This is a genomic window from Bradyrhizobium sp. AUGA SZCCT0182, from assembly GCF_018130185.1.
GTDB lineage: Bacteria > Pseudomonadota > Alphaproteobacteria > Rhizobiales > Xanthobacteraceae > Bradyrhizobium.
Genome location: NZ_JAFCLY010000008.1, coordinates 1 through 113,977 on the forward strand (window position 1 = coordinate 1; position 113,977 = coordinate 113,977).

The 113,977-nt window shown below is 62.2% G+C and carries 101 protein-coding genes and 1 tRNA gene (1 of these 102 cut by a window edge); 40 read left to right on the plus strand and 62 right to left on the minus strand.

The genetic code is table 11. The features are described from left to right. Positions 1-173 precede the first annotated feature (173 nt). The gene (locus tag JQ611_RS11070; protein WP_212465451.1) at positions 174-371 is read left to right on the plus strand and encodes a hypothetical protein; all 198 of its coding nucleotides are present in this window, start codon (positions 174-176) and stop codon (positions 369-371) included. A gap of 1,210 nt (positions 372-1,581) precedes the next feature. After that, on the plus strand, positions 1,582-2,160 hold the full coding sequence (locus JQ611_RS11075) for a hypothetical protein (RefSeq protein ID WP_212465452.1): 579 nt from the start codon (positions 1,582-1,584) through the stop codon (positions 2,158-2,160). Positions 2,161-3,354: 1,194 nt separating this feature from the next. On the opposite strand, the gene JQ611_RS11080 is transcribed toward JQ611_RS11075, so the two are convergent. The 4 genes from JQ611_RS11080 to JQ611_RS11095 form a co-directional block, all read right to left on the minus strand. Next, the gene (locus tag JQ611_RS11080) at positions 3,355-3,816 is read right to left on the minus strand and encodes a hypothetical protein (RefSeq protein WP_212465453.1); all 462 of its coding nucleotides are present in this window, start codon (positions 3,814-3,816) and stop codon (positions 3,355-3,357) included. A gap of 220 nt (positions 3,817-4,036) precedes the next feature. Next, positions 4,037-4,762 carry an HK97 family phage prohead protease gene (locus JQ611_RS11085; protein WP_212465454.1) on the minus strand — a complete coding sequence of 242 codons (726 nt, stop codon included), beginning with the start codon at positions 4,760-4,762 and terminating at the stop codon, positions 4,037-4,039. After that, a complete protein-coding gene (locus JQ611_RS11090) occupies positions 4,755-5,375 on the minus strand; it encodes a hypothetical protein (protein WP_212465455.1) in 621 nt (206 codons plus the stop codon). The genes JQ611_RS11085 and JQ611_RS11090 overlap by 8 nt, the downstream gene beginning before the upstream one ends. A 4-nt stretch (positions 5,376-5,379) precedes the next feature. Next, on the minus strand, positions 5,380-5,853 hold the full coding sequence (locus JQ611_RS11095) for a hypothetical protein (RefSeq protein WP_212465456.1): 474 nt from the start codon (positions 5,851-5,853) through the stop codon (positions 5,380-5,382). An 84-nt stretch (positions 5,854-5,937) separates the two neighbouring features. Here JQ611_RS11095 and JQ611_RS11100 point away from each other — a divergent pair, with 84 nt between their 5' ends. Next, positions 5,938-6,138 (plus strand): hypothetical protein, encoded by a 201-nt coding sequence (locus tag JQ611_RS11100; protein ID WP_212465457.1) that lies wholly within the window; start codon positions 5,938-5,940, stop codon positions 6,136-6,138. A gap of 462 nt (positions 6,139-6,600) precedes the next feature. On the opposite strand, the gene JQ611_RS11105 is transcribed toward JQ611_RS11100, so the two are convergent. The 5 genes from JQ611_RS11105 to JQ611_RS11125 all read right to left on the minus strand — a co-directional run bounded on the left by JQ611_RS11105 (position 6,601) and on the right by JQ611_RS11125 (position 10,632). Further along, on the minus strand, positions 6,601-7,785 hold the full coding sequence (locus tag JQ611_RS11105; protein WP_249133091.1) for an AAA family ATPase: 1,185 nt from the start codon (positions 7,783-7,785) through the stop codon (positions 6,601-6,603). Next, positions 7,782-8,237, minus strand: a complete 456-nt coding sequence (locus JQ611_RS11110; protein ID WP_212465458.1) for a hypothetical protein — start codon at positions 8,235-8,237, stop codon at positions 7,782-7,784. Before JQ611_RS11110 ends, JQ611_RS11105 begins: the two co-directional genes overlap by 4 nt. A 189-nt stretch (positions 8,238-8,426) precedes the next feature. After that, positions 8,427-8,633 carry an AlpA family transcriptional regulator gene (locus tag JQ611_RS11115; protein ID WP_212465459.1) on the minus strand — a complete coding sequence of 69 codons (207 nt, stop codon included), beginning with the start codon at positions 8,631-8,633 and terminating at the stop codon, positions 8,427-8,429. A gap of 116 nt (positions 8,634-8,749) precedes the next feature. Further along, positions 8,750-9,418 (minus strand): hypothetical protein, encoded by a 669-nt coding sequence (locus JQ611_RS11120; protein ID WP_212465460.1) that lies wholly within the window; start codon positions 9,416-9,418, stop codon positions 8,750-8,752. Continuing rightward, entirely contained in the window at positions 9,415-10,632 is a 1,218-nt protein-coding gene (locus JQ611_RS11125) for a site-specific integrase (protein ID WP_212465545.1), read from the minus strand. Before JQ611_RS11125 ends, JQ611_RS11120 begins: the two co-directional genes overlap by 4 nt. Before the next feature lie 196 nt (positions 10,633-10,828). Between JQ611_RS11125 and JQ611_RS11130 the strand changes: the two genes are divergently transcribed. Beyond that, on the plus strand, positions 10,829-11,356 hold the full coding sequence (locus JQ611_RS11130) for a hypothetical protein (protein WP_212465461.1): 528 nt from the start codon (positions 10,829-10,831) through the stop codon (positions 11,354-11,356). 9 nt (positions 11,357-11,365) lie between these two features. Here the strand turns inward: JQ611_RS11130 and JQ611_RS11135 are convergent, their stop codons facing one another. Beyond that, complete coding sequence (locus JQ611_RS11135; RefSeq protein WP_212465462.1) at positions 11,366-11,878, minus strand: DUF1993 family protein; 513 nt, start codon at positions 11,876-11,878, stop codon at positions 11,366-11,368. A 97-nt stretch (positions 11,879-11,975) separates the two neighbouring features. Here JQ611_RS11135 and JQ611_RS11140 point away from each other — a divergent pair, with 97 nt between their 5' ends. Next, a complete protein-coding gene (locus JQ611_RS11140) occupies positions 11,976-12,755 on the plus strand; it encodes a transporter substrate-binding domain-containing protein (RefSeq protein WP_212465463.1) in 780 nt (259 codons plus the stop codon). A gap of 187 nt (positions 12,756-12,942) precedes the next feature. Next, complete coding sequence (locus JQ611_RS11145) at positions 12,943-13,791, plus strand: DUF2147 domain-containing protein (protein ID WP_212465464.1); 849 nt, start codon at positions 12,943-12,945, stop codon at positions 13,789-13,791. Between the two features lie 214 nt (positions 13,792-14,005). Here JQ611_RS11145 and JQ611_RS11150 read toward each other — a convergent pair whose 3' ends face one another. Both JQ611_RS11150 and JQ611_RS11155 read right to left on the minus strand, forming a co-directional pair. Continuing rightward, a complete protein-coding gene (locus JQ611_RS11150; RefSeq protein ID WP_212390778.1) occupies positions 14,006-14,410 on the minus strand; it encodes a cupin domain-containing protein in 405 nt (134 codons plus the stop codon). A gap of 23 nt (positions 14,411-14,433) precedes the next feature. Beyond that, complete coding sequence (locus JQ611_RS11155; protein ID WP_212465465.1) at positions 14,434-15,132, minus strand: ribonuclease activity regulator RraA; 699 nt, start codon at positions 15,130-15,132, stop codon at positions 14,434-14,436. Between the two features lie 263 nt (positions 15,133-15,395). On the opposite strand from JQ611_RS11155, the gene pxpB reads away from it, so the two are divergent. The 3 genes from pxpB to JQ611_RS11170 are packed head-to-tail and all read left to right on the plus strand — an operon-like array spanning position 15,396 to position 17,985. After that, entirely contained in the window at positions 15,396-16,127 is a 732-nt protein-coding gene (gene pxpB, locus JQ611_RS11160) for a 5-oxoprolinase subunit PxpB (RefSeq protein WP_212390776.1), read from the plus strand. Then, positions 16,124-17,179 (plus strand): biotin-dependent carboxyltransferase family protein, encoded by a 1,056-nt coding sequence (locus tag JQ611_RS11165; protein ID WP_212390775.1) that lies wholly within the window; start codon positions 16,124-16,126, stop codon positions 17,177-17,179. Before pxpB ends, JQ611_RS11165 begins: the two co-directional genes overlap by 4 nt. Before the next feature lie 35 nt (positions 17,180-17,214). Further along, positions 17,215-17,985 carry a LamB/YcsF family protein gene (locus JQ611_RS11170; RefSeq protein WP_212465466.1) on the plus strand — a complete coding sequence of 257 codons (771 nt, stop codon included), beginning with the start codon at positions 17,215-17,217 and terminating at the stop codon, positions 17,983-17,985. A gap of 5 nt (positions 17,986-17,990) precedes the next feature. On the opposite strand, the gene ggt is transcribed toward JQ611_RS11170, so the two are convergent. The 3 genes from ggt to JQ611_RS11185 are packed head-to-tail and all read right to left on the minus strand — an operon-like array spanning position 17,991 to position 22,757. Further along, entirely contained in the window at positions 17,991-19,613 is a 1,623-nt protein-coding gene (ggt, locus tag JQ611_RS11175) for a gamma-glutamyltransferase (RefSeq protein WP_212465467.1), read from the minus strand. A 39-nt stretch (positions 19,614-19,652) separates the two neighbouring features. After that, positions 19,653-20,738: a TRAP transporter substrate-binding protein gene (locus JQ611_RS11180; RefSeq protein ID WP_212390772.1), complete on the minus strand. Its 1,086-nt coding sequence runs from the start codon at positions 20,736-20,738 to the stop codon at positions 19,653-19,655. Positions 20,739-20,780: 42 nt separating this feature from the next. Then, complete coding sequence (locus JQ611_RS11185; RefSeq protein ID WP_212465468.1) at positions 20,781-22,757, minus strand: primary-amine oxidase; 1,977 nt, start codon at positions 22,755-22,757, stop codon at positions 20,781-20,783. Positions 22,758-22,897: 140 nt separating this feature from the next. Here JQ611_RS11185 and JQ611_RS11190 point away from each other — a divergent pair, with 140 nt between their 5' ends. Further along, entirely contained in the window at positions 22,898-23,851 is a 954-nt protein-coding gene (locus tag JQ611_RS11190; protein WP_212390770.1) for a helix-turn-helix domain-containing protein, read from the plus strand. Here JQ611_RS11190 and JQ611_RS11195 read toward each other — a convergent pair. Genes JQ611_RS11195 through JQ611_RS11220 form a run of 6 tightly spaced genes read right to left on the minus strand, consistent with a single transcriptional unit; the run spans position 23,839 to position 29,858 of the window. Then, a complete protein-coding gene (locus JQ611_RS11195) occupies positions 23,839-25,290 on the minus strand; it encodes an aldehyde dehydrogenase (RefSeq protein WP_212390769.1) in 1,452 nt (483 codons plus the stop codon). The two genes, JQ611_RS11190 and JQ611_RS11195, sit on opposite strands and share 13 nt — an antisense overlap. A 39-nt stretch (positions 25,291-25,329) precedes the next feature. Continuing rightward, positions 25,330-26,055: an ABC transporter ATP-binding protein gene (locus tag JQ611_RS11200; protein WP_212264467.1), complete on the minus strand. Its 726-nt coding sequence runs from the start codon at positions 26,053-26,055 to the stop codon at positions 25,330-25,332. Next, positions 26,048-26,791: an ABC transporter ATP-binding protein gene (locus JQ611_RS11205; protein WP_249133092.1), complete on the minus strand. Its 744-nt coding sequence runs from the start codon at positions 26,789-26,791 to the stop codon at positions 26,048-26,050. The genes JQ611_RS11200 and JQ611_RS11205 overlap by 8 nt, the downstream gene beginning before the upstream one ends. Next, the gene (locus JQ611_RS11210) at positions 26,788-27,735 is read right to left on the minus strand and encodes a branched-chain amino acid ABC transporter permease (RefSeq protein ID WP_249133093.1); all 948 of its coding nucleotides are present in this window, start codon (positions 27,733-27,735) and stop codon (positions 26,788-26,790) included. Before JQ611_RS11210 ends, JQ611_RS11205 begins: the two co-directional genes overlap by 4 nt. Next, complete coding sequence (locus JQ611_RS11215) at positions 27,732-28,601, minus strand: branched-chain amino acid ABC transporter permease (RefSeq protein ID WP_249133094.1); 870 nt, start codon at positions 28,599-28,601, stop codon at positions 27,732-27,734. The genes JQ611_RS11210 and JQ611_RS11215 overlap by 4 nt, the downstream gene beginning before the upstream one ends. 30 nt (positions 28,602-28,631) lie before the next feature. After that, positions 28,632-29,858: an amino acid ABC transporter substrate-binding protein gene (locus JQ611_RS11220; RefSeq protein WP_212264465.1), complete on the minus strand. Its 1,227-nt coding sequence runs from the start codon at positions 29,856-29,858 to the stop codon at positions 28,632-28,634. A 168-nt stretch (positions 29,859-30,026) separates the two neighbouring features. Here JQ611_RS11220 and JQ611_RS11225 point away from each other — a divergent pair, with 168 nt between their 5' ends. Continuing rightward, the gene (locus JQ611_RS11225; RefSeq protein WP_212264464.1) at positions 30,027-30,938 is read left to right on the plus strand and encodes a helix-turn-helix domain-containing protein; all 912 of its coding nucleotides are present in this window, start codon (positions 30,027-30,029) and stop codon (positions 30,936-30,938) included. 70 nt (positions 30,939-31,008) lie between these two features. Here JQ611_RS11225 and JQ611_RS11230 read toward each other — a convergent pair whose 3' ends face one another. The 5 genes from JQ611_RS11230 to JQ611_RS11250 all read right to left on the minus strand — a co-directional run bounded on the left by JQ611_RS11230 (position 31,009) and on the right by JQ611_RS11250 (position 36,865). Next, a complete protein-coding gene (locus JQ611_RS11230) occupies positions 31,009-31,161 on the minus strand; it encodes a hypothetical protein (protein ID WP_192736006.1) in 153 nt (50 codons plus the stop codon). A gap of 198 nt (positions 31,162-31,359) precedes the next feature. After that, complete coding sequence (locus JQ611_RS11235) at positions 31,360-32,958, minus strand: sulfite reductase subunit alpha (RefSeq protein ID WP_212465469.1); 1,599 nt, start codon at positions 32,956-32,958, stop codon at positions 31,360-31,362. 10 nt (positions 32,959-32,968) lie between these two features. Continuing rightward, positions 32,969-34,756 (minus strand): NirA family protein, encoded by a 1,788-nt coding sequence (locus tag JQ611_RS11240; protein ID WP_212465470.1) that lies wholly within the window; start codon positions 34,754-34,756, stop codon positions 32,969-32,971. Positions 34,757-35,111: 355 nt separating this feature from the next. Then, complete coding sequence (locus JQ611_RS11245) at positions 35,112-36,278, minus strand: CmpA/NrtA family ABC transporter substrate-binding protein (RefSeq protein WP_212465471.1); 1,167 nt, start codon at positions 36,276-36,278, stop codon at positions 35,112-35,114. Then, positions 36,275-36,865, minus strand: coding sequence for an ANTAR domain-containing response regulator (locus tag JQ611_RS11250; RefSeq protein WP_212031559.1), 591 nt, complete (start codon positions 36,863-36,865; stop codon positions 36,275-36,277). Before JQ611_RS11250 ends, JQ611_RS11245 begins: the two co-directional genes overlap by 4 nt. A 113-nt stretch (positions 36,866-36,978) precedes the next feature. On the opposite strand from JQ611_RS11250, the gene rimO reads away from it, so the two are divergent. Then, positions 36,979-38,304 carry a 30S ribosomal protein S12 methylthiotransferase RimO gene (gene rimO / locus JQ611_RS11255; RefSeq protein WP_212465472.1) on the plus strand — a complete coding sequence of 442 codons (1,326 nt, stop codon included), beginning with the start codon at positions 36,979-36,981 and terminating at the stop codon, positions 38,302-38,304. Positions 38,305-38,492: 188 nt separating this feature from the next. On the opposite strand, the gene JQ611_RS41680 is transcribed toward rimO, so the two are convergent. Together JQ611_RS41680 and JQ611_RS11265 are read right to left on the minus strand one after the other, a co-directional pair. Beyond that, complete coding sequence (locus tag JQ611_RS41680) at positions 38,493-38,843, minus strand: hypothetical protein (protein WP_249133095.1); 351 nt, start codon at positions 38,841-38,843, stop codon at positions 38,493-38,495. Between the two features lie 577 nt (positions 38,844-39,420). Further along, the gene (locus JQ611_RS11265) at positions 39,421-40,377 is read right to left on the minus strand and encodes a hypothetical protein (RefSeq protein ID WP_212465473.1); all 957 of its coding nucleotides are present in this window, start codon (positions 40,375-40,377) and stop codon (positions 39,421-39,423) included. A 393-nt stretch (positions 40,378-40,770) separates the two neighbouring features. Between JQ611_RS11265 and JQ611_RS42700 the strand changes: the two genes are divergently transcribed. Together JQ611_RS42700 and JQ611_RS11275 are read left to right on the plus strand one after the other, a co-directional pair. Next, positions 40,771-41,802, plus strand: a complete 1,032-nt coding sequence (locus tag JQ611_RS42700) for a tetratricopeptide repeat protein (RefSeq protein WP_312011937.1) — start codon at positions 40,771-40,773, stop codon at positions 41,800-41,802. A gap of 244 nt (positions 41,803-42,046) precedes the next feature. Further along, entirely contained in the window at positions 42,047-43,243 is a 1,197-nt protein-coding gene (locus JQ611_RS11275; protein WP_212465474.1) for an acetylornithine transaminase, read from the plus strand. Between the two features lie 174 nt (positions 43,244-43,417). On the opposite strand, the gene JQ611_RS11280 is transcribed toward JQ611_RS11275, so the two are convergent. The 3 genes from JQ611_RS11280 to pcsA all read right to left on the minus strand — a co-directional run bounded on the left by JQ611_RS11280 (position 43,418) and on the right by pcsA (position 45,946). After that, positions 43,418-44,392: a quinone oxidoreductase gene (locus JQ611_RS11280; RefSeq protein WP_212270269.1), complete on the minus strand. Its 975-nt coding sequence runs from the start codon at positions 44,390-44,392 to the stop codon at positions 43,418-43,420. Positions 44,393-44,480: 88 nt separating this feature from the next. After that, positions 44,481-45,215: a TerC family protein gene (locus JQ611_RS11285; RefSeq protein WP_192736016.1), complete on the minus strand. Its 735-nt coding sequence runs from the start codon at positions 45,213-45,215 to the stop codon at positions 44,481-44,483. Further along, entirely contained in the window at positions 45,212-45,946 is a 735-nt protein-coding gene (pcsA, locus tag JQ611_RS11290; protein WP_212270268.1) for a phosphatidylcholine synthase, read from the minus strand. Before pcsA ends, JQ611_RS11285 begins: the two co-directional genes overlap by 4 nt. 134 nt (positions 45,947-46,080) lie before the next feature. On the opposite strand from pcsA, the gene JQ611_RS11295 reads away from it, so the two are divergent. Further along, entirely contained in the window at positions 46,081-47,271 is a 1,191-nt protein-coding gene (locus JQ611_RS11295; RefSeq protein ID WP_212465475.1) for a UbiH/UbiF family hydroxylase, read from the plus strand. Between the two features lie 49 nt (positions 47,272-47,320). On the opposite strand, the gene JQ611_RS11300 is transcribed toward JQ611_RS11295, so the two are convergent. From JQ611_RS11300 to JQ611_RS11310, 3 genes are all read right to left on the minus strand, one after another. Then, positions 47,321-47,980: a hypothetical protein gene (locus tag JQ611_RS11300; protein WP_212390757.1), complete on the minus strand. Its 660-nt coding sequence runs from the start codon at positions 47,978-47,980 to the stop codon at positions 47,321-47,323. A 565-nt stretch (positions 47,981-48,545) separates the two neighbouring features. Continuing rightward, a complete protein-coding gene (locus JQ611_RS11305) occupies positions 48,546-48,743 on the minus strand; it encodes a hypothetical protein (protein WP_212465476.1) in 198 nt (65 codons plus the stop codon). Positions 48,744-48,886: 143 nt separating this feature from the next. Next, on the minus strand, positions 48,887-49,840 hold the full coding sequence (locus JQ611_RS11310; RefSeq protein ID WP_212465477.1) for an AEC family transporter: 954 nt from the start codon (positions 49,838-49,840) through the stop codon (positions 48,887-48,889). 134 nt (positions 49,841-49,974) lie between these two features. Between JQ611_RS11310 and hspQ the strand changes: the two genes are divergently transcribed. After that, positions 49,975-50,307: a heat shock protein HspQ gene (gene hspQ, locus JQ611_RS11315; RefSeq protein WP_212031571.1), complete on the plus strand. Its 333-nt coding sequence runs from the start codon at positions 49,975-49,977 to the stop codon at positions 50,305-50,307. 157 nt (positions 50,308-50,464) lie between these two features. Here hspQ and JQ611_RS11320 read toward each other — a convergent pair whose 3' ends face one another. Further along, positions 50,465-51,310 (minus strand): invasion associated locus B family protein, encoded by an 846-nt coding sequence (locus JQ611_RS11320; protein WP_212270264.1) that lies wholly within the window; start codon positions 51,308-51,310, stop codon positions 50,465-50,467. A 270-nt stretch (positions 51,311-51,580) separates the two neighbouring features. Here JQ611_RS11320 and JQ611_RS11325 point away from each other — a divergent pair, with 270 nt between their 5' ends. From JQ611_RS11325 to JQ611_RS11340, 4 genes are all read left to right on the plus strand, one after another. Beyond that, complete coding sequence (locus JQ611_RS11325) at positions 51,581-53,413, plus strand: extracellular solute-binding protein (protein WP_212465547.1); 1,833 nt, start codon at positions 51,581-51,583, stop codon at positions 53,411-53,413. A 22-nt stretch (positions 53,414-53,435) separates the two neighbouring features. Further along, the gene (locus JQ611_RS11330) at positions 53,436-54,941 is read left to right on the plus strand and encodes a class I adenylate-forming enzyme family protein (protein ID WP_212465478.1); all 1,506 of its coding nucleotides are present in this window, start codon (positions 53,436-53,438) and stop codon (positions 54,939-54,941) included. A gap of 91 nt (positions 54,942-55,032) precedes the next feature. Next, positions 55,033-56,259 carry a GGDEF domain-containing protein gene (locus JQ611_RS11335; protein WP_212390754.1) on the plus strand — a complete coding sequence of 409 codons (1,227 nt, stop codon included), beginning with the start codon at positions 55,033-55,035 and terminating at the stop codon, positions 56,257-56,259. After that, positions 56,256-57,026 carry a hypothetical protein gene (locus tag JQ611_RS11340; protein WP_212390753.1) on the plus strand — a complete coding sequence of 257 codons (771 nt, stop codon included), beginning with the start codon at positions 56,256-56,258 and terminating at the stop codon, positions 57,024-57,026. The genes JQ611_RS11335 and JQ611_RS11340 overlap by 4 nt, the downstream gene beginning before the upstream one ends. Positions 57,027-57,230: 204 nt before the next feature. On the opposite strand, the gene mfd is transcribed toward JQ611_RS11340, so the two are convergent. Both mfd and JQ611_RS11350 read right to left on the minus strand, forming a co-directional pair. Then, positions 57,231-60,749, minus strand: a complete 3,519-nt coding sequence (mfd, locus tag JQ611_RS11345) for a transcription-repair coupling factor (RefSeq protein ID WP_212465479.1) — start codon at positions 60,747-60,749, stop codon at positions 57,231-57,233. Then, a complete protein-coding gene (locus tag JQ611_RS11350) occupies positions 60,746-61,036 on the minus strand; it encodes a succinate dehydrogenase assembly factor 2 (protein WP_212465480.1) in 291 nt (96 codons plus the stop codon). The genes mfd and JQ611_RS11350 overlap by 4 nt, the downstream gene beginning before the upstream one ends. Positions 61,037-61,433: 397 nt before the next feature. Here JQ611_RS11350 and JQ611_RS11355 point away from each other — a divergent pair, with 397 nt between their 5' ends. From JQ611_RS11355 to recG, 3 genes are all read left to right on the plus strand, one after another. Continuing rightward, entirely contained in the window at positions 61,434-62,624 is a 1,191-nt protein-coding gene (locus tag JQ611_RS11355; protein WP_212465481.1) for an RNA ligase RtcB family protein, read from the plus strand. After that, a complete protein-coding gene (gene prfH, locus JQ611_RS11360) occupies positions 62,621-63,244 on the plus strand; it encodes a peptide chain release factor H (protein WP_212390749.1) in 624 nt (207 codons plus the stop codon). The genes JQ611_RS11355 and prfH overlap by 4 nt, the downstream gene beginning before the upstream one ends. A gap of 168 nt (positions 63,245-63,412) precedes the next feature. Further along, on the plus strand, positions 63,413-65,521 hold the full coding sequence (gene recG / locus JQ611_RS11365) for an ATP-dependent DNA helicase RecG (protein WP_212465482.1): 2,109 nt from the start codon (positions 63,413-63,415) through the stop codon (positions 65,519-65,521). Between the two features lie 115 nt (positions 65,522-65,636). Here the strand turns inward: recG and JQ611_RS11370 are convergent, their stop codons facing one another. The 4 genes from JQ611_RS11370 to glmU all read right to left on the minus strand — a co-directional run bounded on the left by JQ611_RS11370 (position 65,637) and on the right by glmU (position 74,330). Continuing rightward, positions 65,637-66,410 carry a DUF502 domain-containing protein gene (locus JQ611_RS11370; RefSeq protein WP_212390747.1) on the minus strand — a complete coding sequence of 258 codons (774 nt, stop codon included), beginning with the start codon at positions 66,408-66,410 and terminating at the stop codon, positions 65,637-65,639. A 97-nt stretch (positions 66,411-66,507) separates the two neighbouring features. Then, positions 66,508-68,334 (minus strand): glutamine--fructose-6-phosphate transaminase (isomerizing), encoded by a 1,827-nt coding sequence (gene glmS / locus JQ611_RS11375; RefSeq protein WP_212270255.1) that lies wholly within the window; start codon positions 68,332-68,334, stop codon positions 66,508-66,510. 204 nt (positions 68,335-68,538) lie between these two features. Next, positions 68,539-71,982, minus strand: coding sequence for an autotransporter domain-containing protein (locus JQ611_RS11380; RefSeq protein ID WP_212465483.1), 3,444 nt, complete (start codon positions 71,980-71,982; stop codon positions 68,539-68,541). A 989-nt stretch (positions 71,983-72,971) separates the two neighbouring features. Further along, positions 72,972-74,330 carry a bifunctional UDP-N-acetylglucosamine diphosphorylase/glucosamine-1-phosphate N-acetyltransferase GlmU gene (gene glmU, locus JQ611_RS11385; RefSeq protein ID WP_212390617.1) on the minus strand — a complete coding sequence of 453 codons (1,359 nt, stop codon included), beginning with the start codon at positions 74,328-74,330 and terminating at the stop codon, positions 72,972-72,974. Positions 74,331-74,497: 167 nt separating this feature from the next. Here glmU and JQ611_RS11390 point away from each other — a divergent pair, with 167 nt between their 5' ends. Both JQ611_RS11390 and JQ611_RS11395 read left to right on the plus strand, forming a co-directional pair. After that, positions 74,498-75,922, plus strand: a complete 1,425-nt coding sequence (locus JQ611_RS11390; protein WP_212465484.1) for a hypothetical protein — start codon at positions 74,498-74,500, stop codon at positions 75,920-75,922. A 141-nt stretch (positions 75,923-76,063) separates the two neighbouring features. Then, positions 76,064-76,444: a hypothetical protein gene (locus tag JQ611_RS11395; RefSeq protein ID WP_212262875.1), complete on the plus strand. Its 381-nt coding sequence runs from the start codon at positions 76,064-76,066 to the stop codon at positions 76,442-76,444. On the opposite strand, the gene JQ611_RS11400 is transcribed toward JQ611_RS11395, so the two are convergent. Next, positions 76,404-78,029, minus strand: a complete 1,626-nt coding sequence (locus tag JQ611_RS11400; protein WP_212465485.1) for a beta-(1-6) glucans synthase — start codon at positions 78,027-78,029, stop codon at positions 76,404-76,406. The genes JQ611_RS11395 and JQ611_RS11400 overlap by 41 nt on opposite strands. A 343-nt stretch (positions 78,030-78,372) precedes the next feature. On the opposite strand from JQ611_RS11400, the gene JQ611_RS11405 reads away from it, so the two are divergent. The 3 genes from JQ611_RS11405 to JQ611_RS11415 all read left to right on the plus strand — a co-directional run bounded on the left by JQ611_RS11405 (position 78,373) and on the right by JQ611_RS11415 (position 82,175). Beyond that, positions 78,373-78,945 (plus strand): beta-1-3, beta-1-6-glucan biosynthesis protein, encoded by a 573-nt coding sequence (locus JQ611_RS11405; protein WP_212262873.1) that lies wholly within the window; start codon positions 78,373-78,375, stop codon positions 78,943-78,945. A 189-nt stretch (positions 78,946-79,134) separates the two neighbouring features. Continuing rightward, positions 79,135-81,951: a glycosyltransferase gene (locus tag JQ611_RS11410; RefSeq protein ID WP_212465486.1), complete on the plus strand. Its 2,817-nt coding sequence runs from the start codon at positions 79,135-79,137 to the stop codon at positions 81,949-81,951. Positions 81,952-82,099: 148 nt separating this feature from the next. After that, a tRNA-Lys gene (locus JQ611_RS11415) sits at positions 82,100-82,175 on the plus strand. A gap of 213 nt (positions 82,176-82,388) precedes the next feature. Here JQ611_RS11415 and JQ611_RS11420 read toward each other — a convergent pair. From JQ611_RS11420 to JQ611_RS11460, 9 genes are all read right to left on the minus strand, one after another. Continuing rightward, positions 82,389-83,348 carry a formate/nitrite transporter family protein gene (locus tag JQ611_RS11420; protein WP_249133096.1) on the minus strand — a complete coding sequence of 320 codons (960 nt, stop codon included), beginning with the start codon at positions 83,346-83,348 and terminating at the stop codon, positions 82,389-82,391. A gap of 38 nt (positions 83,349-83,386) precedes the next feature. Next, on the minus strand, positions 83,387-84,985 hold the full coding sequence (locus JQ611_RS11425; RefSeq protein WP_212262870.1) for an aspartate:alanine exchanger family transporter: 1,599 nt from the start codon (positions 84,983-84,985) through the stop codon (positions 83,387-83,389). Between the two features lie 25 nt (positions 84,986-85,010). Further along, complete coding sequence (gene pflA, locus JQ611_RS11430; RefSeq protein ID WP_212262869.1) at positions 85,011-85,838, minus strand: pyruvate formate-lyase-activating protein; 828 nt, start codon at positions 85,836-85,838, stop codon at positions 85,011-85,013. 13 nt (positions 85,839-85,851) lie between these two features. Next, positions 85,852-88,122, minus strand: coding sequence for a formate C-acetyltransferase (pflB, locus tag JQ611_RS11435; protein ID WP_212262868.1), 2,271 nt, complete (start codon positions 88,120-88,122; stop codon positions 85,852-85,854). A gap of 169 nt (positions 88,123-88,291) precedes the next feature. Beyond that, positions 88,292-88,756, minus strand: a complete 465-nt coding sequence (locus tag JQ611_RS11440; protein ID WP_249133097.1) for a hypothetical protein — start codon at positions 88,754-88,756, stop codon at positions 88,292-88,294. Then, positions 88,740-89,672: a DUF2950 domain-containing protein gene (locus tag JQ611_RS11445; protein ID WP_212262867.1), complete on the minus strand. Its 933-nt coding sequence runs from the start codon at positions 89,670-89,672 to the stop codon at positions 88,740-88,742. The genes JQ611_RS11440 and JQ611_RS11445 overlap by 17 nt, the downstream gene beginning before the upstream one ends. Continuing rightward, positions 89,669-91,330 carry a DUF3300 domain-containing protein gene (locus tag JQ611_RS11450; RefSeq protein WP_212465487.1) on the minus strand — a complete coding sequence of 554 codons (1,662 nt, stop codon included), beginning with the start codon at positions 91,328-91,330 and terminating at the stop codon, positions 89,669-89,671. Before JQ611_RS11450 ends, JQ611_RS11445 begins: the two co-directional genes overlap by 4 nt. Positions 91,331-91,452: 122 nt before the next feature. Next, positions 91,453-93,360 (minus strand): HAMP domain-containing sensor histidine kinase, encoded by a 1,908-nt coding sequence (locus JQ611_RS11455; RefSeq protein ID WP_212465488.1) that lies wholly within the window; start codon positions 93,358-93,360, stop codon positions 91,453-91,455. 167 nt (positions 93,361-93,527) lie between these two features. Beyond that, a complete protein-coding gene (locus tag JQ611_RS11460; RefSeq protein ID WP_212262864.1) occupies positions 93,528-93,947 on the minus strand; it encodes a hypothetical protein in 420 nt (139 codons plus the stop codon). 194 nt (positions 93,948-94,141) lie between these two features. Between JQ611_RS11460 and JQ611_RS11465 the strand changes: the two genes are divergently transcribed. Together JQ611_RS11465 and JQ611_RS11470 are read left to right on the plus strand one after the other, a co-directional pair. Beyond that, positions 94,142-94,597 carry a hypothetical protein gene (locus tag JQ611_RS11465; protein ID WP_212262863.1) on the plus strand — a complete coding sequence of 152 codons (456 nt, stop codon included), beginning with the start codon at positions 94,142-94,144 and terminating at the stop codon, positions 94,595-94,597. A 71-nt stretch (positions 94,598-94,668) separates the two neighbouring features. Then, complete coding sequence (locus JQ611_RS11470; protein ID WP_249133098.1) at positions 94,669-95,256, plus strand: polyphosphate kinase 2 family protein; 588 nt, start codon at positions 94,669-94,671, stop codon at positions 95,254-95,256. A gap of 42 nt (positions 95,257-95,298) precedes the next feature. On the opposite strand, the gene JQ611_RS11475 is transcribed toward JQ611_RS11470, so the two are convergent. The 3 genes from JQ611_RS11475 to JQ611_RS11485 form a co-directional block, all read right to left on the minus strand. Continuing rightward, positions 95,299-95,733: a hypothetical protein gene (locus JQ611_RS11475; RefSeq protein ID WP_212262862.1), complete on the minus strand. Its 435-nt coding sequence runs from the start codon at positions 95,731-95,733 to the stop codon at positions 95,299-95,301. Positions 95,734-95,929: 196 nt separating this feature from the next. After that, on the minus strand, positions 95,930-97,660 hold the full coding sequence (locus JQ611_RS11480; RefSeq protein ID WP_212262861.1) for a SulP family inorganic anion transporter: 1,731 nt from the start codon (positions 97,658-97,660) through the stop codon (positions 95,930-95,932). Further along, entirely contained in the window at positions 97,657-97,893 is a 237-nt protein-coding gene (locus JQ611_RS11485; RefSeq protein WP_212390608.1) for a DUF1275 family protein, read from the minus strand. Before JQ611_RS11485 ends, JQ611_RS11480 begins: the two co-directional genes overlap by 4 nt. 187 nt (positions 97,894-98,080) lie before the next feature. On the opposite strand from JQ611_RS11485, the gene JQ611_RS11490 reads away from it, so the two are divergent. Together JQ611_RS11490 and JQ611_RS11495 are read left to right on the plus strand one after the other, a co-directional pair. Continuing rightward, positions 98,081-98,968, plus strand: coding sequence for a S9 family peptidase (locus JQ611_RS11490; protein WP_212465489.1), 888 nt, complete (start codon positions 98,081-98,083; stop codon positions 98,966-98,968). Positions 98,969-98,993: 25 nt separating this feature from the next. Continuing rightward, positions 98,994-99,623, plus strand: coding sequence for an invasion associated locus B family protein (locus JQ611_RS11495; protein ID WP_212465490.1), 630 nt, complete (start codon positions 98,994-98,996; stop codon positions 99,621-99,623). 35 nt (positions 99,624-99,658) lie between these two features. Here JQ611_RS11495 and JQ611_RS11500 read toward each other — a convergent pair whose 3' ends face one another. Further along, positions 99,659-100,291 (minus strand): response regulator transcription factor, encoded by a 633-nt coding sequence (locus JQ611_RS11500; protein ID WP_212465491.1) that lies wholly within the window; start codon positions 100,289-100,291, stop codon positions 99,659-99,661. A 377-nt stretch (positions 100,292-100,668) separates the two neighbouring features. On the opposite strand from JQ611_RS11500, the gene JQ611_RS11505 reads away from it, so the two are divergent. Beyond that, a complete protein-coding gene (locus tag JQ611_RS11505; RefSeq protein WP_212262856.1) occupies positions 100,669-101,352 on the plus strand; it encodes a helix-turn-helix domain-containing protein in 684 nt (227 codons plus the stop codon). On the opposite strand, the gene JQ611_RS11510 is transcribed toward JQ611_RS11505, so the two are convergent. Next, positions 101,330-101,788 carry a potassium channel family protein gene (locus JQ611_RS11510; protein WP_212390606.1) on the minus strand — a complete coding sequence of 153 codons (459 nt, stop codon included), beginning with the start codon at positions 101,786-101,788 and terminating at the stop codon, positions 101,330-101,332. The two genes, JQ611_RS11505 and JQ611_RS11510, sit on opposite strands and share 23 nt — an antisense overlap. Before the next feature lie 263 nt (positions 101,789-102,051). Between JQ611_RS11510 and JQ611_RS11515 the strand changes: the two genes are divergently transcribed. Genes JQ611_RS11515 through JQ611_RS11525 form a run of 3 tightly spaced genes read left to right on the plus strand, consistent with a single transcriptional unit; the run spans position 102,052 to position 103,825 of the window. Then, a complete protein-coding gene (locus tag JQ611_RS11515) occupies positions 102,052-102,699 on the plus strand; it encodes a CoA transferase subunit A (protein ID WP_212465492.1) in 648 nt (215 codons plus the stop codon). Between the two features lie 3 nt (positions 102,700-102,702). Then, positions 102,703-103,353 (plus strand): 3-oxoacid CoA-transferase subunit B, encoded by a 651-nt coding sequence (locus JQ611_RS11520; RefSeq protein ID WP_212262853.1) that lies wholly within the window; start codon positions 102,703-102,705, stop codon positions 103,351-103,353. Positions 103,354-103,366: 13 nt separating this feature from the next. Beyond that, positions 103,367-103,825 (plus strand): MaoC family dehydratase, encoded by a 459-nt coding sequence (locus JQ611_RS11525; RefSeq protein WP_212465493.1) that lies wholly within the window; start codon positions 103,367-103,369, stop codon positions 103,823-103,825. A gap of 28 nt (positions 103,826-103,853) precedes the next feature. Here JQ611_RS11525 and fabI read toward each other — a convergent pair whose 3' ends face one another. From fabI to JQ611_RS11550, 5 genes are read right to left on the minus strand one after another with little or no spacing between them, the layout of a single operon-like run. Beyond that, on the minus strand, positions 103,854-104,642 hold the full coding sequence (gene fabI, locus JQ611_RS11530; RefSeq protein WP_212465494.1) for an enoyl-ACP reductase FabI: 789 nt from the start codon (positions 104,640-104,642) through the stop codon (positions 103,854-103,856). Then, the gene (locus tag JQ611_RS11535) at positions 104,639-105,853 is read right to left on the minus strand and encodes an acetate/propionate family kinase (protein ID WP_212465495.1); all 1,215 of its coding nucleotides are present in this window, start codon (positions 105,851-105,853) and stop codon (positions 104,639-104,641) included. The genes fabI and JQ611_RS11535 overlap by 4 nt, the downstream gene beginning before the upstream one ends. 5 nt (positions 105,854-105,858) lie before the next feature. Further along, a complete protein-coding gene (locus tag JQ611_RS11540; protein WP_212262976.1) occupies positions 105,859-106,821 on the minus strand; it encodes a phosphate acetyltransferase in 963 nt (320 codons plus the stop codon). Positions 106,822-106,859: 38 nt separating this feature from the next. Further along, the gene (locus JQ611_RS11545) at positions 106,860-109,088 is read right to left on the minus strand and encodes a DUF3141 domain-containing protein (protein ID WP_212262849.1); all 2,229 of its coding nucleotides are present in this window, start codon (positions 109,086-109,088) and stop codon (positions 106,860-106,862) included. A 9-nt stretch (positions 109,089-109,097) separates the two neighbouring features. Further along, entirely contained in the window at positions 109,098-110,246 is a 1,149-nt protein-coding gene (locus JQ611_RS11550; RefSeq protein WP_212262848.1) for an AI-2E family transporter, read from the minus strand. 160 nt (positions 110,247-110,406) lie between these two features. Here JQ611_RS11550 and JQ611_RS11555 point away from each other — a divergent pair, with 160 nt between their 5' ends. Further along, the gene (locus tag JQ611_RS11555) at positions 110,407-110,928 is read left to right on the plus strand and encodes a GNAT family N-acetyltransferase (protein ID WP_212262847.1); all 522 of its coding nucleotides are present in this window, start codon (positions 110,407-110,409) and stop codon (positions 110,926-110,928) included. A 472-nt stretch (positions 110,929-111,400) separates the two neighbouring features. Here the strand turns inward: JQ611_RS11555 and cax are convergent, their stop codons facing one another. Beyond that, a complete protein-coding gene (cax, locus tag JQ611_RS11560; RefSeq protein WP_212262846.1) occupies positions 111,401-112,504 on the minus strand; it encodes a calcium/proton exchanger in 1,104 nt (367 codons plus the stop codon). 274 nt (positions 112,505-112,778) lie between these two features. Between cax and JQ611_RS11565 the strand changes: the two genes are divergently transcribed. The 3 genes from JQ611_RS11565 to JQ611_RS11575 form a co-directional block, all read left to right on the plus strand. Beyond that, positions 112,779-112,964 (plus strand): hypothetical protein, encoded by a 186-nt coding sequence (locus tag JQ611_RS11565; protein ID WP_212262845.1) that lies wholly within the window; start codon positions 112,779-112,781, stop codon positions 112,962-112,964. Between the two features lie 449 nt (positions 112,965-113,413). Next, positions 113,414-113,581, plus strand: coding sequence for a hypothetical protein (locus tag JQ611_RS11570; protein ID WP_212465496.1), 168 nt, complete (start codon positions 113,414-113,416; stop codon positions 113,579-113,581). Between the two features lie 144 nt (positions 113,582-113,725). Further along, positions 113,726-113,977, plus strand: the 5' portion of a protein-coding gene (locus tag JQ611_RS11575; protein ID WP_212465497.1) for a hypothetical protein. It continues 93 nt past the right edge of the window; only the first 252 of its 345 coding nucleotides appear in the window; it begins with the start codon at positions 113,726-113,728; its stop codon lies off the right edge, out of view.

A 113,977-nucleotide genomic window follows, 5' to 3' on the forward strand; every position in this document is an offset into this window, starting at 1 on the left:
ATACCAAGTTTTCCCGAATCTCCTTTCCGGCAATGAACTCCGCTGTTAGGTTTTCGGTTGGCGCTCACCAAACCGCCACCGGGAGCGCTTTGGAATGCCCCCGTCCGCGCTAGCCCCCCGGACGGGGTTTTCGCATCATCTGAAGGCGCTTTGGCACTTCGGAATCAATGCTCATGCCATTTTCAGTCTCTGCCTACGTTGACGATCATCTCGTTTCCGTGACTACCGAAACCGCGAGAGAAGCATTTGCGAAAGCGGTCGAATGGCAGGTCGTGAGCAAGCTCGCCGACGTTTCTATTAGTGACGGCATCGAGAGCTATTCGATTGCCGAGTTTTCATCAATTCTCGCGAACGATAGCGGCGGCCTATAGTGCTGGCCATGCTACTCCCGGACTGGCTCTGCCGATCCATGGCCGGCTCAGTTGTCGGCCATTTCATTTCGGGACCCGCAGAAGAGCGGCCCGAGCAGCGGCGGGAAGCTGCGCTGGGGCCGCTCATTCCGACCGCAACGCCGAAAAAAGCGCCAGCGGCGACCAAAGTTAACGCAACTTGGTTGAATCGTTCCTAGCTACTTTGGAGTACCTCCGCAGCCGTTTCGGAAACCAGCCGACCGTTTGGAACGCTGGGCCGGGAGAGGAGTTTCTACGCGGTTGTTTTATCGGGGAGTAAAATTGTGAGTGACGTGCAAGAATTTAATAGGTTGGCCGTCGGCGTTCGCTTCAAGATCAGTGAACTCGGAGCCACTCGATTGCGATCGCTGGCCGGCAAGACGGGGATCGTGGTCGAGGTTTTTCGAAGCAATACAGGCGTCACCGTGCTGTTCGATGGTGCCAAAAGACCAACCTGCCTGCACAGGAATTTTATCACCCCAATTTCGCGTAATGCATCGGCAGCGGCGCCGGGCCGAACAACTCGACGACATAGCTCCGCCGGCCCTACCTCAGAGTCACCACCCCCATTGTAATCAAAGCGTCACAGACGTACGGCAGGCTTAGCCCGCCGGGATTTAAAGACCCGGCCGGGGAAATGCCGATGCCGCCAGAGCGAATATACTCCGCTCTGGCCGGCGTTGTTGCGGTGAGACGGAATTGGACCCCTCGTCAAGGGACGACAAATGATTGATCAACAGTTGGCTCGCTTGCATACGCATCGCAGCAATATTCAACGCTATCGCAACCTATTGCAGACCAGTCTGACAGACCTTGAGCGCCAGTTTGTCCAAAGGCGCCTGAGCGAAGAGCAATCCAATCTGGAGAGGGTGGTCACTGCCCTTCCCAGCGGGGTAAGGGGCGCCCCGCATCCTCTGGCTTAGCAAAGCGCCTTCACGTATCCAACTTGGCACCCGGGCGAGCCCGGCGACACCTGGTTGCCACCTGTAAACTCGGCCTATTGCACATCGTTCGCTCCGCTAGAAGATCGTCGGTGAAAAGCTCGGGCTACCACCGGACGGAGCGCTAATCACAAAGCCCAACCCGCTTAAATTCCCCCTCTTTTGCAAATAAAATAATTCCTATTAAGGGGCCTTCCCCTTGCGCACTCGCAACGGTTGCGAGATGGTCGTGGCCAATGTGGGCGGTGGTGATGGCGTCTGAGCCGAAGACGATCAGAGAAACAAATCTTGCTCTATTAGGCCTCGAAGGAAAACTCGGGCTCCTCCAATCTATGGTTTGGGCCGTTATTGGTCTACTGGGCACCCTTATCGCCGGTGCTTTTGCGCTTTATTCGCAGATCGGCGAAATCAAAACGGATGTTGCTGTCGTAAAATCAAGTTTTTCTGCATTGAAAGAACAGCAAACTGCGATCCAGGAATCGATCCGCTCCATTGACGCGAAAAGTCAGGCCTCATTTTCTCGGATCGAGAATAGACTGGGCGGCAATCAGCTTTTGCCCGCCCCTCAAGAGAGCGCACCGCTAAACTTGGCGCAGGCGGAGGTGGACCTCATTAAAGCATTCCTGAAAGTATCCCGGACCACCAGTCCTCTCGCGACCAGCCTTGGCATGAACATCGAGGATGATACTTCTTTACGGCCCTTGCCGCAGTTGGTGGTTGCTAAAATTCCGCGGCTCGCCGCTTACAGCTACATGTATGACCCGAGCGGCGCGCTTGTGCTGGTATCCAATCGCAACAGGAAAGTCGAAGCTATCATACAGCCTGCCTAGCCATGTGGCTTGATGTGAGTGTCACCCAGTAGGAAATAACCTACGATTCCAACAAAGGAAATGGCCGCCCCCGATAGCGTGAAGAGCGCTACCCGCGAGCTGGACAGCAGACCCAGCATGCCAGCGCCAGCAGCGCCGTAGGCAAAAACGAACCCCGCGAAAAGCAGTAATGCTAGAACAAGTGACGCGGTGGCGTGGAGCCGTTTTTGGGTATGAGGTTGCATAAAAACCATCTCGGTTTTGCTGGCCCGCGCAATCCTACAACGATTCAGAGGAAAAGTCGTTTCCTGACTGCGCAATTTGTATGCTTCACCGCGTCATTATCTAGGCATCCCGGTTCCGCCCACCTACGATCCGATAACGTAGCCGCCGCCGCTGCCCGCGGCTGATGGTGGAGTGGTGGTTATGCCGCTATTGTGGCCGAGGTCGAATGAGTTCGTCGCCGCGAATGTCGCGCCACCCGCGCCGCCAGAGGTGGCAGCTATATGATGCGTGGTCGTGCTACCGTCGAGGTCGCCAGTTACTACTACCCAAAATCTGTTTGCGATCACACACCTCCTGGCGCGGCTTCGATGCGCCTTTGCTTGAGAATGATTGTATGTAGCCGCAGCGTCTCGGCAGCGACCTTGGCACCCGGCGTGGTGCGGCGACGATCATGTAAAACTCCGGCGCATTGCTCATGACTGATCTGTTATTAACTCTTGCTGTGCTAGGCTGCGACGGGGCCGCCGGTGCCGCTCGGCGGCCCCACCTCTTTTGCGGCGTTACATCCGGCGCTCGTAAAATCGTGTTACTCACAGTTCGTCCTTTGCTTTAGCGCCCGAAGGCATACAATGATCGCGGCGTAATCCGTTTCAGGCACGGTTTTCGCCCATTCATCCGCACGACGGCGCTGAGCTTCAGATGCAGCAAGCCTCGCAGCACGAACCGGCATGCTGTGCCGCCCGTGTTTTGTGGCGTTTTGATTGCCTGGCTGTGCGCCGCGCTTCTTGGTGACCATTCGTTTTCGACTATTTCTGATAAATTGCGAAATCTACATTTGGACGCCGGAACCGGTTAAAAGGCACCCATCTTCAAGGACTGGAGGCGCCCCCGCCTTCTGCATCCCAAACAAAAATTATACAGGTTTAGGGTAGCTTCACTGCCCCGCGGTTCCGCCCCTAAAGGCCGGCAAGAATGGAGGTGCATACCCCCTTACCCCTCGGCCAGCGTCATCGCGTTTGCCTTCGCGGCCGTCGTGGGTGAGCTTCCCGCCATGGAAAGGTTCGCAATGGCACTAACGACCTGAGTAGTCTGTGGGCTGTAGACCACTTGCAGATAACGCTTCCTGGCGCGTAGATCGACGTTGAATTTATAGCCATTCTGGAGCGCCGCAGTCGCCGCAGTGTTAGCGTTAGGGATGGTGAAGTCAGTGCCGCCGACGAAGCCCGCGATGTTGACCATGCTGGTCGCGTCGGTCGTCTCACCCTCCTGCAACTTCAGAACGGTCGGCTTGTTCGAAACGACATCGGCCGTCGTGGCGATCACGTCGATCGTGCACCACCGCGCCGGGCCACAGTTCGGCAGGAACGTGTCGATGATACCGCTGGCGGTCGCGCCTGCGGTCTTTGACACGGCATTGATCGGAATGCGCGTTGCGAAATTCTCGTAGCTCATGCAAATACCTTTGCTCTGTGATGATCCCCGTAAGGGCCGCTGTAGACCGCGTACAAGATCTGCTCGCATTCCTCTGCCGAGACCGGCAGACCAGCGCTAAGCCGCCGCTCAACATCCACGACACGCGCCATCGTTTCCGCTGACACCACTGCGAAGCCTGAGCGGGCAAGATTGTCCTCCTCAGCTTCCCGCTGTGACCGGAAGGGTTGTTCCGGGATGATCATGACCGCGCCCTCAGCCGCTCGATTTCGCGCCGCATGCGCTCGACCCGTTCATTGCTGACAACATTGGCTGCGATAGCCTTGCCCCCGCCGCCGCCGCCGATGGCTACCGGCACCGGATCGAGTAGACACGCGGGATTACAAGGCAGTGGGCAGATGCTCAGCTCGATTAACTCAGTCTCTAAAAAGTCGATCCCGTACGGACGAGATGAGTCTTCGCTAAATTTAAAAGAACGCGGGATAAACCCGATACTCACCCCACGCAGATATCCTCCGTTGATAGACTCGCGAACATGATCTGCAATCGGATTTGCTGACGCTGGAGCCAGCTTGTACGCAAACCGAAGGGCGTCACCAGAGCGCCAAAGAGCGGTAACTCGGCCGACCGGCAGTTCCCCGCTTAGATGCGAGAAACAAAGGATAGGGTTCTTTTCAAATTCGGCAGTATTGATCCCGAGGACTCGGTCATCTGCGCGATCTTTCCCCTGGGTTGTGCCGATGCCGGTACCGTCAGGCTGTCCATTAGCCTCCAGGATAGTTGTGCTGCGGAGAACGGTGCGCTGCGGTGTGGACCGCAACGCAGCTTTGTAGTCGCCCTTGATGATGCCGCATCGCTTTGCGATGAGGTCAATGTGCTCCGGATTGTTCCAGAACACTCGATTGCCGTTCTTTCGGCCGTGAATTATCTGACGGAATTTCTCTCGTCCAGTCGCGCTATCAGACATTGTCCGAGATGTCCTTCTCGGTGATCAGTCCGGCCTTCAGGGCCTGCTTCAGGAACTCGCGCGGCCAATGGCCCGTGACATTTTTCTCAGCAAATGCGCCGAACAGTTTCAGATCGAAGCCATCGAGCGGCAGGTTGACCCCTGAACATCCACCCAAGATTTCCGCGCGCATCGCCCCGATCTGGCGGTTCGCTTTGAACAAAGCCATCACGGCCATTGCCCGTTGCCGCTGCAGTGCTTTCCAAGCCGATGCATTTTGTGAGGCTAGGAATTGGGCGCGCTCTCCTTTTTCCACCGTAACCCGCTGGATACCAAGTTCGATTGCACCATTGATGACTTCGACCTCGTTCCGAAGCTGATGCAGCCTGAAAGCGCTATCGCTGTCATCGCTGGCAGATGGATCGGCAACACCGTCCAGCAAACGGGCCGCCTTGGCTGCTGGACTATCCGTCAGCGGACGCGGCCGAGCCTGCACCCCCGCCTTTTCAAGCGAGATGATCTCTTCCGTTTTTTCGAGCTTCAACCGGCTCAGTTCGGCAACCCTTGCCGAGCTGGGCGGGATCCACCGTTCGGTGGGATTGTTGACCTGAGCGACTACAGACATCTTTGCCATCGATTCACCTCTGAGCATCATCATCGGTGAGGTCGTGGCCGGAAACCATGGTAGTTGGCGGGCCACCCAGGAGGCCGCGCAAGACTGTTAGCGATGGCACTTTGCCGTCACGGGACTCCAGCAGTCGAAACATCTCCGGATCAGTTCTGGCCGCGGGTTGCCGGCTTTTATCCAGATCGAAGCTCCGGGAGCGATATCGAATAAGCTTGTCCCGAAGGGCTCGGGCTGCTGCCCTTGTGGATTCATTTGCAGTCCGGGGGATTGCCGATAAAGAGGCGCGCTGTTCGGCGACCAGCATTTGCCCGCGCCATTTTCCGTAAAGTTCAAGGCCACGTTCAATCGGGCACTTCTCGAAGATGGCCCGCCGGAAGCCATCAATGAGAAACTCAGCCACATCTTGGTCGGGCAACTCTCCGCGCTCCATCGAGGTCAGCGCACGCGCCAGCTTTAGAACTGAACTTTGGACGGGCTTAGTCATGCCCGCCCCTCAGTGACCCTCGTCACAGTCAATGCCCCCTTTAATGCCCTATGCCTTTGCGCAAGGGAAACAGGGAGACGGAAAATGACCAGCTTGAATAACGAACTCAATTGCGCGCAGCTCGACACCGTCAGCGGCGGCTGGTTCAGCATTGGGTTTGTGCGCCTGCCGGCGGGGGCGACGAAGACTTCCTCGTCCACACCCGAGGGCCCGGCGTCTAAGGATGGCTCAACGGTCAAGTCGTACCCGAGCGCGCCGTTTGACCCCGTTACGATACGGTTCTGAGCCAAAGACTGATCGAAGGCCGCAAAAGTCCATGCCGCAGCCCCGCACCACATTGACCGGGCCAGAACATTAATCTGCAAAAACGAGAGTTTTCGAACCGCTCCGGTCCGCGCCCCTAAAGTCTGCAGAGAGTGGACCCGCCCCTCCTTCAGGCCTGGAGCAACTAGTTGTCCCTTTGAATAGAGACGCCATCGGCAGGAAATAATCTCCCGGTGACTACCCGTGCGGTAGCGGCCCTTTTTAACGGCCGAGGAAGGTCGATACCCTCCCGCCGGGACATAGACCTCAGCCTCTAAAGAATTGGGCGCCCCGTATTCATCACTCAAATCAATCGGTTCGGATGGTTCGGTTCGGGTTCGGTTCGGGTTCGGTCTCGCACGGTTCGGAGTTCGGTTCGGTTCGGCCCCCCTATAGGGGCCGTAACCCCGAACTACCCGAACCTTCGATGAAGTAGCCCGGCGGTCAACCATGGTTCACCTTCCATCGTCCGGCGTACTCCCGAACAAGGCGTTTGGAGACCAGGGCGTTGCGGATGTCAGTCAAGTCAGCTTTGCGATTGGTGCCGATGCCGGCTTCTCTCGCTTGGTTGTTCCAGCCTTCCAGCGTCAGGCCTGCTGAGCCTGCGGCGTGGAGGATTGAGAACATGGTTTGCTGGTTCGGCTTGAGCTTCGGCTCATGAGCGGCAGCTTGCGGCGCATCAACAGTGTCCGCACTGATGATGTTGACGGTGATCGGGTCGCCGTCTTCATCGGTGCCGAACTGGTGAACCTCTGACTTGAACGAGAACAACGGACCCTCAGGCGCATCGTTGGCTTTGGTAACGGTCGCGGTTTTGATTTCCTCGCCGCTGATCGTCACCATCACGTCAACGTCACCCAGCAGCGCGTTGGATCCTCTAGCGCCCCGGCTCTCATCCTTGCCGGTGTGTCCAATCAGTGCGACGTGCACGCCGGTATTGTTCTTGACCCGCTGCACGTTGGCGAACACGGCGCCCTGATCCTTGGCGCTGTTCTCATCGCCGCCGGCCGAGGCGATCAGCTTGGCGAAGGTGTCGATGATAACGAGTCCGATATCCGTCCCAAGAATTGTCTCGGCGGTCCTGATGGTGTCTACGACCCGTTTAAAGGCCTCTGGGTGCGTCAGATCGATCGTGTCGCTGGATACACAGATCGGTGTACCGACGAGCCCCAGCCGTTGCCTGTGGGCTCGCAGCCGCCGCTTAACGAGGTCGGCGCGCTCAATCGCGAAGTAGACAACGCCGGCAGCGCCCTTGTTGCGGTAGCCGTGCCAGTCGAAACCGGCGCCGACACAGATTGCTGCCGACGCCAATAATGCTGATTTCAGCGATCCGGGAGCCCCAATCCAAGCCGACGACTCTCCGCGAGCAAAGATGCCCTTAATCAGCCATCGCTTTGTTGGCGGTGCCACGTCCATTTCATCGAACGTTTGCAGCCGGTAGCCCGGCATGGATGCGCGGTCCAACTGTATGGTCTGGATGTCGAGGGCTATGTTTTCCTCGGGAGTAAGGGTGTCTGCGCGGCCCGTGACCCTCAATCTTGTCCGCGTCTCGATAGCTACGCGCTGGGTGATGTCATCGGCGTACAAGCTTGCATTGCTCTCGGGCTCGGGGAACTCGGGATAGATCATCGCGACTCCAGCCCGACCGCGATCAGGTCCTCAATTAGCGTGCCGCCGTGGTTCGTGAGGAGGCTATTTGCCACCGCGATCTCATAGAGGCAGTCAACTACCTCCTGTTTGCGGTGAGGGTTACGTTGCGCCATACCGCCAAGGGTGAAGCACTCGGATTCAAACTGACTAAGCTTGGCTGTGGCGACGCTGCGCTTGGCATCGACCTTTGCCGCCGTGATGTCGTCCGTCTCAGTAATGGTGACGTGTTTCATCGCGGTAACCCCGCGAAGGCGAGCCTCGGCGACGGCATTGGCCACGGCCGAGGTCATCGCGAATAGGCGCCGAAGATGTTGCGCTTGCCGGGATGGCAGTATATTCTGAGGGTGCTCAAAGCTTCCATGGTTGCAATTGGCCAGTGCAGGGTTGCTCCCCTCGCGCTGGCTTTGCGTTTCAGGGTCAGGCGGATGCATTCGCCACCTCCCGAACGATTCTGCAGCGCCTAAACTTCCCCCCGACTATTTCGATCGGCGCCGGCTTCTCGCCGCTGGCAACCCGCTGTGCGAAGGCCCAACTCGGAAACGGCCCGGAGACGATGCCGCCGCAGACGACATCGAAGAGACCATCATTGTCGCGCTGATGGATCTCGTGATGGTGGCGCGTCATGCCGCCACCATCTTGTCGCGGGCGGCGATACGTTCCTTCTGATACGCAGCAACTTCACGTTCGGGCCAGCCCACTGCCCTCCCGGTGGCATCCAGCTTCACGGGAGCGGGGAACAAGCCCTCACTAATCTTCTGATAGAGGGTCGATCGGCTCCAGCCCATTGCCGCCTGAACCTGGCGAGGGCGGATAAACTTTTCGAGCATCGCTGCACCTTCTGTGACGGCACCGGCTTATTCCGGAGCGCACCGCACATCTGATGCAGAAATCTCATTTAGTATGCCCGACCTAATGGAAGAAAAGCGAACTAGGGTCGGGGGAATTACTCGGCTGCGTGAGGCTTTGGTCCACGCTTGACCCGCGATGACGGCAGTTCTCCGCTTGCGACAAGCGCATCAATGGCGACTTTCAAGCGGTCCTCTCCGACGGTCGGCATCTGCAGCGCGTCCAAAATCGCGTTCGCCAGTCTTATGAAATTAGAACCCTTTGAGTATGGGGGCTTCTCCCCAACAACCTCGTAATAGACAAGTAAAACCTGGATCAGAAATGACCGCGGTACCAATGCAGTGTTTTCGTTGCGTCCGGATTTACTGTCTCGATTCAAAATAGCCGTCGCTGATTTGCTCAACGCTTCCGTGGTCATTTTCAGATCAGATATCAATCTCTCAAATTGAGCGATTGAAGCCAACCAGTCGAACGCGGATTGCTGTCTCAGTTGCGATAGCGTGTCGTCGTCTAGGCCCTTCATTGCGTTCAAAAGACCTTTGGCGGCTTGCTCCAATTCCTCCAATTTGGTTGGGCGCTTGCGATCCTCTGCCCTCGATGGTCCGACGAGCTGTCTTTCCACGGCCACCGCCTCTTCGAGCCGCAGCAGAAGTTGGTGGCGATGTTCTGGCGGTCTTAAAAAATCCTTGATCGCTGATTGGATCTTTAATCGCTCATCAGAAGTTAGGGCGCTACCGTCGCCTGCAACGATCGCTGCGCGGGTCACTTTTTGCCCTCCGAAGATGCACCACAATACACTGCCCAATCCTCCATCAGCCGGCGCCGCTTTTCCCGCTGATCCCCCCTTCGATACGCAGCCTCAACCTTATTGCTCACGGTGTGAGCAAGAGCCATTTCGAGCATCTCGTTTGGATAGTTGGTTTGCTCGGCGCCCCAGTCCCGGAACGCGGACCGGAACCCGTGAACAGTCACCCCGTTGCCGGTCATCTCTTTCGTCAGCCGGATCATTACCGCAGGCGAAATTGACTTTCCCGGATGTGTGCCGGCAAAGATAAATTCTCCGTCGCGCCGCAAAACGCTCAGCAATTCGATCGCACGGTCACATAGGGGCACGACGTGGTCGCGCCGGAGTGTGCCCTTCTTTGACTTCACGCGTGCACCGGGAACGATCCATAACCGCTCAGTGAAGTCGATTTCGTCCCATGTGCCCCCGATGACATCGCCAGTGCGCGCGGCGGTCAAAATAAGAAACTCCAGCGCGCTAGCATTGAGGCCTCCCTGCCCCCGCAGTCTCGCCATGAAGGCCGGCAGATCCCGGTAGGGCATCGCTGCAAGGTTCTTGACGGGGGCAATGCGCGCCCGAGCCGGGAGTAGCTGATCGAGGTGCCCACGCCACCGCGCAGGATTTTCCCCGCTTCGGTAGTCACGGGCCCGGGCCCAGTCCAGCACGGTCTCGATCCGCCCGCGGACACGACGCGCGGTTTCGGTTTTGGTAAGCCAGATCGGCTCCAGCACCGCCAGGACATGCGACTTGTCGATCGCCGACACCGGCATGTCGCCGAGACCGGGGTACACATACTGTTTCAGCGTTGCCGGCCATTGCTGTGTATGCCGAGCTGATTTCCAACTTGAGGCATGGGCCTCGATGTATTTCTCGGCGCACTGGCGGAATGAAATCCCCCTAACCTTTGCAGCCGCTAGCTCGCCTTTCGTGGTGCGCCGGGCCTCGATCGGATCCACTCCCTCCCAAATCTGGCGGTGCATATCGGCGGCTCGTCTGCGGGCTTCAGCGAGTGACACCGAATGGATTGGCCCCAAACCCATCTTCCGAGCGCGACCCGCGATCATGTATCGATAGACCCAGGCCTTCGTTTTCTGGGCGCTGACTTGCAAATACAGCCCGTGACCGTCACCATAAAGCCCGGGTGGCAAGTCACTTTTGACCCGTAAAGGGGATAATCTGTTTGCGGCTCGACCCATCTGAGTCCCGGAAGCAATGTACAATTTGATGTACAAAATGTTCTCGGATTGTACCGGAACTTGATGGACAACGCTAGACAGAAATATTCACAGAGTGCCCTATTATCAGGGATAACTTGGACATCATTGGATGATAATGGACCCGCCTGTAGCGGACACCGATTCCGCAGACGGAGTTCGATCCGGAGGCCGAATCGTGAGCCAAAACGACCCGACCGACAACGCCCTGGCGGCGATTGCCAGCATTCTCGATCAGCCGCCCGTGATCCCCCGCGAGCGGGAAAGGCCTGCCGTTGAAGAGGTGCCGGCCACCCCTCCGCCGCTCGAACCTCCGCCACTCGAAGAATTTCAACCGATCGAAGCACTGCCATCGCTCGCGGTTCCTCCGCCGCTTGAGACCGCCGCGCCGATCGAGGCCGCCCCGCCGCCTGAGGTCTTTCTACCGTTCGAGGCCGATGGCTATTCCAAGGTCGGGCCCGGACCGATGGCCGCGATCCGTTTCAAATGGACGGTCCGCGAGGACGATGGCGACTATTACGTCGACGAGACCATTGGGGAGAATTCAACGCCCATTGTCAGCGGACCGATGAACAAGGATGCCGCGATCCAGCTGGTCGACGACCGCGAAGCCGAGGCGCGGCGCCGGTTCGAGCAACTGAAAAGCGAAATGACGGGACGCGCCGCCGTCGCCAATCTGGTGCGCAAAGACAACGGCGAGGCGTAATCCTGCGCGCTATCTCGGCGGCCCCAGGAAATCCTTCTTGGCGAGATCCACGCCGGCGTGGCGCAGGATGTCGTAAGCCGTAGTGACGTGGAAGAAGAACTGCGGCACGCTGAATGTCAGCAGCAACGACCGCCCGGTGAATTCGCGTGTCGCCACGCTCCTGAATGTAAACACCACCTCCTTGTCTGCGGCGCCGTCGATCTCCGCGCGCGGCAGGCCCTGCACAAAGGCGATCGCTGCCGCGATACGCGATTGGAGTTCCGCAATATCAGGCTCGGCCTCTGGAAAAACATGCGGCTCGCGCCCGGCCAGCAGCGCGCACGCAACCACCGCGTGACGGTTGGCCTCCCCGACCTGACGCGTCAGATTGTACATGTTGGGATAGAGCCGCAAATTGAGCAGGATCGCCGGATCGATGTTTTTGGCCTTGGCATAGGCTGAGGCGTGGTCCAGCAAGACCGACAGATTGCCGAGATACGGCACGAAAACATCGACTGACGTTTCACAAAGCGAGATGGTCACGATTGGATCTCTCCGGCTGGTACGGCGCGGGCATCTGGTCTAAATCCTGTGCCAACACAACCAAGGTGTCATCGAATTCACCGGCGGAGAAGGACTGATGTTTCGAATGCTATTTGGTCTGGGCATGGCTGCCCTGTTGACGATGTCAGCCCATGCCCAGCAGCCGGCCCCTTCCCGCCTCGACGACATCATCAAGCGCGGCACGCTGCGGGTCGGCATGACCGGCGACTATTTGCCCTTTACCTATCTCGACAAGACGACGTCGAAATTCCGCGGCTTCGACGTCGACATGGCGGAAGCGCTCGGCAAGGCGCTGGGCGTCAAGGTCGAATTCGTCCACACCGCATGGCCGCAACTGATGAAGGATTTCGAGGCCGACAATTTCGACGTCGCGATGAGCGGCGTATCGATCACGCTTGACCGGCAGAAGAAGGGCCTGTTCTCCACGCCGATCATGCGTGAGGGCAAGACGCCGATCGCCCGCTGCGCCGACAAGGGCAAGTACGAAACCATTGCCGACATCGACAAAACAGGCACGCGCGTGATCGTCAATCCCGGCGGCACCAACGAACGGTTTGTCCGCGCCAACGTCAAGAACGCGGAAGTGAAACTCCATAACGACAACGTCACGATCTTCGACGAGATCGCCAAGGGCAATGCCGACCTGATGATGACGGATTCGTCGGAGACGCTGTATCAGCAGAAACTGCATCCCGGCGTGCTGTGCGCGGTGCATCCCGAAAAGCCGTTCGACTTCGCCGAGAAGGCCTATTGGCTGCAGCGCGACGTCGCACTGAAAGCCTTCGTCGATCAGTGGCTGCACATCTCAACCGAGGATGGCAGCTTCAGGAAAATCTACGCCGCCTGGTTCGATTGATCGGCCGGCAAAATATGCAATTTTCGCCGCAAATTGACCGTCTGTCGGGGGCAAATTAGGCTGCGCGGGCGACATTGAACCAAAGCCGCGAGTACACGACTTATCATTTGAAAGTGATCTGGATCACGTTTTGCGAGCTGCCATTGCGTAGCTTCGGGGGTTGGGATTCCCTGCTCAGGAGGTCATTATGAAGAAGCTTCTGGCGATCGCCGCGTTTTTGCTGGCGAGCAGTGCCGCGCAGGCGCAGTACACCTTCGATTACGGCGGCCGCACCATCCGGATCGATCCCGATCGCGGCACCGTTCAGATCCCAGGCGTCTACGACAATACGCCGAAGGCCAAACGCTCGCGCAATGAGGACGGTGATCGCGATCGTCCGCGCAAGCAGTCGCCGCAACAGGCGAAGACGGACTCCAAGACGCCGCCCGACACGGTCGCTCCCGCCGTACCTGCTCCCGCCGCGCCTGTCCCCGCCGAGCAGGCCGCTGTGCCGCTGGCCCCTGCACCCGTTCCTGTAGCTCCCGCACCGGTCGCGACCGCGCCGGCAGAACCTTCGACCGCCACCGTCGCTGTTGCCCCGGCGGCGGAGCCGGTGACTGTGCCGGCCGCTCCACTGCCGCCCAGCGCACCCGCCCCGCAGGTCCAGCAAGAGCCGCCTCCCGCGCGGAAGCCTGCGCCTGCCGTCGCTGCGGTAACGCCGCCGCCCGCACCGCCGCCGGCGGCCCCGCAGGCGGCGAACTCGCCGCTTGGCGTCTGGCTGACGGAAGAGAAGGAAGGCAAGGTCCGGATCGAACAATGCGGCCCCAATCTTTGCGGCTACTCCGTCGACAAGAAGTCGAACCGCAACGGCGAGCAAGTGCTGATCAACATGAAGCCCGGCAAGGACAACAAATGGAGCGGCCGGATTTTCGATCCGAATTCCGGCAGCACCTATGATTCAACGCTCGCGCTGAAAAGCTCCGACAGCCTGCGCGTTCAGGGCTGCGCCTTCGGCGGCATGTTCTGCGGTGGCCAGACCTGGACCCGTGTGAACTGACGCGCCAACGACGCACATTCAGCCAAGGCCCCGCCTTCGCCGGCGGGGCCTTTTGTTTGCGGTTTCCCATCTCGCGTCGGGCTGTCAACCAATCCGGTTCAAGCCTGAGTGTCCCGGACGCGCTGCAGCGCGCTTGGCGCTGCAGCGCAGAGCCGGGACCCACGCCAGCGCATCACTTCGTGCTGCGCAGCGTCCGGGGCACAGAGATCATTAGCTACCCGACCTTCACCGCATACTCGGCGTCCGTGACCTTCTCCATCCAGGTCGCGTAGCTGCCGTCGAGCGCTTCCTGCATCGCGATGTGGGTCATGCCGTTGGTTGGCGAGGCGCCATGCCAGTGCTTCTCGCCGGGCGGGATCCAGACGACGTCGCCGGGCCTGATTTCCCGGACCGGTCCGCCCACGGCCTGCACACGGCCGATGCCGGAAACCACATACAGGGTCTGCCCGAGCGGATGCGAGTGCCACGCCGTACGCGCACCGGGCTCGAAGGAGACGCGGGTGGAAACCAGCCGCGCCGGCGCCTCGGTGGCGATGATCGGGTCCTGCCAGACCGTACCGGTGAAATAGTCGGGTGGAGCCTTGCGCGTCGGCCGCGAGCCGGAAACGTGGATATCCATGGCGTTACCTCGCTTTGTTGACGTTATTTCTTGCTCGCCGCGTAGCGCGCCTTGGTCTCGGCATTCATGGGGTAGAGGCCGGGCAGCGCCGCGCCGTTGTTCACTTCGTTGACGATCCAGGCTTCCATCCGCTCCTGTTCGGCGCCTTCGGCCAGAATGAGGTCGAGGAACGCTTGCGGGATCAGCACCGCGCCGTCCTGGTCGGCGACGACGATGTCGTTCGGGAATACCGCAACGCCGCCACAGCCGATCGGCTCGCCCCAGCCGACGAAGGTCAACCCGGCCACCGACGGCGGCGCCGCGTAACCATCGCACCAGACCGGCAGGCCGGTGCCAAGCACACCCTCGACGTCGCGCACGACGCCGTCGGTGATCAGCGCCGCGACCCCGCGCTTGACCATGCGCGCGCAAAGGATGTCGCCGAAGATACCGGCATCCTTGACGCCCATCGCGTCGACCACGGCAATGCAGCCCTGCGGCATCGCCTCAATCGCGGTGCGGGTGGAGATCGGCGACGACCATGACTCGGGGGTGGCGAGATCTTCGCGCGCGGGCACGAAGCGCAGCGTGAAGGCCGGCCCGACCAGCCGCGGCTGTCCCGGGCGCAACGGTTTGGTGCCGCGCATCCAGACGTTCCGCAGGCCCTTCTTCAGCAGGACTGTGGTGATGGTGGCAGTGGACACGCGGGACAGGGTCGCGATCGCTTCAGGGGTCAGGGACATCGGTAAGGCAACGCTCCAATGGGAGGGATCAAGAGGTAGCGCATCTTGCGGGGCGCAGGCATCGCGTCAAGGGCTCGTTCGAAGGAGTGCGATCACAACAGCTTATCAACGCCATGCAGATTAATTTATTGAACTTGCTCAATGATTTCGCACGAAGCGAATTCCACTGGCGCGCGAAACACGCTACAGCTTGATCTCAGCCAAAAGTCCCTGAGGCAGTCCCTAGCCAGTCCTAAGACAGATCCCGAGGCAGTACCGAGGCCATGGCCGCGACGCTACCCCCGCCCCGCCTTTTGCCCAGTGGCGACAGCGCCATCACGGTGGAATTTTCCCGCAACATCGATGATGCCGCCAACGGGCGGGTGCTGGCGCTCGACCGCGCGATGGCGGCCACGCCAGTCGAGGGCGTCACCGAGACCGTGCCGACCTATCGCTCGCTGCTGGTGCATTACGATCCCGTGCGAATTTCATTTGAAGCACTTGGCGAGCAGATTCTGGCGCTGGCGCAGCTGCCGGTACCGGCAACGACAAAGACCCGGCGCTGGCGTATCCCTGTGGTCTATGGCGGCGAGCACGGCGTCGACCTCGAGGACGTCGCCAAGACGCTCAAGACGACGCCCGACGACATCGTGGCGCGGCACGTCTCCGGCGACTACCGCGTCGCCATGATCGGCTTCACGCCGGGCTGGTCCTATCTCTCTGGCTTGGCGGCCTCGATGCAAATGCCGCGGCGCCAAAATCCGCGGCTGCTGACGCCGGCCGGCACGGTCTCGATCGGCGGCGTGCAGACCGGCGTGCAATGCCTGGCCGGCCCCAGCGGCTGGCACCTGCTCGGACAGACCGCGGTTCGAACCTATCAGTTGCATCGCGATCCGACTTTCCTGCTGGAGCCCGGCGACGCCATTACGTTCGTGCCGGTCGACACCAAAACCTTTGCCGAGCAGGACCGCGCCGCGGCAGCGGGAGAAATCGTGGCCGAGTTGATGCCGTCATGAGCAAGCTCGTCATCACCTCGATCGGCCCGGCAAGTTCGGTACAGGACGGCGGCCGCCCCGGCTCCCAGCGCTATGGCCTGGTGCCGAGCGGCGCGATGGACCGGCTGGCGTTGGCGGCAGCCAACACGCTGGTCGGCAACGAGCTGTTTGCAGCCGCTGTCGAGATCGGCCCTTTTGGTGCGGTCTTCACCGCGCGCGGCGGCGTGGTCCGCATCGCGCTGTCAGGTGCGTCACGCAATGGCGATATCGCCGGGCGCCCGGTTGCGGTCGATACGTCTGCGACGCTGGCCGACGGCGAGACGTTGACGCTTGGCTTTGCCCGCAGCGGTTCGTTCAGCTACCTCGCCATCGAGGGCGGCATCGCCGGCGAACCTGACTTCGGCAGCCTCTCCGTTAACGCCCGCGCCGGGCTCGGCAGTCCCTACCCGCGCCCGCTGCAGAGCGGCGACGAATTGCAGACGGCGACTGCCAGCGGCGCGCCCGAACGCCGGATCGAACTGCCGGCCACAGGCGAGGCGCCGATCCGCGTGGTCTGGGGGCCGCAGGATGACGAATTCGCCGACGATGCCAAAAATCTGTTCATCGACAGCGAGTGGAAGATATCGGCCACCAGCGACCGCATGGGCTACCGGCTCGAAGGTCCCGTCATCAAGCATCTGCACGGCCACAATATCGTTTCCGACGGCACCGTGAACGGCAGCCTGCAGGTTCCCGGCAACGGCCAGCCGATCGTGCTGATGCCGGATCGCGGCACCAGCGGCGGGTATCCCAAGATCGCGACGGTGATTTCCGCCGACTTCGCCCGGTTTGCGCAGACGCCGGCCGGGCGCGCCTTTCGCTTCAAGGCCGTCAGCATGGCGGAGGCCCAGGCCGCAGCGCGCCAGTTCGCTGATTTGTTGCGTTCCCTGCCCGACCGGCTGCGGCCAATCGAAAGCTTTGATCTCAACATCGACGCGCTGCAAGATGCCAATGTCGCCGGCTATGCCGTCAGCGCCGTCGATGCGGCCACCTGGCAGGTCGCGTCGCCTGCGGACGTATCGGGACCGGACTAATTCAAGATCCACTCACCAAGAAGCGGACCAACACCATGACAACCATCGACCTCAACTGCGATCTCGGCGAAGGATTTGGCGCGTGGGAAATGGGCAATGACGCCGCGATGATCGAGCTTGCGACCTCGGTCAACGTCGCCTGCGGTTTCCATGCCGGCGATCCGGATATCATGCGCCGCACGGTCGAGCTTGCAAAGGCGCGCGGCGTCAGCGTCGGCGCTCACCCCGGCTACCGCGACCTGCACGGTTTTGGCCGGCGGCCGATGCCCGGCCTGAAATCATCCGAGATCGAGAACCTGATCGCCTACCAGATCGGCGCGCTGCAGGCGATTGCGACCGCGGCCGGACACAAGGTCACCCACGTCAAGGCGCATGGCGCGATCTCCAATGTCGCGTGCGAGGACGACATGACCGCACGGGCGATCGCCAACGGCATCAAGGCGGTCGATCCCAACCTGATTTTCGTAGTACTCGCCAATTCGAAGCTGGTGACCGCGGGCGAAGCCGCCAACCTGCCGATGGTGCACGAAGTGTTCGCCGACCGCGCCTATGAAGACGACGGCCAGCTGGTGTCGCGCAAAAAGCCGGGCGCGGTGCTGCATGATCCCAAGATGATTGCCGACCGCGTGGTGCGGATGGTGCAGGACGGCGCCGTGGTCTCGGTGACCGGCAAGGTGATCAAGATGCGCACCGATACCGTCTGCATTCATGGCGATACGCCAGGAGCAGTCGAGATCGGGCGCGGCGTGCGTCAGGCGCTGAAGCAAGCCGGGATCGCGGTCGCGCCGTTCAAGACGGCGAACTGACATTTTCAGTATCCGATCGCGGCGCCGTCGCTGCGAGGGTCCGAACCGCCGCTCAAGGTCCCGTCCTGCGGAGAGATGGTAATGCCGTGGGCGTGGCCGGCCATCTCCTCCCACGGGGCCCAGCGATGGACGATGTGGCCCCGTTGTTCCAGCGCACGGATCGTGTCCGCGGGAAAGCGGTTTTCCATGTGCAGGGTGTCGCGCGCTTCGCCGAGCCCGAAGCGGCCGGACAGGAACCGCGGCAATTCGATTGCCTCCTGGATGTCGAGCCCGTGATCGATCATCGCCGAATAGAGTTGCAGCTGGATTTGCGGCTGACCGTCGGCACCCATGCAGCCCAGCACGCTGCAGAGCTTGCCGTCGCGCTTGGCCATCGAGGCGATCAGGGTGTGCAGCGGGATTTTTCGAGGCTCGAGCCGATTGGGATGATTGGGATCGAGCGAGAAGTACGCGCCGCGATTCTGCAGCACGACGCCGGTGCTGCCCGCCACCACGCATGACCCGAACCCGCCATAGAGGCTCTGAATGAGCGAGGCGGCGTTGCCGTCACGATCGACCGCGGCGATGTAGACGGTATCGCCCGCCAGGCTGCCGAATGACGGCACCTCATCCCATTTCAGCGCGCGCGCCGGATTGATCAACTGGCCGCGTTTGCGGGCGTAGTCTTTGGAAATCAGCGTCTCGACGGGCACCTCGGCAAAGGCGGGATCGGCGAGCACGAGATCGCGATCGTGATAGGCGATCTGCTTGGCCTGCACCATCAGATGCAGGCGGTCGGGTCCGAGCAGGTCCATGCGGAGCGGTTCGAGCGGCTCGAGCAGATTGAGCATCTCGATCACGGTGAAGCCCTGCGTCGGCGGTGGCGTGTTGAAAATGGTGACGTCGCGGTAGCGGCCAGTCAGCGGCATACCCCAGGTCGCCCTTTGCGCCTCGAAATCTCCGGGCTGAAAGAAACCGCCTTGCGCTTGCGAGAAGCGCACCATTTCAGCGGCGACGGGCCCCTCGTAAAAGCCGGACCATCCATGATCCCCGATCGCTTCAAGCGTCCTTGCCAGATTGGGATTGGTGAGCCTTGTGCCTGGGGACGGCACCGCACCACCGCGCAAGAAAATCCCGGCGGCTTCGCGTTGCCAAACGAGATCGTCGCGCATCATCGCGATGAAGCTCGCCAGCCGCCCCGTGGCCGGAAAGCCGTCGCGCGCATAGCCGATCGCGGATTCGAGCACGCGCTGCAGCGGCAGCCGGCCAAGGGCCTCATGCGCCGCGCCCCAGCTCGCGACCGCGCCCGGCACTGTCAGCGTGGCCGGAACGATCCCGCGCAGCGGAATCTCTTTCAGCCCTCTCCCCTCCATTGCCGCCAGCGACGCCCCCGCTGCCGCCTTGCCGCCGCCGTTGAGGTATTTGATCTCGCCACTACCACCGTCATGCACGAGCCAGAACGCATCGCCGCCAAGCCCCGTCATGTGCGGATAGACCACCGCCAGCACGGCGCTGGCGGCAATCGCGGCATCGATGGCGGATCCACCTGCACGCAGCACATCGACGCCGGCTGAGGAGGCCAGCGAATGCGGTGACGTCACCATGCCGCGAGGCGCGAGCGAAACCGGCCGGCCGGTGCTGATATCCAAATGCGTCTCCGGTTCTGGCGGGCCGCCGGCGATGTCAGCCTAGCCGCGGCTTCGCCGGATCATGTAATTGTCGTAGGTGGCTTCACAGACCTGATGCCACTGATATTGCTCGTTGCGGAACGCCGTCATGGAGTCGTTCAGGGCCTTGAACCTGGCGTTCTTGGCCGCGACCTCGGCGAACAGCTCATTGGTCTCCTTGAAGCAGGCGTCGAGGATGTCGGTCGAGAACGGCCGAAGCTGCGCGCCGGCGGCCACCAGGCGCTTGATCGCCTGGGCGTTGCGGGTATCGTATTTGGCGGTCAGGTCGGCCGCGACCTGCGCGGCCGCGATCGTCATCATGTCCTGATAGATTTTTGGAAGCTCCGCCCATTTCGCCGTGTTGATGTAGAGAAAGCCGTTGGCGCAGCCTTCCCACCAGCCAGGATAATAGTAATAGGGCGCGACCTTCAGGAAGCCGAGCTTCTCGTCGTCATAGGGGCCGATCCATTCGGCAGCGTCGATCGTGCCTTTCTCGAGTGCGGGGTAGATATCCCCTGGCGGAATCTGCTGCGGCACGACGCCGATGCGGGCCAGCACCTGTCCGGCCACGCCGCCGACCCGGAATTTCAGGCCCTTCAGATCATCGAGCGTCTTGATCTCCTTGCGGAACCAGCCGCCCATCTGCGCGGTCGTGTTTCCGAACGGCAGGCCGTAGATGCCGTAAGGCTTGTAGAGGTCGTTCATGAGTTCGAGCCCGCCGCCATAGGCGAGCCAGGCGTTCATCTGCCGCGTGTTGAGCCCGAATGGTACGGCGGTTCCGAACGCAAACGCCAGATCCTTGCCGATGTAGTAGTAGGACGCGCTGTTCCCCATCTCGACGGTGTTGTTGGCGACCGCGTCAAACACCTGGAACGCCGGCACGATTTCGCCCGGGCCATACACGCTGATCTGGAACTTCTGTTCCGACAGATCGGCCATGGCCTTGCTGAACATCTCGCACGCGCCGTAGAGCGTATCGAGGGATTTTGGGAACGACGTCGTCAGCCGCCAGCGCACCGTTGGAGCCGACTGTGCGATAGCGGGCGCGCTGACAGCCGTTGCGGCGGCGGCAAGACCGGCGCCCTTTAGAAGCTTCCTGCGGTTCATGGCCCATCTCCTGTTTGGATCGGATGCGAAACCAGTCGCGTGTCAGGCGCAGCACGCCCCCTTCTCCCTGACGTCGCGGCTTGCGTCGTTGCGATCAGGCGGCAAATCCATCGCCGGATTCTCGGCGAAGAATCCGTTCGGCTTGAGGGCGAACCCGACATATTCGACCGGCATGACCGGAAAATCCTCGGGCCGGCAGACATGGGTGGCGCCAAAAGTGTGCCAGACCACGATGTCCTCGTTTTCAATCGCGCGGTTCTGCGCCACGTATTTCGGCAGACCGTCACCGCCGGCATGCTGGTTCGGGAATTCGCCGCTGGCATAGCGTTCGTCGGGCGCATAGCGCGTGACCCAGAGGTGCTTGGTGGCAAAGCCACCGCGCGCGGTCATGTAACAGTTTTCCTGCGCCAGCATCACCGGCGCCGCATGCGCCAGCAGCTTGTACCCGGTCGGCCCGCCGACGCTGTTGGTTTGGTTGGGATTGATGATCTTCCAGTAGCGCCCGGTGCGGCCGTCGGCCTCGCGGGCCGCATCCTGTTCGCACGCGAGCGTTCGCGCTGTGGTGTCGAACACGTTGCCGTATGGATTGTCCTTGCCAAAGGGCCGCGGCTTGAATTCGTGCTCGGTGACGCTGTTGCACTCGCCATCGACCATCATGTGCAGGCGGGCGTTGAAGAAGTGCTGGTGCGTCGGACCGCCCAGCCCTTCCGCGACCATGCCACCCCAGGGATAGGATTGACCGGGCGCTACCGCCGCGGTCTGGATAATGCCGGTCAGCTTGACTTCAAGCTGGATCGTGCCGTCCTGATAGAAATACCAGTAGAAGCCGTAATCATAATTGCCGACGGTCGTGAAGAACGAGATCACGAGACGGCGGGAGCGCCGCACCTCGAAGGTCTCGTTGCGGAATTCATAGTGCTTCCAGAGGATGCCGTAATCCTCCTCGTGCAGGCAGATCGCGTTCTTCATGACAGCCGGCTTGCCGTAATCGTCGGCGACCGGAACGTCGAAATAATGGATTTGCCCGAGGCAATCGCAGCCAAGCTCCAGCGCATTGGCGAGCTTGCCCAAACCGTACTCGCCGGCGTCAAATGCGCACTTCCAGAAATGGTTCGCGGTCGGATCGGCATAGGGCACGATCATATCGCTGACACCGGCCCGATAGATGATCGGCCGCTCGCGTCCGCTGTCGTTGAAACCGATCTGATGCAGCACGAGGCCTTCGCGTGCGGTCCAGCCGACGCGGAACGACCAATTCTGCCACGAGACCTTCCAACCTTCGACCGAGAAGCTCGGGCCGCCGTTCTGCACGATATCGAGAGGCTTGACGTCCTCGCGCATTTTCGGGATCGACGCGCGATCATAGTTGCGAGACCGCTTCGGGATCGGAACGATTTCCGGCTCGTCCACGAGCTGCACGACCTTGTCCTCGATCAGATCGACCAGCGCGACCACGCCCTCGATCGGATGGGCATAGCCATTGTCCTTGATATCGCGGCGCCAAAAGGACACCCCACTGACGAGCCTGCGGCCCTTCTCGACGTCCCGGTCGAAATAACCGGCCGAGAACGGATCGACCTGGACCAGCTCGATGTCTTCGTCCGTCAGCCCGCGTCGCTTCATCGCGTGCCGCCATCCGGCATCACGCTTGACGATGTCGCCGACCTTGAACACTTCTTCGATCGTGACCGGGGGCTGGCCATAAGGATGCGCCTTGGTCGGATGCTCGCGCCATGCCGTCACCTGCCGTGACCCGAGATCGACGGTCGCGATATGCGTCGCCCCGGTCTTGCAGTCGAACAGCGTGACCGCCGCCTGCCTCGGCAAATTGGTGCCTGATGTCCAACCCAGGATGTCGGCCTTGGCCGGTTCCTCAAGCTGGACGTGGGAGAAGCGGGTATCCGGACCAAGTTGCTTGGCGGCCCGCAGCAGATCGGAGGCCAGCACCACCTCAGCTTCGCTGAGCGGATCGAGGGGATGCGTGACGGCCGTACCGGCCGGTTCTCTCGTCAGGTCCATATTCACACCTTGCAACATTGGACCGCACGTTAGGGTAACCAGGGTGCAGCGTCTTGAATGAACCTGCCAGCTTTTCGATCTTGCCAGCCGGACCGAATTCGGGCGACGGTGAGCCATCACCTTGTGGAACCGCATCCTCGATGCCGATCAGCGTCTCGACAGACCAAATCCACCCCGCCGAACGCCAGGCGTTCTGGACCGAGTCGATCTGTCGTTCATTCGCCCATATCGAGACCAGGCCGATCGGTCCGACGCGGGTCAGCGGTCACTTCGAGTTCGTGGAACTCGGCAGCGTCAAGCTCGTGCGTTTCGACAGCAGCCCGCAATGCTACAGCCGCGACGCAAAGCTCGTCAGCAAGTCGGGCTCGGACGAGTTCATGTTCGATTTCCAGCGCCGCGGCCGAAGCTCGATGGCGCAGGCCGGCAACGAAGGCACGATCGAGCCGGGATATGGCGTACTCTATGACGCGCGGCGGCCGTTCGAGGATCGGCTCGATGGACCCGAACAGCGTTCCGAAGTGCTGATCGCAACAGTTCCTGCCGCGACGCTGCTTCAGATGTTTCCGCAAGCCGAGCGACTATGCGCAAGACCCGTCCCTCTGTCCGGCGCCATCGCGCGCTCGATCGCGGCTTTCATTCGCGCGGCCATCCATCTGTCGGATGCGCGGCCAGGCCAGGCCGAAACGGATATCGCCGCTTATCTGTCGACCCTGCTTCGTCTTGCAACCGGTGACGACCACGGGCTTACCCGCACCGAGCTGTTCGGCCTGATCGACACCTATCTGAGGGCGAACATTGCGGCGATCCGGCCGGCTCCGGCGATTGCAACTGCGTTCGGCGTTTCGGAGCGAACCTTGCATCGCATCTTCGCCGACCACCAGACGACGTTTGAACGCCACGTGCTCCAGCTGCGCGTCGACCACTTTCGAAACCTGCTGCAGCAACCTGCCCTGTCGCAAACTTCAATTGCGGCGCTCGCCATGCAATGCGGTTTCGCCGACGGCGCGCACGCGACCCGGACGTTCAAGAGTTTCTTTGGCGTCACGCCGCGGGATTTCCGCGGCGTGATGTCAGCCCAAACTCAGATCGGATAATGCTGCGGACCGGTCTCGATGGTGATCCAGCGCAGCTCGGTGAATTCGGCAATGCCCGCCTTGCCGCCGAAACGCCCATAGCCGGACGCCTTGGTACCCCCGAACGGCATTTGCGCTTCATCGTGCACGGTCGGCCCGTTGACATGACAAATGCCCGACTCGATCCTTTTGGCGACGTCCATCGCGCGGGCGATATCGCGGCCGAACACTGCCGCTGACAATCCATACTCGGTGTCGTTCGCGACCCGTACGGCCTCATCGACGCTATTTACACGCACGATGCTGACCACCGGACCGAACGATTCTTCGCCATAGATCCGCATGACCGAGGTGACGTGATCGAGCACGGTGGCCGACATCAACGTCCCCTCCGACCGGCCGCCGGCCACGACACGCGCGCCCTTGCTCACCGCGTCCTTGATGAGACCTTGGATGCGATCGACGGCATCAGCGCCGATCAGCGACCCCAGCGGCGTGCCGCCCTTGCGCGGATCGCCCGCCACCAGCGAGTCGGCCTTGGTCGCCAGCTTGGCGACGAAGGCGTCGGCGACCTTGTTGTCGAGCACGATCCGTTCCGTCGACATGCAGATCTGCCCCTGGTTCATGAACGCGCCGAAAGCGGCAGCAGCGACCGCGGCATCGATATCCGCATCATCGAGCACGATCAGCGGCGCCTTGCCGCCGAGCTCGAGCAGTGCTGGCTTGAGATATTTTGCCGCCGTCTGGGCGATGATCCGGCCGACACGGGTCGAGCCGGTGAAATTGATACGGCGCACGGCCGGATGCGCAATCAGGGCCTCGATCAGATCAGGTGCATCTTCAGGTGCGTTGGTGATGACGTTGACCACGCCGGGCGGCAAACCGGCATCGCGCAGGCATTCCGCGATCAGGCGGTGGGTGCCCGGACATATCTCGGAGGCCTTCAGAATAACCGTGTTTCCGCATGCGAGCGGTAACGCCACCGCGCGTACGCCGAGGATCACCGGAGCGTTCCAGGGCGCGATGCTGAGCACGACGCCGGCCGGCTGCCGGACCGCCATCGCGATGCAGCCCGGCTTGTCCGACGGGATCACCTCGCCCGAAATCTGCGTCGTCATCGCGGCGGCTTCGCGTAGCATCCCCGCGGCAAGACCCACATTGAACCCGGCCCAGCCGGCGGTAGCACCCGTTTCAGTCGCCATCAGTTCGATGAACTGCGCCGTCTTGGCTTCGAGCGCGTCGGCGGCCTTGAGCAGGATCTTTCGGCGCAGGCCCGGTCCGGTCGACGACCATGCCGGGAACGCGGCCGCGGCTGCATCGGCAGCGCGTTTGGCATCGGATATCTGCGCGGCGGAAGCGCGAGTAGCAACTTCACCCGTGATGGGGTTGAGGCGATCGAACGTGACGCCGTCAACAGCCTGAACGTCCTGGTTTTCGAGCAGCAGACTGATCTGGTTCATGGCGTGATCCTCCGTGTTTTCAGGTTATTTTCGTGAATTTCAAACCGCGCTTGCGACAATTCCGCCGAGATAGGCACGCTGTACGGCATCGTTGGACATCAGCTCGGTCCCCGTGCCGCTGCCGGTGATCTTGCCGTTCTCGATGAGATAGCCGCGATCGGCGATGGCGAGGCTTTCGCGCGCGTTCTGTTCGACCAGCAGCAGACCGACGCCGCTCTCGCGCACCTTGCGAAGGCTTGCGAACAATTCGCGCACCAATAGCGGCGACAGGCCGAGCGAGGGCTCGTCCAGCAGGAGAACGTCGGGATTGGACATCAGCGCGCGACCGATCGCGACCATCTGCTGCTCGCCGCCGCTCATGGTCCGCACCGTCTGTCCGAGCCGTTCACCGAGGCGCGGAAACAGCGACAGCACCCGCTCCCGCCGCGCAGCCTCCCCGTCACGCGCGCGCTTCGGGTTGGCGCCCAGCAACAGGTTTTCCGCGACCGTCAAATCGGCAAAGATGCCGCGACCTTCCGGCACCAGCGCCAGACCAGCCTCGACAATCTCGTGGGCCGGAAGAGCGGAGATATCGCGTCCCGAAAGCGTGACGCGCTTGCCGGGAAGGCAGGCCACGATCCCGGCGATGGCTTTCAGCAGAGAGGTTTTCCCCGCGCCATTGGCGCCGAGGATGACGACGATTTCGCCGCTGCCCACGTTCAGCGCGGCGTCCGTCAATGCGCGATGCTGGCCGTAGGCGACGCTGATATCCGCTACCTCAAGCATCGGCTACCGCTCCCAGATAGGCTTCGATGACGGCGGGATCTGATAACACCTTGTCCGGAGTGCCCTCGGCAATCTTCCGGCCGCTGTTCATGACCACGCAGCGATCGCAAAGCGAGCGGATCGCGTCCATGACGTGTTCGACCAGCAGGATCGACAGGCCTTCGTCCTTCAGCGAGCGGATCAGCGCAATGCCGATCAAGAGCTCAGAAGGATTGAGCCCAGCCAGCCACTCGTCGAGCAGAAGAAGCCGCGGCTTCAGCGCCAGCGCGCGCGCCAACTCGAGGCGCTTGCGGTCGATGTAAGTTAGCTCGGTCGCCATGCGTTGATCGGAGTCTTTCAATCCGACCCGCTCCAGCAACCGGGTGGCGGCAGCGTCCATTTCGCCGCGTGCGAGGCGTGCCGGATGAAAGGCAAGCCCTGCCCTGACATTCTCGGCGCAGTTCATGCCGTCGAGCACGCGGACCAATTGAAAGGTGCGCCCCAGGCCAAGGCGCGCAATGCGATGCGTCGCCATTCCCGCAATGTCGTGCCCGGCGAAGTGGATCGCGCCGGAATCCGGACGCAGCACGCCCGAGACGAGATTGAGCGCGGTGGTCTTGCCCGACCCGTTCGGACCCAGCAATCCAACGATCTCGCCGGCGCCGACCGTCATATCCAGCGCATTGACGGCGACAAGGCCGCCGAACGCCCGGACCAGACCCTTGATCTCCAGAACGGTGGCGGCTGTGGCCATCATGCCTTGGCCCCCTGCTCGATGCGCTGCGGCCGCCATTGCCGCCTGAAATTGTCCCACAGGCCAACGACGCCGGCGGGCAGCGCGTATACGATCAGCAGAAAGATGACGCCCATGATCAGCGTCGAGGCGGTCGGAAACCGCGCCGCCAGGAACTCGAACAGCAATGTCAGCGGAATGGCGCCGAGCGCCGGTCCCCAGAGCCGGTGCGCGCCGCCCAGCAGCGCCATGATCACGACTTCAAAGGAAATCGTGGCGTTGAACGCAATCGAGGGTTCGATATAGGTCCAGCGCGGCGCCATGATCGCGCCGACCAACGTCATGAAGACGGCGCTGATCGTGAACAGCGTCACCTTGGCGACGGTGACGTTGATCCCGCAATGTTTTGCGACGGTCTCGTCCTCGCCGATGATGCGCAGCGCAAAGCCGAGCCGCGAGCGCGCGATCAGCCAGCCGATCACGAACACCGCGACCGCAAGCACGAGAAGCTGCCAGTAGATATCCTTCTGGGTGATGTCGACGAACACGTAGCGGCCGAGCACGCGGGTCTTGTTGACCTCGTACCAGATCACGAGCTGGCGAATGAGTTCGGCCAACCCGAACGTGAAGATCACGAAATGCAGGCCGCTGAGCCGCAGCGTGGAAAGGCCGACGATGACGGCCATCAGTGCGCCGATCACGGTCGCGATCAGCAGCACCAGCGGCCAGGAAAGCAGTTCGCCGAGCACGGCGACGGTATAGGCGCCGACCCCGAAAAACGCCGTCGTCGCCAGCGAGACATAACGCGTCGGTCCGGAGAACAGCCCCCATGCGGTCGCGAGCACCGTGAATTGCAAAAGCCCGATCGCGAGTGCGAGGTAATAGGCATCGACGTACATCGGCAGCAGCGCCAGCACGGTAAGGCCGGCGCAGCTTGCGAGCGCGGCGGCAAGGCGCATTGCGCTCATCGCTGCGCCCTCCCGAACAGCCCCGCCGGCTTGACCAGCAGGACGCCGAGGAACAGCGCGAAATTCACCGCCAGCGTCAGGCCCGGATCGACGAAGGTCGCGACCAAGGATTCACTCAGACCCAGCGCCAAACCTGCGACGAGACAGCCGAGCAGATTGCCGACGCCGCCCATGACAACCACGATCAGCGCCTTCATGGTGAAGATCACGCCCGACGAAGCGCTGAATGTCAGAAACATGCTGATCAGGACGCCGGCCGCCGCTACCAGCGCGCCGCCAAGCGCGAATGCGAATGCGGACGTCCTGACCACATCGATCGCCACCAGCTGCGCGGCCATCGGATCGACCGCAACGGCGCGGATCGAGGTCCCGAGCCGGGTGCGGGTCAGGGCCAGATACAGCGCGAGCCCGACCGCGACCGCCAGGCCGAACGCGATCAGCCGGTTCAGTGCGAGGATTTCACCGAACAGGCTGACCGGGATCGCCAGGAAGGAGTAGCTGAAGTAGGCACCGCCGAACATCGACAGCATGATGCCCTGGACGATGAACATCATGCCGAAGGTCGCCAGAATGCTGTCGACTTCGAGCGCGCCCCGCGTCCGCGCCCGGCGCACCAGCGGCGTGAGCAGGACGCGGTACAGCAACAGGCTCACGCCGAACCCGGCGGGAATGACGAGCGCCAGTCCAAGCAACGGGTTCAATGCCCATCCCGTGAACAGCCAATAGGACGCAAAGGCCGCCGCGACGAGAAACTCGCCGTAGGACAGGTTCATGATCCGCGCCACGCCATATTGGAGCGTCAGCCCCATGGCGATCAGCGCGTACATGCCCCCGAGCATCAGGCCGGTGAAGATGGCGTTCGTCATTTACTCAGTGCCGTCTGGACCAATCGCCGATCACGGCGCCTTCCATGCCGGCTTCGGGACAACAGGCGTACGCGCGCCTTCGTTGGTGGCCGGGCCGACGCCGTAAAATTCGCCGTCCTGCCACTGCCCGACCCACCAATATTTGGTCGGCAGGTTGTTCTCGAACTTGACCTTGCCGATGATGGTATCGAAGGTCCCGGTCTGCAGGTCCTTGATGACGGCCTCACGGTCGATCTTGCCGACGCGCTCGATCGCCTGCTGCAGCATTTGCAGGCTGGCGTAGGTCACCGCACTGGCCCAGCGATCCGGCTCCGCGCCGTTCGCCGATGCCGCCTTGTGACGCGCGAGGTAATCCTTGATCGGCGCACTGTCGCCGCTCCAGCCGCCGATCCCCATCACGCCCTGCGCATTGGCGCCGAACTTCTGCTTGAACAGCGGAAAAGCAGTACCGACGCCGGTGTAGAAGATTTTTGGATTGAAGCTTGCGATCCGCGCCTGTTCGGTGATCCCGAGCGTATCCGGCGGATAGCTGAAGGCGATGAAGACATCCGGATTGAGCGCCTTGACCTCGTTGACGATCGGGCTGAGGTCCTGGGTGCCGACCGGATAGGTCTTGTCATAGGCCAGCTTGAAATTGGCTTTTGCCAGTGCAGGACGCGCGGCGCCCGACAAGTCGATGCCAAAGCCGTCGGCGACGCTGACCATGGCGACGGTGTCGCCGATCTTGCCTTCGGTGCGCAGCTTGACCAAGAGATCCACCAGCGTGTTGGCGGCGCCGGCGCTGGTGCCGAGCAGCCAGAAGCTGTTGGGCCAGCGCTTGGCCAGTTCAGGCGCGCGGTCGGTCACTGCGGTCGATGCGAGATGCGGATAGCCGGCCTTGTTCAGGATCGGCCCGACCGCCAGATTGAGGCCGGTGCCCCAGGGCGGCAGGATGAAGTCGACCTTGTCCTGGGTGATCAGCCGCTCGAGCGACCTCGCCGCTTCTTCAGCGCTGGAGCGATCGTCATACTGGACAACCTCGATCGGCACCCGCTTGTCGCCGAGCTTCAGGCCGCCCGCGGCGTTCACTTCCTTCACCCACATTTCGTAGTTCGGCAGCGTCGTCACCGCGGCACCGCCAGCATTGGGACCGGTACGCGAAAGCGCGTAACCGATCTTGACCGAGCTTTGTGCCAGCGCCGGCCCATCGGCTGCGAAAAGGGCCGCCCCGGTGACGGCGAGTAATCCCGCTGCGAAGCGGGTGACTGATGACCCCATGTTCTCCTCCCAGAGACTTTTGCGTCCATCGCCTTGGAGCGGCGTTCGACCGGATGCAGCCTATGGGAGCGCTCGGGGCATAGAATTGGACGTATCCGGGGATTGATTGTATCCTTCCGTCAAAGAGCGCTTGGGACAAGCGGTAGATTGTCACGGTTGGGGGATGCCATGCAGTTGGGTTCGGGGCTGGAAGCCTTTGCGGAGAAGCCGATTCCGGCCCTCCATGCGGAGCGGTTTTCCGCCAGCCTTGCGCCGGCCCAATGGGTCATTCGTCAGCGCGGACTTCGCCGTTCCCACCTCATGGTGATCGAGGCGCGGCGCGGCGCCGTCGCGCTACGCGGCACCCATGTCGCATTTGAGGCGCCGGCGCTGCTGTGGCTGCCGGCCGATCTCGAGGGCGACCTGCAGGTCGAAGCCGGCGCGCAAGGCTATCTGATCGCGATCTCCGAAGACTTTCTCACCAAAACCGTTGCTGGCAGCGCCGAGGCACTTCACCTCCGCCGCACCATCGACCGGCTTGTGCTCTTGAAGGCGGGACAGGTCGGCGAAGCCTTCAACGCCGTGATCCATGGCTGCGATGCGCTGGTGCGCGAACTGCATTCTCCCGGGCGCGGCACCGCGACGATGATGTCATCGCATGTGCTGCTGCTCTGCCTGCATCTGTGGCGCTCCGTCATCTCAGGCGAAGCGCCCGACGAAGCCGCGCACCGGGGTGACGGCACCAGGCTGGTCGGAAATTTTCTTCAGATGGTAGAATTGCATTACCGCGATGGCTGGCAGGTCGCGCGTTATGCCGCCGCGCTGGGCGTTACCGAAGACAAGCTGCACGCCCACTGCAAACGCGAAAAAGGCGTCAGCCCTCGCGCCGTCGTGCATCTGCGACTGATCGAGGAGGCCTGCACGCGCCTGCAGCAACTCGATCTTCCGGTCGAGCAGATCGGTTACGGTCTTGGATTTCGTGATCCCGGATATTTCAGCCGGTTCTTTCGCAAGCACCAGGGTGTTTCGCCGGGCGTCTACCGACGTCGTTCTCGACTGGAGCAGATACGGCGCGGCGCGTCCTACGCGGCCTGGCCGTAACATAGCGTTTTCGAGCGAAGTGGATTCCGGTTCGCGTTAAGAAAACGCGTCAAAAAAAGAACGCTTCAAATTAGAACGGATGAACCGAGAGCGAGCTGAACACGATGGCGGCGATGAGCGCGAACGAGCCGTAGAGCGCGGCGGTATGGAATCCGGTTCCGGTCCGCCGGGACAGGGAACGTGCATAGAGGTGCAGGCGGGCTTCCGCCGATAGTTCGCGCATCGTCGATCTCCAACGCAGCATGGGCTGCATATGGAATATCGTTCGCGCCAACTTGCAAGCGGGCCCGAAAAATAGTGATACGGACCCTCCTGCGGACTCACTTTCCAGTGAAAAATTCTCTCGACCCAATTCGGGTGAGAATTTTATTCGGGCCGATTTGAGCGAATTGGAACCCGCCGGGTTACGATTGTAGTCCCGTTAGTAAACGTCCTGCTGGAACCGGCCCTTCTTCTTGAGTTCCGCGACGAACAGCACGGCCTCGTCGGTGGACCGGGCGCCGAACTGCGCAACGATATCGACCAGCGCGCGCTCGACGTCCTTGGCCATCCGCTTGGCGTCGCCGCAGATGTAGACGTTGGCGCCCTCGGCGAGCCACGTCCACACCTCGCGGCCGACTTCGCGCATGCGGTCCTGCACGTAGAACTTCTTGTCGCCGTCGCGCGACCACGCCAGCGACAGCCGCGTCAAGAGCCCCGACGTCTTCATCGCGTTGAGTTCGTCCTGGTAGAAGAAGTCGCAGTCGCTGCGCTGATGGCCGAAGAACAGCCAGTTCTTGCCGGGCGCGCCAGTGGCGCGGCGATCATGCAGGAAGGCGCGGAACGGCGCGATGCCGGTGCCCGGCCCGATCATGATGATCGGAATTTTCGGATCCTCCGGCAGCGCAAAGCCGTGGGCCTTCTGCACATAGACCTTGACCTCGTCGCCGGGCTGGATGCGTTCGGCGAGGAAGGTGGAGGCAAGGCCGAGCCGCTTGCGCTTGTTGATGACGTAGCGAACGCAGTCGACCGTCAGCGACAGTTTGCCGGGCGTCGCATTGTGCGAGGAAGAGATCGAATAGAGCCGCGGCTGCAACGCTTCCAGCGCTTCGACGAAGGCTTCGGGATGCGGCCGCACATTGGGAAATTTCTGCAGCACCGCCATCACGTCGAGCGTCGTGGCATCGCCGTCGGGATCCTCGCCCTGCGCCAGCGCCCTCGCCTTCTCGCGCTGCGCGCCGCCGGTGAGGTAGGAGATCAGTTCGAACAGCGAATCCGGCGCCGGTGCCAGCGAGACATCGTCGAGCAACACCTCACGCAAGGTCTTGCCGCGGACTTTGGTGGTGTGCGAGGCGCCGAGCAAGGCAATGACCTGATCGACATTGCCGAGATCGTTGCGGGCGAAGATGCCAAAGGAATCGCCGACGACATAGTCGAGGCCGCAGCCCGACAGGTCGAAGTCGATGTGCCAGGTTTCCTTCTCCGATTGGCCCTTGTTGAGCAGATAGCGCCCGAGGAATTTTGCCGGCGCGGGATTGTCACGCGAACGGCCCGGCTCTGCGACGACCGCCGGCGCGGCAACGGCGGGTGCTGCGGCAGCAGCCGATGGCGACGCGGCCGGCGCCTTGTCCAGTTCTTCATACAGCGATTTCAGCATCCGGGCGGTTTCCTTGCCGCCGGGGACGCAGAGATTGAGCCGCGCCTCGGTCTTGCCGGCGATGGCGTCCGAATAGTCGTTGCAATTGTAGCCGCACTGGCCGCAATCCTGCTGCGCCATCGCCGCCATCATCTTCCGCCGCAATGGACGGCCTTCCGCGAGCTTCATGCGGTCGGCAATCGGCATGGTCTGGTCGTGCCACGGCGCGCCGTCATCGACATCGCCGCCATCCATGACGGCAGCACCCTGCTCGGCCGACAACGGCGTCGGCGCGTCGGACAAGAGACCAGCAAAGAACCCGTTCAGCCACGAGCGCTGCGCTTCGGAGAACGGCGCGCTGGAGGGAATGATCTCGATCTTGGGTGGCGGCGTGATCTGGTTCATGTGGACACCTTCACGAGGACATCTGGGCTTCGGCCAGCTTGCGTAACGTCTCGCCGTCATGGCGGCGCGCAAACGTCAGGAAGGTTTCATCAGGCGAAGCGCGATGCGCCAGATAGGCCTTCAACAGCCGTTCGACATAGACAGGCACGTCCTCCGCCGTGACGTCGTGAAACACCTCCTGCCCGACATCGGCGTCCGGACCGAAGCCGCCGCCCGTAAAGACATGAAAGCCATCGACCGTGTCGTCGGTATCGCCGACCGGGATACGCGCACCGATCATGCCGATGTCGCTGATGTAATGCTGCGCGCAGGAATGGTGGCAGCCGGTGAGATGGATGTTGATCGGCGTCTCGATCGGCACCTTCGGATCGCACCAATCCGCGATCCTGGCGGCCGTGCGCTTGGTGTCGGCAAGGCCGAATTTGCAGCCCGCGCGGCCGGTGCAGGCAATCAGGCCGGCGCGGAGTTCAGAGGTCCCGATCGCCAGCCCGATCGCTTCGATCGCGGCCGTAGCCAGCGCGACCTTGTCGTCGGGCACACCCGGAATCAGCAGGTTCTGCCAGACCGTAAGGCGGATATCGCCATCGCCGAGATCCTGCGCGATCCTGGCGAGGCCGCGCATCTGCTCGCAGGTCACTTTGCCGAGCGGCAGTGCGATGCCGATCCAGTTCAGGCCTTCCTGCTTCTGCTTGTGCACGCCGATATGGGCCGTGCGCTCGAAATTGGGCCGTGGCGCCAGCGCCTCCGCCGGCACGCGCGTGAACGCGTCGCCGAGTTTCTCCTCGACCAGCACAAGGAATTTTTCCATCCCCATGCCGTCGATGACATATTTCAAACGCGCCTTGAGCCGGTTGGTGCGGTCCCCGAGATCGATGAAAACACGGACGATGGCATCCGACACCCTGGTCGCATCGGCCGGCTTGACGATGATTCCTGTATCGGCGGCAAAATCCCGGTGGCCCGTGATGCCGCCGATGCCGAGCTTGAACCAGACGCCGGGCTCGACGCCAAAACCGTCTTTCACCTCGACGGCGGAAAACGCGATGTCGTTGGTGTCTTCGAGCACCGCGATCTTGCCGGCGCCGTCGAAGGCGACGTTGAACTTGCGCGGCAGCCCCGTCAGCGAGCGGTCGTTCAGGACGTGATAATGCCACTCGCGGGCGTATTCGCGGGTGTCCAGAATTTCCTGCGGATCGATCCCCGCCGTCGGCGTCCCCGTGACGTTACGGATGTTGTCGGCGCCGGAGCCGCGCGAACACAGGCCGAGGTCCTGAATGCCTTCGATGAGTGCCACGGCGTTCTTCGGCGGGATTTCGCGCACCTGCAAATTCGCCCGCGTGGTGACGTGGCAGAACGGGCCGCACAGCTGTTCGGCGAGGTCCGCCATGCCGGCGAACTGCCAGTGCTTCATGATGCCGTTCGGGATCCGCAGCCGGCACATGTAGGAGTCCTGCGCCGGTCCTACATAGAACAGGCCGTAATAGCGCCAGCGGAAATTGTCCGCCGGCGACGGCCGCGCATCGACCAGCGCCTGTTGCTTCAGCCGCGGATAGGCATCGAACGGATGCTCCTCGCGCTTCCACTTTTCCTGCTCGACGAGTTTCTTGCCGGAGGCGGTAACCCTGTCCTGCGCCTTGACGTGCGCGGCCTCAGGCCCGCTCGGCTCGGCATTCGCCTTGCTGCCCGAACCGCCGCCGAGCCCGCGCCCGACCCTGCTGATCTGCAGGCCGGTGGTGAAGCCTTCGAGGTAGCGCTTCTGCTCGTCGGTAAAGTCGACTGTGAGCGTTTCCATTTTCATCTGACGTGACGAAGCTCCTGCGGCCACGATCGGTGGCGTCAACGAATGGGTTTGACCGTTTGGAACTCGGCGCAGCCGCGGTGCCGGGCTTTTGCTCCTGTTCGGTCCGACCAGCTTCGTTGCTGCGGAAATCCATCTTGGACTTGAGCCGACCGACATCCGCGTCGGTTTGGCTGCACTGCAACATACAAGTTGCGTGCCAAACCGATTTCGTAAAACTTATTTGAAATATCAAAGCGTTGGAAATAGGCTGGTGAAACTCTGAAGCTCGCTTCACAGCGACTTGGAAGGCAGTCAGCTCAATTATTAGGCAGTTGATATCAATGCCTAGTTTTGCCTCATCAAGGTCAGGCCGTCACGGCTTCCAGCGGCCGATCTCGAACGCCGCCAGATGTCCGGCGATATCGTCGGGGGTGAAGGCGGGACCGGCAAAGGCGCCGACCGCGTCGGAACCGTTACCGAGCTTTGCTGGCTGTCCCATGGCGGCGTCATAGAGATCCGGCCTGAACACCCCCATGGCGGTCTTGAGCGCGTCCGCCCGCATTGCCGTCTGTCCCCAGCGCACCATCTGGGCGTAAAGCCAGGCAGCCTGTGCGGGATCGGGCCGTGCGGCGCCCTCGCGTCCGACCAGCAGATAGCGGCTGCTTTCGCGGATCTTGCCGTCGGGAGAAATCTTCAACCGGCCATCCAGCGTCCGCAGGATCACCTCGGCATCGACGCCGATATATTCCGGCTTCGCGAGGATATGCGCCGCCTCGCTGCGATTGTCCGGTTGCTCGACGAAATGCGCGGCGCGCGAGGCGGCCCGGATCAAGGCCGCCAGGACTTCCGGATTCTTGTCCGACCAGCTTTGCCTGACCGCAAGCACCTTTTCCGCGGCACGCACCAGGATGTCGGAGACGAAGTGCAGGATGTGACCGACGCCGAGATCGACGGCCACCGAATTCCAGGGCGCGCCGACGCAGAACGCATCGACATGCCCGTTGGCCAGGCTGTCCACCATGTAGGGCGGCGGCAGCACCACGAGGTGGACGTCTTCGTCGGGATCGACCCCGCCCGCCGCCATCCAGAAGCGAAGCTGGTAGTTATGGGTCGAGAACGGAAACGTCATGCCGAACGTCAGCGGCTCCGCGCCGGCCTTGCGCCGCGCAGCCACCAGCCGAGAGAGCGCCTGCGCCGTCACCAGCGGATTGCGCGGGTCACCGTCGATTTCGCCCATGATCGCCGCATGCAGGGCTGGCGATATCGTGATCGCATTGCCGTTGAGCCCGAGATTGAACGGCGCCACGATCGGCACCTTGACGTGGCCGAGGCCGAGACTCGAGGCGATCGCTACCGGCGCCAGCAGGTGCGCCGCGTCGAACCGGCCGATATTGAGCTTGTCGCGCACATTGGACCACGACACTTCGCGCGTCAGCGTGACATCGAGCCCCTCGGCGGCGGCAAAGCCCTTGTCGACGGCAATGATCAGCGCGGAGGCGTCAACCAGCGGGATGAAGCCGATATGCAGCGGTGTGGTCATTTCAGCAGCTCCGACGCGGTCAGGATCGACTGCGCGATCTCGCCGATTTTCTTCTTTTCGCGCATCGCGGTGGACCGCATCAGCACGTAGGCCTCGTCTTCCGTGAGCCCCTTCACTTTCATCAGGATTCCCTTGGCGCGGTCGATGACCTTGCGTTCCTCCAGCGCGGATTTGGTACGGTCGAGTTCGTCCTGCAGCTTGGAAAAGGCATTGAAGCGCGAGATGCAGAGGTCGAGGATCGGCTTGATCCGCTCCTTCTTCAGGCCGTCGACGATATAGGCGGACACGCCGGCATCGACGGAGGCCTGGATCGAGGCGGAGTCGCTCTGGTCGACGAACATGGCGATCGGCCGCCGCACGGCGCGGCTGACCTGGAACATCGCCTCCAGCACGTCGCGGCTGGGGTTTTCCAGGTCGATCAGGATGACATCAGGGTCTTCGGAATAGATCCGCGCCAGCAGGCTCTGCATTTCGCTGATATGGACCACGCGGGTAAAGCCCGCCTCCCGCAGCCCCTCTTCGAGAATGGCCGCGCGGATCGGGCTTTCGTCGACAATGACGATTTTCGGTGACGACTCAGCGCTCATCGATCAACTCTTAACCCGGCAAAGGCATCCATAGCACGTCAAAAGCCCCCGCAAAGCCTTGTATTTATGGGCAATTGGGACTAGCTCGTGCTGATCAATCAGGCAGATAAGATATGCAACAGGCCGCCGCGCCCAAGATCAGCTTTGTTTCATTGGGATGCCCCAAGGCGCTGGTGGATTCCGAGCGCATTATCACGCGGCTGCGGGCCGAAGGCTATGAACTGGCGCGCAAGCATGACGGCGCCGACATCGTTATCGTTAACACCTGCGGGTTCCTGGACAGCGCCAAGCAGGAATCGCTCGGCGCCATCGGCGAGGCGATGGCGGAGAACGGCAAGGTCATCGTAACCGGTTGCATGGGGGCGGAACCCGAGCAGATCGAGGCAGCCTATCCGGGTGTGCTCTCGATCACGGGTCCGCAGCAATATGAGAGCGTGCTGGACGCGGTGCACCGGGCGCTACCGCCGGTCCATAATCCGCATCTCGACCTGGTGCCGCCGCAGGGCGTCAAGCTGACGCCGCGGCACTACGCCTACCTGAAGATTTCCGAAGGCTGCAACAATCGCTGTAGTTTCTGCATCATCCCGAAGCTGCGCGGCGACCTGGTGTCGCGCCCGGCGGGTGACGTGCTGCGTGAGGCAGAAAAACTGGTCGCCGCCGGCGTCAAGGAACTGCTTGTGATCTCGCAGGACACGTCAGCCTACGGCATCGACATCAAATATGCCGAGAGCCCGTGGCAGGACCGCCAGGTCCGCGCCAAGTTCTTCGACCTCGCAAAGGAACTCGGCGAACTCGGTGCCTGGGTACGGCTGCAATATGTCTACCCCTACCCGCATGTCGACGAAGTCATCGGCCTGATGACCGAGGGCAAGGTGTTGCCCTATCTCGACATTCCCTTTCAGCACGCGAGCCCGGAAGTGCTCAAGGCGATGAAGCGCCCGGCGGCGCAGGAAAAGACGCTGGCGCGGATCAAGAAGTGGCGCGAGCAATGTCCCGAGCTGACCCTGCGCTCGACCTTCATCGTCGGCTTCCCCGGCGAAACCGATTCCGATTTTGCTTATTTGCTCGATTGGCTCGAGGAAGCCGAGATCGATCGCCTCGGCTGTTTCAAATATGAACCGGTCGCCGGCGCGAGCTCGAATGCGATCGGCAATCCCGTGCCCGACGAGATCAAGCACGAGCGCTGGAACGCGCTGATGGCGCGGCAGCAGAAAATCTCGGCACGGCGGCTGAAGCGCAAGGTCGGCACGCGGCAGCAGATCATCATCGACGAAGTCGGTCCGACCGTCTCGAAAGGCCGCTCCAAGGCCGACGCGCCCGAGATCGACGGCGCGGTCTACGTCTCCAGCCGCCGGCCGCTACGAGTCGGCGAAATCGTCACCGCCAAGATCGAGCGTGCGGACCAATACGACCTGCACGGCAGCGTCGCGGGGTTTTGAGCGCCTTGCTAGTCCAGACTTAGCCGACACACCTTCTCGGCGTCGAAGTGGTAGAGGGAGTTGCCGCGCCCTAGTAATTGCCCGCCGGATCGACCTGACCCGTCCGGCATCAATAGACGTACCCGCTTGGTCTCGCCCAACCCTCCTGACGCCAGCCTTCCGACATACGCAGCATCGGCCGGATCATTTTACTGGCCGGAAAAGAGAACCTCCGTTTCGGAGATTGCGAATGCGTTGCAGCCCGCCAGTTTTGGCTTCCAATAGGTCAGCTCAAAGTTACCGCTGATCCGGCAAAGCGGAAAATCCGTGTAGAAAAAGATCGCAGCATCGGTGCCGGAAACGTTGAGCGCGTAACAATCTGAAATTGCGTAGATCGGGTTCCCCGGAAATTCCCAGATTTTCTCACCTGAAGCTGAGAAGCAAGCGAGCCCAGAGCAACCGACGGGAGGGGGTCCGTCCCGGCCTCCCCAACCGAAATTGCCGAACACACCCTCATCGAAATAACCGACCCAGATGCGGCCAAGACTGTCGATTTGCATCGAGCTTATTCCGTCTCCCAACAGTATTCGCGTTGCCGCGCCCGTCTCGGGTAGGATGATGGCACCGTTGAGGTCGAAATCATCGTTGCTTCGCCACGCGCACCTCGGCCCCGCAACAAGGATTCGTCCATCAGGGAAAACGTCAACCTGGGAAAGGTCAAATCGAGTTCAGGAAGCTCGATCGTGTGCGACGCCATCGACGTCATCCTCACCAGACAAAGCCCCGTCGCTATCTCCGTGCGCGTTCGCGGAAACACGCCGATGCCTCGCTTGTAGGTCGCGGCGAGAGACTCGGCGGTCGCCGTCTCCGCAAACAGGAATAGCAGTGAGCCGTCATTCGCGACAGCGCTCCTGACGAGCGAAAAACCTGGCACGGTCGGGATCGCGCAGAGCTCTCGGAATTGGATCGATACTGCCAAGTACTTGTTCCCGGTACTATTGCCTTAGAATACCGGATCGGCGGTCGCGGGCAATTGCGATGCGTCGCGTCGCAGGCTTGTCTTTGGCATCTCTGGCCACCCCACTGCAAAGACCCTCCGCCATGCACGGCAGCGTCGCGGGATTCTGAGCCATCCGCTCAAGTCGACAGCCAGGCCGGCACCCATCGTTCCGGCCGGGGTGCGCGAACAAGGTCGGTTCGCACCTCGGCAATTGCGACGGGAACGTCATTGATCGCCGGACGCGTCTCATAGTCGAAGCGCGGCAGGATGCGGCCATCGGCCCCCATCGAAAACGACATAGAATACCAGAGGCCGAGATCGGGTTGTGCGCGCCACATGTCGTCGCGCAGACCGCGCAGCAATGGTTCAATCGCGACGACTTCTTCGATCGGCTGGCGGCCCCGATCTAGCACGCGCACCTGATACTGCTGGCCCGCGATCGCGACCTCGAACATCGTGCGATCCCATGGCGTCTTGCCAGGTGGCCGGTGCGCAACCAACTGCTCCGCGAGCCCAGTCATCGCCGGATGCTTTTCCCAAAACGCCTCGCGATCCCTGCACCATTTCTCCATCCATTGGCCGAAGTCCGGCAGTCCGGTCGGCGGCTCCGTCAAACTCCTGAGGTCCCTCACGCGGAAACGTTTGGCCAACCAATCGGCGAGTTCGTCCGTCTCATCCTCGGCATCTTCATGCGGGGTGAAGTCGGTCCACATCACGTCTTCCTCAAATCGCTGGATTGCGATCTTGGCCAGCAAACCCTCGAGCGAAGCCGCGATGATTTCGTATTGGCCTTCGGAGCCCAGCACCACGATCGGCGCATTGGCGACGCTGGTGCCGGCCCCGTACCAGGCGCCGACGACAGAGCCTTCCGGCAACCGCGCAAACAGCGCGAACTGGTCGCGCAGCGGGCTGCCGTCGACGATCGGCGCATTGTCGGAAAAGTCTCCGACAAGCTCGTAGCAGCCGGCATTGCCCCAATCGCGCCCCTTGAGCCAGCCAGCAAAATCAATCAGCAACGGCGGCGCCTCGGTGCCCGGCGGAAATGCCCTGCGGATGCTGTCGATATCGATGGGATAGGAATAGTCGTCGGACACTGGGATGACCTTGTGCGGTTGGTGGGCCCGCCTTGGTCGGCTCCATTATCGAGCCGGTTCAATTGCGAAGCCTGGAATGTGAACCAAGCCGGACCTTCCGGTCACAAAGGGAGACAATTTTCAGATTGGCAACGCGGGTCAGCGCGAGATCGATGATGGCGAGTTTCAAGAGGACTGAGATTGGTTTCCCTGCCGCCAAGGCCATGCTGTGTCTGGTGACCCTGTTCACCGCAATGCCGGCTTTCGCGAAGGCACCGTCTCCCCTGGCGATGGCCCGAAGCTCATGCTTTAGCGGTGGCAAGGCCACCCCTGACCAGATCATCGCGGGCTGCACCGGCGTGATCGCGGCGAAAGGTACGAAGCCAAAAGACCTCGTCGGCGCCTACCTCAATCGTGGCGCCATACCTCACCAAGAACGACAGCGACCGCGCCATTGCCGATTTCAGCGAACTGATCCGGCGCAATCCGAAGCTTGCCGGCGCCTACACCAACCGTGGCGAAGCCTGGCGTCGCAAGGGCGAGGTTAACAGGGCCATCGCCGACCTGGACCGCGCGATCGCGCTCGATCCGAAGGGATCGTTCGCCTGGTTCAACCGTGGAATCACCTACAGCGACAAGGGTGAACCAGAAAAGGCGATCGCCGATTATAATCAGGCGATCCGGCTCAATTCGATCGATCCCTGGTACTACAACAACCGCGGCAACTCCTATGGTGACATCAACGAGTTCAGCCGTGCGATGTCCGACTATGATCACGCGATCAAGCTCGACCCGAAATTCGCACTCGCCTATTTCAACCGCGGCACCGCCTATTGGAATCACGGCGACGAAGCCCGCGCGCTCGCCGACCTGAACACATCAATCCGGCTCGATCCGAACTACGCCGCCGCCTATGGCAACCGGGCGCGCCTGTTCAGGGGCAAAGGCGATATCGAACGCGCGCTGGCCGACCTGGACCAATCGCTGCGGCTGGCGCCTGACGAATATCGCGATGCCTATGCGCGCGGCCTTCTTCACTTTGACCGTCACGACTTTTCACGGGCGCTGTCCGACTTTGACCAGGCGATCCGGTTCAATCCGAAATACGCCGCCGCGCTCAACGCCCGGTGCCTGACACGGGCCATTCTCGGCCGTCCGCAGGAAGGACTTGCAGACTGCAGCGAGTCGCTGAGGCACAGGCCGGACGATGCCCAGACGCTCGACAGCCGCGCCTTCTGCTATCTCAAGCTCGGCCAATTCGACGCGGCGATCGACGGTTTCACGGTTGCGCTCGGCGTCGATCCGAAATTGGCGAACTCGCTGTATGGCCGCGGCATAGCCAAGCGGAAAAAGGGCGATGAAAGCGGCGCAGAGAGCGACATAGCCGGCGCCAGGGCGATCAAAGCCGACATATCAGAGGAATTCCGCCACTATGAGATCGAGTGATGACCAGCTCCCCGCTTGACAGGGCCGGCCATTCGGCTGTATGGGCCTGCGCCATGACATTGAACCGGACCAACCGCCGCGCAGCTTTCCGTCGTCGCTCTTGCGACGATGATGGGCTGCGCCATGTCCGACGACACCGCTGATCAACTAGTTCAGCAACGTTTTCGAGAAGGCCGCACCCGAAAAGTGCGGCCTTCTTGCGTTTCGGCCTGCCCTTTCCCCAAAACCCAAGAAGGAGCTCGACATGACCAACGTTACCCAACCGTTCGACGCATTGATGAACATCACCGCGCGGCCCCCCACCGTCTTCGTCAAGGGCGAAGGCGCCTATCTGTGGGACGACAGCGGCAAGCGCTATCTCGATTTCATGCAAGGCTGGGCGGTCAATTGCCTCGGCCATTCGCCTGCCATCGTCGCCGACGCGATTGCCGCGCAGGCAAAACTGCTGCTGACGCCGAGCCCGGCGTTCTTCAACGAACCCAGCCTCAAGCTCGCCAATGCGCTGGTCGCCAACAGCTGCTTTGACCAGGTGTTCTTCGCGAATTCGGGGGCGGAAGCCAACGAGGGCGCCATCAAGCTCGCGCGCAAATTTGGTACGCTGTACAAGGGCGGCGCGCATGAGATCATCACCTTTGTTGGCGGCTTCCACGGCCGCACGCTCGCCACCATGTCGGCGTCGGGCAAGAAGGCTTTCGAGTCGCTGTTCGAGCCCAAGGTCACCGGCTTTCCCAAGGCGCAGCTCAACGATCTGGATTCCGTCAAGCGGCTGATCTCGAGCAAGACCGTTGCGGTCATGCTGGAGCCGATGCAGGGCGAAGCCGGCGTGTGGCCGGCGACCGATCAATTCCTCAGGGAGTTGCGGGCGCTGACCCAGGAGCGCGGGCTGCTGCTGATCGTCGACGAGATCCAGACCGGCATGGGCCGGACGGGAAAACTGTTTCACTACGAGCATGCCGGGATCGAGCCCGACATCATGACGCTCGGCAAAGGCATCGGCGGCGGCGTGCCGCTGGCGGCATTGCTGGCGACCGAATATGCGTCCTGTTTCGAGCACGGCGACCAGGGCGGCACCTTCAACGGCAATCCACTGATGTGCGCCGCGGGCCTTGCGGTGCTCGAACACGTCGCAACACCCGACTTCCTGAAGCAAGCCGTTGACGCCGGTCTGTTCCTGGAAAGCGAATTGCAGAAACTGTCGGCGCGCCACGGTCTCGGCAACGTGCGCGGCCGGGGGCTATTGCTGGCGCTCGATCTCAAACTGCCGATCGGCGCCTCGATCGTCGCGCAGGCATTTGCGGAAGGCGTGCTGTTGAACTCGCCGCAGCCGGACGCGCTGCGGTTCATGCCGGCGCTCAACGTCACGCGCGAGGAGATCTCGATGATGATCGATTGCCTGGATTCGGTGCTGACCCAGATGGGAGCGGCGCGGATGGTGGCGTAGATCTAAGTCGTCGTCCCGGCCTTGAGCCGGGACCCATACGCCGCGGCCGTTGTAATGGCAGGCGGTCTCTATCGCCTTTTTTCTATCGATGGATCACGCGGTATGGGTCCCCCGATGTGCAATTGCACATCTGAGAGTTCGCCGGGACGACACCAATTGAAAGAGTTTGAGACCTCACGGCCGAAGAATAATCGCCCCGGTCGTCGCCCTGCCCTCCAGGTCGGTGTGCGCCTTGGCGACGTCCTTCAGCGCATAGGCGTGGTTGATCGGAACGTGCAGTTTGCCGTTGATGACGGCGGCAAACAACGTATCGGCGCCCTCCAGCAGTTCGCGGCGGGTGCTGACGTAATCGTTGAGTTTTGGCCGCGTCGCAAACAGCGAGCCGTGGTTGTTGAGTTCGGCGAGCGCGAACGGCGGCACCGGGCCCGAGGCATTGCCGAAGCTGACGAACAGGCCGCGCGGCCGCAGGCAGGACAGCGAGCCCGGGAACGTGGTCTTGCCGACGCCGTCATAGACGACGTCGCACAATTCGTTGCGGCTGATCTGCTTGACCCGCGCGACAAAGTCCTCCTCGTTGTAGAGGATGACGTGGTCGCAGCCATTGGCGAGCGCGAGGTCGGCTTTCGCCTTGGTGCCGACGGTGCCGATCACATGCGCGCCGAGCGCTTTCGCCCATTGGCAGGCCAGCAGGCCGATCCCGCCGGCGGCCGCGTGGATCAGCACGCGATGGCCGGGCTCGACCTTGAAGGTCTTGTGCAGGAGGTACCAGACCGTCAGGCCCTTGAGCATCAGCACCGCGCCCTGCTCGTAGGTGATGTGGTCGGGCAGCTTGACCAGCTTGTCCGCCGGGATCACGCGTTCAGAGGCGTAGCCGCCGAGGTTGAAATAATAGGCGACGCGGTCGCCGGGATGAAAATTGGTGACGCCAGGACCGACGGCCACCACTTCGCCCGCCGCCTCATTGCCGGCGATGAAGGGCAGCCCCGGCGCCTTGTAGAGACCGGTGCGGAAATACACGTCGATGAAGTTCAGGCCGACGGCGTGCTGGCGCATGCGGACCTCGCCCGGTCCCGGCGCCGGCACGTCGACGCTCTCATAGACCAGGGCTTCCGGCCCCCCTACCTTGTGCACGCGCACGGCCTTGACCATGACCTTTTCTCCCTCGGTATCGGCTTCAAGCGCCCCGGCTCGTGGCGGAGCGAAAGCCATCAAGGCCGTATTGTCAACTCGCGGGGGCCTAAACCCGCTGTTTGACTACTTTTTTGCGATTGCGCCGGGCCAGCACGTTGAACAATTCGACCGCGGCCGCGAACACGATGGCGAAATAGATGTAGCCGCGCGGGATGTGGAATTTGAATCCGTCCGCCACCAGCGCCACGCCGATCAGCACCAGGAACGCCAGCGCCAGCATCTTGGTGGTGGGGTGATCGGCCACGAACTTCGCCACCGGTCCTGACGAAACGTACATGATGAAGCAGGCGATCACGACGGCGGCCACCATGATCTCGATATCCTCGGCCATGCCGATCGCGGTGATGATCGAATCCAGCGAGAACACCATGTCGACGACGATGATCTGCATGATCACCCAGAAGAATACGCTCGCGCTCGGCTTGGCCTCGGGCTCGGCCTCGCGCGCCTCCACTTCGGCGTGAATTTCATGCGTCGCCTTCGCGATCAGGAACATGCCGCCGCCGATCAGGATGATGTCACGCCAGGACAGCGTCACGCTTTTCACGGTCAGCACAGGTTCCGTCAGGCCGATCAGCCACACCAGCACGCTGAGCAACATGATGCGGAACACCAGCGCCAGCAGCAAACCGATCTGGCGCGCGCGATTGGCCTGCTCCGGCGGAAGCCTTGAGACGATCACCGACAGGAAGATGACGTTGTCGATTCCGAGGACGATTTCGAGCGTGGTCAACGTCAGCAACGCCACCCATGCTTCCGGGCTGGTCAGTAATTCCATCATGCCTTGAACGATTTCAGTTTGCGGATCACGGCATCGCTGCCGGCGACGTAGATGGCGATCGCGCAGAGTCCGACGGTAATGGGAATGCCAACGGCAAAGTCGCAGGCAATGGTGTAGGCCGCCAGCACGGCCCATGCGGCCAGCAGCCACAGGGTCAGCCAGCGCAGGCGCACGACGCGGATCGGATGCAACACGTGGAACGGCGCGAAGGTCAGCGCGATCAGGACCGCCACGCCAAGCGTGGCAAGCGCCGGCGATGGATGCAGCAGGAACAGGTAGAATGCCGCGACGTTCCACACCGCCGGAAAGCCGCGGAAATGGTTGTCAGCCGCCTTCATGCGGCGGTCGGCAAAATAGAGCGCGCTCGAGGTCATGATGCCGATGCCGAGCAGCGGCGCCGCCAGCGGCAGCAGCAAGCCGCTCGCGGTGATGGCGTAGGCAGGAACGAACACGTAAGTGATGAAATCGACCACGAGGTCGAGCACCTCCCCCGACCAGTTCGGCTGCAGCCGCACCACGTCGAATTTGCGCGCGAGCGGACCGTCGATGGCATCGATGATGAGCGCGACGCCAAGCCAGCCGAACATGGCGGCCCAGTGCTCGCGCACCGCTTCCAGCATCGCAATCAGGCCGACGCCCGCTCCGAGCGCCGTGAAGACGTGGACGCCAAATGCGGCCGTCCGCATCCGGGTCGTAGCGGGAGATGCTATTGGTTCTTGTGTCTGGTCCATTGCTCCGGCAGTGCTAACAGGAATCGCCCCGATTTGCATACCGGCGCTTGCGGCGTTCCGCCGCGCAAATCGGTGGAAACATTTAAGAAGGTCAATGACTTGAAAATGCCGCCGGGAATGTCAATTGTTCCAATATGAACGATGCATCGCCAATTTATGACACCGTTGTGATCGGCGGCGGACCGGCGGGACTGACCGCCGCCATCGCGCTGGCGGAGACCGGTGCCAGGACCGCTCTGCTCGCCCGCCGCGCCCCCTATGCCGACAACCGCACCACGGCGCTGCTGGGCTCCTCCACCGATCTGCTCGAACGTCTGGATGTCTGGCGCCGCTGCCGGGATCAGGCCGCGGCGCTGCGGACCATGCGGCTCGTCGACGACACCGGCCGCCTGATCCGGGCGCCGGAAGTGCGGTTTTCGTCGCAGGAAATCGGCCTCGACCAGTTCGGCTACAATATCGACAACCGGACGCTGATGGCTGCGCTGGAGGAGCGCGCGGCCGAATTGTCCGGACTGACCCGATTTGACGATGAGGCGGCCGCGGTCGATCCGCAGGATGCGATCGTTGCCATCCACACCCGTGCGGGCGGGTCGCTGTCGGCGCGGCTGGTGATCGGCGCCGACGGGCGGCAGTCCCTGTCGCGCGAGGCCGCCGGCATCGACGTCAAGCGCCGCGACCTGCACCAGTCGGCATTGACCTTCAACATCAGCCATTCAAGGCCGCACAAGAATATCTCCACCGAGTTTCATACCCCGCACGGGCCATGCGTGTTCGTGCCCCTGCCCGGCAACCGCAGCAGCGTGGTGTGGGTTTCCGCGGCAAAGGAAGCAGAGCGGCTGATGGCGCTTGGCGACGACGAACTGTCCGACGCCGCGGAAAAGCAATCGCATTCCATTCTCGGCAGCGTCCGGGTCGAGCCCGGGCGCAACCTGTTTCCGCTCTCGATCGAAAGCCTCAGACAATTCGCCAGCCATCGCGTCGCGCTGGTCGGCGAATCCGCCCATGTGTTGCCGCCGATCGGCGCGCAGGGTCTCAACATGGGATTGCGCGACGCCGCCGACATCGCCGATATCGCGGGGCAAGCCCTGTCGCTCGGCGAGGATCCGGGCCCGCCGCAGGTGCTGGCGCGCTATCAATCCGCCCGCCGCGCCGATGTCGCCAGCCGGATGTTTGCCATCGACCTCGCCAACCGTTCGCTGCTCAGCGACTTCCTGCCGGTGCAGTCGCTGCGCGCGGTCGGGCTGCATCTGATCGGCTCGTTCGGCCCGCTGCGGCGGCTGGCGATGCGCGAAGGCCTCGCGCCGTCATGGAAGCGCGTGGGCTAGGAAGTAAACCCGTAAAATCGGAGGCCGGCCCCGTGCTCCGCAACGTAAATCATGCTTTCTCGGTGAATGTTATTTCAATTATACGAGCCTTTTCCAGCATAGCTTCGCGACAGGCCTTTTGGAGATTGTCCATGGCCTTTTGATCGCAGCCGCCTAGAGCTTCGTTGCAATCATCGAATATTTTTACGAGGGCGCGGTCAGAGCAGCTTGCTCGAAGTCGGTTGAGCCTTGACCGCATGGCACCTACATCCAACTTCGGCAGTTGGCCGGACTCAACCCATCGCGGAGTAACCGTCTCCCAGCGATCGCCTTTTTTGAGTTGATCAGGCTGCTCGTCAAAATCAATGATGCGACTGATCAGATTGCTCTCGTTTTCAACATTATGGCATAGGTCGGAAACGTATTCCAAGAAGCTGATAATTGCTGATGCCTGTTGCGGCGACCACAAGTCGGACCAGTCCGCATAGGCCTTCTTCATCTCTTCGTGCCCCTCCGACATGGCCGTGTAAATGGACCAACAGGACAACAGCAGATCATTCTCCGATTCCGGTTTTCTTCCAATCGTGCTCCAGTCCGCGAACGAATTGCAAATCAGGCTGGTGCCATGTTCGATATCACGGAACGCGACGCGTCGTGCGGGACGCCACTTGCGTGTCGTTTCCCATGCGACCCAGCGCGCCGTCAGTGGAGCCACCAGCAGCGCAGACACGATTGCTCCCAAGAGGGACTGGAAAACACTCCTGAAAATATCCCTGGAAAACCAAATCGGTGAGTTGGGGTCGTGAATTACGCTAACAATCCAATCCAACATTGCACTTCTCAAAATTCCAACGCCGAACCTGTCGGCGCAATGATGAAGGTTTGTGTGAACGTATTACCGATGCCGCCCGGTGTGATGGCATAGGGACCTATCACCAGGCCATCGAGACGATGCTCATATGCTCGAAGCGAATGCGCCGTGTACTACGGCGACGGCCTCGATAAAACGGTCTCGGTGCGGGAAGATAAGTAATGCTTCGTCGCCGCTGATCTTCCGCATGCAGCGGACAAGGACAGCGACAACAGATGTACACAGATCGCAGCTTATTCATCTGGAAGTGATCAGGAAGGCATCACGATTCTTCCCGGTCTTGACCCTGCCTTGGCGCAGCAAACCCGTTCTTGAGGAAGACGTTCAGCGCGAGCCGGCTTCAGCTTAGCTTGAGGAGCGCGCCGGATCAGCGCGCCCGTGCCTGTTCGAGGGTTGACGGCATCGTGACCGGGAGGACCGGAGATCAAGCTAGTGCCCACACCGCCACCGCCATCACCCCCGAGGCTAATACACTGGGAATCGCCAATTTTCTGGCCATCACATATCCCGCGTCATCAGTTGGTTCGTCGACCAGAGTGGCCAAATACGTCGCCCGGCGGCGTTGGGCCGTTCGCCAAATATGGGTTGCTCTGATGTCTGCTTCGATCGGTTCGCTCTTCACACGTGGCTCCCAGTGTCTGATGTAGCCACCCTGAACGGCGATTGTTTCAAGCCGTCTTCGTCGATCCCGGAAGATTGTTTCGTCGGTCTCAAATTTGGTTTCATCAGAACGCGTTGCATAGCGTCAGCCATGCGTGGTCATTCTCAAGGAAGCGCCAGCCTGCCGCTCTGGATGAACCACATCACGCTGGTCAGCGTAACGACGGAGGCGAAGGTTCCGATCAGGACGGCGACCGACGCCGGCTCGATCCAGGTGTTGTTCTGCCGCGCGATCACGAACACGTTGAGCGCCGGCGGCAGTGACGCCATCAGGACCGCGGTCGCCGCCCAGGGCTGCGCGAACGGCCCGAGCAGCAGCATCAGACCGAACACGATCAGCGGATGGATCAGGAGTTTGACCGCGATCACGCCGGGCACCTCCCAGGGCACGCGATCGAACGGGCGCAACGCGACGGTGACGCCGAGCACGAACAGCGCCGTCGGTGCCGCGGCGTTCTGCAAAAACACCAGCGTGTTGTCGATCGCAACGGGGGGACGAAAATGCAGCGCCGCGGCGAGCGCGCCGGCGCCGGCCGACATGATCAGCGGGTTCAGCACGATCTGTTTCACCACGATGCCGAGCGTGTGCAGCAGCGAGCGATGCTCGCGGTCGGTGAACGCGATGAGTATCGGCACGATCGAAAACAGGAAAATGCTGTCGCAACAGAAAATCAGCGCAGTCGGCGCCGCCGCCTTGGTGCCGAGCACGGCGAGCGCCAGCCCCGGGCCCATATAGCCGATATTGCCATAGGCGCCGGCCAGCCCGGCCAAAGTGGCCTTGCGCAGCGACAATTCGCCGATGACCCGGCCAGTCACCACGGCAACGATGAAGGCGATCACGGTGCCGAGCGTGGTCGCGATCAGGAATGGCGGGTTGTTGAGTTCAGAAAACGGCGTCTTGGCCATGATGCCGAACATCAGGGCCGGCAGCGAGACGTAAAGCAGGAAGAAATTCATCCAGGCCAGCCCCGCCTCCGGCAGCCCCCGGGTCTTGCCGCAGGCAAAACCGATGAAGATTACCCCGAAATAGGGAATCGCCAGATTGAGGATATCGGCCATGCAATGGGGGTCTTTTCTTCAGCGTTTCGTCAATGTTTTCTTGGGGCTGGCGCCGGATGTGCCAGCCGGACTTGAGAGTTAATTCAACCTTTTGCCCCTAGCATCGGCCACAATCATGGTCTATTCGACGAGGTATGATTAAAGCGCGCACCGCCAAATTCCAGATCGGTCAGATCGTCCGTCACCGGGTGTTTTCATTCCGGGGCGTGATTTTCGACATCGATCCGGTATTCAACAATACCGAGGAATGGTGGTTGTCGATCCCTGAGAACGTTCGGCCGCACAAGGATCAGCCGTTCTATCATCTGCTGGCGGAGAATTCGGACTCCGAATACGTCGCCTACGTCTCGGAGCAGAACCTGCTACCCGACGATTCCGGCGAACCGATCCGGCATTCGCAGGTCGCCGAGATCTTCGTCAAGGACAAGTCCGGCGGCTATCGTCCGCGCAATCCCTCGCTGAACTAGTCCACCTCATTTGTAGCCCGGATGAAGCGAAGCGAAATCCGGGATCAAAACGACCGGCTTCCCGGATTTCGCTTCGCTTCATCCGGGCTACAAATCTCCTCCTGAACGAAAAAGGCGCCCGGACCGGGCGCCTTTTTGTTGGTCGATCGACGCGGCGTTACTTGGCCGCCGGATTGGCATTGCCCGGCGCGCCGCCAGCGGGCGGGTTGGCCTCGAGCTTCTTGCGCGCTTCTTCAGCCCGCTTCTGCAGCTCTTCCTGCAACTTCTGCTGGGTCTTTTCGAATTCCTTGGGGTCGGTCGGCGGGCCGTCATAGGCCTTGGCGAATTCGGCCAGCGGCAGCGGCAGCGTTAGCGGGGCGCCGTTGGAGTTGATCGCCTGAACCACCAGATTCTGGCCCTTCTTCAGGTTGGCCAGCAGTTCCGGGGTCACTTCGTAGTCCGACATGCAACCGTTCTGGAAGCAGATCACATAGGGGCTCTGCGCCGGAGGATTGGCATCGACGATCACGCGGGTGCCGTGCACGAGCTGCATGCCGAGCGGCAGCGTCACGCGCAGGATCTTCTTCGGCTCGCCTTCCGGCTCGATGATGACGGCCGCGATGACCGGCTGGCCGGACTCGATGCGTCCGTCCTTGCCGGTGAAGCAGACCTGCTTGGCGCCGGCGTCCTGCCCCTTGAGGCAGAATTTGGTCCAGGGCGCGTAAATCAGCTGGACCTGCTGGTCCTGCGACTGACCTCCTGCGGGGGGAGCGCCGCCGGCGGCAGCTGGCGGGGCCGGCTGGGCGTTCGGGGCGGCGGGCGCTTGGGCCTTCGGGGCTGCTTTCGGGGCAGCCTTGGGAGCGGCCTTCGGGGCCTCCTTGGGCGCCGCTGCGGGGGCACCGGGGGCCGGAGCCGGGGTTTGGGCCTGCGCACCCGCGACGAGCAACGTCGCGGACAATGCCGTCGCCGCCAACAAGGCGGCAACCCGCCCATGCGGCCGGACGGCCAAGATACGGAAATTCATTGCGGAAAACCCTTTCTGAACGGGAGCGCCCGAAACCGCTGCAGGCACCGACACCTAGCCGTTTGGGCGGCTGTCTCCTAGTCAATTGAGGCGGATACGTGACAGGCGTCACCGCCCTGGTCAATTGCACGCCTTCAATACAGCGGCGGACGAAAAGATCAATGCCGACAAGCATCTTTGGCTGCGGTCCCGGTGGACGCCGAGGCCTGTGGTCAAGGCCTATGGTAAAGCTCACTGGTGTGTGACCCCGAATCAAATCCGCGCGTGCAGATGGTAGCCTTTGGACGTATCCGGCTTGGTATTCTCGCCAGCGTTGTGCTCGCGCTCGGCCTGTTGCCGATGGCGCTCGCGGGCAAGGCCCGCGCTGGTGAAAGCCATGCGATCTCCATGCATGGCGCGCCGGCCCTGCCGGCCGATTTTGCCCACATGCCCTACGCCAAACCCGATGCACCGAAGGGCGGCCGGCTGGTCTGGGGTCTGCTTGGCACCTTCGACAGCCTCAATCCGTTCATCGTCCGAGGCCTCGCCTTGCAGCAGATCAGGGGCTTTGTCGTCGAGAGCCTGATGAGCCGCGGCAATGACGAGGCCTTCACGCTCTACGGGCTGCTCGCCAGGAGCGTCGAGACCGACGACATCAGAAGCTATGTCACGTTCCATCTCGATCCCCGGGCGCGGTTCTCGGATGGCAAGCCGGTAACGGCCGACGACGTGCTGTTTTCCTGGGCGCTGCTGCGCGACCGCGGCCGCCCCAACCATCGCCAGTATTATGCCAAGGTCGCCAAGGCCGAGGCGCCCGACCCGCTCACCATCAGGTTCGATTTCGGCGGCGCGCCCGACCGCGAACTGCCGCTGATCCTCGGCCTGATGCCGGTATTGCCGCGCCATGCGGTCGATCCCGAAACCTTTGAGGACACGACCATGACCGGACCGGTCGGTTCCGGTCCCTATCGCGTCACTGCGGTGCGCCCCGGCGCCAGCGTCACGCTGACGCGCAATCCCGACTATTGGGGCCGTGACCTGCCGGCGAACCGGGGCCTGTGGAACTTCGACGAGATCCGGTTCGATTACTACCGCGAGTCCAACGGCCAGTTCGAAGCCTTCAAGCGCGGGCTCTATGATTTCCGCAATGAAGCCGAGCCGCTGCGCTGGCACGACGGCTATGATTTCCCGGCCGCCCGCAGCGGCGAGCTGATCCGCGACATCATCAAGCCAGGGATGCCGCAGCCGTCGGAGTATTTGGTGTTCAACACCCGCCGTCCGCTGTTTTCCGACGTCCGGGTGCGGCGTGCGCTGACGCTGCTGTTCGATTTCGAATGGATCAACCGCAACTACTTCTTCGGCCTCTATACGCGTGCCGGAGGCTTCTTCGCCGGGTCGGAATTATCAGCCTATGGCCGCGCCGCCGATGCGCGCGAGCGCGAACTGTTGAAACCGTACCTCGCGCATATTCCGCCTGACATTCTCGACGGCAGCTTCCGCCTGCCCGTGTCAGACGGTTCGGGCCGCGACCGCGCAGCGCTGCGGGTCGCCCTCGCTCTGCTGTCCGAGGCCGGCTACGTGCTCGACGGCACCGTGCTGCGCCAGCGCGCGACCAAAGCACCCCTCACCTTCGAGATCCTGGTCACGACGCGCGATCAGGAACGGATCGCGCTGGCCTATAGCCGCGACCTCAAACGCGCCGGCATCGAGGCCAGTGTGCGCGCGGTCGATCCGGTGCAATTCGACCAGCGCCGGCTCGGCTATGAGTTCGACATGCTGCAGAACCGCTGGGACCAGTCGTTGTCACCCGGCAACGAGCAGTCATTCTATTGGGGCAGCCAAGCCGCCGATATCCCCGGCACAAGGAACTACATGGGCGCGAAGGATCCGGCGATCGACGCCCTGATCGCGGCGCTGCTGGAGGCCCGCGAGCGGCCGGAATTCGTCTCGGCGGTGCGGGCGCTGGACCGGACCCTGATGTCGGGCTTCTACGCTATCCCGTTGTTTAACGTCGCCGAGCAATGGATCGCGCGATGGAATCGGGTAGAACGACCTTCAACCATCGCCTTGACGGGCTACCTGCCGGAGACGTGGTGGCACAGACCGGACGCGCAACCCAAATGACGCAAGCCATTGAAGTGACGCCGTGACCCAGCCAGCCGCTTCGCCCACGCTCGATACGTTGTTCAAGCGCTCGCTGGCACGGCAGCCGGATGCGACGGCGCTGATCGATCCTCCGAACAAGCCGCGCGTCACGGGCCAGACGCCGAAGCGCCTCACCTATGCGCAGGCCGACCGCGCCATTTCCGCGCTGGCAGCGCATTTCATCGAATCCGGATTGCCGGCCAACTCCGTCATCGCGGTCCAGCTGCCGAACACCATCGAATTCGCGCTGACAATTCTGGCCGCCTATCGCGCCGGACTGGTGGTCGCCGTGCTGCCCTTGCTGTGGCGACAGGCGGAACTGACCATGGCGCTCAACCGCACCGCGGCGCGGGCGATCGTCACCACAAGCAAGGTCGACGGCATCGTCTATTCGGATCTGGCCATGAATGCCGCGGCTGAAGCGTTTTCGATCCGCCATGTCTGCGGCTTCGGCACCAACTTGCCGGAAGGCATGGCCTCGCTCGATAACGCGATCCTTCGGGAATCGACAACCGCGCGCGCGGTGATCCAGGATGGCCGCAAGGCGGCGCTGATCTCGTTCGATCTGACCTCGGACGGTTTCCGGCCCGTGCCGCGTGCCCATCTCGGCCTGATCGCCGGAGGACTCTCGGTCTCGCTCGAAAGCGACGTGCCGCAGGGCGCAACGATCCTGTCGGCGTTTTCGCCGATGTCGTTTGCCGGCCTCGCATCGACGCTGACGGTCTGGCTGCTGTCGGGCGGAACCCTGGTGCTGCACCATCCGTTCGACGAAGAGATCCTGGAGCAGCAGGTCAACGAGCATGCCTGTGATACGCTGATTGCCCCGGCACAACTGGCGTTGCGGCTGGACGAACTCGACCTCGCGGGCAGCCTGCCCTCCCTGCGCAACGTCATCGGGTTGTGGCGCGCGCCGGAACAGGTGATGTCGAGCGCGTCCTGGTCGGCCCAGCAGGCGACGCTGACCGACGTCTATCTGTTCGGCGAAGTCGGTTTGTTCGCGGCGCGCCGGATTGCGGACGATGGTTCGCCCGCCCTGATCAAGTCAGGACCGCACGGCGCGCCGCGCGAACTGCCGGGCTCCTCGATCGCGGGCGACATCCTGCTGACCCCGCGGGGCACCCTGGGGCTGCGCGGACCGATGATCCCGGTCGCGGCCTATGCGCCCCCGCCGCCACCCAGCGACTCGCTGATCGCAGCCCCGCCGCGCGATTACGTCGACACCGATTATTCCGCGCGGCTCGACCGCTCGACCGGCGCCATCAACATCACCGCGCCGCCGTCCGGTATCATGGCGGTTGGCGGCTACCGCTTCCTGGCGCAGGACCTGCAGGAATGGGCGCGCCGGCTTGGGCAAGGCGCGCTGCTCACGGCACTGCCGGATCGCCTTAGCGGCCATCGGCTTGCCGGCCGCGCCCAGGACAACGCCCGCGCCCGCGACGCGTTGACGGAACTCGGGCTTAACCCGTTGATGGTCGAAGCGTTTCGCGACCGGGCCAATTCCACCTGAGCGCAATCTCGCGGCTTGCGTTGACGCCGCATTAAGCCCGGCAAACTAGGATCGCGCTCTCATAAATGGCGCGCTTGATCCGAGTTGTCAGATGTCCCAGCAAGGCCCGATCCTCGTCGTATCGACCGCAAGGCGGCCATCGTTTGCCGCGGCGCTCGATGTCGCAAAGCTGTTTCCGGTCGTCGAGGCCGAATGGGCGGACGCAGGTCGCGCGGTCGAACAGCTGCAGCCTGCGGCCGTATTGGCCGCGGCGTCCGACGTCGATCAGGCCACGCTTGCCGCACTCGCCGCGCCGATCGCGGCCCACCAACCCTATCTGCCGCTGATCGCGGTCGATCCACAGATAACGCTGCCTGAAAACGCCATTCCGTTTTTCCAGAGCCAGGGAGACTCCAGCCGCCTCGTCGCGCGCCTGCGCGCCGCGCTGCGTGTCCGCTCGCTGCACGCGACCGTGATGCGCCGGCTGGTGCCGGCCACCCGGATCGCGCTGTCGGACATCGACACCTTCCGGGATGCCACGGTGCTGCTGGTCGGCCGCGGCGGCGCCTACCCCACGCTGTCGGTCTCGCTTGGCGAGCAAACCGGCGTGGTCGGCGCGCTGAGCATCGAGGCTGCGGCGAAGCATCTCAATGCGCGCGACATCGACGGCATCGTGCTCAGCGAAGGCTTTAGCCCGCGCGTGGTCGATGCTTTCCTGACCGTGCTGGCGGAAGACGCCCGCTTCCGCCATCTGCCTGTGGTGGTGACGTCAGGCGATCTGTTGCCGGCCTATGAATTGCCGAACCTCGAAATCCTCAGTGGCGAGCCTGTACAAATGGTGGCGACCGCGTTGCCGCTGATCCGCCAGCATGCCTTCGAAGCGCATTTGAGCCGGATCCTGCGCTCGATCGACGCCGAGGGCCTGATCGACGCCCGCACCGGCCTGCTCACACCAACCGCCTTCGAGCGCGACTTCGCCAGCGCCGTCTACCAGACCCAGCAACGCGGCGGCGGCCTGTCGGTTGCGCGCTTCGCCTTCGACCCCGCCCATCCCCGCGCCCAGTTCGACGGCGCGCGCATCATCAGCCGGCTGATGCGGCGGATGGATTTCGGCGCCGTTTGCGATGACGGATCGGTCGTGGTCGCCTTCGCCGAAACCGACCTCAAGACCGCGCATACGATCGCGCGGCGGCTGTCCAGCGTCATGCGCCACACCAGCCACGGCAAGCGCGATACGCGCGCAGAACCAACCGTGACGGTCGCGGCGCTGGAGTCGAAGGATTCCGCAAAGGCGCTGCTCGCGCGCCTCGGCGAAGAGGCGCACCGCGCGGCGTCGTGAAGGCCTCGGATCGGGTCTTCGAAGAAGTGGAAACCCAACGGGCCGATCCCAAAGTCCCCACGGACCATGGTGAGACATCCTCCTGTATCGTTCATGAACCCGCAGGGCGGCTGGAGCGACACAGGATCGATGTGCTCGCCGCCTACGCCGGCGGGCGCGCGCGTTGCGCCCACACCGTCGAGGAAGCGGCCATGTTGACGAATAACGCGGAGCCAGCCTGGAAAGCTCGGAACATCGCCTTGTTTGCGATGGTCCTTGCCCTTGCGGGAGGGCTGTCGTTGTTCAACAAGGCAAACGGCGGCACGGAACCTGCTACCGCCGCTTCGGCCAACTGCAGTGAATTCGAGGCGAAGGCCCGTAAGCTGTTCGACCAGGGCGGCGACACCGCGACGCTGAGTGGCACATTCGCGCCCGGCGACCACGTGCACCTGGCGATCGATTTCATCGGCGTCAGCTATTCGTGGGAATCGACCGGCGTGTTGGGAAAAATGCCGAACGTCAGCGGCTCCCGCTGGTACAGCTGGCTTAAGTACACCGCGCACAGCAAGGCCACATACTCGCCCGAGCACACGCTCATATCATCCGTGTCCAACGGGAAGATCAGCGGATTCGCCAGGTTGGAGGTGAAGCTCGACGTAGCCACCGCTGGAGATGGCGCGATAACAATCAAGAAGACCAGCGGGCTGTCCATATCGCCGAGGGTCGTGATCGCGAGCTGCAAAGCCTCGAAACAGGCGCCCCCGATTGCACGGGGATTGTCGAGCTGATGCGCCACTCCTGCCGCGGCAAACGCGGCGCGCACGCGGAACCAATCATCACTGATCGCGCTGCGTCGTAGGCGGATCCGTCATTGCCTGCGACAAACGCGAAGCGTTTGCGCAAGGGAGCAAAGCGACGAAGCAATCCATGCTTGTTTTGTGGCACGATGGATTGCTTCGCTTCGCTCGCAATGACGGGAATGGTCCGGAACGCTACGCCGCCTTCTTGTTCTCCGCGAGGTTGGCGAGCTGGCGCAAAATCTCGGTCGTGCCCATCAGCCGTTCTTCCGGCGTCTTCCATACCTGCAGGAACACCACCTTCATGTCCGGGCGAACTTTTGCGGCCTGGCCGTGCTGGCGGATGAAGAACACCAGCCGGTCCGGCTGCGCGAACTTGTTGTCGCGGAAGCTGATGACGGCACCCTTCGGCCCGGCATCGACCTTCTCGACATTGGCCCTTCGGCAATAGGCCTTGATCGCGGCGACCTTGAACAGATAGCGCACCTCGTCCGGCAGCACGCCGAAACGGTCGCGCATTTCGGCGGCGAAATTGTCGATCTCCTCGTCGGTCTCGAGATCGGCGAGCCGGCGGTACAGCGACAGCCGCACCGCGAGGTCGTTGACGTAATCCTCCGGGATCAGCACGGGCATGCCGATGGTGATCTGCGGTGACCAGCGGTCGGCGGCGGGCTCGACCACGCCGGCCTTGAGGTTGAGGATCGCCTCTTCCAGCATCGATTGATAAAGCTCGAAGCCGACTTCCTTGATGTGGCCGGATTGTTCCTCGCCGAGCAGATTGCCGGCCCCGCGGATGTCGAGGTCGTGGGACGCAAGCTGGAAGCCGGCGCCCAGTGTCTCCAGCGATTGCAGCACCTTGAGCCGCCGCTCGGCCTGCCCGGTGATCTTCTGCTGCGCCGGCAGCGTGAACAGCGCATAGGCGCGCAGTTTCGAGCGCCCGACCCGGCCGCGCAGCTGATAGAGCTGCGCCAGGCCGAACATGTCGGCGCGGTGCACGATCAGCGTATTGGCCGAGGGAATGTCGAGCCCGGATTCGATGATCGTGGTCGAGAGCAGGATGTCGTATTTGCCGTCGTAGAACGCCGACATGATGTCTTCGATCACGGTCGGCGGCATCTGGCCATGCGCCACCGCAACCTTCATTTCAGGCACATTCTTGTCGAGGAAGTCTTTTACGCTCGCGAGATCCTCGATGCGCGGCACCACATAGAACGCCTGCCCGCCGCGGTAGCGTTCACGCAGCAGCGCCTCGCGGATCATCAGGGGATCATGCGGCGCCACAAAGGTGCGCACCGCCAGCCGATCGACCGGGGGCGAAGCGATGATCGAGAGGTCGCGCACGCCGGTGAGCGCGAGTTGCAGCGTGCGCGGGATCGGCGTCGCGCTCAGCGTCAGCACATGCACCTGCGCGCGCAATTGCTTCAGCCGCTCCTTGTGGCTGACGCCGAAGTGCTGTTCCTCGTCGACGATCAACAGGCCGAGATCCCTGAACTTGATCGCCTTGCCGAGCAGCGCATGGGTGCCGACCACGATGTCGACATTGCCTTCCGAAAGCCCCTTCTTGACTTGTGTCAGTTCCTTCGGCGCGACCAGCCTTGAGGCCTGTGCGACATTGACGGGAAAACCTCTAAACCGTTCGGCAAACGTCTTGCTGTGCTGCCGCGCCAAGAGCGTGGTCGGCACCACCACGGCGACCTGCTTGCCGTCGAGTGCCACGGCAAACGCGGCGCGCAGCGCCACTTCGGTCTTGCCGAAGCCGACGTCGCCGCAGATCAGCCGGTCCATCGGGCGACCGCTTTCGAGGTCCTTCAACGTCGAAGTGATGGCGCCGAGCTGATCCTCGGTTTCCTCATAGGGGAAGCGTGCGCAGAACTCGTCATAGACATGCGGCTGCACCGGCATTTTCGGCGCTTCGTGCAGATGGCGTTCGGCCGCGATCTTGATCAGTTCGCCCGCGATCTCGCGGATGCGGTTCTTGAGTTTTGCTTTTCGCGCCTGCCAGCCGCCGCCGCCAAGGCGGTCCAATTCGACGTTGGCGTGGTCGGAGCCGTAGCGCGACAGCAGTTCGATGTTCTCGACCGGCAGGAACAGTTTGGTTTCGGCGGCGTAATGCAGCTCGAGGCAGTCATGCGGCGCGCCGGAGACTTCCAGCGTCTGCAGCCCGATGAAACGGCCGATGCCGTGCTCGACATGCACCACCAGATCGCCGGCGGCCAGACTCGTGACTTCAGAGATGAAATTGTCGAGCTTGCGGCTCGCCTTGCGGGGCCGCACCAGGCGGTCGCCGAGGATGTCCTGTTCGCTGATGACGGCGACGTCGTCGGTCTCGAAACCGGATTCCATGCCGACCACCGCCAGCATGGCCTCGTTGCGCGGCGTCGCCTGCACCGTGCGCCAGGTGTTGACGCTGGTGAGGTTGAGCAGCTTGTGATCGCGCAGCATGCTGCCCATGCGGTCGCGCGAGCCCTCGCTCCACAGCGTGATCACGACCTTCTTGCGCTGCGCCTGCAACGCCAGCACATGGGCGACGACGGCTTCGAACACGTTGACGGAGCTATCGGCGCGCTCCGGCGTGAAGTTGCGCCCCTGCCGCGCGCCGGCATCGAACACGTCAGAACTGTCGTCGGGCACCGCGAACGGCGTCAGCCGCGCCAGCGCGGCTTCCTCCAATCGTGTGGTCCATTCCGCTTCGCTCAGATAGAGCCGATCGGGCGGCAGCGGCTTGTAGATCGCACCGCTCCCGGGATGCTCCAGCGCCTCGCGCCTTGCCTCGTAATAGTCCGCGATCTGCTTGAAGCGTTCTCGCGCCGCGTCCTCGCCCTGAGGTTCGATCGCGACCGGCGCGCCGTCGAGATAGTCGAACAGCGTGTCCATCCGCTCCTGGAACAGCGGCAGCCAGTGTTCCATGCCGGGATGACGGCGACCTTCGCTGACGGCTTCATACAGCAGGTCGTCGCGCTGCGGCGCGCCGAAGGTCGCGACATAGCCCATGCGAAAGCGGCGGATGGTCTCGGTTACCAATTGGAATTCGGAGACCGGCACCAGGTCGAGCGCGCGCATGTCGAGCAGCGTGCGCTGGGTTTCGGCGTCGAACGTGCGGATCGATTCCAGGCTGTCGCCGAAGAAATCGAACCGCACCGGCTGGTCGAGCCCGGCCGGAAACAAATCGAGGATGCCGCCGCGCACGGCGTACTCGCCGGGCTCGCGCACCGTCGAGGACCGGTTGTAGCCATTATGCTCCAGCCAGGCGACGATGGAGTCCATCGGCACGACGTGGCCGGGTGCCACCGACAGCGCCTGCGCCGCCACCACCTCACGCGCCGGAACACGCTGGACGATGGCGTTCACCGTGGTCAGCACGATCAGCGGCTTGTCGCTGCCTTGCAGCCGCGACAGCCGCGCCAGCGTGGTCAGGCGCTGGGCCAGGACGCCGCCATGCGGCGACACCCGGTCATAGGGCTGGCAGTCCCAGGCCGGAAACTGCATGACAGGCAAATCGGGTGCGAAGAATTCCAGCGCCCGCGCCAGTTGCTGCATACGGGGGCCGTCGCGGCACACCACCGCAAGGCTCACAGCCGGCGGCTTCGGCTTGGCGGCGACCGCGCGCGCCAGATCGGCAACGACGAGGCCCTCGGCGCCCTCGGCGACATTGGCAAAGGTTAGCGCGCGGCCGGGGTTGAGCAGCGCAGCGGGCGATTTGACTGGAGACTTCATGCGCCGTGGTCCACAGCGCGAAACGCCTTGATGCGATCGAACAGCGTGCTGGCGTATTCGGGATCCAGCGGCTTGTCGCCGGTCAGCGCGGCATAGAGGTCGGGATCGGGCACCTCGATCAGGCGCTCCAGTTCGGCCATGTCGCTATCCGACAGATCAGCGATCTCGGCATCGGCAAAGCGCCCGAGGATGAGATCCATTTCGCGGGTGCCGCGATGCCAGCAGCGAAACAAAAGCCGCTTGCGGCGGTCGTCGAGGCCGCCGCTCGATCGTGTCGAACCCGTCATTGTCCCATTCCCATCCGAACGCCAAAAGCCCGGACGTGCCGGGCGGGCTTGATATAGCCATCGCCGCCGCGAATGTCAGTAGCGTTTCCGGCGCAAATCCAAGTGAAAATTCAAGTGAACTTGATGCATGTGAACCTGATGCCCGTGACATGCGACAATAGCTTGGCGTGGCGGGCTTGCAGGTTTTGCGTTTCGCCGGTATCTGATCTGCGCGATCGGTGGCCGATTTTGGCACGATCAACAGGGAGAAGGCTCGATGACGTTGTCTCGCCGCCCCGTCGAGGGCATCGCCTGAGGGCGCGTGCGTTAGCCGCGCCGCTTGGGAAATCACGCGCTTAAGTCAGCGATAGCTGTGCTGTGCGCGTCGACGATTCCAAATCTTTCTGAAAGCTTTCAAATGGGCACTTCTCCCAAGATGGACGGCCGTGCGCCGATCCATGTCTTCGCCTCGTCCAAATCCTGGATCGAGGGCAACGCCACGCTTCAACTCGAACAGGTCGCTGGGCTCGCTGGCGTCCGCGCGGTCGCTGCCATGCCGGATCTGCATCCCGGCAAATATGGTCCCGTAGGTTGCGCCATTCTGGCCGACCGGATTCATCCGCAGCTGGTCGGTTCCGACATCGGTTGCGGCATGGGGCTGTTCGCGCTCGACATCGCAGCGCGCAAGCTGCGGCTCGACCAGCTGGCCGAGCGCTTGAGCTCGCTCGATCAACCCTGGGACGGCGATGTCGCCGGTGTCCTGGCTGACGCCGGTCTTGACGCCACGACGTTCGATGCTTCGCTCGGCAGCATCGGCGGCGGCAATCATTTCTGCGAGATCCAGGCGATCGAGGAAATCCTAGCGCCGGAGACGGCCGCGCAGGCGGGACTGGACCGGGATGAGGCCTTTATCCTGGTCCATTCCGGCTCGCGGGGCCTCGGTTACTCGATCCTGGAGCGCGTCCTGTCGAACGGGCAGGCAACGCTCGATCCCGCGAGTGAAGACGGCGGGTCCTACATGGACGCGCATGATCACGCCGTGCGATGGGCCAGGCTCAACCGTCGCATCATCGCAGAGCGAGCCGCAGCGGCGGCGCGTGCGGAACTGCGTCCTGTCAACGACCTGGCGCATAACATGGTCGAGCGTCGTGGCAATCCCGGTGACGACATCATGCTGCACCGGAAGGGCGCGGCGGCTTCCGATCGCGGGCTGGTGCCGGTGCCGGGATCGCGCGGGACGCTGTCCTATCTGGTCGAGCCGCTAGCTCCGATGCGAACCGAGGCGCTCGCCTCGCTCGCGCATGGTGCGGGCCGCAAGTACGACCGGGCATCCATGCACGGCCGCGTGCGGGGCAAGAAATCCGACGTGGCACGGCTGGAGCGCAATCCCTATGGCGGCATCGTCGTCTGCGGGGATCGCGGCCTGCTCGTGGAGGAGGCGCCGGAGGCCTACAAGAACATCGATCGCGTCATCGCCGATCTCGTCGAGTTCGGCCTGGCGCGCGTGGTGGCGACGTTCCGGCCGCTCGTGACGTTCAAGAAGGCGCAATCCAGCATCGCGCTGAGCAGCGGCAAGCGCGAAAAATCCTGGAAGGAGGATCGCCGATGATCCGGCTTCTCCTCACCAGCGGACGCGGTCCGGCGGAATGCCGGATCGCGCTCGCAAAGGCTGTCGCGGCGCTCACCGCCGAAGCGACCTCGCTCGGCCTTGATACCGATTGCGTGAATGGGCCGAATCCGGACGGGCATGGTCCGGCCTCGGCAATCGTCGTGATTCACGGAGACGCGGCTACGACCTTTGCTCGGCCGTGGATCGGTTCGATCCAATGGGTGGTGCAAAGTCCGCTGCGGCCACATCACAAGCGGAAGAACTGGTTCATTGGTGTTTTCGAACTTCCGGCGCCGCCCGAAGCGCCGAAAGCGCTGGCCGCGCACGACGTTCGCTTCGAAGCCTTCCGGGCCGGCGGCCCCGGCGGCCAACATCAGAACAAGACCGAGAGCGCCGTGCGTGCGACCCACATCGCAAGCGGCCTGTCCGTCGTGGCGCGCGAGGAACGCTCGCAACATCGGAACAAGGCGCTGGCATTGGAGCGGATTGCAGCACTGATCAGGCTGCAGGGCGAACTCGAAGCGATCACGGCCCGGAATGATGCGCACGCCGCGCATGATCGCCTCGAGCGCGGCAGCCCGGTCAAGCGGTTCAAGGGCTCCGCCTTTCAGGCATCGTAGTCCGACACCAAAAAAGCGCCAGGCGGGATCCGTTCGGGAGAACGTCAACCCTTCCTGCTCGAAGAATTCGTCATTGCCGGGCTTGACCCGGCAATCCATCTGCTTCGTAAGATTCATTTCGAAGAATGATGGATGCGCGGGTCAAGCCCGCGCATGACGGACCAGTAAATGCGCCCTCCTCTGCTCAATCCGCTGTTTGCTCCGGTCACGACGCTTGCTGGCGTCGGGCCGAAGCAGGACAAATTGCTGCGCTATCTGCTCGGCCGCAGCGAGACACCGCGGCTGGTCGATCTGCTGCTGCATCTGCCGGCCAGCGTGATCGATCGCCGCGCGAGGCCAAAGATCCGTGAAGCCGTGCAGGGAACCGTGGTGACGCTCGAAGTCACCGTCGATCGCCACCGGCCGCCGCCGCCGCGCAATTCCCGCGCGCCTTACCTCGTCTATGCCAGCGACGACACCGGCGACGTGGTGCTGACGTTCTTCCGCGCCAAGCCCGGTTATGTCGAAAAGCTGCTTCCCGTAGGCGAGAAGCGCTACGTGTCGGGCACCTTGCAGATGTACGACGGGATTCCCCAGATCGTGCATCCGACCAACATCGTGGATGAAGCGGCCTTTGCGAAACTGACCGGCATCGATCCGGTCTATCCCCTGACCGAAGGCCTCGCGCTCGGCTCGCTGCGCCGTGCTGTGGCCCAGGCGCTGCAGAAACTCCCCGAATTGCCCGAATGGATCAGTCCGGAAGTCGTCCGCCGCTGCCACTTCCCGCCCATCCGGGAAGCGTTCACCCGTGTTCATGTCCCGGTCGAGCTGACGGACATTCTCCCCGATGGCCCGTTCTGGTCGCGGCTCGCCTTCGACGAACTTTTGGCGGGTCAACTGGCGCTGGCGCTGGTGCGCGCGCAGTTGCGCCGTCCGGCCGGTGACCGCCACGCCGGCGACGGCCACCTGCGCAGCAGGATCATCGATGCGCTGCCGTATGCCCTCACCAAGTCGCAGCGCGACGCGGTCGCCGCCATCACCGAAGATCTGCGCCAGCCGGTGCGGATGCTGCGGCTGCTGCAGGGCGACGTCGGTTCGGGCAAGACGGTGGTCGCCCTGCTCGCGGCCGCCGCCGTAACCGAGGCCGGCAAGCAGGCCGCGCTGATGGCGCCGACCGAAATCCTCGCGCGCCAGCACATCAAGACCATCACGCCGCTGGCCGAACGCGCCGGCATGCGGGTGGCGATCCTCACGGGGCGCGAAAAGGGCAAGGAGCGACGCGAAATCCTGGCCCAGCTGGAAGCCGGCGAGATCGATTTTTTGGTCGGCACCCACGCGCTGATCCAGGACGACGTCGCCTTCAAGGCGCTGGCGCTCGCCGTGGTCGATGAACAGCATCGTTTCGGTGTGCGCGAACGGCTGGCGCTCACCAACAAGGGCGACGCCGTCGATGTGCTGGTGCTGAGCGCAACCCCGATCCCGCGCACGCTGGTGCTGACCTATTTCGGCGACATGGACGTCTCGGAACTGCGCGAAAAGCCGGCCGGCCGCCAGCCGATCGATACCCGCACCGTCCCCAACAGCCGGCTCGACGAAGTCATCGACGGCGTCGGCCGTGCGCTCAAAGCCGGCAAGCTGGTCTACTGGATCTGTCCGCTGGTCGAGGAATCCGAAGCCGAGGGCATCGAGCACCTCACCAACGCCACCGAGCGCTTCGAACGCCTGCAGCAACGTTTTGGCGACCGCGTCGGCCTCGTCCACGGCCAGATGAAGGGCACCGAAAAAGACCGCGTGATGGCGCAGTTCGCCGCCCACGAGATCGGCCTCCTGGTCGCGACCACCGTGGTCGAAGTCGGCGTCGACGTCCCCGCCGCGTCGATCATGGTGATCGAGAACGCCGAACGGTTTGGCCTCGCCCAATTGCATCAATTGCGCGGCCGGATCGGCCGCGGTTCGGAGGCGTCAACCTGCCTCTTGCTCTACAAGGAGCCGCTCAACGAGATGTCCACCGCTCGGCTGAAAGTGATCCGCGAAACGTCGGACGGTTTTCGGATCGCCGAGGAGGACCTGAAACTGCGCGGCGAAGGCGACGTGCTCGGCATTCGGCAAAGCGGCCTGCCCGGCTACCGCATCGCCCGCTCCGAAGTCCACGGCCAGCTCATCACCCAGGCCCGCGACGAGGCGCTGCGGATCATGAAGGACAATCCGAAGCTCAAGGGCGAGCGCGGCGAAGCGCTGCGCTGTTTGCTTTATTTGTATGAGCGCGATGAAGCGATACCGCTGATCGGCGCTGGGTGAAGCTCTATCAGCCGTCATTGCGAGCGCAGCGAGGCAATCCATGGCGCGGCATAACGGATAGATGGATTGCTTCGTCGCAAGGGCTCCTCGCAATGACGTGGAGAGAGACGGTGCCCTACTCCACCTTCGCCGGCTGCAGCGTGGCTGCATTGGCGGCGCTCGCCACACGCGCGGCCTGCGCGGTGGCGGCCAAGGCCGCGATCTTCTTCTGCGGATCGGAGCCCGGCTGCACCACGCCCGCGGACATGATCAGCGTTGCCGCGTCTTCGGCGCTCATGTCGATTTCGATGATCTTGTTCTTCGGCACGTAGAAGAAGAACCCCGTGGTCGGGTTCGGCGCGCAGGGCAGGAACACCGAGATGTGCTCATCCTGGCCGGGCAGCTTGTTGGCGATGTCGACGCTCGGCGATTGCGAGATCAGCACGATCGACCACATGCCCGGCGAGGGAAACTCGACGAGGCCGACCCGGCGAAAGCTCGATCCGTTCCCCGAGAACAGCGTCTCGAACACCTGCTTCAGGCCGCGATAGATCGCACGCACCGCCGGAATGCGGCCGAGCAGCCGTTCGCCGAGGTCGACCAGGGTCCGGCCGATCAGGTTCGCGGTCAGGAAACCGAGCAGCGTCAGCGCGATCACGGCGACGATCAGCCCGGAACCCGGCAGCCCGAACGGCAGATAGGTTTCCGGCCGGTAGGCGGTCGGAACGAAGGGACGGACCAGGTTGTCGACCCAGGTGACGAACCACCAGGTCAGATAGAAGGTGATCGCGATCGGTCCGGCGACCACGAGGCCGGTCAGGAAATAGTTGCGGAAACGGGCCATTAGCCCGCGTGGGGCTTCCGGCGGGGCGTCGGCCGGGGTGGACGGGGGCAGATCTTGGGGATTCATTGCGGTTCCAGGTCGCGGGGGCAGCCGGTCTTGTTCCAGCTAAGCCATCCTAGCAGGTTTTTGAAGGCCCGAGATGCCGGCAAGCCCGCCCCTGCGGCTATTCGACCGTGACCGATTTGGCCAGATTTCGCGGCTGATCGACGTCGGTGCCCATCACCACGGCGGTATGATAGGCCAAAAGCTGCACCGGAACGGCATAGACCATGGGCGTAAAGGTCGCAGCCATGTCAGGCAGCACGATGGTGACCACGGATTCGATGGTCGCCTCCGCCGCGCCCTTGGCATCGGTCATCAGGATGATGTTGCCGCCGCGGGCGGCGACCTCCTGCATGTTGGAGACCGTCTTTTCGAACACCCGGTCATGCGGCGCGATCACCACCACCGGCATGTTCTCGTCGATCAGCGCGATCGGGCCGTGCTTGAGCTCGCCGGCGGCATAGCCCTCGGCGTGGATGTAGGAGATTTCCTTCAGCTTCAGCGCGCCTTCCAGCGCCAGGGGATAGCTGGTGCCGCGGCCGAGATAGAGCACGTCGCGGCATTTGGCGATGTCGCGCGCCAGTTTTTCGATCTGCGGTTCGGTCGTCAGCGCCGCGGCCATCAGGCGGGGAATTTCGACGAGGCCATGGACCAGCTTGGTCTCGTCCTCGTCGGACAATTCCCCGCGCGCCTTGCCGGCGGCAACGGCCAGCGCGGCCAGCACCATCAGCTGGCAGGTGAACGCCTTGGTCGAGGCGACGCCGATCTCGGGCCCCGCCAGCGTCTGCAGCACGGTCTCGCTCTCGCGCGCGATCGTCGAGGTCGGCACGTTGACCACCGAGAGCGTGTGGACGCCTTGCGACTTCGCATAACGCAGCGCCGCCAGCGTGTCGGCGGTCTCGCCGGATTGCGAAATGAAGATCGCCAGATCGCCCTTGCGCAGCGGCGCCTCGCGGTAACGGAACTCCGAGGCGACATCGACCTCGACCGGCACGCGGGCGAGCCGCTCGAACCAGTATTTGGCGATATGGCCGGCATAGCTCGCGGTGCCGCAAGCGACGATCGCGATCCGCTGCACACCCCTGAAGTCGAACGGCAGCGTCACCGGCAGCATCACGCGGTCGGTCGCCATGTCGACGTAACGCGCCAGCGTATGGCCGACCACTTCGGGCTGTTCGTGGATTTCCTTGGCCATGAAGTGGCGGTAGTTCGCCTTGTCGACCAGCGAACTCGACGCCGTGTGCCTGATCGCGTCGCGATGAACGATCGCATTATCCTTGTCGTAGATGGTGGCGCCCTTGCGCGTCAGCACCACCCAGTCGCCGTCTTCAAGGTAGCTGACGGTATTGGTCAGCGGCCCGAGCGCAATCGCGTCCGACCCCAGATACATTTCGCCGTCGCCGTGACCGATCGCCAGCGGCGGGCCGTTGCGGGCGCCGATCATCAAATCATTGTCGCCGGCGAAGATGAAGCCGAGCGCGAACGCGCCGCGCAGCTGCGACAGCGCCGCCTTCACCGCTTCCACGGGACCTATGCCCTGGGCGAGCAGATTGTCGACCAGATGCAGCACGATCTCGGTATCAGTTTCGGTCTTGAAGACCGCGCCCTTTTTCTCCAGCGCCTCGCGCAGCTCGCGAAAATTCTCGATGATGCCGTTATGGACCACGGCGACGCGTTCGGTCGCATGCGGATGCGCGTTGTTCTCGGTCGGCCGGCCATGGGTAGCCCAGCGGGTATGCCCGATCCCGGTATGACCGGCGAGCGGTTCGGCCTCCAGCCGCTTTTCGAGGTTTTTCAGTTTGCCCTCGGCCCGGCGCCGCGCCAGATGGTCGCCCTCCAGCGTGGCGACGCCGGCCGAATCATAGCCGCGATATTCCAGGCGTTTGAGCGAATCCACCAACTGCTCCGCGACCGGAGCGCGTCCGAGAATGCCGACAATGCCGCACATGCGGTTTAATATCCCCAAATCGTCGAAAATTTGCCGAAGCAACGCCAGGTTCCTTAACGGGAAACGCGGCTACCCACCTACTCAATAATTATTGCGGATTGAGACAGTCTTAAGCGGAAAGCTTAACGTTTGCCATTGGTAAACGGCGTCGAAGGACCAGGCGGACTCGGCGCGGAGGACGGTGTGTCCTCCCTGCCCGCTGCCTCACCACGCGTAGCGCACCACGCCCTTGCCGGCGTAGCTCTCGGTCACGTTCGAGAATTCGCCCTCGAAGGTGCCGGCGATCGACCAGCCGTTGATCCACTTCATCTCGGCGGAACCGGTCACCAGCGCTGCGTCAGCTGCCTGCCGCGCACCGTTGACGACGAAGGATGCGCCCGGCAGCGTCTGGAACGTGGCGCCGATCGAGCGGTCCGGATTGAAATCATGCGCCCAGGCCGCGCGGCCGCGCAGCGTGAAGATGCCGTTCTGCACGGCAAAGGATTTGTCGGTGCGCAGGCCGAGTTCGCTGCGGGTGCTGGTGACGCTCTTGGCGTTGTAGGCCAGCGCAAAGGTGTTGGCGCCGACGATCGCCTGCTCGGTGTAAGCCGGCAGTTCGAACGTCGTGAACTGCCCGGCAGCGTATGGCGTCCAGCCAAAGCCGTGGCTGACAAAACGATAGCCGCCTTCGACGCGGCCCGACCACGCATTGGCGTTGAACTGCGCGCGCAGCTGGTCGATGCCGGCGACCGTCACCGTGCGATCGGTAGTGACGTCCTGCCAGCCATAGGCCAGCGCGCCGGTGATATAGGCCGGACCGATAGTGTGCCGGATAAACGCACCGGCCTGGAACAGGTCGGAACGGCCCGAGCCAAATCCGTTGACGCTGAAATTGGTGCCGCCACCGGCGAGCGCAAAACCGGCCAGCGTGTTCGGCGAGATACGATAGTCGGCACCGACCGCACCGGCCGCGAGGCTGCTGCGCGTGCTGTTCGATCCGACGACCGTATTGCCATCCGTCGTCTGCGATCCGCCAAAACCCGCCGCCCACACAGTCCAGCGCTGCTCGAACAGGGGCGCAACCGGCGGCGCCTTGGTGTAGATCGCGGCCAGCGCGTCGGCGGGCTTGCGCTTGGCAGCGTAGGCGAGGCTCCCCTCCTCCGCATACGCATTCGGATTGCCACCACCGCTGATCGGATCGCCACGCCCGGCAATGAACGGATCGGTGATCAAGCCCAGGAACAGGTTCATGGCGTTGAACGTGGTGTGCTGCGAACCGGTAGCGGTTTCACCCGAGACCTGCGTCAGCGCATTGCCGAGACCGGTTCCGGCCAGCGCGAACAACGCGTTGAAGCCCGCCGGCATGGCCGCGCCGGCATTGAGCGCGTTGTCGATGGCACCCGCGACGTTCTTCTGGTTGATGGTGGCACCGGCCGGCAGGTTCGGCGACAGCAGGCCGGGATCGACGGTGAGCAGGACGTCATTGCCGACATAGCTCAGCCGCGCGTTGGTCGCAAAACTGTTGGCGGCGAGAAAGCCTGCGGAACTGAACGTGCCGCTGACGGTGCCCGCCGTCAAAATCTTGTAGGTCGTCGTCGTGGCGACGCGCGTCAGCGGATCGACCGTGACCTTGCCCGCCAGCGTGGCGGTCCCCGTCACGTTGGTCTTGTCGCTGTCCGTCCCCGAAATCTGCACCAGATAGGTCGAGGCCGCCGCCATCGTCAGGCTGCCACTGACCGAGAGCGTGCCGATCGAATTGCCCGGCGCCAGCGTGCCGCCGGCGTTGACGATGGTGTCGCCGACAATCCCGCTGCCGCCGAGCGTGCCGCCGGCATTCACCGTGAAGGTCGACGCCGACGACATGTTGCCATTGACGCTCATCGTGCCGCCGTTGACGGTGACCGCGCCCGCGTAGGAACTAGTGCCGGTCAGCGTCCAGTTCGAGGTGCCGGTTTTATCGAGCAAGGTCCAGCCGCCGAGGATCTTGCTCACATTGAAGCTGTTGTCGGCATTGCCGCCGAAGCGGAACGTGCCCGTACCGCCTCCGATCGCATTGCCGGTCAGCGAGGCGCCCGCGCCGCTCATCAGGAACGAATTGTTGGCGCCGCCCAGGACAACGGCGGTACCGTTGGTGCCGGTGATGCTGCCGGTATTGGTGACCGCGGTCGATCCTCCGGTGGTGACAAGACCGAGACCACCGGTAATCGTGCCATTGTTGACGACCGTGTTGGCGGTGCCACCGGTGAGAGACACGCCTCTGACCACCGTGCCTACCACAGCCGCGCCGGCGCCAATCGTGATGTTGATGTTGCCCGTTCCCGAAGTGGCAAGAATGCCGTACTGGGCCCCCTGGATCGTCCCGGCGGTGACGTTCACGGTATTGAGTCCGGCAGCCGTAGCGTTGCTGATGCCGTTGCCCACCGTCGCCGTCACATTGTTCGCGACGGTTAAGGTCAACGTTCCCGTGCCGGACGACGACGCGAATATGCCGAACGTGGTGCCGGTAACGGTGCCTGCAGGCGCGACCAGCACATTGCCATTGCCGCCTGTGGCGCTTGCGAAAATGCCGGAGCCGCCGGTGGAGTTGACGTTGCCGACACCGCTCACCGTAACGTCGCCGCCGCCGCTCGCGGAGGCGATGATGCCGACGTTTGTGGCCGTCACGTTGCCGGTGCGGTTGACCGTGACGCTGCCGGAATTGAGGGTACCGATGACCTCCGCGGTGATACCGAAACCGCCGACGGCGTTGACGTCGCCAGACCCGCCCACCGTGACGGAGCCGTTGGTGCCGGCGACGTTGTTGAGCTGCTTCGCTTCGATGCCGGTGCCGGCCGTGCTGGAAACGAGGCTGCCGCCGGTGACGGTAATGTTGCCGGTGCCGGCGTGGCTGGCGCTGATGCCCGAGGCGCCGGTGACGGTGCCGGAACGGTCGATCAGGATGCTGGACGCGTTCGTCGCCGTGAAGATGCTGACACCGATTCCGGCAATGGCCGTGCCGGTGGCGCCGCCACTCCCGCTGATCGTGATGCCGCCGCTGGTGCCGCTATGCCCGACGACGATGCCAAAATCCGCGCCGGTCGCAGCGCCGCTGCCATTGACCAGGATATCGCCGCTACCTGCCGTCTTGTTAGCCGAGATGCCTGAATTACTGGTGCCGAGCGCCGTCGCGTTGCTGGTGACCGTCACATTTCCTGCGCTGGCCGAACTTGCCGTGATCGCATCGGCTGCCCCGGTGACAGCGGCATTTCCGATATAGGTAACGGCGCCGAAGTTGTTGAGGAGCGTGACGCCGGAGCCGGCAATGTTGGTGATGCCAAACGTCGTGTCGTTGTTGTTGAAGGTCAGACTGCCCGCCGCCGTGACGTTCGCGAACGCACCCCCAGCGTCGATCTTGCCGCCCGCATTGTTGTCGACGATGGTAGTGCCGTTAAAGGTCGTAGTGAGCGCGCCGGCGGTCGCCTGGTTACCGGCATCGCAGGTCACGCTGGCCGTGCTCTCGCCGAGGCAGGCCGCCAGCGCGCCCTGGGGATAAGCCACGATGGCGGCGACGAACGCGCCGGTAAACGCCGTGCCGGCCAGCAGCGTGGAGCGGCGGCGCGGGGGAGAGAGCGTCGTGCATTCAGCGAATTGGGGTCCGTCCGACCGCCCAACGAACCCCAGGAAGCGCATTTCAAATTTCCTAGCTAAACGCCTGCGGTCGACAGGACCGGCGCAGCCGTACCGAAAAGAAAAACAGTTAGAATCGAACTGTAGCAGCGCCGGATAACGCGCCCCCGGGTTTCCTCGCGTGTCCGGTCGATTTGCCGGTGGTGTGACAGGGGCGCAACAATTGGCTGCAACTTTTGCGGGCATCTGCCGAAGGGGACCGCACGACATGGTAGCGTTATGTCCGTCGAGCGATATCGCCGGGCGGTAAAGGTGCGGCAAAACAACCCGACGGGCAAATCAGTTGCGATTATCAGAAATGATGTCAAGTCATAAATTTCTGAAAATCAAAAATATTCTCCTTTACTTCGACCCAAATCAGGGGCACATCTATGCCCATCCCGTCCTACTCAGAAGGGCGTCGGCCGTCGTCACGGACGTTGGACGGGTTGCGATGGACGCTGGTTTGCGCTGAGACGACGGCGCGGACGGGCGTACGGCAAAACCGTGTGGTCCTGGCGCCCGTTGCAGGCGTCAAGCTGTCGGAGAAGCGCAAGCGGAAACGGCAGCGACGGAGTCAACCAAGAACTCGTCTCCGGGGAGATCACGGCATAAGCCGTAAAGCCATTGCGCAGGGAAGGCCGGGTGTTCTCCGCTGCCCTGTATGCTCGTGTGCACACTTTTCTGTGCAAACCGCACACGAGACCGCGGGTGCAGCGCGCACCCGGTCTTCCCTGCGCCCTCTGAATCGAGAGGGCGGAGAATTTCTAGACAAAGCTCGGGCGCAACGCGTCGCGAGAATGCGAACTTACGTTTGGGTGATGGCGCAACTACAAACACCGCCGTCGTCCCGGGCTTGAGCTCAGATGCGCAATTGCGCATCGGGGGACCCATAACCACAGGGAGTAGTTTTGCGAAGGCTCTCTGCTACCGAAGTTTCATCGAGAGATCACGCGGTATGGGTCCCGGCTCAAGGCCGGGACGACAAGTGGAAAGAGCTCGTCGCCTCGCGCTCAACTTTCCTTCTTCGCCTTCGCCCGCAGCTTCATCTCGCGGTAGCGCGCCGCGCCGCCGTCGCGGTTGTTCTGCGGGCTGCGCTCGACGGCAAGCGCATCGTCGGGCACGTCCTTGGTGATGACGGAGCCCGAGCCGATATAGGCGCCCTTGCCGATTTTCACCGGTGCCACCAGCGACGAATTGGTGCCGATGAAAGCGCCCTCGCCGATCGTGGTCTTGTGCTTGAAAAAGCCGTCATAGTTGCATGTGATGGTGCCGGCGCCGATGTTGGAATTGGCGCCGACATGGGCGTCGCCGATGTAGGAGAGATGGTTGACCTTGACGCCGGCTTCCAGGTGAGCGGCCTTGGTCTCGACGAAATTTCCGACCCGCGCGCCGTCGCCGAGCGAGGTGCCGGGCCGCAGCCGCGCATACGGGCCGACCGACGCCTTCTTGCCGATCGAGGCCTGCACGATGTGCGAGAACGAATGGATCACCGCGCCGTCGGCGATGGTGACGCCGGGGCCGATCACCACGAACGGCTCGATGGTGACGTCGTTGCCGAAGGTGGTGTCGGCGGCAAGATGCACGGTTTCCGGCGCGATCAGCGTCACGCCGGCGTCGAGCGCTGCCTTGCGCAGCCGCGCCTGCATCACAGCTTCGGCTTCGGCAAGCTGCGCCTTGGTGTTGATTCCGCGCACTTCATCCTCGCTGGTTTCAATCACGACGGCCTCCAATCCCATGTCCCTGATGAGTGTGACGGCATCGACCAGGTAATACTCGCCCTTGCTGTTGGCGTTGCCGATCCGATCGAGGATCGAGAGCGCCTTCTTGCCGTCGAACGCCATCACCCCGGCATTGCACAGCGTGACCTTGCGCTCCTCGGCGCTGGCATCCGCATGCTCGCGGATCGCCACCAGGTGATCGCCTTCGATCAGCAAGCGGCCGTAACCGGTCGGGTCGGCGGCGTGAAAACCGAGCACGGTGAGGGCTGCGCCCTTCTCTAGCGGCGCGCGCATTCGCGCAAACGTCTCGGCCGATATCAAAGGCGTATCGCCGAACGCCACGATCAGGTCGTCGGCGCCGCGCGCCAGCGCCTCTCGGGCCGCCAGCACCGCATGCGCGGTGCCGAGGCGTTCGCGCTGGATGAAGGTCGCGGCATCGGGGCGTATCCGCGCAACCTCGTCGGCGACCGCCTTGTGATCGGGGCCGATCACGACGGCGAGCGAGGCGCCCGCGCCCTTCGGGGCGGCATCCAGCACATGCGCCAGCAGCGACTGGCCGGCCACCGGGTGCAGCACCTTGGGCAACGAGGACCGCATCCGCGTCCCCTCGCCGGCCGCGAGCACCACCGTCAGGCTGGATCGAGCAGTCATGCGAAGTCCTCAAATATCAAAAAATGCGCCGGCGCCGTCTTTAGGTGTTTTCGCTGTGAGTGGAAACCCGATTCGCCGTCCCGCAAAGTTCCGGATTCAAGATCATGGCAGAATTCCTGTTAATGTTTGACCTGTGATTCGGCGGGCCTCGGGAGGGCCAAAGACGTTTGGCCAAGAATTCCGACCATCGCGCTGGCGGCCTCGAGACGGACAATACCGGCGGCGTGCTGAGCGGTTTGCTGGCCGAGGAAGAGGATCTCGACCGCCGCGCGCTGTGGCGGCTCGGATCGTGGGGTGTCGGTGCGGTGGCCGCGGTCGTCGTCGCCGTGATGGCCAACCAGACCCAGTTTGGATGGAAGCGCGACCAGATGGCCGCGGCCGATCTCGGCCAGCGAGCGCAGCAGATCCAGAATGTTGCCAATCAAACGGAACGCGAGGCGCGACGGCTCGCCGCGGCCATCGATACGCTCAACAGCGATCGCGACCGGCTCTACACCCGCGTCACCGGCCTGGAACGCGGGCTGGACTCCGTGACCGGGTCCATCGCCCGCCAGAATTCCGCCGCGACATCGCCGGCCCCGGCAGCGCCTTCGCCTGCCGAGCCCCAAGCCCAAGCCGCGCAAACTCCCGCCCCCACCGTCGCGCCGGTGGCGACGCAGACGGCGGCGGCAATACCTGACAAACCCGTTGCCAATCCAGGCCCAGCCGAACCGGGTCCGGCGGCGGTTTCATCCGTTGCCAAGGATTCGGCCAAAGACATTGGCAAGGAGACCGCCAAGGAAACCATCAAGCCCGAGTTGCCGAAGATCGAAGCAAAGAAGACCGATCCGATAAGGTCTGAAGCCGCCAAACCTGAATTGGCCAAAGCTGAGGCGGTTAAGCCTGAACCGCTAAAGCCTGAAGCGGTAAAGTCCGATACTGCGAAAATCGATACCGTGAAGATCGAAGTTGCGAAGGCCGACGCTGCGACGCCGGCTACGCCGCTGGTCGCCTCACAATCCTTCATGGCGCCGCCCGATCCGTCCGCCACCAAGCTGATCGAACCCAGCAGACCCCTGAGTCCGGTGACAGCGAGCCCGATCCCGGAAGTGATGGCGGCCGCGCCGGCCACGGACGCCGCGGCGGACGAGGAAACCGCCCCGAAGGTCCCGGTCCAACGGACCCAATTCGGGGTCGATCTCGGCACCGCCAATTCGGTCCCCGGCCTGCGCGCGCTGTGGCGCGGGCTGTTGAAATCAAGATCGAACGCGCCGCTCGCCGCGCTCCGCCCGATCATCGTGATCAAGGAAAGCACCAACGGGCTCGGCATGCAGCTTCGGCTGGTGGCCGGTCCCATCAACGACGCCGGAGCTGCCGCCCGGATCTGCGCCGTCCTGACCGAAAACAAGCGGAACTGCGAGACGGCGATCTTCGACGGCCAACGGCTGTCGCTGACCGGTGACAACCCCGCGCCTGCGCCGAGCGCAAAACCTTCGCCGCGCCGGCGGGGTGCGGTGGCGAAACGAGCGGCCGTCGTCGCGGAGGAGCCGCCAAAGCGACCGGAAACATCGACATCGGCGGTCTCGTCCTGGTTCGGCAAGAGAGGCCAATAGATATTTCATTGTAATACAATGGGTTGCGGTCAGACTCTGATCTGCTTGTGACACTCCTTAATGTTCTGCAGTGACTTGTCCCGGCGGCCATTCCCGACCATATTCGCCCCGCCATCCATCCACGCTCGAGAAAATGCCGCTGTGAAAAAAATTCCGTTCCGGCTGACGCCCTATCAGGTGCAGTTCCTGTTGGTGGTCGGCTTCGTCACCGTCGGCTACGCGCTGTATCTGCGCTATCTTGCGGTCGAGTTCTCCACCGTCGCGCTGGCGTGCGACGCCGGCCTGCAGACGATGATCTGCAAGGCCCGTACGCTCGCCACCACCCTGTTCAAGAATTCGGTGTTCGGCATCGTCGCCTTGATCATCGCGGTGCTTCACGTGATGCGGCCGTCGATCGTGCTTTTGACCGGCGGCCTGATCGCAGCCGGGCTCGGGATAGTGCTCTATAACGTCGCGCTGTCGGGGATCGCGATCGGGCTGCTTATTTTGGGATTTGCACGGCCCGCGCCCGCCACAGCGTAAGCGCGAGCAGGAAGTAGATCGCGCAGGTCCACATCGCCTGCCAGTTCTGCGGGCCTTCGTTGAAGCCGATATAGAGCGTGGCCACCGCGAGCAGTCCGGCAAAGGCCGATTCGGCGATCGGGCGAGTGCCCTCTTTCGGCCGGTTGACCAGCATCAAGGCGGCGAACGGCACCACGGCCATGGTCAGCGACGCGAACGGAAAGTCGCGATAACGCGGATCGAACGCAAAACCGAGCGCGGTCGCCGCGCCGATCAGCGTGGCGACAACCAGCGTCAGGCCGAGCAGCACCGACAGCACCGATCCGGTCCGGCCGTCGCGCGGACCGAGCAATTCGAGGAAGGTCGGCAGCGGCCGTCCCGACATCGCAGCGTTGGCGCACAGCATCGGTGAAGCGATCGCGGCCGCGAGCAGCGCCCCCCATTGCAGCCAGCCGCCGGTCCCGTAGCTCTCGTAGAACATCTTGTCGGCGGCGACGCCGAGCAGCATGCCGGAGATCGTCGCTGAGGTGCCGACCACAAGCCAGGCGGCCAGCCGCGGCTGCCAGGGCCGCCGCCGCAACGTCAGCCAGCCCGCGAAAAACACGAAAAAGCTCAGCGCCATGCCGCATCCCATCTGCAGCTTCCAGAACGGAAAATTGCTGATGGCCTCGCCTGGCGGATATTTCACCGCCCGCTGCGCCGCGTCGATCAGGCCCCAATAGCCGCCGACGGTGCCCTCGAGCTGGCGCTTCCAAGGCTGGTCGTACGCCTCGATCAGATTGACGCGAAAGCCTTCGCGCTTGGCGAGATCGAGAATTTCGGAAACCACCCGCGCCTGGTTGGTGCGCGACGGCAACGCGCCCTCGCGCATCCGCCCGGCGCTGGGCCAGCCGGTCTCGCCGATCAGGATTTCCTTGCCCGGAAAGGCGACCGCCATCCGCTTGCGGATCGAATCGACATGGGAGGCGGCAAACTTCGCGCGCACCGGAATGTCTTCCCAGTACGGCAGGATATGAATCGTGACGAAGTCGACCGCGTCGTAGATCTCACGGTTGCGCAGCCAGAATTCCCAGACATCGGCATAGGTGACGGGAACGGTGACCTGCGGCTTGACCCCGCGGATGTAGGCCGCCAGATCCGACGTCGTCATCTCGCCGCGCAGCAGCACCTCGTTGCCGATCACCAGAGCGGTGATGACGCCTGGATATTGCTTGGTCAGGCCGACCGCGATCGCGATCTGCGAAAGGTTCTTGATCCGGTTGCTGCTGAGCCAGACGCCCTGCATGACCTTGAGCCCGACCTTGGCGGCGAGTGCCGGAACCTGGTCGAGGCCGTTCTCGATCGAATAGGTGCGCACGCAGTCGGTGATCTTGGCGAGTTGCGCCAGATCCTGCGCAATCTGTTCCGCACTGATATGCGTGGTCGGAATCAGCGGCGTCTGCCCGTCGCGGAACGGCGCGTAGGAAACGCATTGCAATTTGGCGTTGGGATCGATCGGGGCGCGCACAAGCGTGATCGGGGTGGCCAACCACCACCACAAAGCTGCGATCATACCTAGCGATGTCAGGAGAAGCGCCAGCGGCGTACGAAGAGAAATCGGTTCCATCCTCCGGGCGGGGACCGTCGATTAGCCGGTCACCGGCGTTCTGCCAAGTCCAGGATAGACCTAATCCAAAGACCTGACCCAAGTCTCCCCCTAAAGTCTTCACCTAAGACTTCATCCAAATCCTCTCGATCCAAGTCTTCCCGCCGACCTTCCTGCGGCGATTTTACCACGCCACGATAAAGTTGTGAGTTTGCTGGACAAAAACCGAAATAACGGTCATGGGAATCCGGCAGTGTCTCCGCCGCATTGGAGACCTATTTGGACGGCAACTAGCCAAGCCATCACGGGCCGCGGGAATTGCCTTTTTGGGAATTCAGTGGCCATGAAACAAGTCGGGGAATGTATGCGTCGCAGTGGGCCTGATCTCAAGAATGCGGTTTTGCGCCATCTCGCCGTTGCAGGCCTTGCCCTCCTGCTCGGCACAGGCGGGGTTTTCGCCCAGAGCGGCACCCCCGCCCCGGACCAGTCCGGCAAGCCCCCGGCGGCCAATCCGGCCGACCCGACCAAGGATAATCAGCGGAAAACCGATGAATTCGGCGAGGCTTCGCAGGTCATCAACGGCCCCGGCGGGAACCCGGAATGCGTCTGGCTCGGCCGGCGCGTGGTCCGTCTGATGTGGCGCGACGACCTTGATACGGCATTCCGGCATCTGGACCTCTATGACCGGTTCGGTTGCCCCGGCGGCCATGTCCAGGCGACGTTCCGCTGCCTGACCCGCTTCGGGGGACAGATCGACGACAAGGTGCCTAGGAGCCTCGACGACAGGGTTCACGCCTGCTGGATCAATCCGGCGGCCCAACCGCAGGCTGCGGTGGCGGCCAGCCCGGCCACGCCCCCGACCGCCGGCAACGCAGCTCCCACGCCAGCGGCAGCGCCCTCGCCGGCCCCCAGCGCCAGCCCGACGCCGGCGAAGTAACCGGCCGTAACTGCCGGGAACGATTCAAATTTTTCAGCGTTTGAATCGTCCGCGCCCTTAAAACGCCATGGCGTCATACCAGTTGTTAAATTGTGCGGCAGGATTATCCTCATGAAGCCGCGTTGTCGGTCGAACCTAGGGGACGGGTTCGCTTTCCCCTCATTTGGGCCCCGTATGGTTTAGCCGCCGATGCGTGTCGTCGTCGCCGTTCTGCTGTTTGTGACCGCAGCTCATGCTGCGTTGTGGGGTCTGTTCCAGGAAAAGCGGCCAGCGCCCGATTTCCGGGGCAATCTGCCGAGCCTCTCCTACACGCCGTTTGAGCCGGAGCACGTCGTCGTTGACGGCGACGCGGAGAAGATTCGCGCCGATATGAAAAAACTCTCGACGCTGACACGGGCGATTCGCCTGTACGCGTCGACCGAAGGCAACGAACTGGTGCCGGCAATTGCTGCTGAGTTCGGCCTCAAGGTTACGGTGGGCGCCTGGATCGACAAGGACAAGGACCGCAACAAGCGCGAGATCGAGGCGGTCATCAATCTCGCGCGGAAAAACAGCAACGTCATCGGGGTCGTCGTCGGCAACGAAACCATCTACCGGGGCGAGCAAGTCCCGATCGAGAACCTTGTGTCGCCAGCGGACCTGGACTCCGAAGGAGCACGCATCGTTCGCGAGGAAGCCCAGCGGCTTCAGGAAGCGGAAGCGCAGCCTGAAGACAAGCGGGCCGAAGCGGTGAAATGGATGACGGCGCAAAACAACGTCATTCGTTTGGGACGGCTGATCCAGCGGATCAAGAAATCCGTCAACGTTCCCGTGACGACAGGCGAGATCTGGAACATCTGGCGCGACTATCCGCAGTTGGCCAACTCCGCCGACTTCATCGGCGCGCATGTCCTTCCCTATTGGGAAAACTTCACCGACAAACAAGCGGTGGACCAGGCCGTCGCCATGTACCAACTGTTGCGCGACCAGTTCCCGGGAAAGCGTATCGTCATTGCCGAATTCGGCTGGCCGAGCGCAGGCTACAATCTGCGGAACGCCGAGCCCGGTCCGTTCGAGCAGGCGTCGGTGCTGCGCAATTTCGTGACCCGTGCCGACGCCATCGGCATGGACTACAACATCGTCGAGGCGATTGATAAGCCCTGGAAATTCAACGAAGGCGGTGTCGGACCTTATTGGGGCATCCTGGATGCTTCGCGCGAACCCAAATTCGCATGGACCGGCCCGATCGTGAATGTGAACTACTGGAAGCTGGCGCTCATCGCGCTGCTGGTCGGCGTCCTGTTGTCGCTGCCGATCCTGCGCCTCGACCGGCCGACGATCATGCAGACCGTCATGCTGTCGGCGGCCGCGAACGGCGTCGGCGCCTGGACTGCCACCGTATTCGCCTATTGGGATACTCACTATTTCGTATTCGGCTCAGCCTTCGCGCTGACCTTGGGCCTGATCCTGCTGGTGCCGCTGGTGCTGATCGCGATGGCGCGGATCGAGGAGATCGCGGCGGTCGCCTTCGGCCGCGGCCCGCGCCGGCTGATCACCAAGAGCGCGCCGCTGGCGCCCGCCACCATCGGCGAGAACGTCACCTTCCCGAAGGTGTCGATCCACATTCCCGCCTATTTCGAGCCGGTCGAGATGCTGAAGCAGACGCTCGACGCGGTGGCCCGGCTCGACTATCCGAACTTCGAATGCGTCTGCATCATCAACAACACGCCCGACCCGGCATTCTGGCAGCCGATCCAGGATCATTGCCGTGCGCTCGGTGAACGCTTCAAGTTCATCAACGCCGAGAAGGTGCAGGGCTTCAAGGCCGGCGCGCTGCGCATCGCGATGGAGCGCACCGCGGCGGACGCCGAAATCATCGGCATCATCGACGCCGACTATGTCGTGCATCCGGACTGGCTGAAGGACCTCGTCCCTGTCTTCGCGGACCCCCGCGTCGGCCTGGTGCAGGCGCCGCAGGAGCACCGCGACGGCGACCTCTCGCTGATGCACTACATCATGAACGGCGAGTATGCCGGATTCTTCGACATCGGCATGGTCCAGCGCAACGAGTTCAACGCGATCATCGTGCACGGCACGATGTGCCTGATCCGCCGCTCCGCGATGGATATGGCTGGAGGCTGGTCCAGCGACACAATCTGCGAGGACACCGATCTCGGGCTGACCATCCAGCAACAGGGCTGGCTGACGCATTACACCAACGTCCGCTACGGCGAGGGCCTGCTCCCCGACACCTATGAAGCGTTCAAGAAGCAGCGCCACCGCTGGGCTTACGGCGGCTTCCAGATCGTCAAGAAGCACTGGCGGCGCTTCCTGCCCGGCGCGAGCCGGCTTAGCCCCGATCAACGCCGGGAATTTTCGCTCGGCTGGCTGAACTGGCTCGGCGCCGAGAGCCTTGGCGTGGTGGTTGCGATCCTCAACCTGATCTGGGTTCCGATCGTGGCGTTTGCCGACATCGCCATTCCCGACAAGATCCTGACGTTTCCGATCATCGCCTCCTTCGTCGTCTCGCTGGTGCATTTCATCGCGCTCTATCGCCTGCGCGTGAAGATCAAGGCCGGCCAGATGCTGGGCGCCATGATCGCGGCGATGAGCGTGCAGTGGACCGTGTCGCGCGCCGTCGCCCAGGGCCTGATAACGGAGCACCTCGCTTTTGCCCGCACCTCCAAGGGCGGCCTGTCGCGGATGTCGATCGAATTCCAGGCGTTCTGGGAGGCCGTGATCGGCGTGCTGCTTCTGATCGGCGCTGCCGTGCTGGTGGTCACGAACGGATCCAAGCAGGTGCACGAAATCTACGTGTTCGCTGGCGTACTGGTGCTGCAAAGCCTGCCGTTCCTGTCCGCGGTCGCGATTGCGCTGTTGGAGAACTCCCGCACCAACTCGTTCGCCTTCTGGCGCAACAGCGCGGTGCGCACGGCGGAACTGATCGGGATCCGCCCGGTCCGGCTGCCGACGGTCGCGCGCCCCTCCCAGCCGGTGGCATCCGAGATTCGCCGGGAAGCCAATTAACGGACGGTGAATCCATCGGCGCAGCCCGCTTGAAGAAGCCGGACTAACCGCAAGCCGAACCTCAGGAATTTGGATCGCACAGCCCAACATTTTCTGGCGCCGGCGCTATTGACCCGCAGGGGTCCGCCCCCTACACAGCGCGTCGAGTGAGCGCGTAGCTCAGGCGGTAGAGCACGTGACTTTTAATCATGGGGTCGAGGGTTCGAGTCCCTCCGCGCTCACCATGCAAAATCAATAACTTAGACCGATTTTCTTCCTCTCATCACCCCTCTCGAAAATCGTCTGTGTGGGCACTGTGTGGGCAAATCAGTTGCCGCAATCTCCGAGTGAAGCGCGAGCAGAAAATCACGCTCGGGGAAATGCGATCGTCGGGCTCATCGTCTATTGCGGCGACTACAAACCCGTTCCGACGCGATAGACGATTCTTGGCAGCTACTTCATGAACCTTCGTTGCCATGAGTAGCATTGCGCTTGCCGCCCTTGCCGAAGGCTGCCCGATAGATCATCCAATACATTGCGCCGACGAGGCCGGCACCACCGACGATGTTGCCGAGCGTGACCGGCACCAGATTGTGAATGATGCCCGCCATTGTGATGACTGACGCGTCGAAATCAGGAGGGACATTGCCTGTTCGCGCCATCAACCAGGCCAAAGGCAGGAAATACATGTTGGCGACGCAGTGCTCGAACCCAGCGGCGATGAAGGCGGAGACCGGAAATAGGAGCGCAACAATCTTGTCGGTAACCGACCGGCCGGCATACGCAAGCCACACCGCCAGGCAAACGAGCAGGTTACACAAAACTCCCTTGAAGAATAACGTCACGGCGTCGGGCTGGATCTTGGCGACAGCCGTATTCAATATCGACAGGCCGACGCGGCCTCCATTCATTTCGAGATGATGCGAAAGGAAGACCAGGACGACAAGTCCGAGCGCGCCGATCAGATTACCGAAATAGACGACGACCCAGTTGCGCAGCATTTCCTTCGTCGTCACATGTCCGCTCGCCCAAGCCATCACGATCAGATTGTTTCCCGTGAAGAGTTCGGCTCCGCCGACCAGAACGATGGCGAGCCCGAGCGAAAACGCCACTCCGCCCATCACACGCGCCGCGGCGAAGCTCAGCCCCGCATCGCTGACGATGACGGTATAGTAAAGCGCGCCTAGTCCGATGCTGCCCCCTGCGATTACCGCCAGCATAAATGAAGCCAGAAAGGGAAGGTTCGTCTTCTTGACTCCGACTTTTTCGACCGCCTCCTTGATCTCAGCCGGGCTGTACGCATTCAAATTGAAGATCGGTGGTTGCGGCGGGGATGCCCGATCAGCCATTCCGTGTCTCCCGTGCCTGCCCAGCGAGCGATCTTCACCAGGACCGTCGATCTGCGAGATCCTGTTCATGAATGAACCATGGCAAGGGCCCGGTTCTGATCAGTCACCTAGTCGGCGCTGCTGCCAACCATGAGGAGGCCCACAATCTGCGTGGCGATTACCTTCACTATCGTCATGGAAGGAAAGATCATGGCGTAGCCGATGTCGGGCCGCTCCGTGGGCGCCATTTTGGTCGAATAGACGAGAATCGCCGGATTCCCTGTCGCCCCGGATGCCACGCCCACTAGGTCGTCGTACGGGATCTTCAGAACGTAGTGGCCGACCAGCAGGACGATGAACACCGTCGTCAGAAGAACGGCAACCCCGATAAAGAGCATTGTGAACCCGGATTCCGCGACGGTTCGAACAAAGGGCTGCCCTGCGTTGACGCCGACGGTAGCAAGAAACATCGCAAGTCCGAAGTTTCGCAAGACGATGTTCGCTGGTAGCGGCATGGTCCAGAGCATTGGGCCAGTGCGCCGCAATTTGCCAAGGATGAGAGCGACGATCAGCGGTCCTCCTCCGATACCGAGCGTCACCACGCCTACTCCAGGAATCGGAATCGGAATGAGCCCAAGCAGGACACCCATGACCATTCCGAGCCCGAGCGAGACGTAGCTGAATTCGGCCGCCGCCTTCACCGTGTCGCCGAAGTAGCGCCGAATCTCCTCCTTGCGGTCCGGAGGCATCAGTATCCCGATCCGGTCGCCGAATTCGAGCATCAGGTCCGGCGCCGGCACGAGGTCCGCATCATAACGACGGACATGCAATAAATGGGTTGGATAGCCGGTCGGCATCGGGAGATCGGCAAGAGGTATTCCGACCACGCCGGCTTTGCCGACAAAGACTCTGATGTAGTCGAGATCAGCGCGGTCGCTGGCCAAGCGGCCGGGCTCCAGTTTTCCAAGCGTGGCGGCCGCCCTGGCAATTGCTTCATTCTCCTCCGCGACCACGAGAATGGCATCGCCCGCGGTCAAGACGGTATCGGCTGCAGGAACGAAGTTGTGTCCGCCCTTTCGAACCATCGTGACCCGCACACCGCCGAGCGCCGTCGTCAGTTCGTCGAGTCGCTTTCCGGCATGGCTTTCACCGATCGAAATTTCGCCCATGTGGAACCGCTGCGCCTTGGCCGGAAATTTCGGCTTTACGATCTGGGTCATAAAGTAAATGCACAGGATTGGACCGATGACCCCGAAGGGGTAGGCAATGGAATAGCCGATCGACGGATCCTTGTTCTTCATAACGTCGAGCGCAGCCTGGAGTGTGGCGGTGCTCGTCATTGATCCGGCATAGATGCCGAGCGTATGTCCGATCTTGATACCGAAAATGTGCCCGAGCCCAAGCGCAACGATCAAGCTGGCTATGCATCCGACAAGCGCCAGCAGATTGTACTTCTGCCCGACGCCGAACATGCCTTCGAAGAACTGCCTGCCGTAGAGGATCCCGATCCCATACAGGAACATGATCAGTCCTGTCAGCCCGATTGGTCCAATGATCTGGGCTTTGGGGGCGAACGCACCGATGGCAAGGCCCACGAAAAGAACGGCGCCGACGCCGAGAGAAAAACCCCCGATACTGATCTGACCGACCAGGTAGCCCAACCCGATCGCGAGAAACGCCGTCAGTATCGGCTGACTTCCGATGATCTCGCGAACAAGGTCCAACATGATGTCCGGTCTCCCCAGCCTGTCGTCAGCGCACCCGGCAGCCTGCCGCGCGGAATTGCCCGATCACCCGATCCACCAGCTCCCGGCCGGCCGTCGGAGTATCGAGAAGCTTGTAGTCGAGCCCCATCGCCTTCCACTTGAACGCGCCCATCTGGTGGAACGGCTGCACCTCGACCCATTCAACGTTCTTCATCGGCGCGACGAACCGGGCGATGCCCTCGACGTTGGCGGGATCGTCGGTCTCTCCGGGGACGAGCGTGAAGCGGATCCACGTCGGCTTCGACAGCGAAGCCAGCCGCTCGGCGAAGCGCAGCGTCGGCGCGAGATCGCGGCCCGTCACCCGTCGGTACGTCTCGGGATCCGAACTCTTGATGTCGAGCAGGACGAGGTCAATGTTCGACAGGTATTCTTCATCGACGCGATCGCCCAGAAATCCGGAGGTCTGGATGGCCGTGTGCAGGCCCATTGCTTTCGCGCCGGCGAATATCCGCCGCGTGAACGCCAACTGGACCATCGCCTCGCCGCCGGAAATGGTCAGGCCCCCGCCGAGCGAGCGAAGGGCGGGCGCGAAATCGCCCAGCCGACGGAGCACGTGATCGACCGAAACGTAGGTCCCGTCCTTCAGATGCCAGGTATCCGGATTGTGGCAGTACGTGCAGCGCAAGAGGCAGCCGGAGACGAACAGCACCACGCGCAGCCCCGGCCCGTCGTATCGGGACGAGGTTTCGTAGGAATGGCAATATCCGAACGCGCCCTTCTCGTCCTTGAACTGGCTTTCGTCGGGCGCGTCGGGTGAAATGCCTACCCGGAGGTCATGACGGCTTCCGGGTTCAAGTGTCTGCACCGTCGACATGGTGCACCTCGATTCAGATCTGGCCGTGGAAAGTGCGGCTGATCACATCTCGCTGCTGCTCCGGCGTCAGACGAACGAAGTTGACGGCGTAGCCCGAGACTCGAATGGTGAGCTGCGGGTACTTGTCCGGATTCTTCATGGCGTCCTCGAGCGTGTCCTTGTCGATCACGTTCAGGTTCATGTGGAACCCGCCACGATCGAAATAGACGTCGAACGCCTTGACGGCTTCATCGATCAACTGACTCTCGGACAGATGCGCCTTCTGTGGAGCGACGGAGACCGTGTAGCTGATGCCGTCCTGCGCGTCCTTGTAAGGAAGCTTGGCAACGGACAGGCAGGAGGCGAGCCAGCCATGGCTGTCCCGGCCGTGCATCGGATTTGCGCCCGGCCCGAACGGCTCGCCCTTGCGGCGGCCATCGGGGGTGTTTCCCGTAGCCTTGCCGTACACCACGTTCGAAGTGATGGTGAGCACGCTCTGTGTGTGCGTCGCGTTGCGGTAGGTGGGGTGCTTTCGTATCTTCCCCATGAAGCTGGTGACGATGTCCGACGCGATTTGATCGACGCGGTCATCGTTGTTGCCGAACTGCGGCGTCGCCTTGTTCCCCTCGTTCTGGTAGTCAACCACCAATCCTTTCTCATCGCGGGCGACGCGGATCTTTCCGTACTTGATCGCGCTGAGGCTGTCGGCCACCACCGAGAGGCCGGCGATGCCGAATGCCATGGTTCTGAGAATGTCGCGATCGTGAAGCGCCATCTCCAGGCGTTCGTAGAAGTACTTGTCGTGCATGTAGTGGATGCAGTTCATCGCGTGCACGTATGTGCGTGCCAGCCACTCCATGGTAGTATCGAACTTGGCCATCACGTCGTCGTAGTCGAGGAAGTCGCCCGCGACCGGCAGCGTTTCGGGGGCGACCTGCTCGCCTGAGACCTCGTCGCGGCCGCCATTGATCGCGTACAGCAGCGCCTTCGCCAGGTTTACGCGGGCGCCGAAAAACTGCATCTGCTTGCCCAGGCGCATCGCTGAAACGCAGCAGGCAATGCCGTAATCGTCACCCCAGAACGGACGCATCAGATCGTCGTTCTCGTACTGAAGGGATGACGTATCGCGGCTGACCTTGGCGCAATAGCGCTTGAATGTTGTGGGCATATGGCTGGACCAGAGAACCGTAATGTTCGGTTCGGGTGCTGGGCCAAGATTTGAAAGCGTGTGCAACATGCGATAGCTGCTCTTGGTCACCAGCGTGCGCCCGTCCAGATCCATACCGCCGACACACTCGGTCGCCCAATAGGGGTCTCCGCTGAATAGCGCGTCGTAGTCGGGCGTGCGCAGGAAACGAACGATACGGAGCTTCTGAACCAGCTGATCCCAGAGTTCCTGAGCTCTGCCTTCGTCGAGAACGCCCGCCTTCAGGTCCCGTTCGATGTAGATGTCCAGGAAGCTCGATATGCGTCCGATGGACATTGCCGCCCCATTGGCCTCCTTGATCGCCCCCAGATAGGCAAAGTAGGTCCATTGGAATGCTTCCTGGGCATTGTGGGCGGGCTTCGATATGTCGTGGCCGTATAGCTTCGCCATCGAAGCAAGGTCCTCGAGCGCGCGCATCTGGTCGGATAGTTCTTCGCGCAGCCGAATGATGTCATCGCTCGGCCACATGCCGTCGATCTGCTTACGCTCGGCACGCTTGGCCTCGAGAAGCCGATCGATCCCGTAAAGAGCTACCCGCCGGTAGTCCCCGATAATGCGGCCGCGGCCATAAGCATCCGGCAGGCCCGTGATAATCCCGGACCGTCGGCAATTCATGATCTCGGGCGTATAGGCGTCGAAGACGCCGTCGTTATGCGATTTTCGGTAGTTCGTGAAAGCCTTGTGGACAGCCGGGTCGGGCTCGAAGCCCGCGGCCTTGAGGCCCGCCTCGACCATCCGCAACCCACCGAAGGGAAAAATCGCCCGCTTGAAAGGCTGGTCGGTCTGAAGACCCACGACGATTTCGTTGTCACGATCGATATAGCCGGCCTTGTGGGCAAGCAATGTCGAGGGAGTTTGAGCATCTACCGCAAGCACTCCCTTTTTTCTTTCCTCGGTGAAATACGGCTGCAATTTCGCCCAAACGGCCTTGGTGCGCTGCGACGGTCCGGCGAGAAAAGCTTCGTCGCCTGTGTAGGGCGTCACGTTGCGGACGATGAAGTCGCGAACGTTGATGGAGCTGAGCCAGTCTCCAGGCCGAAAACCGTTCCAGCAATCTCCGGCATCAGCTTCCTTCCTCAGGGCTGCGCTTGCCTTCATGGTGCTTCTCCCACCGCTTAGACTGATTGGTTGGGCGCCCGCGATGTGCAGCGTCGCAATTCGGCGCGTGGCCTGACCATCGGAGCGCTGGCACCTCCACCTTTGATCTAGGTCAAGCAAATGAAAGATCGTAGCAAGAACGGGACTCCCCGACGGCGGCTGAGTGAACTCATTTCAGTGAAATCCTGACCTCGCTGAGGTTCGCGGCGAACTCCATCCCTGCCCGGGGTCCTTGCAGGGCGATCTTTACGCCCTTCTCATTCCCTAACTGAACGCCTCCGAATCCACCGACGAAGGTGCCCCCGCCACCGACGGAGCTATAGGTACCGGCGAAGTCGCTGACCTGCCTAATGCCCGAAGCCCATCCTTCCAACCGGCTGACCGATGCTCCAGCCGTTACACCCAGGCTGAGACCGGATACTCGGAACGGATAGTCGCGACCGCGGTACGTCAGGACGCCGCTGCCGCCACCGGCGCCCACCATCAAGCCCGCCTTGAGAAGCTTGACGCGAACATAGCCGGGCGCCTGCGCGAGCGATGTCGCCGGAAGAACAGCGGCGAAAAGCGCGACCACAGCGATCCGAACCAACCATGACATCGCTTCAGCTTTCCTGCGCTTAAGGAGCCGCCACATCCACCTTCTTCCAGGTCTGATCCGGGTCGAACAAGTAAACGCGCTTGGCGATGCTATCGGTACGTGTTCCGAGATCCTTCTGGTAGACGGTACCGGCATGATTGACCATGAAGGTCATGACGCCGGAATTTCCGTACTCGGCGGGGTATGCGATCAGCGCGAAGCCGCCGATCATTTTCCCCTTGACGACGTAGTTCAAAGCTCCACCCGGCGCGTTGGATCCCTGGCCCTTCAAAATTCGATAATAATAGCCGTGGTAGGGTGCCGCCTGCTCTCCGACCTTGTACCCTTCGGCAGAGGCCTGCGCCGCCAATTCGCCCAGCGGGCTCGGCTCGCGATCGTCGCGCCAGAACAGCCCATCCTTCTTGCCCGGGCTACTGACGATGTGTTGTGCGTAGACCCCTACCCCCTCTCCGGTGCGATCCTTTTCGGCATATTCGTTCTGCGCATCCACGTAAGCCAGCGAGGTTTGAATCGCGTCCAGTTCATTGCGTCCGATGCGACGATACAGAATTTCGATACGCCCCGCAGCCGGGTCGAACTCCCAGCCCGTCCTGTTGTTCACCAAGGGAATCGGGAATGGAAAATCGTCCGCGCCGAGGACGAGCGTAGCCTTCTTGTTTCCCTCGGCCTTGATGGAATGTTTGGCGTCATAGGCGGACAGGAACCGCTGGCGCATCTCAGCATCGGCAACGTCATCACCGGACTCGACAATGTCTTTCCCGTCTTTGCCGAGGACTTTGAGTATCGCGCTCCTCGTCCCGGTCTTGACTGCGGCAGCCAGCGCCGCCGCGGCATCCTCCGGCGAGGGATAGGCCTGCTGCGCCCGGGACACAGAAGTGGTCAACAGCGCCACTGCCACGATTGCAGCGATGCCCACCAAAGCCGCGCGACCGAGCGGTTTAAGCATGATCATGGCAAGACCTCCGCTGGAGTCGGAATCTTTGCGCCGCTACCAAGCCAGTCGGTGTAGGAGCGCAGTTTTAATCCCAGCTGTTCGTAGCGGACGCGGAGATAGCCGTCCGGACCGCGGGTCACGGCCTCTGGCGCCACGGTCTGCACTTCCTGCGCGATGACGCCGACATAGGGCTTGCTGCTGCCGAGATAGCTGAAGCGGTAATAGCCGAGACCATTAGCGAGATGACCGAGCAGGACGACATCATGCTTCAGTTCGATGTCGGAGCGCCTTCCGCCGCCGCCACCACCACGGAAGCCGCCGCCACCTCCGCCGCCGCGGAAGCCACCTCCTCCACCGGCAAATGCCGCACCGCCGCCGCCCCGCCCGGCGAAGCTCGGACCGCCGCCGTGCGGGCCCATGCTCGCCATACTTGCCCGGCCACGGGCCGATTGCGCCGCAGCAGCCCTGCCCGACGACACATTCATGGCCGAGCCGCGGCCACCGCCACCTCCACGATTGGCGGCCTTCGCGCGATCGCCGCCACCCTTGGCCGCCTTGGCACGATCTCCGCCGCCGGCTTTGGCACGATCCGCCGTGCTCGGCCGATTGCCGCCGCGATCCCCGACACGATCGCCACCACGGTCCCCCGCCCGGTCGCCGACGCGATCACCTGCCCGATCGCCAGCGCGATCGGCAGCGCCCGGCCGATCCTGCCCTGGACGAAGCACCTGCTGTCCGTCGCGGCCGCGGAAATCCATCCGATTGGAGGCGCCCGCCTTCAGGTTGTTGTTACCGAAGCGCTGCTGAACGTTCGCGTTGTTGTATCGCACGCCCTGGCGATGCGCCGGGTTGTGCTGCCAATTGTTCCCGATGTTGGTCGTCCTGTTGAAGTGGTTGACGTAGACGTTGCGGTTGCCCCAGTTGAATCCACCGCCCCAGTAATTGCCCCAGCGTCCGATCGCCCAGGCTGTACCGAAGGCGAGACCGGCCGCGATCACTCCGGCACCGATATAGGACGGGTACCCGAAGTAATAGGGTGGATATTCCGCATAAGGCCAGGCTCCATAAACGGTCGCCGGATCGTAGTACGGCACGTACATCGTATTGGGATCGGCCTGCTCGATGACGATCGCCTGCTTGTTTTCCTGGGTTTGAACGCTGACCTTCTGTTGCTTGGTGGTGACCAGCTTCTTGTTGTCATAGGCCTTGGAGCGGAGGCGCTGGATCGCGTCCATCACATCCGGCTGCTGCGCGAGCACGGCATCGCCGAGGTTCTTGGTCCAGTCGACCTTATCGCTCATCATCGAAATGACGTCTGCGGTGCTCGTGAGCGCCTTGACGCTATTGTCCCACGACTGCTTCTCGACCTCCTTCTTCAACGCATCGCCTTTCAAGGTTTTGTGTTCCTTGAGCCAACGATCGGCCTGCACCACCTCTAGCGGATAGGTCGATGCCGCCAGCACATTTGCCAGCAACTCGTCGGGATAGAGTGCAATCGGCGCAACCAGCGCCTCGAGTTGTTCGGGCTTCAGCAGTTCCGCACTCGGCGGCTGTTGGCTGGTCGGTTGCGCCGAACTACTCGGAGCAGGCGGATTGTCGGTCGTTTGAGCGGAGACGGCGACAGCATTCGCGATTAGCAACGCGAGTGCGATAAGGGTCTTGCCGCAGCGGAACATCACGCCCCTCCTTGGGCTCATCGCGGCAAGAATCGGTCCGAGGCGAGGTCGTTCTTTGATAAAGATCAAGGAACCTGCGGTACCGCCTTGCTGCGCCGCAAGAGCAGCGTGGCGGGCGTATATCAGGCCGACGTTGATCGATCGCGAGCGATCGGAAGCCTGATCGTGAAAAGCGCGCCGCCGAGCGGCTGATTTTCCGCAGAAATCTGTCCGTGATGCGCTTCGACGATGGTGCGGGCGATCGCAAGTCCCATGCCCATGCCTTGCGGCTTTGTCGTGAAAAACGGATCGAAGACGTTCTTGAGATCGCCGGTCGCGATACCGGCGCCGGTGTCGCTAATCCTGATTTCCGCACTGGCGCCCGAAAGGCTCGTGGTTACGCTAACTTCGCGCTTCTTCGCCTCCGCTTCGGATATCGCATCCATCGCGTTGATCATCAGATTGAGAAAAACCTGCTGCAGCTGAACAACATCGCCCTTGACGTGCAGGTCCGCCGAGGCCGTGCAGCACTTCAGTGCGATATCGCGGCCGTGGGCCATGGCTGCGACAAATCCGATCACTTGCCGTACCGTCTCGTTCAGCTCGATATCTCGCATCTCAAAAGGTGTTTTCTTCAGCACGCTGCGTAGGCGACGTATCACTTCACTGGCGCGCTGATCGTCACGCCTGATGTCAACGAGAATTTCCCTGACTTCATCGAGATTCGGTGAAGAGCTCTTCAGCATGAGTTCGGCCGTCTCGGCGTTGGTAAGGATGGAGCCAAGCGGCTGATTTATCTCATGCGCGATCGAAGTCGTCAGTTCGCCGACAGCCGAATAGCGGTTGAGGTGTGCAAGCTCCGCCAGGCGTTGACGCGATTCGACTTCGGCGAAACGGCGGCGACTCCGTTCACGGAGCAATCCGCCGATCAACCCTCCCTGGATCAGGATTACGCACGCAATCAGCGACAGCTGCCAACTATATCTCTCCCATATGCCGGGCTCACGAAACAAGATTTCACTCCCCGGGGGCAGGTTGCTCTCGCTGATGCCCCAGCGCTGCATCTCCCGCCAGTCGTACTTTGGCGATGCAAATCCGATCGGCTGCACCTTGATATCGGCTGGTTTCCCGCCACCGAGAATGCGGATGGCGGCATTGACGGTTCTTTCGCTCGATTCGTTGATTGAATGCATCGGGCCGCCGACGGTATCTCGGCCGAAATAGGCTTCCTGGAAAGAAAAGATCGGGGCGTTGGCGATCGCACGAAGGTTGCGCAAGGCGAGATCGCCCTCATGGGCGACACCTGCACCATCGATCGACATCAAGCCCCAGAACAGAACAGTATGTGGCGGGAGCATCGACGCCCGCTTGAGTATTTCCGCAAAGGAGAGATCGGCATACCAGACGAATGCGACCCGGCTTTCGAAGGGCTTGCCTTCCCTCTTTACCTCCTCGAGCCAGAATTTCTCCAGGGGCGAGGCGCCTATGACCACGGCAATCGTCTGCGTGTCCGGCAGGACCTGAAGAATGCTGTCGAAAAAGGCCGAGAAATCGTTGTAGACCGCGATGACGGTGTCGTTGTCGGTCAGGTCCGTTCGGTTCACCAGTCGCTGCTCGACCGCCGTCAGCACCATGGGCGTTTCAGGGAAAAGCTGTGCCCGATATTTCTGAACAAACCGGGCCGCAGGTGCGCCAATGCTCACCACGATGTCCGGCGGACGGCCCGAGTAAAGTGACCGCAGATAGTCGACAAACGGCGCTTCCGGTCCCGGGTTGTTGAACCGTGCCGACAGTAGATTGTGCTCCTGAAGCTCCAGTGGCCACGGCGACTGCTGCTCGAGCTCGGTCCGGATGGTGCGGGCAAATGCGCTCCACGGCAGAAAGTCGCGCCCGAACGAGTGCAGCATCAGCACACGTTTGGGTTCGCCGCGCGGCTCGCCGCTTGCCGGTCCGGGCAGCATGGCTGCCAGGAGCAACAGGCAGACGCAGAGACGGACGGCCAGGACTGGCCAGCCCGGGTTGATCGCTGCGGTCGGGACGCGTGCGCTCATCCACCTACCCCGGCAGTTCGAACGGCTGCATTCGAGCACATTCCCAGCGCGAGCGACACTGCAGCCAACCCCTCAGCCGGGTCGGACGACGTTAACAGCGCGTCGTGACCCGACCGCAGGCGGTCCTCCGATCTGCACGCAGGAGGAGCCATAGCAAGCTCCTGCGGCTAGATCTGGCAGCGGTGATACTTCACATCCATTCCTTCCATGCCTGGAAACTCCCGGGAGATGGTGTTGTCATCAATCACCTTCAGGAAGAACTGGACGTTTGAAAGCATGATGCCTGAGGCGCAAGCGACCACCAGGTTGATGGTTTGACCATCCTCCTTCCTCGACTTGATCAGGCAATTTTCAAGCTTGCCTTTCAGGCGATCGGATTCGGCGATGAAGCCGCCACCGTACACGCCGGAGAAATTCGTGAAACTCACCCTGTTTGCGCGTCCCTTGCGGGTGAACACCTTGGCGCATTGGTCCGCACTCGTGGCCCATGCACCGGTGAGCTCGAACGCATTCGCCCGATGCGGTGGTAGCAAGGCAGAGCAGAGTGAGACTGCCGCCGCGAGGGCCAGGTTTCGAAGCACAGTCATCGGATTTCTCTCGAGCCCCTGTCAGTGACCGCTCAACGCCCTCTCCCAAGCCGGAACTGGCCGTTCGCGCAGACGTCGCGAAACAGTGCGGGCCTCCCCGATGCGAATTGCTTGATTTGGATCAAGGGAACGACGTCGCCGTCACCTAGCTTTGGCAACGCAGAGGCAGAACACCCACTCAGGAGCCATCAATCATGCCTGGCAGCATCGATAATCTCATTCCCAGCGTGAAACAGATCCGGACGGAAGCCGCCCTCAAGGAGGCCGAAAAGGCAGAACAATACGCGCGCCTTGCCGCTGCCGCCGAAACCGAAAAACGCGTCCTGATCGAGCGGCTGAGCCGTCCGTCGGGCAAATCCGAGGAAGAAAAAATCCAGCTCGCCTCGGCCGTTATCCAGCGGGCGGTGCGAAACGGATTGACGGAAGTGCAGGTCTATCGGTTCCCCAACACGCTGTGCACCGACAAGGGCCGCGCCATCAATCAGCAGGAGCCGGGCTGGGAGAATACACTGACGGGGATTCCGAAGGAAATATTCCAGCTCTGGACCGACTACCTGAAACCGCGCGGCTATCGCATCAGCTACCAGATCATCGATTACTCGGGAGGTGTTCCAGGCGACGTCGCAATCACCATTGCCTGGGGAGACTGAGGGCAGTTCGGGCGGATCTGGCTTGAAACAACGGAACGGTGACCATGTCCGCCGACGGACACACGGAAGGAATGAAACGCAAGGACTATGAAAAAGAACTAGGAAAGCTCCAGGTCGAGCTTTGCCATCTCCAGGAATGGGTGAAAGAAAACAAGCTTCGGGTCATTATCCTGTTCGAGGGCCGGGACGCCGCTGGCAAGGGCGGCACGATCAAGGCGATCACGGAAACGGTCAGTCCACGCGTGTTTCGCGTGGCCGCCTTGCCGGCGCCGTCGGATCGCGAGAATACGCAACTGTTTCTTCAGCGCTACATGCAGCATTTTCCGGCTGCAGGCGATCGTGATCTTCGACCGCAGCTGGTACAACCGCGCCGGCACGAGCGATTCCTTTTGCTCTGTCCCCAGATGGAGAAGTACATCATCGAGGGCGGCGTCATCCTGATCAAGCTCTGGCTCAAGGTCGGAATGGACGAGCAGGAGCGCCGCTTCAAGGCCAGAATTAACGATCCGCTGCGGCAATGGAAGCTGAGCCCGATGGATCTGATCCCGCACAAGCGCGTGCAAAAGGAAAAGGTCAAGCTGCCGAAGCGTTCCGGCAAAGGACGCTATGACGACCAGGCTGGCTCGAGCGAGATGACTTTCGTGGCAGAGCGCTACTGAACAGATTGGGCTGCGCAATTGCGCGGCCCGACCGGTTCGGCTCTATTTCAAACGTATCGTTACCCCGCCAACTGCAGCTGATACTTCGGCGCCGACCTTCGGGCCGCTCAGCTGCAGGATGACGCCGTTGGCATTCTGCAATTGAACGCCTCCGGCGCCAGCCGCAACGGCGCCACCTGCTCCGACAGCGCCATACGAGCCTTCGATCGAAGCCGGTCCCTTCAGATTGAGGGCCCGTCCGACAAGCTTGGTGGTCGAGGCTCCGATGGTGAAGCCGACGCTCATGCCCGATACGGTGAACGGATAGCGCTTGCCTCGGAGCACGAGCACACCCTCGCCACCTCCGACTCCGACGATGAACCCGCCTTTGGTGAAGACGACCGCGACCTGGCCGGTTTCAGCTCGGGATGGCGTACTGGTACCAGTCGCGCCCACGAGCAAGGCAACCAGGGCGACGCTTATGCCAAACTTTTTCATGCGTTTATTCCTCTGAAGAGCCACGCTCCGAAAGCCAGCAGCTTCGAACGGACCGAGAGGGAGAGAACGGATCGATCCGGTCTATACGGGACTGCCGTCGCTGGACATTTACCCACTGCCCGCCCACTCCCTTGATCCAAGTCAAGGGGCGCACTCCCTCGACACGAACTCGCCAAGCCGCGACGAATGCCGCGCTTCACGGTCCAGGCGACCGTCCCTCACGGAGACCGGATCGTTCGCTGGCATTGCTCTCGCCCAGCACACTGTCGAGTGTGCGGAGCCATTCGCTGCTGTCCGTCTTCTCCGCCAGCCCTTCCGCCCGCAGCAGGTCACGCAACTGCGCATGGGCACCGACGATGCAGAACGCTACATGACGCGACGCCAGCTCGTCATGGAGATCGAGCAGCATCCGTGCCCCGGCCAGATCGATGTAGGGGGATGCCGAAAGATCGCAGGCAACCATCCTGACGTCAGACGATTTTCGCAGCGCCCTCAAAACCGTCTCCAGAATCGTCTCGGCATTGATGTAGAGCAGCGAGGCTTCAGGGCGGAACGCGATGACACCAACCAACGGCTCCACACCCTCATGCCTGGCGCTGTCGGAATAGCGGCCCGATCCAGGAAGTCGCCCGAGAAACGCGATGTTGGGCTGCGACGCCCGCCCAAGCAGCAGGAAGATGGATGCAAGGGCGGCGAGCAGCACACCTTGGAGGATCCCGAGCAGCAGCACGGACACCAGCGCGATAACCGCGGCATAGAAGTCGATGCGGCTTACTGTCCACATGCGAAGCAGCGCGCGGATGTCGACCAGTCTGTAAACGGCAACAAAGACAATGCCAGCCAACACCGCCTTGGGAAGGTTGGTCAGCAATCCCGTAAAAAACAGCAAGCAAAGTGCGAGGGCAAACGAGCAAAACACCAATGCCAGGGGCGTGCGCGCTCCCGCCGTGTCGTTGACGGCGGATTGCGACAATCCGCCGGCCACGGGATAGCCGTGGCCAAACGCAACCGCGAGGTTGGCGGCCCCCAGCCCCAGAAATTCCTGCCGGACATCAAGGTTGTATCCATGCTTTGCGGCAAAGCTCCGGGCCGCCGAAACACCTTCTATATAGGCCAGCAGCAGGCATCCGGCCGCTATTGGAAACAACTCCTGGAATTCCAGCATCCCGAAAGTGGGCACCTCGAAAGCCGGCAATCCTTCCGGGATGTTTCCGGTAACAGGTACGCCCAGTGCCGGAAGGGCGAACACGGTTGCCATCAGGATTGACAGCGCCACCACGGCGAGCCCGACCGGCCTGCCCGATAAAAACCGTTCACCGAGGAGCAGGAGCAGGATCGCTGCAACTCCAATTGCCAATACGAGCAGATTGGTGTCGCCGACCTGTCCTGCAAGCCGAATGGCCCGGTCGAAGAAGTTGTGGCCACCACCGGCCACGCCGAACAGGCTCGGCAACTGGCTCATGATGATTGTGAGTCCGGCCCCCGCCTTGAAGCCGACGAGAATGCTGTCGCTGACCAGACGGACGAGAATGCTGAGCTTGAAAAGCCAGGCGATCAGGCAAAGCAGCGCCACCGCGAATGCCGAAAGGCTCGCGATCTGTGCGAAGCGCATCGCGTCCCCTCCGGCGAGCGCCCCGACGCTGCCGGCGATCATGAGCGAGATTGCGGAGGTTGGGCCGACCGCAAGCTGGCGGGACGATCCAAGGAGAGCGTAGCCCAAGCCGCCAAGCATGTAGCCGTAAATGCCGACCTGGGGCGGCAACCCGGCAAGGCCCGCATAGGCCAGTGACACCGGGATCGCATAGGCGGCGAGCGTCACGCCGGCGATCGCATCATGGCGTAACCAAGCCCTCCTGTATTCAGCAAGCCAGGTCAACGGCGGAAAAATCCGTGTCCAGCCCGTTCGCGGAAACGAGCGCGACTTCATAGGCGCCCCTCATTGAGTGTCTCGCAGCGAAACAGGACGACCAGCAGCACCAGCACGGGCAGGCCAATCGCGAGGTCCGGGATAAGCTTCATTGCGTAGGCGCCGACAGCCGCCCCAATACCAAAAGCGACGCACAATGCTGCAAGGATGCCGGGGCGGTGAAGCGAGCCGAGTTGCCCGGAGACCACGGCGAACACTCCCTCAGTCGCCTGGCGCAGATTGCCGGTGATCATAGGCGACACCTCGAGCCCGACGCGAATTGATCTGGATCAAGCTTTCGACGAATTCCGGGATTCAAATTGATGCACGATCGATAGATGCGCCGGGGGAATGCGACCATGGACACTGTCAGGCAGGCCATCTCCAGCGTTGCCTCGTTGGTTAGATTTGCGCAGGTCGCCACATCGAGGGAGTCGTGACATGTGTCAGCAGAGCTTCCGGGGCCTCGCTACGTTACTGCTGCTTTTCGCAAATCTGATCACGCCATCGCGTGCGGACGATCAGGCCACGTCGCGCCCTATCCAGGAAGAGATCTGGGCGCTGCCGCTGCCGCTCCCGATGTTCGCCTACCTGGTGCGGCCGGTCGGCGATGGGCCGTTCCCGCTCGTGATCATGAACCATGGCGTTTCAATGACCCCGACCGGCCGCAGCTTTTTTCCTCTTGTGGAGTTTCGCGATGCCGCCAAGTGGTTTGCCAAACGCGGCTACCTCGTGGTGGCCCCCGTCGGCACCGGCTACGGCGCCGCGGCCATCGACATACCCGAGCATGGACTCTACGGCCCGTTCTTCTCGAAAGTCGGAAAGTGCAGCAATCCCAATTTCCGCGCTCCTGGCCTTGCGGTTGCGCAGGTTGACCTCTGGATCATCGACTACATGATCGCCGAAAAGCGCATCGTGCCGAACGGCGTCATTGTGGTCGGGCAATCCGCCGGCGGTTGGGCCTCGATCGCGCTTTCAAGCCTGAACCCGCCCCAGGTCAAGGCAATCATCACCTTCGCCGCCGGCCGTGGCGGACGTGTAGACGGCAAGCCGAACAACAATTGCGCGCCGGACAAACTGGTGGAAGTGACCGGTGAGTTCGGCCGCACATCGCGGGTGCCGATGCTGTGGATCTACATCGAGAACGATACCTTCTTCGGCCCTACCCTGTCCAAACGCATGCACGAGGCCTTTACCGCAGCTGGCGGCAAGGCCGAGTACCATTTGGTAGCGCCATTCGGTAACGATGGACATTTCTTTATCGGCTCTCCCGATGCCATACCGATCTGGTCGCCGCTCGTGACGAAGTTTCTCGACGAACAAGGATAGGTAACGCCACGCTTGGAGGCCACCCATGTCACGCTCACATCGCATCGAACCGCACCGCGGAAGCAATTGTGCGATCCCCACCTTCGTGGCCCTATTGTTGGCTGCTGTCGCGAGCCTGGCATCTCACCGGCCTGCTGCGTCACAACCAGACCCGACCGCCGCGCCGAAACCTGCGGACACCGAAATTGCGCCCCGCGGGCAGCGAGAGGTAAAGGACATCGCTTATGGAGGCTGGAAAAAACTGTGCTTCAAGCCAGGCGGCGCAAAAATGATCTGTCGGATTTCGATTACCGGCAGGTTCGCGACCGGCCAGGTGGCGGTCCGCGTCGATATCGTCGAGCGTGAAGGCGACGCCACTGCACGGCTGCAGGTGTTCTCCCCCGTCGGCATGTATCTGCCGACGCCGGTCAAGCTTACGATCGACCAAGGCGAGCCCCATCTCGTGCCTTATACCTGGTGCCTCACCAATGCCTGCATCGCGGGCAGCATGGCAGATCCAAAGATGGTCAAGGAAATGGCTTCGGGTCAGACGCTGCGACTAGAATTCGTGGATTCGAGCCTGTTGACGCTCTCCACGTCGCTGCCGCTTGGTCAGTTTGCGCCGGCCCATCAGGGAGCGCCAGCGCAGACGTTCGAACAGGACATCGACGAATGAGGCGACAATTGCGCCAGGATTTCGCTGCACGCCGGCTAGCTGCCTAAACTTTCGTTGCGACCGATAAGGCCGAGCCGTTCCGCGCTCGAGACCAGTTCCGCGAGCGAGTGCACCTGCATCTTTTCCATCACTTCATGACGATGCGCTTTCACCGTGCGCTCGGTCGTTCCCAGTTCCCTGGCAATTTCCTTGTTGATCTTGCCGCGCACGATCGAATCGAAGACCTGTCGCTCACGCGGCGTCAGTGTCGCAAGATGAGCAAGAGCCGTATCTAGCGCGCCTCGTTGGCTGCGTGCCAACTCATAGCGCGCCAAGGCGCGCTCGATCGCTGCGAGCAGTTGCTCTGATGATGCCGGCTTGGTCAGGAAATCCTCGGCGCCTGCCTTGATTGCCTGTACGATCGTCGGGGTGTCGGCATGGCCGGTGACGAAGACGATCGGCAGGATCGACCGGAGCTCGATGAGGCGGCTTTGCAACTCCAGCCCGTTCAGTCCGGGCAATTTCACGTCAAGCAGGATGCATCCGGGCTTTTCAGAAGCCGGCAGACGATCGAGCAGTTGTTGGGCCGATGCGTATGTTTCGACGTCATAGCCAGCAAATTTCAGCCGGCGTGCAATCGCTGTCCGAAACGAAGCATCGTCATCCACCACGTAAACAAGGCCAGGCAATGTCCCCTCCTAGCCGTCACTCGAACTGACATCTCGCTCCCACCTGAGGGGTTGGGGCCCACATCCATCGCGATCGTCTCCAGCGCATGCTGCATCCTTGCGGCGGCGAGCAATCGATCTGATCAAACACTACTGCCCAAAAACGTTGGCATAGCAGAACATTCAAACGCCAAGACCAGGGGACGGTATCCGTCCCGAGAGCTGTCTTCTCTGGCGCCGTATTATAGACCTGTCCTTTGGTACAATGAACCTTCAGACAATAGTAAAAAATGTTGCCTTCGCAGAAGATTAGCTACCCCAACGGAGCGCATACCTTCCCACAAAATATTCAGAAGGCCGACCACGCCCAATAACGGGTTACCGTACAGGAGTTGGTCATGTTTGTCCGTATCACGACCGATCCGACCCCCCGTCCCACCTCTCTCGGCGAACTCGGAATAACGAGTGATTCAAATCCAAAAGTAAGTTTAAACGAATTTACCTACAAGAAAGGTACCGAAATCTACGGGGAAACGGAGCCTGCGGACTACGTCTATCAGGTCAAGACGGGCGCAGTGCGAAGCTACAAGCTGCTTTCGGACGGCCGTCGCCAGATCGGCGCATTCCACCTCGTCGGCGACATCTTCGGACTGGAAAACGGAAACGAGCATCGGTTTACGGCAGAGGCGATCGTGAGCACCACGGTTCGCCTGATCAAACGGCGGAGCCTCGAGATGGTGGCGGAGAGCGATGCCATGGTCTCGCGGAACCTGCTCAGCATGACCACGGACAATCTGCAGCATGCGGAGAACCACATGCTGCTGCTCGGTCGCAAGACTTCTCTGGAGCGCGTCGCCGCCTTCCTGATCGAGATGGACCGACGACTTACGGCGGCAGGCGTCATGCCACTGCCGATGTCGCGGCGCGACATTGCCGACTATCTGGGGCTGACACTGGAAACGGTGTCTCGTGCACTATCGCGGCTGCATGAACACGGCATCATCGGATTCATCGGCAGCAATCAGCGCCAGATTGTCCTTCTGAATCGACGGCAGCTCGCTACCCTCGATCTGCAGAACTGAAACCGGGAGCGCCGATCGACGCGAAGCGCTCGAGCGTCTTGCGGAGCACCTCGAACAGAACCGCGGTTGACCAGCCGAACATCAGGATACCGTTCATTGCGGTCATCGGCCCGGTCAGTCGCCAGGCTTGTACAGGCGTGATATCTCCGTAACCGAGGGTGGTGTAATTTACGAAGGCGAAATAGAGCAGATCGCTGTCGGCAGGGGCCGCACCGACGAGCGAATAGGCTAGCGCCCAAACAAAGACCTCCAGAGTGTGCGCCACCATCAGGGCCGCCGCAGTTCCAACCATCACGGTCATCAAGTGCAATCTCGGCCGCTCGCGGTGCCGCAATCCCGCGGAGCGGGCAATGCCGACCGCACCGACTGTCACCAGCGCATGGATCATAATGTTGATCACGCTGACGACGAAGCCGATCAGGAATTGAAGCGCCATTGCTTTCTCTTGCTGGGTGCGACCGGCAAGGGCCATCGAGCGCCTCTGCCGGCCTTGGAACTGACTTCAACTCTTTGAGGTAGAGACACCCGCCGCCTTGTGGCAGATTCGCCCGTTATGGGCGCAAGCGCTCAAAGGCGTCGACATTACCATTCCCTGCGCGGAATAGCGGAAAGCCTTGACGCAGATCAAAGATGTGGCGACGGCCCTCCTCATCATCGCTGCTACTTCCGCCCTTTCATTGATCGACCGGAGTTTCAATCATGAGGGCCGTTTCCGTCGAAGAAGCCGTTGCAATGATCCCGGCCGGGGCGAGCATCATGGTTGGCGGTTTCATGGGTGTCGGAACGCCGGAACGCCTGCTTGACGAAGTGGTCAGACAGCAGAAGACCGGCCTTTCGCTGATCAGCAACGACGCTGCGGTGCCTGGCAAGGGCGTTGGCAAGCTGTTCGATGCGGCTCTCGTCTCGCGCCTCACTGCAAGCCACATCGGCCTCAATCCGAAGGCACAGCAGCAGATGCTGGCCAATCAGATCGCCGTCGATCTCGTACCCCAAGGGACCTTCGTCGAACGCATTCGCGCGGGTGGTTGCGGTCTCGGAGGCGTACTCACGCCAACCGGCATCGGCACCTCGGTGGCCGAAGGCAAGCGCCAGATCGAGGTAAACGGAACGACGTTTCTGCTCGAGACTGCGCTGCGGGCGCAATTTGCTTTGGTCCACGCCTTTCTGGCCGATTACCTCGGCAACCTCACCTACGCGCTGACCGCACGCAATTTCAACCCGGTGATGGCGATGGCGGCCGACACCGTGATCGTAACGGCGGAGCACATCGTGCCCGTGGGCGTCATCGCACCCGATCACGTCATGACCCCGGCGCCGCTCGTCGATTACCTGATTACAAACAGGTGAACCATGGATGCACAGACGATCATCGCCCGGCGCGTCGCGCGGGAGCTCCATACCGGCGATCTCGTGAACCTGGGGATCGGCATTCCAACGCTGGTCGCCAACTACGTTCCACCAGAGCTTACGGTGTTCTTTCAGTCGGAAAACGGATTGATCGGGACAGGACCGGTGCCGGAGCAAGGCATGGCTCATCCGCTTCTGACCGACGCGGGCGGACGCCCGATCAGCGCTCTGCCGGGTGCCAGCACCTTCGACAGCGCGATATCCTTCGGATTGATCCGCGGCGGCCATGTCGATGTGACGGTCCTCGGCGGCCTGCAGGTCGACGCGCACGGGCATCTCGCCAACTGGATGATCCCCGGCAAGATGGTGCCGGGCATGGGCGGGGCAATGGACCTCGTCAGCGGCGCCAAGCGGGTCATCGTTGCCATGCAGCACGCCGCGAAGGGAAAATCGAAGATCGTCGCCAAATGTACCCTGCCGCTGACGTCGACAAGGCCGGTAAGTTTGGTCGTGACTGACATGGCCGTCATCGCTTTCCCGGAGGGTAAAGCGACCCTGCTGGAAACCGCGCCGAGTGTCAGCATCGCCGAGGTCATCGCCGTAACGGATGCCGAGCTCGTCATTCCCGATACGGTCCCCGAAATGAGGATCTGACAAGGTAACGAGCATGCGGATATTCAGCGACTTCAACGAGATCAAATCCGCTCTCGGCTCCGAGATCGGCACAAGCGACTGGGTCGAAGTCTCGCAGCAACGAATCAACCAGTTCGCGGAAGCGACCTGCGACGAGCAGTGGATCCATATCGACCAGGTGCGCGCGAAGAAGGAGTTGCCAGGCGGCACCACCATCGCTCACGGACTGTTGTCGCTCGCGCTCGCGCCGCTCTTCATTCGATCGGTGATCGGGCTGAAAGGTCTGCGCAACACCCTGAACTACGGGGCGGACAGGATACGGTATCTTGCGCCGGTTCCGGCGGGTTCAAGGCTGCGCGGCCGCGTTACGGTCGCGGAAGCGGAAGACGTGCCGCCGGATGGCTTGCGCGTGAACTATCATCTCGTGATCGAGATCGAGGGCGGCAAGCACCCCGCGTGCGTCGCCGAGCTGATCGCCCTGCACTATCGCTAGGCGGCGCGGCGGACCGCGTCAAACGCACTCAGTCGATGATGTGATAGCCGCCGTCGACATAATGCACGCCGCCCGTGATGAGTTTGGCGCCGTCGAGCGCCAGAAATGCGGTTGCGTTGCCGACGTCGTCGATGCTGACGAGACTGCGCGCCGGCGCCTTCGATTGCGCCTTGTCCATCAGTTCGTCGAATTCGGGAATCCCCGACGCTGCGCGCGTGGCGAGCGGGCCGGGTGAAATCGCGTGAACGCGGATGCCCTTCGGGCCCAGCTCCGCGGCCATGTAGCGAACGGCTGCTTCGAGCGCCGCTTTCGCCACACCCATCACATTGTAGTTCTCCACCACCATCTGGCTGCCGTAATAGGTCATGGTGAACATAGTTCCACCATTCTTCATCAACGGTTCGGCCAGATGCGCCATTCGCATGAATGACCAGCACGAAACGTCCATCGTCTTGAGGAAGCCGTCGCGGCCGACGTCCACCACGCGTCCATGGAGCGCCTCCTTCGGAGAGAAGGCGATCGAGTGCAGCAGGAAATCGAGCTGCCCCCATTCCTTCCCGATCCGTTCGAACACCTGCTCCGTTTGGCCCTCGACCATGACATCCATTGGCATGAAGATCGGCGCCTCCAATGCCTGTGCGAGCGGCTCGACGTGTTTTCTGGCGCGGTCGTTCAGATAGGTCACGGCGAGATCAGCCCCGAGCGCACGAAAGGCCTTGGCGCACCCCCATGCGATCGATTGGTCGTTGGCGATGCCGACGATCAGGCCTTTCTTGCCCTTCAGGGCGACCTTGGAATCCGGGAATACGGGAATCATGACACCCTCTCATGTCTGGCGCTGGACGATGGCGTGTTCAACAGCAGCGACAATGTATGCTGCGCGATCATCAGCTCCTCGTCGGTCGGTATGACGTAGACCGGAATACGGCTGTCGGAACGGGATATCAGGCGCGCGTGGCGGGAATTCTCGGCCTCGTCGAGGGTCACCCCAAGCCACCTCAGTTGGTCGGCGATGCGTGCCCGGATAGCCACCGAGTTTTCCCCGATACCGGCGGTAAAGACGAAAGCGTCCAGCCCCTGCAACGCGGCCGCAAGCATGCCGGCGTTGAGGCCGATGCGATAAACGAAATAGTCGACCGCCAGTTTCGCCTTGGGATCCTCGCTAGCTTCCAGTTCACGCATATCGTTGCTGATGCCCGAGAGCCCCTTCAATCCGCAATCGCGGTAGAGGAAGTTCTGGACATTGGCGGCCGACATTCCCTTTTCGGAGATCAGATAGAGCAGGACCCCAGGGTCGATTTGCCCCGGGCGCGTTCCCATGGGCAGCCCGTCGAGGGCGGTGAACCCCATGGTGCTCTCAATGCTGCGTCCCCCCTTCAGCGCACACATGGAGGCGCCGCTACCGAGATGGGCGACAATCACCCGCCCCTTTGCGATTGCGGGTGCGACTTGCGGCAAGGTCTTCGCGACATATTCGTATGAGAGACCGTGAAATCCGTAACGCCGCACGCCCTCGGCATGAAGCTGATGCGGAATTGCATAGTAGTCAGCCACGGCGTCGTGCGTGCGGTGAAACGCGGTGTCGAAACAGGCCACTTGCGGAAGAGCTGGAAAATTGGCCAGCAGCGACCGGATCGGGGCCAAATTATGCGGCTGATGAAGCGGGGCCAGCGCGACGAACCGCTCCAACCGGGCTACGACGCCGTGGTCAATCAGCACCGGCCGGTCAAAGTCCGGACCGCCATGAACGACGCGATGACCGACGGCCATCGGGCTAATGCGAAGTTCGTCGCGCAGCCATCCGCCTGCGATACCCATCGCGGCCGGAACATCCGGAACCGCTTCGATCGGATAGGCGCGGTCGGCCAATGGATCACTGTCCGCGCCACTCGCCCGCAAGCGAGGACGACTGCCAATGCCATCCATTTGGCCCTTGATCAGCCGCTTTAGCTTTCCCTCTCCCTCGACCGAAAAGATCTGGAACTTGACGCTCGAGGAGCCAGCATTGACGACGAGGATCGTATCCATGGCAATCACGCGGCAACATTTGGAGCACGCTGGCGCCTTGCATTTGCATAGAGAGCCGCAACCGCGCAGGACGCCATCCGCGCGCGCGCTGTGTCCGCACGCGACGTCAGAACGACAGGCACCCGGGCGCCGAGCACGATGCCGGCACTATCCGCCTTGGCGAAGTAGGCGAGATTCTTCGCCAGCATGTTGCCGGCTTCGAGGTCGGGAACGAGCAGGATCTGCGCCCGGCCGGCAACCTCGGATTTGATTCCCTTGATCCGTGCCGCTTCCACATCGATCGCATTGTCGAAGGCAAGTGGTCCGTCGAGCACGCCCCCGGTGATCTGCCCGCGATCCGCCATCTTGCAGAGCGCCGCTGCCTCGATCGTGGATGGAATCTTGGAGGTAACGGTTTCGACGGCGGACAGGATCGCCACACGCGGTGATTTGCCGAAGCCGGCTTGCGTATAGAGATCAATCGCGTTCTGGATGATGTCCCGCTTGGCATCGAGATCTGGAAAGATGTTGATGGCCGCGTCCGTTACAAAGAGCGTCTCGGCATAGGCCGGCACATCCATCACGAACACATGGCTGATCCGCCGGTCAGTCCGCAGGCCGTCCACCTTTGCCGTGACGCTACGCATCAACTCGTCGGTGTGCAGGCTGCCCTTCATCAGCATCTCGCCCTTGGCGGCATGGATGAGCTCAACACCCTTTGCAGCCGCGGCCTCGCTGTGCAGGGCATCGACGATCTCGAAGCCGGAAATATCGAGGCCGTATTTGCTGGCCGTATCCCTGATTTTTCCTTCAGGCCCGACCAACACCGGCCGGATAATGCCCGCCGCCGCGCTGTCGACGGCGCCGCGCAGCGAGGTTTCATCGCAGGGATGCACGACAATGGTCGGCGCCGGTGGCACCGCCTTGGCCGCGGCGATCAGACGGTCATACTTGCTCGGAGAGCGCGCTTTTCCTGAATCGGCTGGCATGGCTTTCATGATGTCGCTCCGGATCTTTCCAGTAAACGCTACGATGCCTTCGCCTTCGGATCGAAAGGGGCGCCCTTCGAAGCCTTATCCGAAAATTCGCCCGCATCGACGCCGAACAGTTTGGCAACACGCTTCAGACGCTTCGCGACCTCTCCCGATATTGCGGCACTCGCGGACAGCACTTCGCGAATCGCTGCGAAAGCCGCCTGGCGTGCTTTTGCATTGTCGGGCAAGAGCTTCGGTATCGCCGCCAGTGCTCCCTCCTGATCCAGCAGAAGCATGAAAAATTGCTCGCGGACCAGCATCTTGAACTCTGTCAGCGTTAGCCGCGCTCCGGAGTCGCTACGGCGAACGTTGCGCAATGCTTCTAGGCTCCGCTCGTCCACCATCCCCCTCGCCGACCCGACATACAGAAGACCGCGAATGGCCGCTTCGCGAAGGCCGCCTTCGCTGATTTTGGATTTCAGCTCGGCTATCCGCCTCTGGAGCATTTCACGGTGTGCTGCAGACATTTCCTGCCGGCGCGATGGGGCCGATTGCGGATCGATTCCGACAGCCGCTTGCAACGCCGGCGAGCCGTAGACCGCAAGGAAGGTCGCCTCGCTGAGCGCCTCCTGCGAATCCCGCCAACTGTCCAGCGCATTGACGATCTGCTTGGAGATCTGCTCCTGAAAGGCAACGAAGGGATTGTCTGTCGAGACCTGCTTGCGATCCTCGCTCACCCGCTCCGCCAGCGACTTCACCATCGCCATGAACGGATTCCGACTGCTGAAAGCTTCATACTGAAGCCGCAACGGATGCAGATTGCGCATCATCTCCGCCGCCTGAGGCTTCACCATGCCCTTGATCCAGGGCTGGAGGTACTTCTTGTAGGCCGTGAGATTGATTTCCGAAACGCGCTTGGCGGCGGCAAACCGCCGCTCATCCTCGGGAGAATTGCCGCCCATGGCACGGATGTCTTCAAGCGTCCGCGCCTCGCAGCGCATCACCCACTGGCCGGCGGCGAGGTCGGCATTCGTCGTATCGGTGCCCTTGGCCTCGAAAGTTGCTTCGTAGAGACCGGGCGGCAGGACATCGATCAGATCGATATTGCTGGAAAATTCAGCGTGTTCCTTTTTGGCAATGCCGCCGGAAACGAAAATGCCGAGATGGCCGACACTCTCGTGAACCGTGTAGACGATCGTCTGACCGTAGGCCCTGATTTCGTCGACGTCTGCATAGAGATCGAGGATCCAGTCCAACGCCTGTTGCGGCGGGGTAATATTGTCCCCCTTTGAGCAAAATACCACGATCGGTGATCTGATATTGCGCAAATCGACCGGCTGACCGTCAGACGTCGTGATCCGACCGGCGGCGAGATTATTGCCGACGAACAGTTCATCGACGATGAACTGGATTTCCTCGGCGTTCAGATTGACGTGCCCGCCCCACCAGCGTTCGAATTCGAGGTATCGGTCGGCCTCGCTATCGACCTTTGAGTAGACGTTGTACTGCTTGGTCCACAGCGTATTCGAAGGATTCTGGCTCTCGAAGTTTTGCACGAGCCAGGCGCCGTCGAATTTGCCGGCTCCGAGGTCGCTAGTCAGCGCGGTTAGCCAGCTTCCTCCGAGCAGGCCACCCGAATAGCGCATCGGGTTTTTGCCATGCACGCCTGCCCAATAGGCAAGCGGCGCGCCTGCAATGATGATGGGTCCGAACAGTTCCGGCCGCAGCGACGCCAGGATCATGACGGCCCAGCCGGCCTGGCAGTTTCCGATCACGCAAGGCTTGCCGTCGGCCTGCGGATGGCGGCTGATGACCGTCTCGATGAACACGGCTTCGGCGCGCGCGATGCGCTCGATTGTTTGTCCAGGCATCGGCTCGGGCAGGAATCCGATGAAATAGCAGGGATGACCCGCTTTCATCGCAACGCCGATTTCGCTGTCCGCCTTGAATCCCCCGATTCCCGGACCATGCCCGGCGCGGGGATCGACCACGATGAACGGTCGCCGGTCGAGATCTATTTCGACGCCTTTGGGCGGAATGATGCGTACGAGCGCATAATTCACCGGTTCATCCAGCTTGCGGCCGTCGGTGATCAGTTCGGCGGCGTATTGCAGGACATGCGGTGCCGTTTGCGCCACGTGTTCCCGATACTGATCGCCGCGTTGACGCAGGACGTCCAGGAACAGGACGCTGCGCTGGCCAGCGTCCATCATGTACTCTACAGCCGAAGCGACTAGCCCTGACATCGGACCGCCCGGCAACGTTGCTTTGTCCATCGCCATGTTTCGACCTCACTTGTCGGGAAGTTCACTCAACGAGCCTCGCGGCATCGAACGTTGATTTATGTCAACGTTCGAAAGTCGATCCGGCAATGTCGCGTCGGTACGATCGATGCGTATCCAGGCGACCGTCAATTCCCAGGACACGGAGAGAATGATCGGTCCGATAAAGAGACCAACAATTCCATGCGCGAGCGTTCCTCCTATCACCCCGACGAGGATGACGACCGTCGGCGTCGTCAGGCCGCGCGCCATCAAGAGCGGCTTCAAGATGTTGTCGAGTATGCCGACAATGCCCAGGAACACCGTCATCAGAACCGCTGTGGTAAAGTCCTTGTCGATCCAGATCCAGACGATCACGGGAACCAGGACGATCGCCGCGCCGATCTGCACGATAGTCAGGATCATAACCACGAAGGCCAGCAGGCCGGCGCCGGGAATGCCTGCCAGCTTGAAGCCAATGCCCGCCAGAAGGGACTGGATGATCGCGACGCCGATGACGCCCTGGGATACCGCGCGTATGGTCGTACCCGCCAGTTCCAGAAAATGTTCGCTCTGTTCGGGCACGATGCGATGGAGAAAGCCCCTGCCCGCCCCTACTAGCTGCGAGCCGTAGGGAAAGAGAAAGCCGGCCAGCGCCACAGACAGGAGAAACTTGAACGTTCCCACGCCGGCATTGCCCGCGAGGCCGAGCATGGTGCCAGCCAACGGCTTCAGATGGGGCACCACCTCGCGCAGGGCCGCTCGAATGTTGTCGGACGCTTGGTTCCAGAGCTCGAAAAGCTGAGGACCGATGAGCGGCCAATTCTTGACGCCGTCCGGCGGTGATGGAACCGCCAGGTTACCAGCGCTCAGATTTGCGGCGAAATCCTTCACTCCCTCCACTGCACTCAAGCCAAGCCAGGTCGCCGGCCCGATGACGATGGCGAGATTGATGACGGTGAGAATTGCCGCTGCGAGCCTCGGACGACCGCCGAGAAGCCTGGAAAGGAGATTAAAGACAGGATAGAGCGCGACGGCGAGTACGATGCTCCAGGCCAGGATCGGCACAAAGGGACGGATGAGAACGAACGTCCAGTAGACCAGGAAAGCGAGCAATCCGAGCCGGATCGCAAGCTGGATGAGGTCCTCTCCGGACCGGAGCTGGCGAAAGGTTTTCAAGGACGCGCCCTCATCTGGGAGTGGGCATGCTGTCGTCAAGCTACCGGCCGTTTTTCGCGCTGAAGTCTTGATCCAAATCAAACGACCGCAATCCGGGCCCGGGCTTCATCGGCGGACGTCGATCGAGACGGCAGCCTTGTTCGCCAGCACATGAGGCCCAATGTCTGAGCCGATCAACTACACCGGACGCGAGCTGCTGCGCGACGGCAGCCAAGTCGAAATCCGCGCGCTCCGGCGGGAGGACGAAGCAGACATGCTCGCTGCGATCGAAAAGACCAGCGCGCAATCATTGCAGCGCCGATTCTTCGTCATGAAGCGCCACTTCTCGGAGAAGGAGCGCGCCTTCTTCATGGACGTCGATTTCAAGAATCACGTCGCGATTGTCGCGATCACAGAGGAAGCCAGTCGCAAGGTGATTGCCGGAGGCGGCAGGTACATTGTCTTCGAGCCCGGGCGGGCCGAGATGGCATTTGTCGTCGTCGATACCTGGCAAGGCCGAGGCATCGGCTCGATCCTGATGCGTCATCTCGTCAAGTTCGCGCGCGATGCCGGGCTGCAAGAATTAACGGCAGAAGTTCTGCCCGAAAACGCAGCGATGATAAAGGTATTCGGAAAGTTCGGCTTCAGGCCCGCCGCGCGCCGAGACCCGCAGACACTCCATCTGGTACTGAAGCTCGGTTAGAAACACTTTCAGCGCGACAATAACTGCCCCGTCCGGACCTGAACCTGCACGGGGCGCTTGGAGCGCACTGCGGTGTCGAGAAGTCGCGGAAGACACGGCGCGTTCGTTCACGACGGTTCAGGCCTACCTCAAGCCCAAGGGCGAGCGCCGGTAGCTGCTATTCCGGACCTCATTCCTGCATACGAAGCTGCCGCTATATCCCGACGCGTAACGCCTCTGGCCCTTCAGGTAATAGCGTTCTGTTCTGAAATCGAGCCAGACGATCATGTCCCCGGGACAATGGCGTTGCGCCTGGGATTCATAGCGGAACGGCGTAAGGCTCTGCGCGATCGCGCTATGAGACGTGCACGAGATAATGGCTAGAAACGCAGTGAAGCAGCTGTAGGAGCCTAGTCGCATGTCGCGCCTATTTCGTTGCCCTCAAACCGGTACGCTGCGGCGCTCATTCCTACAGGATCGAACACTCCTTACATTACGCCAGTCCGTGCGATCCGGGCGGAACCATATAGAGTGTCATGGCAAATATTGCGTAGATGAATATCAAGAGAGCGCCGATGAACCATGCCGAACGACCGCTGTTCGTAACGAAGGTCGCCGTCACGGTCGCGATCATCACCATGGTCACGGCACCGGGCCAAAATTGCAGATCCATTGGTTTGGGCCCGACGACGTAACTCAGGAGCACCAGCACCGGTGCTACAAACAGCGCGATCTGGGACGCGCTTCCGAGCGCGATGCTAACGCTCATATCCAGGCGGTTCTTGCGCGCCGCGGAAAAGGCCACGGCCATTTCAGCTGCAGCACCGACCAGGGCGACGATGATGAACCCGACGAAAGCCGGGCTCATCCCCAGTGTCGTCGCCGCGTGTTGCACCGACTCAACGAAAATTTCACTTACCAGCGCCACCAACACGGTAACAGCGAGGAGTGTTCCGACCGCTAGGTTGATCGGCCACTTTGTTTCCCCCGCCTCGCCGTGATCCTCGCTCGCAAAGAGTTCCTTGTGGGTCTTTAGCGAGAAAAGCAAGCTCAATCCGTAAGCCACGATGAGCAGGATAGCCAGGGCGGCGCTGAAATTCTGAGCCATCACCTCGCCGCGCGCCAAATCGAGTTCGGAGACCGCTGCCGGAGCAAGGAGCGCAATGGTCGCCATCAACAGCAAGGCCGAATGCATCCTGCCTCCTGCACGATTGTACTCCTGAACATGATACCTGAGGCCACCCAACATAAAGGAGGCTCCCAGCATGAAAAGCGAGTTGGTGACGATAGCGCCGGCAATCGACGCCTTCACCAGCATGTACTCTCCGGCTCGCAGCGCAGTGACAGCGATAATCAACTCGGTCAAGTTTCCAAGCGTTGCATTCAACAACCCACCGACTGCGTCACCCGTCTTTTCGGAGACGGCTTCGGTTGCATGACTAAGAAGGGCAGCAAGCGGAACGATTGCGAGAACTGCGAGCACAAACAGGAGCGTATGGGCGGTCGGCACAACCTTGGCTGCGATCAGCACGGCGGGCACAAATATCAGCATCCACAGCAACGGAGTCTCTCGGATCTCCCTTAGCAGAGAGTTCATGGTGTTGGCCGCTCCTCGGAATAGGGCCGTCCGGTTGCCTTCCGGATCCTCTCCTGCTGGTGATCTCGGCGGGCATCGGGGCGTAAGAAAACTCGTCGCCGCACATTCTTGTTGATCTAGATCAACGGACGCCTGCGCAGTATCTGAAGCACTGGGAGCAAGCTTCGCGATCGCCAAGACTAATTCGGGTCGCCGCGTCAGTTCTGACGGTAGCCGGCGCCGCTACGAGGTTGTATGGGGGCCGAACGTGTCTCGCTCGGATATGAGGTTTGCCATGGCCGAAACACCGAAACTCTCTGTCGAGAAAGCACTGGAAAAACTGCGCGCCGCCGATGCGCCGAAATCCAAGAACGCGCGACGCACTGAGGAAATGGACGCTCTCGACGACGAGATAAAGCGCATGCGAGCGCAAAGACTTCGCCTGGATCGGCACCCGCGACGTTCGACCAAGAGTGATTGAAACTGCCATTGATTTACACCGACGGTTGCCCACAGCTCCTCGATCAGCCGCTCGTCTGAGCGCCGCAAATTCCGCTGGCACCCGGTGTTTCTTCTGAACGATGCGGGCGCCTCGATTGGCACCGCATTGCGCTGACGATCTTTGTGGGTTTGGTTCGGTACATTTGTCGCGGCTGAACGCGGCTGAAATCGCCGTTGTCCTTTACTGCGGCGGATAGTGACGGGCACGTGGCGACCCGATGCCTGTCGAAAGAAAATCCCGACGCCGGTCCCGCGGCCGATAACCGCTACACTGGCTTGGGGTCACTCCGGTCCAGCGCTTGCAGGCGTGCGTGAACGCGCTGATCTCAGGGTAGGCCAAGGGGAGCCATTGCATTCTCCACGCTTGAGCACAGCATGGTACGCTGCGGTCCCCGTCGCTTAAGACCACGGTTCCTTCTCGATATCGAAATGGCTTTCCGCGAGGGTGGCTCGCCCGTCTATCTGATCGCCAGCCCCACACTTTCAGTCGTAATCGGGATGCCGGCATGGCGCGCCGCACTTGACAACGCCGGCCTCACCCCGGAAGCGAACCAGATCGCGCTGGCAGATAAAGCCGGAGCGCCGCGCCGCCCTTGACCCGCCGCTTGCCTTCCAGCCCCGCCAGCACCCGACATCTCGCCCCATGAATTTAGGCAAAAGTTCCGTTGATCTACATCAATGCCCCACACTGACAGCGCAGCAATTTCCTGTCCGGCAGGGTTTGTAGAAAGAGGTTCAGCCATGCTTCGCTATATTCTTGCTGCTTTTGCGGCACTTATTCTGCTCACCGCCAGTTTGATCCCAGACGATGCCTACGCCCGTGGTCGCGGCGGTGGCGCTTATCGCGGTGGTGGCGGATTTCACGGTGGTGGCTACCGCGGCGGCGCGGTCGCAGTTCGAGGCGCTCGGGGTGGCGCTGTCGCAGTGCGCGGCGGTCGCTACGGTTATGGCGGCTACGGGTATCGTCGGGGCTACGGTGCGGCAGCGGTCGGC

What these genes read in the sequence shown, in the direction of transcription:
- JQ611_RS11070 (WP_212465451.1), top strand. Translation starts at nt 174, where the DNA reads ATGCCATTTTCAGTCTCTGCCTACGTTGACGATCATCTCGTTTCCGTG.
- JQ611_RS11075 (WP_212465452.1), top strand. Translation starts at nt 1,582, where the DNA reads ATGGCGTCTGAGCCGAAGACGATCAGAGAAACAAATCTTGCTCTATTA.
- JQ611_RS11080 (WP_212465453.1), bottom strand. Translation starts at nt 3,816, where the DNA reads ATGAGCTACGAGAATTTCGCAACGCGCATTCCGATCAATGCCGTGTCA.
- JQ611_RS11085 (WP_212465454.1), bottom strand. Translation starts at nt 4,762, where the DNA reads ATGTCTGATAGCGCGACTGGACGAGAGAAATTCCGTCAGATAATTCAC.
- JQ611_RS11090 (WP_212465455.1), bottom strand. Translation starts at nt 5,375, where the DNA reads ATGGCAAAGATGTCTGTAGTCGCTCAGGTCAACAATCCCACCGAACGG.
- JQ611_RS11095 (WP_212465456.1), bottom strand. Translation starts at nt 5,853, where the DNA reads ATGACTAAGCCCGTCCAAAGTTCAGTTCTAAAGCTGGCGCGTGCGCTG.
- JQ611_RS11100 (WP_212465457.1), top strand. Translation starts at nt 5,938, where the DNA reads ATGACCAGCTTGAATAACGAACTCAATTGCGCGCAGCTCGACACCGTC.
- JQ611_RS11105 (WP_249133091.1), bottom strand. Translation starts at nt 7,785, where the DNA reads ATGATCTATCCCGAGTTCCCCGAGCCCGAGAGCAATGCAAGCTTGTAC.
- JQ611_RS11110 (WP_212465458.1), bottom strand. Translation starts at nt 8,237, where the DNA reads ATGCATCCGCCTGACCCTGAAACGCAAAGCCAGCGCGAGGGGAGCAAC.
- JQ611_RS11115 (WP_212465459.1), bottom strand. Translation starts at nt 8,633, where the DNA reads ATGCTCGAAAAGTTTATCCGCCCTCGCCAGGTTCAGGCGGCAATGGGC.
- JQ611_RS11125 (WP_212465545.1), bottom strand. Translation starts at nt 10,632, where the DNA reads ATGGGTCGAGCCGCAAACAGATTATCCCCTTTACGGGTCAAAAGTGAC.
- JQ611_RS11140 (WP_212465463.1), top strand. Translation starts at nt 11,976, where the DNA reads ATGTTTCGAATGCTATTTGGTCTGGGCATGGCTGCCCTGTTGACGATG.
- JQ611_RS11145 (WP_212465464.1), top strand. Translation starts at nt 12,943, where the DNA reads ATGAAGAAGCTTCTGGCGATCGCCGCGTTTTTGCTGGCGAGCAGTGCC.
- JQ611_RS11150 (WP_212390778.1), bottom strand. Translation starts at nt 14,410, where the DNA reads ATGGATATCCACGTTTCCGGCTCGCGGCCGACGCGCAAGGCTCCACCC.
- JQ611_RS11155 (WP_212465465.1), bottom strand. Translation starts at nt 15,132, where the DNA reads ATGTCCCTGACCCCTGAAGCGATCGCGACCCTGTCCCGCGTGTCCACT.
- pxpB (WP_212390776.1), top strand. Translation starts at nt 15,396, where the DNA reads ATGGCCGCGACGCTACCCCCGCCCCGCCTTTTGCCCAGTGGCGACAGC.
- JQ611_RS11165 (WP_212390775.1), top strand. Translation starts at nt 16,124, where the DNA reads ATGAGCAAGCTCGTCATCACCTCGATCGGCCCGGCAAGTTCGGTACAG.
- JQ611_RS11170 (WP_212465466.1), top strand. Translation starts at nt 17,215, where the DNA reads ATGACAACCATCGACCTCAACTGCGATCTCGGCGAAGGATTTGGCGCG.
- JQ611_RS11180 (WP_212390772.1), bottom strand. Translation starts at nt 20,738, where the DNA reads ATGAACCGCAGGAAGCTTCTAAAGGGCGCCGGTCTTGCCGCCGCCGCA.
- JQ611_RS11185 (WP_212465468.1), bottom strand. Translation starts at nt 22,757, where the DNA reads ATGGACCTGACGAGAGAACCGGCCGGTACGGCCGTCACGCATCCCCTC.
- JQ611_RS11190 (WP_212390770.1), top strand. Translation starts at nt 22,898, where the DNA reads ATGCCGATCAGCGTCTCGACAGACCAAATCCACCCCGCCGAACGCCAG.
- JQ611_RS11195 (WP_212390769.1), bottom strand. Translation starts at nt 25,290, where the DNA reads ATGAACCAGATCAGTCTGCTGCTCGAAAACCAGGACGTTCAGGCTGTT.
- JQ611_RS11200 (WP_212264467.1), bottom strand. Translation starts at nt 26,055, where the DNA reads ATGCTTGAGGTAGCGGATATCAGCGTCGCCTACGGCCAGCATCGCGCA.
- JQ611_RS11205 (WP_249133092.1), bottom strand. Translation starts at nt 26,791, where the DNA reads ATGATGGCCACAGCCGCCACCGTTCTGGAGATCAAGGGTCTGGTCCGG.
- JQ611_RS11210 (WP_249133093.1), bottom strand. Translation starts at nt 27,735, where the DNA reads ATGAGCGCAATGCGCCTTGCCGCCGCGCTCGCAAGCTGCGCCGGCCTT.
- JQ611_RS11215 (WP_249133094.1), bottom strand. Translation starts at nt 28,601, where the DNA reads ATGACGAACGCCATCTTCACCGGCCTGATGCTCGGGGGCATGTACGCG.
- JQ611_RS11220 (WP_212264465.1), bottom strand. Translation starts at nt 29,858, where the DNA reads ATGGGGTCATCAGTCACCCGCTTCGCAGCGGGATTACTCGCCGTCACC.
- JQ611_RS11225 (WP_212264464.1), top strand. Translation starts at nt 30,027, where the DNA reads ATGCAGTTGGGTTCGGGGCTGGAAGCCTTTGCGGAGAAGCCGATTCCG.
- JQ611_RS11230 (WP_192736006.1), bottom strand. Translation starts at nt 31,161, where the DNA reads ATGCGCGAACTATCGGCGGAAGCCCGCCTGCACCTCTATGCACGTTCC.
- JQ611_RS11235 (WP_212465469.1), bottom strand. Translation starts at nt 32,958, where the DNA reads ATGAACCAGATCACGCCGCCACCCAAGATCGAGATCATTCCCTCCAGC.
- JQ611_RS11240 (WP_212465470.1), bottom strand. Translation starts at nt 34,756, where the DNA reads ATGAAAATGGAAACGCTCACAGTCGACTTTACCGACGAGCAGAAGCGC.
- JQ611_RS11245 (WP_212465471.1), bottom strand. Translation starts at nt 36,278, where the DNA reads ATGACCACACCGCTGCATATCGGCTTCATCCCGCTGGTTGACGCCTCC.
- JQ611_RS11250 (WP_212031559.1), bottom strand. Translation starts at nt 36,865, where the DNA reads ATGAGCGCTGAGTCGTCACCGAAAATCGTCATTGTCGACGAAAGCCCG.
- rimO (WP_212465472.1), top strand. Translation starts at nt 36,979, where the DNA reads ATGCAACAGGCCGCCGCGCCCAAGATCAGCTTTGTTTCATTGGGATGC.
- JQ611_RS41680 (WP_249133095.1), bottom strand. Translation starts at nt 38,843, where the DNA reads ATGCAAATCGACAGTCTTGGCCGCATCTGGGTCGGTTATTTCGATGAG.
- JQ611_RS11275 (WP_212465474.1), top strand. Translation starts at nt 42,047, where the DNA reads ATGACCAACGTTACCCAACCGTTCGACGCATTGATGAACATCACCGCG.
- JQ611_RS11280 (WP_212270269.1), bottom strand. Translation starts at nt 44,392, where the DNA reads ATGGTCAAGGCCGTGCGCGTGCACAAGGTAGGGGGGCCGGAAGCCCTG.
- JQ611_RS11285 (WP_192736016.1), bottom strand. Translation starts at nt 45,215, where the DNA reads ATGATGGAATTACTGACCAGCCCGGAAGCATGGGTGGCGTTGCTGACG.
- pcsA (WP_212270268.1), bottom strand. Translation starts at nt 45,946, where the DNA reads ATGGACCAGACACAAGAACCAATAGCATCTCCCGCTACGACCCGGATG.
- JQ611_RS11295 (WP_212465475.1), top strand. Translation starts at nt 46,081, where the DNA reads ATGAACGATGCATCGCCAATTTATGACACCGTTGTGATCGGCGGCGGA.
- JQ611_RS11310 (WP_212465477.1), bottom strand. Translation starts at nt 49,840, where the DNA reads ATGGCCGATATCCTCAATCTGGCGATTCCCTATTTCGGGGTAATCTTC.
- hspQ (WP_212031571.1), top strand. Translation starts at nt 49,975, where the DNA reads ATGATTAAAGCGCGCACCGCCAAATTCCAGATCGGTCAGATCGTCCGT.
- JQ611_RS11320 (WP_212270264.1), bottom strand. Translation starts at nt 51,310, where the DNA reads ATGAATTTCCGTATCTTGGCCGTCCGGCCGCATGGGCGGGTTGCCGCC.
- JQ611_RS11325 (WP_212465547.1), top strand. Translation starts at nt 51,581, where the DNA reads ATGGTAGCCTTTGGACGTATCCGGCTTGGTATTCTCGCCAGCGTTGTG.
- JQ611_RS11335 (WP_212390754.1), top strand. Translation starts at nt 55,033, where the DNA reads ATGTCCCAGCAAGGCCCGATCCTCGTCGTATCGACCGCAAGGCGGCCA.
- mfd (WP_212465479.1), bottom strand. Translation starts at nt 60,749, where the DNA reads ATGAAGTCTCCAGTCAAATCGCCCGCTGCGCTGCTCAACCCCGGCCGC.
- JQ611_RS11350 (WP_212465480.1), bottom strand. Translation starts at nt 61,036, where the DNA reads ATGACGGGTTCGACACGATCGAGCGGCGGCCTCGACGACCGCCGCAAG.
- JQ611_RS11355 (WP_212465481.1), top strand. Translation starts at nt 61,434, where the DNA reads ATGGGCACTTCTCCCAAGATGGACGGCCGTGCGCCGATCCATGTCTTC.
- prfH (WP_212390749.1), top strand. Translation starts at nt 62,621, where the DNA reads ATGATCCGGCTTCTCCTCACCAGCGGACGCGGTCCGGCGGAATGCCGG.
- recG (WP_212465482.1), top strand. Translation starts at nt 63,413, where the DNA reads ATGCGCCCTCCTCTGCTCAATCCGCTGTTTGCTCCGGTCACGACGCTT.
- JQ611_RS11370 (WP_212390747.1), bottom strand. Translation starts at nt 66,410, where the DNA reads ATGAATCCCCAAGATCTGCCCCCGTCCACCCCGGCCGACGCCCCGCCG.
- glmS (WP_212270255.1), bottom strand. Translation starts at nt 68,334, where the DNA reads ATGTGCGGCATTGTCGGCATTCTCGGACGCGCTCCGGTCGCGGAGCAG.
- JQ611_RS11380 (WP_212465483.1), bottom strand. Translation starts at nt 71,982, where the DNA reads ATGCGCTTCCTGGGGTTCGTTGGGCGGTCGGACGGACCCCAATTCGCT.
- glmU (WP_212390617.1), bottom strand. Translation starts at nt 74,330, where the DNA reads ATGACTGCTCGATCCAGCCTGACGGTGGTGCTCGCGGCCGGCGAGGGG.
- JQ611_RS11400 (WP_212465485.1), bottom strand. Translation starts at nt 78,029, where the DNA reads ATGGAACCGATTTCTCTTCGTACGCCGCTGGCGCTTCTCCTGACATCG.
- JQ611_RS11405 (WP_212262873.1), top strand. Translation starts at nt 78,373, where the DNA reads ATGCGTCGCAGTGGGCCTGATCTCAAGAATGCGGTTTTGCGCCATCTC.
- JQ611_RS11410 (WP_212465486.1), top strand. Translation starts at nt 79,135, where the DNA reads ATGCGTGTCGTCGTCGCCGTTCTGCTGTTTGTGACCGCAGCTCATGCT.
- JQ611_RS11420 (WP_249133096.1), bottom strand. Translation starts at nt 83,348, where the DNA reads ATGAACAGGATCTCGCAGATCGACGGTCCTGGTGAAGATCGCTCGCTG.
- JQ611_RS11425 (WP_212262870.1), bottom strand. Translation starts at nt 84,985, where the DNA reads ATGTTGGACCTTGTTCGCGAGATCATCGGAAGTCAGCCGATACTGACG.
- pflA (WP_212262869.1), bottom strand. Translation starts at nt 85,838, where the DNA reads ATGTCGACGGTGCAGACACTTGAACCCGGAAGCCGTCATGACCTCCGG.
- pflB (WP_212262868.1), bottom strand. Translation starts at nt 88,122, where the DNA reads ATGAAGGCAAGCGCAGCCCTGAGGAAGGAAGCTGATGCCGGAGATTGC.
- JQ611_RS11440 (WP_249133097.1), bottom strand. Translation starts at nt 88,756, where the DNA reads ATGTGGCGGCTCCTTAAGCGCAGGAAAGCTGAAGCGATGTCATGGTTG.
- JQ611_RS11445 (WP_212262867.1), bottom strand. Translation starts at nt 89,672, where the DNA reads ATGATCATGCTTAAACCGCTCGGTCGCGCGGCTTTGGTGGGCATCGCT.
- JQ611_RS11450 (WP_212465487.1), bottom strand. Translation starts at nt 91,330, where the DNA reads ATGTTCCGCTGCGGCAAGACCCTTATCGCACTCGCGTTGCTAATCGCG.
- JQ611_RS11455 (WP_212465488.1), bottom strand. Translation starts at nt 93,360, where the DNA reads ATGAGCGCACGCGTCCCGACCGCAGCGATCAACCCGGGCTGGCCAGTC.
- JQ611_RS11460 (WP_212262864.1), bottom strand. Translation starts at nt 93,947, where the DNA reads ATGACTGTGCTTCGAAACCTGGCCCTCGCGGCGGCAGTCTCACTCTGC.
- JQ611_RS11465 (WP_212262863.1), top strand. Translation starts at nt 94,142, where the DNA reads ATGCCTGGCAGCATCGATAATCTCATTCCCAGCGTGAAACAGATCCGG.
- JQ611_RS11470 (WP_249133098.1), top strand. Translation starts at nt 94,669, where the DNA reads ATGAAACGCAAGGACTATGAAAAAGAACTAGGAAAGCTCCAGGTCGAG.
- JQ611_RS11475 (WP_212262862.1), bottom strand. Translation starts at nt 95,733, where the DNA reads ATGAAAAAGTTTGGCATAAGCGTCGCCCTGGTTGCCTTGCTCGTGGGC.
- JQ611_RS11480 (WP_212262861.1), bottom strand. Translation starts at nt 97,660, where the DNA reads ATGAAGTCGCGCTCGTTTCCGCGAACGGGCTGGACACGGATTTTTCCG.
- JQ611_RS11485 (WP_212390608.1), bottom strand. Translation starts at nt 97,893, where the DNA reads ATGATCACCGGCAATCTGCGCCAGGCGACTGAGGGAGTGTTCGCCGTG.
- JQ611_RS11490 (WP_212465489.1), top strand. Translation starts at nt 98,081, where the DNA reads ATGTGTCAGCAGAGCTTCCGGGGCCTCGCTACGTTACTGCTGCTTTTC.
- JQ611_RS11495 (WP_212465490.1), top strand. Translation starts at nt 98,994, where the DNA reads ATGTCACGCTCACATCGCATCGAACCGCACCGCGGAAGCAATTGTGCG.
- JQ611_RS11505 (WP_212262856.1), top strand. Translation starts at nt 100,669, where the DNA reads ATGTTTGTCCGTATCACGACCGATCCGACCCCCCGTCCCACCTCTCTC.
- JQ611_RS11510 (WP_212390606.1), bottom strand. Translation starts at nt 101,788, where the DNA reads ATGGCGCTTCAATTCCTGATCGGCTTCGTCGTCAGCGTGATCAACATT.
- JQ611_RS11515 (WP_212465492.1), top strand. Translation starts at nt 102,052, where the DNA reads ATGAGGGCCGTTTCCGTCGAAGAAGCCGTTGCAATGATCCCGGCCGGG.
- JQ611_RS11520 (WP_212262853.1), top strand. Translation starts at nt 102,703, where the DNA reads ATGGATGCACAGACGATCATCGCCCGGCGCGTCGCGCGGGAGCTCCAT.
- JQ611_RS11525 (WP_212465493.1), top strand. Translation starts at nt 103,367, where the DNA reads ATGCGGATATTCAGCGACTTCAACGAGATCAAATCCGCTCTCGGCTCC.
- fabI (WP_212465494.1), bottom strand. Translation starts at nt 104,642, where the DNA reads ATGATTCCCGTATTCCCGGATTCCAAGGTCGCCCTGAAGGGCAAGAAA.
- JQ611_RS11535 (WP_212465495.1), bottom strand. Translation starts at nt 105,853, where the DNA reads ATGGATACGATCCTCGTCGTCAATGCTGGCTCCTCGAGCGTCAAGTTC.
- JQ611_RS11540 (WP_212262976.1), bottom strand. Translation starts at nt 106,821, where the DNA reads ATGCCAGCCGATTCAGGAAAAGCGCGCTCTCCGAGCAAGTATGACCGT.
- JQ611_RS11545 (WP_212262849.1), bottom strand. Translation starts at nt 109,088, where the DNA reads ATGGCGATGGACAAAGCAACGTTGCCGGGCGGTCCGATGTCAGGGCTA.
- JQ611_RS11555 (WP_212262847.1), top strand. Translation starts at nt 110,407, where the DNA reads ATGTCTGAGCCGATCAACTACACCGGACGCGAGCTGCTGCGCGACGGC.
- cax (WP_212262846.1), bottom strand. Translation starts at nt 112,504, where the DNA reads ATGAACTCTCTGCTAAGGGAGATCCGAGAGACTCCGTTGCTGTGGATG.
- JQ611_RS11565 (WP_212262845.1), top strand. Translation starts at nt 112,779, where the DNA reads ATGGCCGAAACACCGAAACTCTCTGTCGAGAAAGCACTGGAAAAACTG.
- JQ611_RS11570 (WP_212465496.1), top strand. Translation starts at nt 113,414, where the DNA reads ATGGCTTTCCGCGAGGGTGGCTCGCCCGTCTATCTGATCGCCAGCCCC.